At 73.4% G+C, this 112,619-nt stretch carries 107 protein-coding genes (1 of these 107 running past the window's edge); 49 read left to right on the top strand and 58 right to left on the bottom strand.

The window, feature by feature from the left end:
- Positions 1-986, bottom strand: the 5' portion of a protein-coding gene (locus ACL03H_RS06200) for a COG1470 family protein (RefSeq protein WP_412810119.1). It extends 331 nt beyond the left edge of the window; 986 of the gene's 1,317 nt are visible here — the first part of the coding sequence; the start codon lies at positions 984-986; the stop codon falls past the left edge of the window.
- Between the two features lie 136 nt (positions 987-1,122).
- Here ACL03H_RS06200 and ACL03H_RS06195 point away from each other — a divergent pair, with 136 nt between their 5' ends.
- From ACL03H_RS06195 to ACL03H_RS06175, 5 genes are all read left to right on the top strand, one after another.
- Positions 1,123-1,746 (top strand): helix-turn-helix transcriptional regulator, encoded by a 624-nt coding sequence (locus tag ACL03H_RS06195; RefSeq protein WP_412810118.1) that lies wholly within the window; start codon positions 1,123-1,125, stop codon positions 1,744-1,746.
- Positions 1,747-1,861: 115 nt separating this feature from the next.
- The gene (locus tag ACL03H_RS06190) at positions 1,862-4,873 is read left to right on the top strand and encodes a hypothetical protein (RefSeq protein ID WP_412810117.1); all 3,012 of its coding nucleotides are present in this window, start codon (positions 1,862-1,864) and stop codon (positions 4,871-4,873) included.
- A gap of 10 nt (positions 4,874-4,883) precedes the next feature.
- Positions 4,884-5,582: a Pvc16 family protein gene (locus ACL03H_RS06185; protein WP_412810116.1), complete on the top strand. Its 699-nt coding sequence runs from the start codon at positions 4,884-4,886 to the stop codon at positions 5,580-5,582.
- Complete coding sequence (locus ACL03H_RS06180; RefSeq protein ID WP_412810115.1) at positions 5,579-7,558, top strand: ATP-binding protein; 1,980 nt, start codon at positions 5,579-5,581, stop codon at positions 7,556-7,558. Before ACL03H_RS06185 ends, ACL03H_RS06180 begins: the two co-directional genes overlap by 4 nt.
- 155 nt (positions 7,559-7,713) lie before the next feature.
- The gene (locus ACL03H_RS06175) at positions 7,714-8,148 is read left to right on the top strand and encodes a VOC family protein (RefSeq protein ID WP_412810114.1); all 435 of its coding nucleotides are present in this window, start codon (positions 7,714-7,716) and stop codon (positions 8,146-8,148) included.
- On the opposite strand, the gene ACL03H_RS06170 is transcribed toward ACL03H_RS06175, so the two are convergent.
- Together ACL03H_RS06170 and ACL03H_RS06165 are read right to left on the bottom strand one after the other, a co-directional pair.
- Positions 8,149-8,745: an eCIS core domain-containing protein gene (locus ACL03H_RS06170; protein ID WP_412810113.1), complete on the bottom strand. Its 597-nt coding sequence runs from the start codon at positions 8,743-8,745 to the stop codon at positions 8,149-8,151.
- Between the two features lie 118 nt (positions 8,746-8,863).
- Positions 8,864-10,141 (bottom strand): hypothetical protein, encoded by a 1,278-nt coding sequence (locus ACL03H_RS06165; protein WP_412810112.1) that lies wholly within the window; start codon positions 10,139-10,141, stop codon positions 8,864-8,866.
- A 428-nt stretch (positions 10,142-10,569) separates the two neighbouring features.
- Between ACL03H_RS06165 and ACL03H_RS06160 the strand changes: the two genes are divergently transcribed.
- From ACL03H_RS06160 to ACL03H_RS06100, 13 genes are read left to right on the top strand one after another with little or no spacing between them, the layout of a single operon-like run.
- On the top strand, positions 10,570-12,090 hold the full coding sequence (locus tag ACL03H_RS06160) for a phage tail sheath family protein (RefSeq protein ID WP_412810111.1): 1,521 nt from the start codon (positions 10,570-10,572) through the stop codon (positions 12,088-12,090).
- Between the two features lie 26 nt (positions 12,091-12,116).
- Complete coding sequence (locus tag ACL03H_RS06155; protein WP_412810110.1) at positions 12,117-12,557, top strand: phage tail protein; 441 nt, start codon at positions 12,117-12,119, stop codon at positions 12,555-12,557.
- A complete protein-coding gene (locus ACL03H_RS06150; protein ID WP_412810109.1) occupies positions 12,554-13,018 on the top strand; it encodes a hypothetical protein in 465 nt (154 codons plus the stop codon). The genes ACL03H_RS06155 and ACL03H_RS06150 overlap by 4 nt, the downstream gene beginning before the upstream one ends.
- The gene (locus ACL03H_RS06145) at positions 13,015-13,173 is read left to right on the top strand and encodes a DUF6760 family protein (RefSeq protein ID WP_412810108.1); all 159 of its coding nucleotides are present in this window, start codon (positions 13,015-13,017) and stop codon (positions 13,171-13,173) included. Before ACL03H_RS06150 ends, ACL03H_RS06145 begins: the two co-directional genes overlap by 4 nt.
- Positions 13,174-13,177: 4 nt before the next feature.
- A complete protein-coding gene (locus ACL03H_RS06140) occupies positions 13,178-15,919 on the top strand; it encodes a hypothetical protein (protein ID WP_412810107.1) in 2,742 nt (913 codons plus the stop codon).
- 16 nt (positions 15,920-15,935) lie between these two features.
- Entirely contained in the window at positions 15,936-16,361 is a 426-nt protein-coding gene (locus ACL03H_RS06135) for a phage tail protein (RefSeq protein WP_412810106.1), read from the top strand.
- A 13-nt stretch (positions 16,362-16,374) separates the two neighbouring features.
- Positions 16,375-17,091 (top strand): CIS tube protein, encoded by a 717-nt coding sequence (locus ACL03H_RS06130; RefSeq protein WP_412810105.1) that lies wholly within the window; start codon positions 16,375-16,377, stop codon positions 17,089-17,091.
- Positions 17,091-18,911: a VgrG-related protein gene (locus ACL03H_RS06125; protein WP_412810104.1), complete on the top strand. Its 1,821-nt coding sequence runs from the start codon at positions 17,091-17,093 to the stop codon at positions 18,909-18,911. The genes ACL03H_RS06130 and ACL03H_RS06125 overlap by 1 nt, the downstream gene beginning before the upstream one ends.
- Positions 18,912-18,943: 32 nt before the next feature.
- Positions 18,944-19,258 (top strand): PAAR domain-containing protein, encoded by a 315-nt coding sequence (locus tag ACL03H_RS06120; protein WP_412810103.1) that lies wholly within the window; start codon positions 18,944-18,946, stop codon positions 19,256-19,258.
- Positions 19,255-19,677: a GPW/gp25 family protein gene (locus ACL03H_RS06115; RefSeq protein WP_412810102.1), complete on the top strand. Its 423-nt coding sequence runs from the start codon at positions 19,255-19,257 to the stop codon at positions 19,675-19,677. The genes ACL03H_RS06120 and ACL03H_RS06115 overlap by 4 nt, the downstream gene beginning before the upstream one ends.
- Positions 19,677-21,638 carry a putative baseplate assembly protein gene (locus tag ACL03H_RS06110; RefSeq protein WP_412810101.1) on the top strand — a complete coding sequence of 654 codons (1,962 nt, stop codon included), beginning with the start codon at positions 19,677-19,679 and terminating at the stop codon, positions 21,636-21,638. Before ACL03H_RS06115 ends, ACL03H_RS06110 begins: the two co-directional genes overlap by 1 nt.
- The gene (locus ACL03H_RS06105) at positions 21,635-22,201 is read left to right on the top strand and encodes a phage tail protein (protein WP_412810100.1); all 567 of its coding nucleotides are present in this window, start codon (positions 21,635-21,637) and stop codon (positions 22,199-22,201) included. Before ACL03H_RS06110 ends, ACL03H_RS06105 begins: the two co-directional genes overlap by 4 nt.
- The gene (locus tag ACL03H_RS06100) at positions 22,201-23,142 is read left to right on the top strand and encodes a hypothetical protein (RefSeq protein ID WP_412810099.1); all 942 of its coding nucleotides are present in this window, start codon (positions 22,201-22,203) and stop codon (positions 23,140-23,142) included. Before ACL03H_RS06105 ends, ACL03H_RS06100 begins: the two co-directional genes overlap by 1 nt.
- Before the next feature lie 70 nt (positions 23,143-23,212).
- On the opposite strand, the gene tatC is transcribed toward ACL03H_RS06100, so the two are convergent.
- From tatC to ACL03H_RS06075, 5 genes are all read right to left on the bottom strand, one after another.
- Positions 23,213-24,088: a twin-arginine translocase subunit TatC gene (tatC, locus tag ACL03H_RS06095; RefSeq protein WP_412810098.1), complete on the bottom strand. Its 876-nt coding sequence runs from the start codon at positions 24,086-24,088 to the stop codon at positions 23,213-23,215.
- Between the two features lie 102 nt (positions 24,089-24,190).
- The gene (gene tatA, locus ACL03H_RS06090; RefSeq protein WP_412810097.1) at positions 24,191-24,460 is read right to left on the bottom strand and encodes a Sec-independent protein translocase subunit TatA; all 270 of its coding nucleotides are present in this window, start codon (positions 24,458-24,460) and stop codon (positions 24,191-24,193) included.
- 70 nt (positions 24,461-24,530) lie between these two features.
- Positions 24,531-24,737 (bottom strand): bacteriophage holin, encoded by a 207-nt coding sequence (locus ACL03H_RS06085; RefSeq protein ID WP_412810096.1) that lies wholly within the window; start codon positions 24,735-24,737, stop codon positions 24,531-24,533.
- 19 nt (positions 24,738-24,756) lie between these two features.
- The gene (locus tag ACL03H_RS06080; RefSeq protein ID WP_412810095.1) at positions 24,757-25,731 is read right to left on the bottom strand and encodes a helix-turn-helix transcriptional regulator; all 975 of its coding nucleotides are present in this window, start codon (positions 25,729-25,731) and stop codon (positions 24,757-24,759) included.
- Positions 25,728-26,735, bottom strand: a complete 1,008-nt coding sequence (locus ACL03H_RS06075) for a helix-turn-helix transcriptional regulator (protein ID WP_412810094.1) — start codon at positions 26,733-26,735, stop codon at positions 25,728-25,730. The genes ACL03H_RS06080 and ACL03H_RS06075 overlap by 4 nt, the downstream gene beginning before the upstream one ends.
- Before the next feature lie 200 nt (positions 26,736-26,935).
- Here ACL03H_RS06075 and ACL03H_RS06070 point away from each other — a divergent pair, with 200 nt between their 5' ends.
- Positions 26,936-27,640 (top strand): SDR family oxidoreductase, encoded by a 705-nt coding sequence (locus tag ACL03H_RS06070; RefSeq protein ID WP_412810093.1) that lies wholly within the window; start codon positions 26,936-26,938, stop codon positions 27,638-27,640.
- Between the two features lie 134 nt (positions 27,641-27,774).
- Here ACL03H_RS06070 and ACL03H_RS06065 read toward each other — a convergent pair whose 3' ends face one another.
- The gene (locus ACL03H_RS06065; RefSeq protein ID WP_412810092.1) at positions 27,775-28,200 is read right to left on the bottom strand and encodes a VOC family protein; all 426 of its coding nucleotides are present in this window, start codon (positions 28,198-28,200) and stop codon (positions 27,775-27,777) included.
- Between the two features lie 86 nt (positions 28,201-28,286).
- On the bottom strand, positions 28,287-29,645 hold the full coding sequence (pafA, locus tag ACL03H_RS06060; protein WP_412810091.1) for a Pup--protein ligase: 1,359 nt from the start codon (positions 29,643-29,645) through the stop codon (positions 28,287-28,289).
- Positions 29,646-29,712: 67 nt separating this feature from the next.
- Between pafA and ACL03H_RS06055 the strand changes: the two genes are divergently transcribed.
- On the top strand, positions 29,713-31,197 hold the full coding sequence (locus ACL03H_RS06055) for a bifunctional phosphatase PAP2/diacylglycerol kinase family protein (protein WP_412810090.1): 1,485 nt from the start codon (positions 29,713-29,715) through the stop codon (positions 31,195-31,197).
- 4 nt (positions 31,198-31,201) lie between these two features.
- On the opposite strand, the gene prcA is transcribed toward ACL03H_RS06055, so the two are convergent.
- The 4 genes from prcA to dop all read right to left on the bottom strand — a co-directional run bounded on the left by prcA (position 31,202) and on the right by dop (position 34,935).
- Positions 31,202-31,948 carry a proteasome subunit alpha gene (prcA, locus tag ACL03H_RS06050; protein ID WP_412810089.1) on the bottom strand — a complete coding sequence of 249 codons (747 nt, stop codon included), beginning with the start codon at positions 31,946-31,948 and terminating at the stop codon, positions 31,202-31,204.
- An 82-nt stretch (positions 31,949-32,030) separates the two neighbouring features.
- Positions 32,031-32,879 carry a proteasome subunit beta gene (prcB, locus tag ACL03H_RS06045; RefSeq protein WP_412810237.1) on the bottom strand — a complete coding sequence of 283 codons (849 nt, stop codon included), beginning with the start codon at positions 32,877-32,879 and terminating at the stop codon, positions 32,031-32,033.
- A gap of 188 nt (positions 32,880-33,067) precedes the next feature.
- Positions 33,068-33,259, bottom strand: coding sequence for a ubiquitin-like protein Pup (locus tag ACL03H_RS06040; protein ID WP_412810088.1), 192 nt, complete (start codon positions 33,257-33,259; stop codon positions 33,068-33,070).
- Positions 33,260-33,435: 176 nt separating this feature from the next.
- Complete coding sequence (gene dop / locus ACL03H_RS06035; RefSeq protein ID WP_412810087.1) at positions 33,436-34,935, bottom strand: depupylase/deamidase Dop; 1,500 nt, start codon at positions 34,933-34,935, stop codon at positions 33,436-33,438.
- A 137-nt stretch (positions 34,936-35,072) separates the two neighbouring features.
- On the opposite strand from dop, the gene ACL03H_RS06030 reads away from it, so the two are divergent.
- Positions 35,073-35,597 (top strand): NUDIX hydrolase, encoded by a 525-nt coding sequence (locus ACL03H_RS06030; protein WP_412810086.1) that lies wholly within the window; start codon positions 35,073-35,075, stop codon positions 35,595-35,597.
- A gap of 6 nt (positions 35,598-35,603) precedes the next feature.
- Here ACL03H_RS06030 and ACL03H_RS06025 read toward each other — a convergent pair whose 3' ends face one another.
- Together ACL03H_RS06025 and arc are read right to left on the bottom strand one after the other, a co-directional pair.
- Entirely contained in the window at positions 35,604-36,551 is a 948-nt protein-coding gene (locus ACL03H_RS06025) for an aldo/keto reductase (protein WP_412810085.1), read from the bottom strand.
- Positions 36,552-36,663: 112 nt separating this feature from the next.
- Positions 36,664-38,466, bottom strand: a complete 1,803-nt coding sequence (gene arc / locus ACL03H_RS06020) for a proteasome ATPase (protein ID WP_412810084.1) — start codon at positions 38,464-38,466, stop codon at positions 36,664-36,666.
- 577 nt (positions 38,467-39,043) lie between these two features.
- Here arc and ACL03H_RS06015 point away from each other — a divergent pair.
- The gene (locus ACL03H_RS06015; protein WP_412810083.1) at positions 39,044-39,760 is read left to right on the top strand and encodes an Rv0361 family membrane protein; all 717 of its coding nucleotides are present in this window, start codon (positions 39,044-39,046) and stop codon (positions 39,758-39,760) included.
- A gap of 79 nt (positions 39,761-39,839) precedes the next feature.
- Here the strand turns inward: ACL03H_RS06015 and ACL03H_RS06010 are convergent, their stop codons facing one another.
- Positions 39,840-40,670 (bottom strand): tRNA (adenine-N1)-methyltransferase, encoded by an 831-nt coding sequence (locus ACL03H_RS06010; RefSeq protein ID WP_412810082.1) that lies wholly within the window; start codon positions 40,668-40,670, stop codon positions 39,840-39,842.
- A gap of 89 nt (positions 40,671-40,759) precedes the next feature.
- Positions 40,760-41,902 (bottom strand): site-2 protease family protein, encoded by a 1,143-nt coding sequence (locus ACL03H_RS06005; RefSeq protein ID WP_412810081.1) that lies wholly within the window; start codon positions 41,900-41,902, stop codon positions 40,760-40,762.
- Between the two features lie 88 nt (positions 41,903-41,990).
- On the opposite strand from ACL03H_RS06005, the gene ACL03H_RS06000 reads away from it, so the two are divergent.
- Positions 41,991-42,902, top strand: coding sequence for a RecB family exonuclease (locus ACL03H_RS06000; protein WP_412810080.1), 912 nt, complete (start codon positions 41,991-41,993; stop codon positions 42,900-42,902).
- Positions 42,903-42,916: 14 nt separating this feature from the next.
- Positions 42,917-43,693: a thioesterase family protein gene (locus ACL03H_RS05995; RefSeq protein ID WP_412810079.1), complete on the top strand. Its 777-nt coding sequence runs from the start codon at positions 42,917-42,919 to the stop codon at positions 43,691-43,693.
- Positions 43,694-43,793: 100 nt separating this feature from the next.
- On the opposite strand, the gene ACL03H_RS05990 is transcribed toward ACL03H_RS05995, so the two are convergent.
- The 3 genes from ACL03H_RS05990 to ACL03H_RS05980 form a co-directional block, all read right to left on the bottom strand.
- Entirely contained in the window at positions 43,794-44,642 is an 849-nt protein-coding gene (locus ACL03H_RS05990; RefSeq protein WP_412810078.1) for a VOC family protein, read from the bottom strand.
- A 121-nt stretch (positions 44,643-44,763) separates the two neighbouring features.
- Positions 44,764-45,027: a phosphoribosyl-ATP diphosphatase gene (locus tag ACL03H_RS05985; protein ID WP_412810077.1), complete on the bottom strand. Its 264-nt coding sequence runs from the start codon at positions 45,025-45,027 to the stop codon at positions 44,764-44,766.
- 49 nt (positions 45,028-45,076) lie between these two features.
- On the bottom strand, positions 45,077-45,754 hold the full coding sequence (locus tag ACL03H_RS05980; RefSeq protein ID WP_412810076.1) for an HAD family hydrolase: 678 nt from the start codon (positions 45,752-45,754) through the stop codon (positions 45,077-45,079).
- 159 nt (positions 45,755-45,913) lie between these two features.
- On the opposite strand from ACL03H_RS05980, the gene ACL03H_RS05975 reads away from it, so the two are divergent.
- A complete protein-coding gene (locus tag ACL03H_RS05975) occupies positions 45,914-46,858 on the top strand; it encodes a PAC2 family protein (RefSeq protein ID WP_412810075.1) in 945 nt (314 codons plus the stop codon).
- Positions 46,859-46,922: 64 nt separating this feature from the next.
- Here ACL03H_RS05975 and mshC read toward each other — a convergent pair whose 3' ends face one another.
- Complete coding sequence (gene mshC / locus ACL03H_RS05970; protein WP_412810074.1) at positions 46,923-48,161, bottom strand: cysteine--1-D-myo-inosityl 2-amino-2-deoxy-alpha-D-glucopyranoside ligase; 1,239 nt, start codon at positions 48,159-48,161, stop codon at positions 46,923-46,925.
- 200 nt (positions 48,162-48,361) lie between these two features.
- Between mshC and ACL03H_RS05965 the strand changes: the two genes are divergently transcribed.
- The 4 genes from ACL03H_RS05965 (at position 48,362) to ACL03H_RS05950 (ending at position 52,918) form a co-directional block, all read left to right on the top strand.
- Positions 48,362-49,516 carry a quaternary amine ABC transporter ATP-binding protein gene (locus ACL03H_RS05965; protein WP_412810236.1) on the top strand — a complete coding sequence of 385 codons (1,155 nt, stop codon included), beginning with the start codon at positions 48,362-48,364 and terminating at the stop codon, positions 49,514-49,516.
- Positions 49,509-50,363 (top strand): ABC transporter permease, encoded by an 855-nt coding sequence (locus ACL03H_RS05960; RefSeq protein ID WP_412810073.1) that lies wholly within the window; start codon positions 49,509-49,511, stop codon positions 50,361-50,363. Before ACL03H_RS05965 ends, ACL03H_RS05960 begins: the two co-directional genes overlap by 8 nt.
- A gap of 27 nt (positions 50,364-50,390) precedes the next feature.
- Positions 50,391-51,275, top strand: a complete 885-nt coding sequence (locus ACL03H_RS05955; RefSeq protein WP_412810072.1) for a glycine betaine ABC transporter substrate-binding protein — start codon at positions 50,391-50,393, stop codon at positions 51,273-51,275.
- Between the two features lie 167 nt (positions 51,276-51,442).
- The gene (locus tag ACL03H_RS05950) at positions 51,443-52,918 is read left to right on the top strand and encodes a DUF2637 domain-containing protein (protein WP_412810071.1); all 1,476 of its coding nucleotides are present in this window, start codon (positions 51,443-51,445) and stop codon (positions 52,916-52,918) included.
- Positions 52,919-53,321: 403 nt separating this feature from the next.
- Here the strand turns inward: ACL03H_RS05950 and ACL03H_RS05945 are convergent, their stop codons facing one another.
- Positions 53,322-55,280: a hypothetical protein gene (locus ACL03H_RS05945; RefSeq protein WP_412810070.1), complete on the bottom strand. Its 1,959-nt coding sequence runs from the start codon at positions 55,278-55,280 to the stop codon at positions 53,322-53,324.
- The gene (locus ACL03H_RS05940; RefSeq protein ID WP_412810069.1) at positions 55,280-56,683 is read right to left on the bottom strand and encodes an ATP-binding protein; all 1,404 of its coding nucleotides are present in this window, start codon (positions 56,681-56,683) and stop codon (positions 55,280-55,282) included. The genes ACL03H_RS05945 and ACL03H_RS05940 overlap by 1 nt, the downstream gene beginning before the upstream one ends.
- Before the next feature lie 323 nt (positions 56,684-57,006).
- On the opposite strand from ACL03H_RS05940, the gene ACL03H_RS05935 reads away from it, so the two are divergent.
- On the top strand, positions 57,007-58,227 hold the full coding sequence (locus ACL03H_RS05935; protein WP_412810068.1) for a serine hydrolase domain-containing protein: 1,221 nt from the start codon (positions 57,007-57,009) through the stop codon (positions 58,225-58,227).
- A gap of 4 nt (positions 58,228-58,231) precedes the next feature.
- On the opposite strand, the gene ACL03H_RS05930 is transcribed toward ACL03H_RS05935, so the two are convergent.
- Complete coding sequence (locus ACL03H_RS05930; protein WP_412810235.1) at positions 58,232-58,660, bottom strand: SDR family oxidoreductase; 429 nt, start codon at positions 58,658-58,660, stop codon at positions 58,232-58,234.
- A gap of 47 nt (positions 58,661-58,707) precedes the next feature.
- Between ACL03H_RS05930 and ACL03H_RS05925 the strand changes: the two genes are divergently transcribed.
- Complete coding sequence (locus ACL03H_RS05925) at positions 58,708-59,097, top strand: hypothetical protein (RefSeq protein WP_412810243.1); 390 nt, start codon at positions 58,708-58,710, stop codon at positions 59,095-59,097.
- On the opposite strand, the gene ACL03H_RS05920 is transcribed toward ACL03H_RS05925, so the two are convergent.
- The gene (locus ACL03H_RS05920) at positions 59,094-59,888 is read right to left on the bottom strand and encodes an SCO1664 family protein (protein ID WP_412810067.1); all 795 of its coding nucleotides are present in this window, start codon (positions 59,886-59,888) and stop codon (positions 59,094-59,096) included. The genes ACL03H_RS05925 and ACL03H_RS05920 overlap by 4 nt on opposite strands.
- Positions 59,889-59,894: 6 nt before the next feature.
- On the bottom strand, positions 59,895-60,461 hold the full coding sequence (locus ACL03H_RS05915) for a DUF3090 domain-containing protein (protein WP_412810066.1): 567 nt from the start codon (positions 60,459-60,461) through the stop codon (positions 59,895-59,897).
- Positions 60,462-60,725: 264 nt separating this feature from the next.
- On the opposite strand from ACL03H_RS05915, the gene ACL03H_RS05910 reads away from it, so the two are divergent.
- Both ACL03H_RS05910 and ACL03H_RS05905 read left to right on the top strand, forming a co-directional pair.
- On the top strand, positions 60,726-61,658 hold the full coding sequence (locus ACL03H_RS05910) for a S66 peptidase family protein (protein WP_412810065.1): 933 nt from the start codon (positions 60,726-60,728) through the stop codon (positions 61,656-61,658).
- Between the two features lie 48 nt (positions 61,659-61,706).
- Positions 61,707-62,336 carry a nucleoside/nucleotide kinase family protein gene (locus tag ACL03H_RS05905; RefSeq protein ID WP_412810064.1) on the top strand — a complete coding sequence of 210 codons (630 nt, stop codon included), beginning with the start codon at positions 61,707-61,709 and terminating at the stop codon, positions 62,334-62,336.
- A gap of 44 nt (positions 62,337-62,380) precedes the next feature.
- Here ACL03H_RS05905 and nikE read toward each other — a convergent pair whose 3' ends face one another.
- The 6 genes from nikE to ACL03H_RS05875 all read right to left on the bottom strand — a co-directional run bounded on the left by nikE (position 62,381) and on the right by ACL03H_RS05875 (position 69,411).
- On the bottom strand, positions 62,381-63,973 hold the full coding sequence (gene nikE, locus ACL03H_RS05900; protein WP_412810063.1) for a nickel ABC transporter ATP-binding protein NikE: 1,593 nt from the start codon (positions 63,971-63,973) through the stop codon (positions 62,381-62,383).
- Positions 63,970-64,887: an ABC transporter permease gene (locus ACL03H_RS05895; protein ID WP_412810062.1), complete on the bottom strand. Its 918-nt coding sequence runs from the start codon at positions 64,885-64,887 to the stop codon at positions 63,970-63,972. Before ACL03H_RS05895 ends, nikE begins: the two co-directional genes overlap by 4 nt.
- On the bottom strand, positions 64,884-65,912 hold the full coding sequence (locus tag ACL03H_RS05890; protein WP_412810061.1) for an ABC transporter permease: 1,029 nt from the start codon (positions 65,910-65,912) through the stop codon (positions 64,884-64,886). Before ACL03H_RS05890 ends, ACL03H_RS05895 begins: the two co-directional genes overlap by 4 nt.
- 3 nt (positions 65,913-65,915) lie before the next feature.
- Entirely contained in the window at positions 65,916-67,703 is a 1,788-nt protein-coding gene (locus ACL03H_RS05885) for an ABC transporter substrate-binding protein (RefSeq protein ID WP_412810060.1), read from the bottom strand.
- 146 nt (positions 67,704-67,849) lie between these two features.
- Positions 67,850-68,563: an Imm1 family immunity protein gene (locus ACL03H_RS05880; protein WP_412810059.1), complete on the bottom strand. Its 714-nt coding sequence runs from the start codon at positions 68,561-68,563 to the stop codon at positions 67,850-67,852.
- A gap of 224 nt (positions 68,564-68,787) precedes the next feature.
- Positions 68,788-69,411 carry a TetR/AcrR family transcriptional regulator gene (locus ACL03H_RS05875; protein ID WP_412810058.1) on the bottom strand — a complete coding sequence of 208 codons (624 nt, stop codon included), beginning with the start codon at positions 69,409-69,411 and terminating at the stop codon, positions 68,788-68,790.
- A gap of 217 nt (positions 69,412-69,628) precedes the next feature.
- Here ACL03H_RS05875 and ACL03H_RS05870 point away from each other — a divergent pair, with 217 nt between their 5' ends.
- Positions 69,629-70,423 carry a sugar isomerase domain-containing protein gene (locus tag ACL03H_RS05870; protein WP_412810057.1) on the top strand — a complete coding sequence of 265 codons (795 nt, stop codon included), beginning with the start codon at positions 69,629-69,631 and terminating at the stop codon, positions 70,421-70,423.
- A 66-nt stretch (positions 70,424-70,489) separates the two neighbouring features.
- Here the strand turns inward: ACL03H_RS05870 and ACL03H_RS05865 are convergent, their stop codons facing one another.
- The 5 genes from ACL03H_RS05865 to ACL03H_RS05845 all read right to left on the bottom strand — a co-directional run bounded on the left by ACL03H_RS05865 (position 70,490) and on the right by ACL03H_RS05845 (position 76,108).
- Positions 70,490-71,254 (bottom strand): enoyl-CoA hydratase/isomerase family protein, encoded by a 765-nt coding sequence (locus ACL03H_RS05865; RefSeq protein WP_412810056.1) that lies wholly within the window; start codon positions 71,252-71,254, stop codon positions 70,490-70,492.
- 144 nt (positions 71,255-71,398) lie between these two features.
- The gene (locus ACL03H_RS05860; protein WP_009942935.1) at positions 71,399-71,608 is read right to left on the bottom strand and encodes a helix-turn-helix domain-containing protein; all 210 of its coding nucleotides are present in this window, start codon (positions 71,606-71,608) and stop codon (positions 71,399-71,401) included.
- A 329-nt stretch (positions 71,609-71,937) separates the two neighbouring features.
- Complete coding sequence (locus ACL03H_RS05855) at positions 71,938-73,566, bottom strand: ABC-F family ATP-binding cassette domain-containing protein (RefSeq protein ID WP_412810055.1); 1,629 nt, start codon at positions 73,564-73,566, stop codon at positions 71,938-71,940.
- 232 nt (positions 73,567-73,798) lie between these two features.
- On the bottom strand, positions 73,799-74,467 hold the full coding sequence (locus ACL03H_RS05850; protein ID WP_412810054.1) for an acVLRF1 family peptidyl-tRNA hydrolase: 669 nt from the start codon (positions 74,465-74,467) through the stop codon (positions 73,799-73,801).
- 63 nt (positions 74,468-74,530) lie between these two features.
- Complete coding sequence (locus tag ACL03H_RS05845) at positions 74,531-76,108, bottom strand: deoxyguanosinetriphosphate triphosphohydrolase family protein (RefSeq protein ID WP_412810053.1); 1,578 nt, start codon at positions 76,106-76,108, stop codon at positions 74,531-74,533.
- Between the two features lie 65 nt (positions 76,109-76,173).
- Between ACL03H_RS05845 and ACL03H_RS05840 the strand changes: the two genes are divergently transcribed.
- Both ACL03H_RS05840 and ACL03H_RS05835 read left to right on the top strand, forming a co-directional pair.
- A complete protein-coding gene (locus ACL03H_RS05840) occupies positions 76,174-77,388 on the top strand; it encodes a lycopene cyclase family protein (protein WP_412810052.1) in 1,215 nt (404 codons plus the stop codon).
- Positions 77,389-77,632: 244 nt separating this feature from the next.
- Positions 77,633-79,456, top strand: a complete 1,824-nt coding sequence (locus ACL03H_RS05835; RefSeq protein ID WP_412810051.1) for a GGDEF domain-containing protein — start codon at positions 77,633-77,635, stop codon at positions 79,454-79,456.
- A 55-nt stretch (positions 79,457-79,511) separates the two neighbouring features.
- On the opposite strand, the gene ACL03H_RS05830 is transcribed toward ACL03H_RS05835, so the two are convergent.
- The 7 genes from ACL03H_RS05830 to ACL03H_RS05800 are packed head-to-tail and all read right to left on the bottom strand — an operon-like array spanning position 79,512 to position 86,040.
- Positions 79,512-79,937: a metal-sulfur cluster assembly factor gene (locus ACL03H_RS05830; RefSeq protein WP_412810050.1), complete on the bottom strand. Its 426-nt coding sequence runs from the start codon at positions 79,935-79,937 to the stop codon at positions 79,512-79,514.
- Entirely contained in the window at positions 79,934-80,395 is a 462-nt protein-coding gene (gene sufU, locus ACL03H_RS05825) for a Fe-S cluster assembly sulfur transfer protein SufU (RefSeq protein ID WP_412810049.1), read from the bottom strand. The genes ACL03H_RS05830 and sufU overlap by 4 nt, the downstream gene beginning before the upstream one ends.
- Positions 80,396-80,412: 17 nt before the next feature.
- Positions 80,413-81,714, bottom strand: a complete 1,302-nt coding sequence (locus ACL03H_RS05820; RefSeq protein ID WP_412810048.1) for a cysteine desulfurase — start codon at positions 81,712-81,714, stop codon at positions 80,413-80,415.
- Positions 81,711-82,484: a Fe-S cluster assembly ATPase SufC gene (sufC, locus tag ACL03H_RS05815; RefSeq protein ID WP_412810047.1), complete on the bottom strand. Its 774-nt coding sequence runs from the start codon at positions 82,482-82,484 to the stop codon at positions 81,711-81,713. The genes ACL03H_RS05820 and sufC overlap by 4 nt, the downstream gene beginning before the upstream one ends.
- Positions 82,485-82,536: 52 nt before the next feature.
- Positions 82,537-83,727 (bottom strand): Fe-S cluster assembly protein SufD, encoded by a 1,191-nt coding sequence (gene sufD / locus ACL03H_RS05810; RefSeq protein ID WP_412810046.1) that lies wholly within the window; start codon positions 83,725-83,727, stop codon positions 82,537-82,539.
- A gap of 1 nt (position 83,728) precedes the next feature.
- Complete coding sequence (gene sufB, locus ACL03H_RS05805) at positions 83,729-85,192, bottom strand: Fe-S cluster assembly protein SufB (RefSeq protein ID WP_412810045.1); 1,464 nt, start codon at positions 85,190-85,192, stop codon at positions 83,729-83,731.
- Positions 85,189-86,040, bottom strand: coding sequence for a helix-turn-helix transcriptional regulator (locus tag ACL03H_RS05800; protein ID WP_412810044.1), 852 nt, complete (start codon positions 86,038-86,040; stop codon positions 85,189-85,191). Before ACL03H_RS05800 ends, sufB begins: the two co-directional genes overlap by 4 nt.
- Positions 86,041-86,170: 130 nt before the next feature.
- On the opposite strand from ACL03H_RS05800, the gene mptB reads away from it, so the two are divergent.
- From mptB to ACL03H_RS05775, 5 genes are all read left to right on the top strand, one after another.
- Positions 86,171-87,856 carry a polyprenol phosphomannose-dependent alpha 1,6 mannosyltransferase MptB gene (mptB, locus tag ACL03H_RS05795; protein WP_412810043.1) on the top strand — a complete coding sequence of 562 codons (1,686 nt, stop codon included), beginning with the start codon at positions 86,171-86,173 and terminating at the stop codon, positions 87,854-87,856.
- Between the two features lie 86 nt (positions 87,857-87,942).
- Positions 87,943-88,848: an ABC transporter ATP-binding protein gene (locus ACL03H_RS05790; protein ID WP_412810234.1), complete on the top strand. Its 906-nt coding sequence runs from the start codon at positions 87,943-87,945 to the stop codon at positions 88,846-88,848.
- A gap of 98 nt (positions 88,849-88,946) precedes the next feature.
- Positions 88,947-89,663: an ABC transporter permease gene (locus ACL03H_RS05785; RefSeq protein ID WP_412810233.1), complete on the top strand. Its 717-nt coding sequence runs from the start codon at positions 88,947-88,949 to the stop codon at positions 89,661-89,663.
- 65 nt (positions 89,664-89,728) lie between these two features.
- Complete coding sequence (locus tag ACL03H_RS05780; protein WP_412810042.1) at positions 89,729-90,625, top strand: SCO6745 family protein; 897 nt, start codon at positions 89,729-89,731, stop codon at positions 90,623-90,625.
- Positions 90,626-90,683: 58 nt separating this feature from the next.
- Positions 90,684-91,646, top strand: coding sequence for a COX15/CtaA family protein (locus ACL03H_RS05775; protein WP_412810041.1), 963 nt, complete (start codon positions 90,684-90,686; stop codon positions 91,644-91,646).
- Between the two features lie 27 nt (positions 91,647-91,673).
- Here ACL03H_RS05775 and ACL03H_RS05770 read toward each other — a convergent pair whose 3' ends face one another.
- The 3 genes from ACL03H_RS05770 to ACL03H_RS05760 form a co-directional block, all read right to left on the bottom strand.
- Positions 91,674-92,168: a GbsR/MarR family transcriptional regulator gene (locus ACL03H_RS05770; RefSeq protein WP_412810040.1), complete on the bottom strand. Its 495-nt coding sequence runs from the start codon at positions 92,166-92,168 to the stop codon at positions 91,674-91,676.
- Positions 92,169-92,264: 96 nt separating this feature from the next.
- Complete coding sequence (locus tag ACL03H_RS05765) at positions 92,265-93,131, bottom strand: ATP-grasp domain-containing protein (protein WP_412810039.1); 867 nt, start codon at positions 93,129-93,131, stop codon at positions 92,265-92,267.
- Positions 93,128-93,448, bottom strand: coding sequence for a hypothetical protein (locus ACL03H_RS05760; protein ID WP_412810038.1), 321 nt, complete (start codon positions 93,446-93,448; stop codon positions 93,128-93,130). The genes ACL03H_RS05765 and ACL03H_RS05760 overlap by 4 nt, the downstream gene beginning before the upstream one ends.
- A 144-nt stretch (positions 93,449-93,592) precedes the next feature.
- On the opposite strand from ACL03H_RS05760, the gene ACL03H_RS05755 reads away from it, so the two are divergent.
- The gene (locus ACL03H_RS05755) at positions 93,593-94,561 is read left to right on the top strand and encodes a quinone oxidoreductase family protein (protein ID WP_412810037.1); all 969 of its coding nucleotides are present in this window, start codon (positions 93,593-93,595) and stop codon (positions 94,559-94,561) included.
- A gap of 140 nt (positions 94,562-94,701) precedes the next feature.
- Here ACL03H_RS05755 and ACL03H_RS05750 read toward each other — a convergent pair whose 3' ends face one another.
- Together ACL03H_RS05750 and ACL03H_RS05745 are read right to left on the bottom strand one after the other, a co-directional pair.
- Positions 94,702-95,706, bottom strand: a complete 1,005-nt coding sequence (locus ACL03H_RS05750) for a DUF2157 domain-containing protein (protein WP_412810036.1) — start codon at positions 95,704-95,706, stop codon at positions 94,702-94,704.
- Positions 95,707-95,807: 101 nt separating this feature from the next.
- Entirely contained in the window at positions 95,808-96,749 is a 942-nt protein-coding gene (locus ACL03H_RS05745; protein ID WP_412810035.1) for a heme o synthase, read from the bottom strand.
- A gap of 629 nt (positions 96,750-97,378) precedes the next feature.
- On the opposite strand from ACL03H_RS05745, the gene tkt reads away from it, so the two are divergent.
- From tkt to ACL03H_RS05710, 7 genes are all read left to right on the top strand, one after another.
- Positions 97,379-99,478 (top strand): transketolase, encoded by a 2,100-nt coding sequence (gene tkt / locus ACL03H_RS05740; protein WP_412810034.1) that lies wholly within the window; start codon positions 97,379-97,381, stop codon positions 99,476-99,478.
- 14 nt (positions 99,479-99,492) lie between these two features.
- The gene (gene tal / locus ACL03H_RS05735; RefSeq protein ID WP_412810033.1) at positions 99,493-100,593 is read left to right on the top strand and encodes a transaldolase; all 1,101 of its coding nucleotides are present in this window, start codon (positions 99,493-99,495) and stop codon (positions 100,591-100,593) included.
- 151 nt (positions 100,594-100,744) lie between these two features.
- Positions 100,745-102,379: a glucose-6-phosphate isomerase gene (locus tag ACL03H_RS05730; RefSeq protein ID WP_412810032.1), complete on the top strand. Its 1,635-nt coding sequence runs from the start codon at positions 100,745-100,747 to the stop codon at positions 102,377-102,379.
- Positions 102,376-103,911: a glucose-6-phosphate dehydrogenase gene (zwf, locus tag ACL03H_RS05725; protein WP_412810031.1), complete on the top strand. Its 1,536-nt coding sequence runs from the start codon at positions 102,376-102,378 to the stop codon at positions 103,909-103,911. Before ACL03H_RS05730 ends, zwf begins: the two co-directional genes overlap by 4 nt.
- Complete coding sequence (gene opcA, locus ACL03H_RS05720; protein WP_412810030.1) at positions 103,908-104,891, top strand: glucose-6-phosphate dehydrogenase assembly protein OpcA; 984 nt, start codon at positions 103,908-103,910, stop codon at positions 104,889-104,891. Before zwf ends, opcA begins: the two co-directional genes overlap by 4 nt.
- Positions 104,888-105,649, top strand: coding sequence for a 6-phosphogluconolactonase (pgl, locus tag ACL03H_RS05715; RefSeq protein ID WP_412810029.1), 762 nt, complete (start codon positions 104,888-104,890; stop codon positions 105,647-105,649). Before opcA ends, pgl begins: the two co-directional genes overlap by 4 nt.
- A 125-nt stretch (positions 105,650-105,774) precedes the next feature.
- Positions 105,775-106,440, top strand: coding sequence for a pyridoxamine 5'-phosphate oxidase family protein (locus tag ACL03H_RS05710; RefSeq protein ID WP_412810028.1), 666 nt, complete (start codon positions 105,775-105,777; stop codon positions 106,438-106,440).
- 102 nt (positions 106,441-106,542) lie between these two features.
- Here the strand turns inward: ACL03H_RS05710 and ACL03H_RS05705 are convergent, their stop codons facing one another.
- The 8 genes from ACL03H_RS05705 to ACL03H_RS05670 form a co-directional block, all read right to left on the bottom strand.
- Positions 106,543-107,487 (bottom strand): phosphotransferase family protein, encoded by a 945-nt coding sequence (locus tag ACL03H_RS05705; RefSeq protein WP_412810027.1) that lies wholly within the window; start codon positions 107,485-107,487, stop codon positions 106,543-106,545.
- 147 nt (positions 107,488-107,634) lie between these two features.
- A complete protein-coding gene (gene rraA / locus ACL03H_RS05700) occupies positions 107,635-108,108 on the bottom strand; it encodes a ribonuclease E activity regulator RraA (protein WP_412810026.1) in 474 nt (157 codons plus the stop codon).
- Between the two features lie 142 nt (positions 108,109-108,250).
- Positions 108,251-109,012, bottom strand: a complete 762-nt coding sequence (gene hypB / locus ACL03H_RS05695) for a hydrogenase nickel incorporation protein HypB (RefSeq protein WP_412810025.1) — start codon at positions 109,010-109,012, stop codon at positions 108,251-108,253.
- Positions 109,013-109,129: 117 nt separating this feature from the next.
- A complete protein-coding gene (locus ACL03H_RS05690) occupies positions 109,130-109,471 on the bottom strand; it encodes a Rieske (2Fe-2S) protein (RefSeq protein ID WP_412810024.1) in 342 nt (113 codons plus the stop codon).
- 162 nt (positions 109,472-109,633) lie between these two features.
- A complete protein-coding gene (locus tag ACL03H_RS05685) occupies positions 109,634-109,975 on the bottom strand; it encodes an RNA polymerase-binding protein RbpA (RefSeq protein ID WP_412810023.1) in 342 nt (113 codons plus the stop codon).
- An 83-nt stretch (positions 109,976-110,058) separates the two neighbouring features.
- Positions 110,059-110,292 carry a preprotein translocase subunit SecG gene (gene secG, locus ACL03H_RS05680; protein ID WP_412810022.1) on the bottom strand — a complete coding sequence of 78 codons (234 nt, stop codon included), beginning with the start codon at positions 110,290-110,292 and terminating at the stop codon, positions 110,059-110,061.
- Positions 110,293-110,437: 145 nt separating this feature from the next.
- Positions 110,438-111,223 (bottom strand): triose-phosphate isomerase, encoded by a 786-nt coding sequence (gene tpiA, locus ACL03H_RS05675; RefSeq protein ID WP_412810021.1) that lies wholly within the window; start codon positions 111,221-111,223, stop codon positions 110,438-110,440.
- A 65-nt stretch (positions 111,224-111,288) separates the two neighbouring features.
- Positions 111,289-112,491 carry a phosphoglycerate kinase gene (locus tag ACL03H_RS05670; RefSeq protein ID WP_412810020.1) on the bottom strand — a complete coding sequence of 401 codons (1,203 nt, stop codon included), beginning with the start codon at positions 112,489-112,491 and terminating at the stop codon, positions 111,289-111,291.
- Positions 112,492-112,619 lie beyond the last annotated feature (128 nt).

Here is a 112,619-nt window from a genome sequence, read left to right as displayed (position 1 = left end):
ACTCGAATGGTTCGGGAGAACTGTCCTCCGTTCGGCGTCGTGTTCAATCCCGGTCCGTCTCCGGATCCGGGTGGTTCCGGCGGTCCGGGCGGTTCCTCGGGCTCCGGTTCGGGTTGCGGCTGGGGAGCGGGCGGGGCGAGCTCACCCCGCTCGGCCATCTCCTGCGCCCGCTCCTGAGCGGCCTCCCGGGCGGCGCTGCGCACCTCCGGGCGCACCAGGAAGAACCAGAGCAGCAGCAGCGCGAGGATCAGCGCCAGCAGGGCGAGCAGCCAGCGCGGCAGGATCGGCAGCTGGTGCAGCTCGCCGTCGAGGTCCTCGGGCCGCGCCGCCGGTTCGGCCGCTGCCCCCGGCGATCCCGCCGCGACCGGTTCCGCGCCACCGACCGGAACGGGCGCGGCGGTGACCAGGAACGGCTTCGACGCGGGGGAACCGAACCAGATCAGCCCGCCCGCCCGCGCGCGCAGCCGGATCTCCACCTGCTCGCCGGGTTCGACGTCCGGCCGCTCCCGCTCCAGCCGGAAGCCCAGCTCCTCCGCCGGGTCGCTCGGGGTGAGCGGCACCTCGATCGGCGCGTTGCCCTGGTTGTGCAGCACGACGCGGTAGCGACCGGTGCGCCAGGCGCGGCGGCGCTGCGGAGCGAGCCAGGCGCGGAGCTGCTGGAACGGCTCGACGCGCACGGTGCCCTCGGGAACCGAGACGAGATCGGGGCGCTCCACCGGCCGGACCCGCACGCCCAGCGGGACCTCCCCGGCCCGCACCTCGGCCGAGCGCGGCGGGCGCAGCACCACGGTCGCGGTGCCCTGCGTCCCCGGGTAGAGCGAGAGGCGCTCGGGCTCGACGGTCGCCCACGCCGCGCTGTCGCCGACCACCTCGAACTCGTAGGCCTCGACGATGTCCGTGCCGTTGCGCACCACCAGGTTCGTGGTGGCCTCCCCGCCCGGGGCGACCACGATCGTCGTGTTCTCCAGTTCCGCTGAGGTGCTCACCCGACGAAAGCTAGGTGCCCGGCGACGGCGGCGGCAGGGACGCGCGGGCAGCGGGCGGGCAAGCCGGCTGCCCCCGCCGACGCCGATCCGCTGCCCGGCACCGGACCACACCCGTCCCGAGATGAGGAGAGCGGAGATGACGAGCAGAGTGCCCGTGGCAGTGCACGCGGGCGACCCGCTGTTGCGGGCCGGTGTCACCGCGCTGTTGCGACCGCGTCCCGAGGTGGAGGTGCTCGGCCCGGACGAGCAGCAGCGCGCCCAGGTGTCGCTGGTGGTGGTGGACCGGGTGGACGACGAGGCGGTGCTGCTGCTGCGGCGCCTGCAACGCACGCCGACGACGCGGACCGGGCTGGTCGTCGGCGAGTTCGGCCAGAACGCGCTGCGGATCACCATCGAGTGCGGGGTCGCCGCGGTGCTGCGGCGGGCGGAGGCCGACCAGGACCGGGTCGTCGGGCTGATCACCGCGCTGGTGCGCGGGGAGGGCGTGCTCCCGGGTGACGTGCTCAGCAGCCTGCTGGATCACGTGGGCCGGTTGCAGCGCGGCTCCGCCGACGCGGGGTTCAACCTGTCCACCCTCACCGCGCGGGAGGTGGAGGTGCTGCGGCTGATCTCGGAGGGCTTCGACACCGGGGAGATCGCGGTGAAGATGTCCTACTCGGAGCGAACGGTGAAGAACATCCTGCACGAGGTCACCACTCGCCTCCAGCTGCGCAACCGCGCGCACGCGGTGGGGCACGTGATGCGCCAGGGCCTGATCTAGCCCGGCCGTTGCCCGAAAGTCCCCGCACCGCTTCCCGCGGCGGTGCCTGCCGGGCCCTCGGCGGAACCGCGCTCGCTGACCAGGATCAGCCGGGAGCGAGCGGGGGAGGTCGGGGATGGGCGTGGTCCGGTCGGCACGGTCCGGGGTCGCGGTGGCCGGGGTGCTCGTGGTGCTGTGCGGGTTGATCTGGTTCCCCGCCGCGACCGCGCAGGAACCCGGGCCACCGGCGGACGAGGCGCGGATCGCGTTCTCCGGGACCGGGCACCGGAGCCTGGGCGTCTCCCCGGGCGATGGCGGAGGCCCGTCCGAGCCGTTCCTCGACGGCGGGCACTTCGCGCGGGACCCGGACGCGCGCGGTGGCCTGGTGGTGTTCACCAGCCTCCGCGACGAGGCGACCCCGCAGGTGTACCTGCGGGACCGCGCGGGAGCGGTGCACCAGCTCACCAGCGGCCGCGACGCCGCGCACCCGAAGCTGTCCCCGGACCTGCGGTGGGTGGTGTTCGACTCCGCCGAGGCCGGCGCGACGGGCCGGCAGCGCGAGCTGTGGCTGGCGCGGGTGGACGGGCAGCGGGTGGTGCGGCTCACCACCTCCCCGGTCGACGAGACCTGGCCGACGTTCTCGCCGGACGGCGAGCGGCTCGCGTTCTCCGGCAACGCCACCGGGCGCTGGCAGATCTACACCCGGGAGGTGTCCGGCGGGCTCTCGCTGCCGCGCACCCGGGAGCCGACCGGAGGGGCGGTGCAGCCCGCGTGGAACCCGGTCGACCAGGACCGCATCGCCTACGCCTGGGACGCGGACGGGGACCTCGACGGCACCGACGACCGGCAGGTGCGGGTGCTCTCCGGGCAGCAGGCGACGATCGGCGTCCCGCTGCTGGGCGGGGCGCAGGAGCGGTGGTCGAGCAGCTGGCCCGTGTGGCGTCCGGACGGGAACTCGCTGCTGTTCCTGAGCCGGGACCGGATCGGGGCCGGCGGGCGCGGGGCCACCGGCGCCCACCTGGCCGACGCCCGCTCGGCGCCGACGACGAGCCCGCCGGTGCTGGTGGTCGACGGGCCCCGGGACGTCTCCTCGCCCGCCCCGCTGCCGGACGGCCGGGTGCTGGTGGAGCGCCCCACCGCCGCCGCCAACGTCGCGGTGCTGCAGGACATCCGGCCCGACGGCAGCGATCCGCGCAGCCTCGGGGTGGAAGTGCTGCACGAGGACCCGCTGGCCGTCGACGACTCCAACCGCCTCTTCGAACCCGACCCGGACTACGACCCGTGGACGCAGCGGCAGTCCTACTCGCCGGACGGCTCGACCATCGCGGTGAGCGTGTTCCGCGGGCCCGCGGGCGATCGGGAGCAGCGGATCGAGCTGGTGGGCTCCGACGGGACGAACCGGCGGGAACTGCGCATCGCGGACCGGGAGCCGGGGGACTGGGAGACCGACGCCGCCTGGTCCCCGGACGGCAGGCGGATCGCCGTGGCCCGGCGATCCCCCGGGGGCCAGCCCGGCGACCAGGACCGGGGGAAGAGCCGGATCGTGATCGTGGACGTGGCGACCGGCGAGATCGTCGACCGGGTGCCGCCGCGGAACCCGGCCGAGGACGACACCCAGCCCGTCTTCTCCCCCGACGGCGAGCGGCTCGCGTTCAGCCGCGGGCAGCTGATCGTGCCGGACGAGCAGCGCTACAACCACGTCTGGTTCGCCCAGGCCGGGAACCTGGGCCAGCAGCGCAACGTCACCGAGGAGATCTGCGACTGCCCGCAGCTGGTGGTCGACGACAGCGCCGCCTTCTCCCCGGACGGGCGGAGCATGGTGTTCAACCGGGAACCGCACGGCCTGTACCGCTACGAGCTCGACGACGGGTCCTGCTCGGTGCTCCTGCCCGACGCGGAGGACGCCTGCCGCGACAAGCCCGGGGACGGCGCGGACCCGCCGGAGCACTTCCAGCCGCGCGACTTCAGCTGGTCGCCGGACGGCACCAGCGCGGTGTTCTCGGAGCGGGAGAGCGTCAACGCCCCCGAGCACCAGTCGATCGTGGACCTGCGGACGGGCCGGATCACCCCGCTGACGCGGGGATTCCCCGGCCGGCAGAAGGAAGCCACCTGGCAGGCGACGGTCGACCTGGAGGTGACCGCGCCCGGACGCACCGACGAGATCGATCTGGACGACGAGGTCCGGGTGACCGCCCAGGTCACCAACCACGGCCCGGCCGCCTCGCCCGGCTCGCGCGTCGAGCTGACCGTCCCCGACGGCGCGCGGCTGACCGGGATCGACTCCTCGACCGGGGAGTGCGCGGCCCGGAGCTGCGATCTCGGCCTGCTGCGGCCGGACCGGACGGTGCGGGTGACCGCGACCGTCGTCGGCGTCGAGGGCGGCGACCAGCCGGTGCGGTGGGAGGTCGACGGCCGGATGCGCGACAACCGCCCCGCCGACAACACCGCCACCACCGTCATCCCGGTGCGCGCGCCGGGACCGCCGCCGCCACCGCCGCCGCCGGCCGGCCCCGGGGTGAGCGTGCGGGCTGAGCCGAACCCGTCCTACGCGGGCGGCCGCACCGACGTCACCTTCACCGTCCGCAACACGGGCCGCTCCCCCGCGACCGGCCTGGAGCTGGACATCGCGCTGCCGCCGGGGATCCCGGTGACCGCGCTGCCGCCGGGCTGCACCGCGAGCCGGTGCCTGCTGCCGGACCTGCCGCCCGGGGCGGAGCGGCCGGTGGTGCTGGTGCTGGCGCCGCGGGACGCGCTGGAGGCCGAGATCGTCGCCACCGTGCGCACCACCGGTACCGACACCACTACGGCCGACAACGTGGCGCGCACCCCCTACCGCGTCCTGCGACCGCGGATCATCGCCGTGCCGGAGGTCGGCGAGCCCGGCTTCGTGACCTCGGTCCGCGGCTTCGACTTCCCGCCGGGGGTGCCGGTGCGGTTGCACTGGACGCCGGGCATCACCGCGGCCGCCGCGCCCGCGTTCCCCCGGGGTGACGGCACGTTCGCCGCGCAACTGCTGATCCTGCCCAAGGACCAGCTGGGCCCGCGCGACATCACCGCCACCGGCAACGGGTTCAGCCCGGTGCACATCCCGACCCCGTTCCTGGTGGTCGCCCCGACGGTGCCACCCCCGCTGCTGGGGCGCCGGTGAGGAGCGCGCGGTGATCCACGAGGTCGACGAGGGACTGCGGCTGCTGCTGGCCGAGGAGGGCGTGCCCGGCTCCGGGGTGGAACTGGCCTTCGACCCGCCCACGACGGACTGGGCCGCACGGCGCAACGCCCCCACCGTGAACGTGTTCCTCTACGACATCCGCGAGGACGCGGGCAGGCACCGGAGCGGGCGGGTGGAGCGGCGCGACGAGGCGGGCACCGTCCTCGGCTGGTACGGCCCGCCGCACTGGTTCCAGCTGTCCTACCTGGTCACTGCCTGGACGAACCGGCCGCAGGACGAGCACCGGCTGCTGGCGCAGGTGCTGCGCGGCCTGGTGCGGCACGAGGTGCTCGCCGAGCGCTGGCTCACCGGCACCCTGGCCGAGCTCGCGCTCACCGTCCCGCTCGCCACCGGCGGCGAGCCCGCCGAGGGCCGGTCGTCCTCGGAGGTGTGGTCGGCGCTGGGCGGCGAGCTCAAGCCGTCGATCCCGCTGCGGGTGACCGCGCCGCTGGCCGGGGATCTGGAACCCGCCGGGCCGCCGGTCACCGAGGGCGTGCTGCTGCGGGCGGAGTCCACCGCCCACGAGCGCGGGGAGCTCGGCGAGCAGGACCGCCACCTGCGCTACGAGAGGAGCGCGGCCGAGGGCGCGCCCTTCTCCGCCGCGCGGGCCCGCCCGGCCCCCCGGCGCCGGAAGCGGGGACCCCGATGACGGTCGGCGACCCGCCGCTGTGGGAACGGCTGGCCGCGCTCGAACGGCGGGTGCGCGCGGCGGTCGACGCCCGCACCGGCCCGGACCGCGACGACCCGTACCGGGGCCTGTACCTGACCGAGGAACTGGTGCGCGAGGTTCTCGCCACGCCGTCCCCGGCGTGGACGGCCGGGACCGCCGAGCCGGTCGCGGAGGTCGAGGGGGGTTCGCGGGCGGCCCGCCTGGCTGCGGATTTCTCGTTGGACGCCGGGGCGGCCGAGTTCCTGCTCATCGCCCTGGCCCCGGAGCTGGACCCGCGCTTCGAGCGCCTGTACGGCTACCTCAACGACGACGTCACCCGCAGGCACGCGACGGTCGGGCTCGCCCTGGAGCTGTGCGGGATGCCGACGGCCGGGGCGGACCGCTTCCGCTTCTCCCCCGGTTCGCCGCTGGTGGCGGGAGGTCTGCTGGAGGTTCGCGAGCCGGAGCGCCCGCTGCTGTCGCGCCCGCTGCGGGTCCCGGACCGCGTGGTGGGCCACCTGCTCGGGGAGGACGCCCTCGATCCGTCGCTGACGGGCCCGGTGCGGGTGGTCGCGGGGGTGACCGAGGCGTCCGGGGAGCTGGTGAAGCGGCTGGCGGCGGGTCTGGACTCGGGAGCCGGGGCGGTGCACCTGCGCGGCTCGGAGGAGGCCGAGCGGTGGGCGCTGGACGCGCTCGGCGCGAGCGGGCGAGCGGCGCTGGTCCTGGACCCCGCCGCCCTGGACGCGGACTTCCCGATCGCCGAGCTGGTGCGGGAGGTCCGGCTGCGCCGGGCGGGACTGGTCCTCGGCCCGGTGGACTCCGTGGCCGCTCCCGCCCAGCTGCGGCGGTTGACGGATTCCGGAATTCCCCTGCTGCTGCACGGTTCCCGCTCGTGGGATCCGTCCTGGTCGCGGGAATCCCCGGTCGAGGTGGCGCTGCCGGAACCGGACGCCGCGCTGCGCTCCCGCCAGTGGGAGCAGGCCTTCGCCCGCGCCGGAGGCGCCCCGCCGGAGGGGGCGGAGCACCTCCCGGCCTACCGCCTCAGCACCGAGCAGGTGCGCCGGGCGGCCTCGGTCGCGATCCGCCGGGCGCGCTTCGAGGCCCGCCCGGTGACCGCCGAGGACGTGCGCGCGGGCGTGCGCGCGCAGAACGGCGCGGGGTTGGAACGCCTGGCCCGCCGGATCGTCCCCGCCGTGCGCCGGGACGATCTCGTGCTTCCCGCGCCGACCCTCCGCTCCCTGGCGGAGCTGTCGATCCGGGCCCGGCACCGGGACCGCGTCCTCGGCGAGTGGCGGATGCGCCCCGGCGGCGGACGAGGACGCGGCGTGATGGCCCTGTTCGCGGGCGAGTCCGGCACCGGCAAGACCATGTCCGCCGAGGTCGTCGCGGACGAGCTGGGCGTGGACCTCTACGTCGTCGACCTGTCCGCGGTGGTCGACAAGTACGTGGGCGAGACGGAGAAGAACCTGGAGCGCATCTTCACCGAGGCGGTGGGGGTGAACGGCGTCCTGCTGTTCGACGAGGCCGACGCGATCTTCGGCAAGCGCTCCCAGGTCAAGGACGCCCACGACCGCTACGCCAACGTCGAATCGGCGTACCTGCTGCAGCGCATGGAATCCTTCGACGGCATCGCGATCCTCACCACGAACCTGCGGGCGAACCTGGACGAGGCCTTCACCCGCCGCCTGGACGTGATCGCCGACTTCCCCGTGCCCGGACCGGCGCAGCGGCGGGCGCTGTGGGACCGCTGCCTCGGCGACGCCCTTCCCCGGGCCGACGACCTGGACCTGGACCGCTGCGCCGACCGCTTCGAACTCGCCGGTGGCTCCATCCGGGCCTGCGCCGTCACCGCCGCCTACCTGGCCGCCGAAGCGGGCAGAGCGGTGTCGATGGAAGACCTCCTCGCGGCGATCCGCCAGGAGTACGCGAAGCTCGGCAGATTGGTCCTGGACGCCGACTTCGGCGGGGGCGGGTAGGCGATCGGCCGTCCGGGCCCGGCGGCGAACTCCCCGGCGCGTCCGCTGCCGCGCCGGCACCGGCCGCGCGCCGCCGGTCCGGCGATCGGCCGGCGGGCCCCGGCGCCCTCGCTCCGCGAGTACCGCTGTTCCGCCGCACCGCCTACCGTCATCGCATGGGCGTCCTGCGGATGGATCACGTCGGGGTCGTCGTCGAGGACCTCGACGCGGCGATCGGGTTCTTCACCGAGCTCGGGATGGAGGTGGAGGGTCGCGCCCCGGTCGAGGGGGCGTGGGTGGACCGGATCAACGGGATCGACGGTGTGCGGGTCGAGATCGTGATGATGCGGACTCCCGACGGGCACGGCCGGCTGGAGCTGACGAGGTTCCGCGAACCGGCCGCGGTCGGCGGCGAGCCCGCCCCGCCCAACGCGATGGGGCTGCGCAGCGTCATGTTCGCCGTCGACGACGTGGACGACACCGCGCATCGGCTGCGCGAGCACGGCGGTGCGCTGCTCGGGACGATCGAGCAGTACGAGGACGCCTACCGCCTCTGCTACGTGCGCGGCCCCGCGGGCATCATCGTCTCGCTGGCCCAGCCGCTCGGCTGATCAGGACTCCCGCTCGCCCTCCGGGCCGCGCATCACCCGGCGGGCGTTGTCCTCCGCCGCGCGCTCGAAGCGGTCCGACGGATCGGAGATCTTGAGGCCGTCGCCGCTGTCGGTGCCCGCGACCGGCCCGGAGCGCTGCTGGATGACGTGGGTGAGCTCGTGGGCGAGGGTGTGCTTGTCCGAGGCGCCGGAGCCGAGCACGACGTCGTTGCCGGAGGTGTAGGCGCGCGCCCCGATCTCGGCGGCGGAGCGCTGCGCGGTGGCACCCGTGTGCACCCGGACGTCGGAGAAGTCCGCGCCGAGCCTCGACTCCATCTCCTGCCGCACCGGCTCCTCCATCGGCTTCCCGGACGAGCTGAGCACGCTGCGCACGGAGGACCGCTGCACGGGTTCGTCCGCGAACCGCTGCACCGCTGCCTCGTCCCGGGCCTGCTCGACCATCCGGGCCACCGCGGCGTTGCCCAGGGTCCGCTGCAGGCGGAGCACGCTCGCCGCGACGCCGGACACCGGGCTCCCCGCGGTGCGGACCGGATCGACGCGCTTGCGCTCGGCCCCGGACGCGGTCTTCGCGGCCTCGTGGTCATGACGCTCTCGCATCGCTCCTCCTCGCTCAGGCGGGTGCACCCGTCGTACCGGTCGCGCGGGCCCACCGGGAATGCCCGGAGGGGCACACCACCGGGCAATCCCGGGGCCGGTGCCGTCCCTCCACCGGGCATCACCCCCGGCGCTCGCGCCGCTGGCGCTCCGCCGCGCGGAGGGTGAACCCGTACAGCTCGGAGCGCTGATCGATCCCCCACAGGTGGAACCACACCAGCAGCTGGTTGAGCACGGTGTCGAACTCGACGAGAACGCCGCTGCGGGGAGCGGCGAGGTTCTCGTAGCGGAGCAGCGCGTCGTATGTCGGCTGGTCGATCTTCCCCGCCCGGAGGTAGTTCTGGGCGTACGTCTCGACCTTGCCGCCGGAGCCGCCGTAGGAGAGCTTCCACTTGATCGTCTCGACCCGCTGCGGATCCAGCCCCGGATGGGCGTCCACGAGCGCGTTCAGGCGATCGAGCACCTCCGAGCGCTGCCTGACCACGTCCCTGATCTCGTCATCTCCCAGGTTCCTGCGGAGCAGCAGCAGGACCGGGGTGTTCTCGTAGGCCTCTCCCGCGCTCACGTGGGTGAGCTCGTGGGCCAGGGAACCCAACCGCTCCGGAGTCCCCAACGGCTGGCCGGCCAGGTTCTTCAGGGTGTACTTGCGGCCTTCCGGATCGCTCGACAACGTCGTGCCCGGCGTACCGCTCCGGTAGTCGATGATCCCCCGGTTCGCGAGCAGCTCCCGCAGGATGTTCCGGGTGACGTCCGGCACCGCGTCGTCGGCGGCCATCTCGGCGAGCTTGTCCACGTCGCCCTCGCCGAGGCGGTGCTGCTGCGCCGCGTTCCCGGTGGTGATCATCTTCCCGGCGATCTGGGTGATCCAATCGAGCACGCCGACGCCGATGAGGCCGAGATCGTCGTCCTGCTCCGCCGAGGTGAGCGCCAGCACTTCGTCGTGCGCCCGCTGCAGGAGCCGAACCTGTTCCACCGCGTCGGGTCGCGCTTTCACCTCCAGGAGCCGTCGGTACACCGCTTCGTGGCGCCGCGCCATCCGGAGGAGCTTGCCCAGCTTGAGGGCGGGTTCCCGCCCCGCCTCGGAGCTGAGCTGTTCGACGGCCTCCCGGTGCTCCTTCGTCTTGGACCGCTCCAGGTAGGTCGTGATCGTTCGCTGGAGCAGCTCCAGCTTGGCGCTCCTGCCCTCGTAGTCCTCGACGCTCAGCGCGTGGTACTCGGCGAGCGCCTGCTGCACCGGGAGGATCTTCTTGCCCCTCCGGTGCTGCTGGATCTGGTCGTTGAACGCCGCGACGCTCATCATCCGGGCGACCGCGATCCCCGCACCGCTCCCGCGCTCCGCGCGGTGCTCCGGGCGGTCGAAGATCCGCGCCACGGCGTCGTTGCCCACGAGCCGCTGCAAGCGCAGCACCTCGGCGCCGGGGGCGGTGCCCGGCGAAGGCGCGCAGCGGGGCGCGGTGGCCCCTCGACCGGACCGCTCAGCGCCGCGTGGCCGGTCGTGGGAGTGATCGCGCATCGGCATGGCCGGGCTCCTCGCAGGATCGCTGACCTCATCCAACCGGGCCCCGTTCCCAGGACAAGGGTCGATCGGGCAACTCGGCGGGCACCGAGGTTTCCCCACCAGGTCGAGGACGGTGCGGGCCGGGACGGTCGCGGCCGAGGGGCGCGCCCGGTGCCGGTGCAGTCGGGCGCCCGGTGCCTGCCCGGGCAGTGCGGGGCTGCCCCGGAAGGCACCGGTGCTGCCCTCGGTGGAGGTCGGGTGGACCTGGTCGCGCGGTCGTGCGGTCGCGAGGCTCCTGAGTGCACGGACGCCGCAGCGAAGGAGCGAACATGCCGTCGTACCTCTCCCCTGGCGTGTACGTGGAGGAGGTCCAGAACGGGGCCAGGCCGATCGAAGGGGTGGGGACCGCGGTGGCCGCCTTCGTCGGCTTCGCGCCGCAGGGGCCCTTCCACCAGCCGACGCTGGTGACGAACTGGAACCAGTACGTGCGCCACTTCGGCGGGTTCGACGACGGCTACCTCGCGCACGCCGTCTACGGCTACTTCGCCAACGGCGGCGGATCCGCCTACGTGGTGCGGATCGGCGGGCCCTCCGAGGCCGCCGCGCCCGCCGTTCCCGCGCCGGCTCCGGTGGAACTCGGCGGGCTGCGGGTAGCAGCGCTGGGCGTCACGACCTCCGAGATCACCGTGGAGGTCGCCGACGCGGACGGGGAGAACCCGCCGGACGACCGGTTCAAGCTGGTGGTGCGGCAGGGCGGCAAAATCGCCGAGACCCACGACGTCTCCGCCCGCAAGAACGTCAAGAGCTACGTGGTCAACCAGGTCCGCGAGAACTCCAAGCTCATCGAGGTCACCGAGCAGTCCAGCGGCGCGCTCGCCCGCCCGGACAACCAGAGCGTCGCGGTCCCGGCCACGCCGCCGAGCGCGACGACCCCGGCGAAGGTGGACGCGCAGGAGTACGTCGGCGACCTGGCCGCCCGCACCGGGTTCGGCGGCCTGGAAGCCATCGACGAGATCACGATCGTCGCCGTGCCGGACCTGATGAGCGCGCACCAGCGCGGTCTGATCGACGCCGAGGGCGTGAAGACCGTGCAGCTGGCCGCGATCTCGCACTGCGAGCAGCTCGGCGACCGGGTGGCGCTGCTGGACGCGCCGCCGGGGCTGAACGCGCAGCAGGTGCGGACCTGGCGGATGGACGAGGCGGGGTACGACTCGCGCTACGCGACGCTGTACTACCCGTGGATCAAGGTGTTCGACCCGTCGTCGGGGCGCAACAAGCTGGTGCCCCCGAGCGGCCACGTCGCCGGGGTCTGGGCGCGCAACGACGCCGAGCGCGGCGTGCACAAGGCGCCCGCGAACGAGGTGATCCGCGGCGCGGTCGACCTGGAGACGACGCTGAGCAAGGGCGAGCAGGACCTGCTCAACCCGATCGGCGTGAACTGCGTGCGGGCGTTCGCCGGGCGCGGCATCCGGATCTGGGGCGCGCGCACGCTCTCCTCCGATCCGGCGTGGCGCTACCTGAACGTGCGCCGGCTGTTCAACTACCTGGAGGAGTCGATCCTGCTCGGCACCCAGTGGGTCGTGTTCGAGCCGAACGACGACCGGCTGTGGTCGAGCATCCGGCGCAACATCGGCGCCTTCCTCACCCAGACCTGGCGGGACGGCGCGCTGTTCGGCCGCACCCCGGCCGAGGCGTTCTACGTGAAGTGCGATCGGGAGAACAACCCGCAGGACTCGATCGACCTGGGGCAGGTCGTCTGCGAGATCGGGGTGGCACCGGTGAAACCGGCCGAGTTCGTCATCTTCCGGCTCTCCCAGTTCTCCGACAGCTCCAGCCTGCTCAGCGAGTGATCCCCTGACCGGAAGGCGTTGAAGTCATGGCAGAAGGCGACAGCCTCTCCGTCCACCGGTTCGGCGTGCAGCTGGGCGGTGTGACGGTCGAGTCCATCAAGGAGATCAGCGGTCTCGTGGTGGAGCAGGACGTGGTCGAGACCCAGCAGGTCACCGAGACCGGCAAGATGATGAACAAGAAGCAGCCCGGCGGGCACAAGGGCGGCGAGGTCACCATCACCCGCGGCATGGACAAGAGCTCCGAGTTCACCGAGTGGATCAAGAAGACGATCAACGATGGCGAGGTCGAGGACGCCCGGGAGAACCTCACCATCGAGGTGATGGAGCCCAACGGCTCCACGGTGCGGCGCATCCAGCTCTACGACGCCTGGATCAGCAAGTGGGAGGGCCCGGACCTCAACGCGGGCGAGTCCAACGCCGCCACCGAGAAGGCCACCGTCACCTTCGAGCGGATCGAGGTCGAATGAGGCGGCGGATCAACTCGCTCGGCGACCTCGACCAGCTCGGCAGGGGCCCGGGCGCGGCCGCGGACACCGCCGAGCGCCCGCCGCCGCAGGCGCAGCACGACGAGTTCGAGTTCGAGCTGCCGCGCGGCTACCGGCACACCGACGGCACGCTGCACCGGCACGGGCGGATGCGGCTGGCGACGGCCCGCGACGAGCTGCGCCCGCAGATCGACCTGCGCGTCAAGGAGAACCCGGCCTACCTGAGCGTGGTGCTGCTGAGCCAGGTGATCACCCAGCTCGGCGATCTCACCGACGTGCACTCGGGCCTCGTCGAGAACATGTACGCCACCGACATCGCGTTCCTGCAGGACTTCTACCGCCGCATCAACAGCGAGGGCCACACCCGCGCCGGGGTGACCTGCCCGTCCTGCCGGACGTCGTTCGAGATCGACCTGGCCGGTGATGGCCTGGGGGAATCGTGACGTACGCGGTCGACCGGCTGCACGAGGAGGTCGCGTACATCGCCTACCACTTCCACTGGACGCGCGCGGAGATCCTGGACCTGGACCACCTGGAGCGGCGGCGCTGGGTGCGGGAGATCGCGCGCATCAACACGCGGCTGAACGAGAGCAGGTGAGCAGGTGAGCCGCTGGAACCCGTTGCGCCGCCTGTTCGGGCGAGAAGCGCGGACGCGGGACGATCGGACCCCGGCCGCCCCGGAGGCCGCTGGGCAGTGGCGGCGCGGCGCTCCGCTGGAGCGCGTGCTTCGGGGCGAGCCCGCCGGAGTGATCCGGCCCGCGCGGTTCCGGTCGTCGGTGGCCTCGTTCCGGCAGCACGGGGTGCTGGCCGGAGGACTCGGGCACCGGCTCGCGGCGGAGGCGCCCGGCGGGGTGATGCACGGGCTCGTGCGCGGTCCGGGAGACCCGGTGCGGCGTGCGTCCCGCGCGAGTTCTCCCGTGGTGCGCCCGGATTCCTCCCCCGCCGCCGAGTTCGACCCGGTCTTCCTCGCTCCCCCGGCCGCGTCCGATTCCCCTCCTGCGGTCCCGGACGGCGCCGGGGCGCCGGTGCAGCGGGTCGCGGTGCGCCGGGTGGCGCCGCCGCTGACGCGCGCCCGGCCGGTCACGCGGTTCACCCCGCGCCGGCTGCCCTCGGTGCGGGCGGCCGACGGCCCGGTTTCCGCTGCCAGGTCACCGGTTCCCGGCTCCGGGGCGGCGAGCCCGGTCGCCCCGGCTCCGGGTTCCGCCGCACCCGCCGCGACGGGCGCTGAACCGGCCTCGGCCTCCGCTGCTCCGGGATCAGCTCCCGCCGCGCCAGATCAGGTCGCCGTGCAACGGCTTCCGGTCGCGGGTGCGGCACCACCCGGAGCGGGGGACGACGCGGAGCTGGTGGTGCGGCGGATGGGCACCGGTGACGACCGCACCCGGACGTCCCGGGAAGCGGACGCGGTGCCGCCCGCACCGGGTGCGCGGACCTCGGGCACCACCCGTCCCGCGCTCGGCGACGCGGACCGAGCGGGATCGCCGCAGCTCGGCCCGGGCCTGGGCGAGCCGGTGCAGCGGATGCCCACGGGCGCGGTGCCCCTGCACCAGGACGCCACCCCGGCTCCTGCGGGATCCCAGCGCCCGCTCGCGCGCTCGTCCGCTCCGCAACCCCCGCCGCAGCCGACCGAACCGGCGCGGGCGGCGGATCCGGGCCCGAGGCCGGTGCCCGGCCCGCCCCAGCAGAACACCACCGCACGGCGTCCTCGGCGAGACGGGTCCCCCGCCGAGGACGCCGAGGTCCAGCGCAGCGCGCCGAGCGCCGCGCGCGGCGGGCTCGGCGAGCCGATCGCCCGGTTGCCGGAATCGGCGACCCCGCTGAGCCCGGCCCCCCGGTCCGAGGATCCCGCGCCCCTGGCGCTCCCCGACACCCCGGAGCACCCGGCGCGGTCCGATCCGGCCCCGCTGCTCGGCGGAGCGCCGCGGGTGCAGCGGCTGCCGGGCGGGCCCGGGAGGACCTCGGCCGACGAGCCGGAACGGCGGTCCGCGCGGCCAGGGGCCGTGCCGATCGTCCGGCCCGCCGCGTCGTCGGAGGTGCCGACGGTGCACCGCCTCCCGCCGCCGGGCGCGCCCGCCCCCCGCCCGGGGCAGGGCCACGCGCCCCAGGGCACCCGGCACCCGGACGTTCCGGCGCCGAACACACCGGCACCGGACTCCCCGAACCCGGCACCGAGCGCTCCGGCCCCGGCACCCGAACGCGCGCGCGGCGGTGAAGCCGCAGCCGGGACCGCCGAGGCACCGGTGCTCGGCGCCGCGCCGATCCAGCGCACGACCGGCCGGGCCGAGCCCCGTTCAGCCCCGCCACCGGCCGCGCGCGACACCGAGGACTCCCCCGTCGTGCGCCGGTTTCCCGGCGAGGCCACCCCCGCCGCGGGCCCCGGGCACCCGGCCGCCGCACCGCGCGAACCCGCCCCGGTTCGGCGGGACGCCGCGCAGCGGCCGCCCGCCGGGAACCCGCCCGCGACCGCCGCGGCGGCCGATCCCGTCCGCCCGAACCCGCCGGCCCCCGAGCCCGCTGCCACCCCTCGGCTGACGGCATCACCGACGGCCGGGCCACCGCTGCCCACCGCCGGACCGGGCGCGGCGAACCCGGCACCGGAGCAGGTGCTCCAGCGCTCCGCGACGACTCCTCCCGCCGCCGAAGACCTGGGACCGAGCACCGCACCCGCCGGGCGGCGGCCCGCGCCACCGCCGGTGCAGCGCGCCCTGCCGCTGCTCGGGGCGCGACCGCTGACCACCCGGACCCGCCTCGCCGGGCAGTCCCCGCACCATGCCTCCCCACCACCCGCGCGGGTGGCGCCGCTGCGCTGGTCGCGCCGCGAACCCGCCACGGCCGACCCCCCGGGTCCGCACCCGGTGCGGCGCGCGATCTCGCCCGCACGAGCGGAACTCCCGCCCGCGACCGGACCCGGTGCCGCCGCGGCCGCGCCGACTCCGGCGGCCCCGGCAGCTCCAGCGACTCCGGCTACAGCGGCTCCGGCGACTTCAGCGACTCCGGCCCCGGCGACTCCAGCGGCTCCGGCGGACCGCCCGCCGCTCGCCTCGCGCGCGCCCGCGTCCCGGATCCAGCGCAGCAGCACCGCGCCACCCGCACCTCCCACCCCGCCCCAGGACGAGCAACCCGAGGCGCAGGTCCCCGGCGTCCCCGCCGGAATCCCGGTCACCGTCGTCCCGAAGCAGCACCGGGAACCCGAACCCGGGCAGGAACCCGGCGCCTCCGGCGGCGGAGACACCGACGTCGACGAGCTCGCCCGGCGGCTCGTCGAACCCGTCGGGCGCCTGCTGCGCACCGAGCTGCGCCACGGCCGCGAGCGCTTCGGCCGCACCTACGACCGCAGGCGCTGACGAGGAGGACGGAACGGTGAGCAGTGAGATCTTCGCCAGCAGCGTGTTCTTCCGGCTGGCCATCGGCGGCAACGACCTCGGCCGCTTCCACACCTGCTCCGGGCTCGGCGCGCAGGTCGAGGTCGAGCAGTTCGCCGAGGGCGGCAACAACTCCTTCTCCTGGCAGCTGCCCACCCGCATCACCTGGACCAACATCACGCTCACCCGGCCCGTCACCTCGGACACCACCAAGATCTCCAAGTGGTTGTCGGAGACGATGCGCCGCGCCGAGCGCAAGAACGGCGAGATCGTCGCGCTCAGACCGAACCTGACGCCCATCGCCCGCTGGCAGGTCATCGGCATCGTGCCGGTCAGCTGGCAGGGCCCCTCCTTCGACCCGTCCAGCTCTCAGGCCGCCGTCGAAACCCTGGAAATCGCCCACGAAGGCCTGCAACCGTCCTGAGAGGAGGCACCGGATGGCCGCCAGCGCCAAGAACCTCGCTCGCGCCGAGATCCTCATCATGGAGCCGCCCGCCAAGGTCGGCGCGAAACCCGGCGAGACGATCAAGCGCGTCAAGCTCCAGTTCAACCCCAACAAGCTCGCGCTGACCAAGAGCACCGAGTGGCGCCGCAAACCCGCCCGGATGGCCAGCGAGTCCGCGCTGCCCGAGTTCGTCGGCAGCGGGCCGCGCTCGCTGCGGCTGGAGGTGTTCCTCGACGCCACCGCCGAGCACGACGACTCGGTGGAGAAGAAGGTCGAAGACCTCATGGTGGCCTGCGTGCCCACCCCCAAGAGCCTCGCCGCGAAGACCCCGGCGAGCCCGTGGGTCCGGTTCGAGTGGGGGACCGCCCGCACCACCTCCTTCGACGGGGTGCTCAACAGCTTCTCGGTGGACTACTCGCTGTTCGACGTCGACGGCAAACCGCTGCGCGCCACCTGTTCGCTGGGCATCGAGGAAGCCAGCATCGACACGCCCGGTCAGAACCCCAGCTCCGGCTCCGACACCGCGCGCCGCACCCACCGCGTCGTGGCCGGGGACAGCCTCGCCCAGATCGCCTGGCGGGAGTACGGGGACGCGACCGCGTGGCGGATCGTGGCCGCGGCCAACGGGATCGACGATCCGATGGTCCTGGTTCCGGGGCGGGAGCTGCTCGTCCCGTCCCTCGACGAGTCCGAAGGGGACGATGCGTGATGGGGTCGGCAGCGGAGCAGGACGGGAGGTCCTTCGCGGCCGATCCGATCGTCAGGTGCCCCGGCGCGCTGCCGCCGGCGTGGCAGGAGCAGCTCGTGTCCTGCGTCGTCGACGAGAACGTCGGGCTGCCCGACGCGGCCACGGTGACCTTCCGCGACCCGAACCACGAACTGCTCACCGCCACCAGCATCAACATCGGGGTGTCGCTGACGGTCTCGATCGCCACGGCGGGCGGCGGGGCCCCGGTGAAGCTGTTCGCCGGGGAGGTCACCGCCCTGGAGCTCGACTCCGACAGCACCGGCTCGTTCACCGTGGTGCGCGCCATGAGCAAGGCGCACCGGCTGCTGCGCGGGCGGAAGGTCGTGGCGTTCAAGAACATGACCGCCAAGGCCATCGTGCACAAGGTCGCCACCGGTGCCGGGCTCCGGCCCGGGACGGTGCGGGCCAAGCCGATCACCTACACCCAGCTGTCCCAGGCCAACATCTCCGACTGGGACTTCCTGCAGAACCTCGCCCAGGAGCACGGCGCGACCGTGCGCGTCGACGAGCGCGGCAGGCTCGACTTCCTGCCGCTCGCCCCCGCCTCCTCGGCCCCCGCGCCCAGCACCTCGGCGGCCAAGAGCCCGTTCGTCCTGGAGTACGGCCGCAACCTGATGGCGCTGCGCGCGGTGCTCACCTCCACCGACCAGGTCAGCGAGATCGAGGTGCGCGGCTGGAACGTGGACGCCAAGAAGGCGCTGGTCGCCACGAGATCGGTCACCACCAGCACGACCACCGTCCCCGGGATCACGCCCGCGGAGGCGACCGCCCGGTTCGGCGCGAAGAGCAGCACCGTCGTCACCGACACGCCTTACCGCACCCAGGCGGAGGCCAAGGCGGTCGCGGACTCGCTGGCCGACGCCACCAGCGCCGGGCTCGGCGAGATCGAGGCCGTCGCCGAGGGCGACCCGAAGCTGCGGGCGGGAGTGCCGGTCGCGCTCGGCAACGCGGGCGAGAAGTTCTCCGGCCGCTACACCGCCACCGCCGTGCACCACGTGATCGAACCCGGCCAGGGCTACCGCACGACGGTGCTGGTCAGCACCAGCCCGGACCGGTCGCTCGCCGGGCTGGCCACCGGCGCCAACGCTCCCGACCGGGGACCGCGCATCCCCGGCGTGGCCAACGCGATCGTCTCCGACGTCAAGGAACCCGCCCAGGGCGAGCGCGGCTGGGTGAAGCTGACCTTCCCGTGGCTGGACGCCAAGTACGTCTCCGACTGGGCGCGCAGCGTGCAGCTCGGCGGGCAGGGCGGGGGCGTGATCAGCCCGGACGTGGGTGACGAGGTGCTCGTCGGGTTCGAGCAGGGCTGCCTGGACCGGCCCTACGTGCTCGGCGGGCTCTACAACGGCAAGGACAAGCCCTCCGAGCACGGGACGCCCCTGCTGGAGGGCGGCAAGGTCGCCCGCCGGTCCCTGGTCTCGCGCCAGGGGCACCGGCTCGAACTGCTCGACGGGCGGGCGGGGCCGCCGGGAGTGCGCATCGCCAGCGGTGACGACCGCCTGGAGATCCGGCTCGACGAGAAGGGCAGCACGATCGAGATCGCGGTCCGGCGCCCCGGCGGCAGCGGCTCGCTCAGCTCCCTCACCTTGGACGAGAAGGGCATCACCCTCGACGCGGGCACGGGCGGGATCACGCTCAAGGGCCGCCACGTCGACGTCGACGCCACCGCCGACGTCCGGATCAGCGCCACGAACAGCGTCGTGGTGAAGGGCGGGCTGTCCGCCGACATCAGCGGCGGCACCACCGCCGCCCTGCACGCGCCGACAGTGTTGATCAACTGACCGGGCACCCACCCAGCACGAGGAGTTCCGCGATGCCCCCAGCAGCCAGGGTCGGCGATCCGACCAACCACGGCGGCACGGTCGGCCCCCCGCCGGGGCCCGCGGCGGCCAAGGTCGCCACCGTCCTCATCGGCGGCAAACCCGCCGCCGTCACCGGCGGCGTGGTCGTCTGCCCCAAATTCCCCGACACGCTGCTGGGCCCCGGGAACGTCCTCGTGCCCAGCCCGCCGCGAGGCGGCGTCGTGCTGATCGGCGGACTGCCCGCCGCGAAGATGAACGACAAGAGCAGCTGCGGCTCGCAGGTCCAGATCGGCGCCTTCAACGTCCTGATCGGAGGACCGGTGTGAGCGAGCGCTTCATCGGCCGCGGCTGGGGTTTCCCGCTGCGGGTCACCGCCACCGGCGGCATCGGGCTAGTCGAACGCGAGCAGGAGGTCGAGGAAGCCATCCGGCTCGTGCTCGGCACCGCGCCCGGGGAACGGCCGATGCGACCCGAATTCGGCTGCGGCGTGCACGACCACGTCTTCGCCCCCACCGACGGCGCCACCGCCGGGCGGATCGCCTTCGAGGTGCGCAGCGCCCTGCAGCGCTGGGAACCGCGCATCGAGGTCACCGACGTCGTGATCGCGCTCGACCCCGAGGAGGAGGGCGTGCTCTACATCGACGTGCGGTACGCGCTGCGCTCCACCAACGACCGGCGCAACCTCGTGTTCCCCTTCTACACCATCCCCGGCGGCGGCGAGCCCGAGGCGGGAGGGGCGGCCTGATGGCGATCCCCAGCCCCAACCTCGACGACCGGCGCTTCCAGCAGCTCGTCGACGAGGCCAAGCGCCACGTCCAGCAGCGCGCCCCGGAATGGACCGACCACAACGTCTCCGACCCGGGCGTCACCCTGATCGAGACCTTCGCGCACATGGTCGACCAGCTGATCTACCGGCTCAACCGCGTTCCGGAGAAGAACCACCTGGCCTTCCTCGACCTGATGGGCGTGCGGCTGTTCCCGCCCACCGCGGCCCGCGCCGACGTCACCTTCTGGCTCTCCGCGCCCCAGCCCGACACCGTCCCGCTGCCGCGCGGCACCGAGGTGGCCACCGCGCACACCGAGGACGACCAGGAGGTCGTGTTCGCCACCGAGGACGCGCTGCCCATCGTGCCGTGCGCGCTGCGCACCCTCGTCACGATCTCCGCCGCGGGCGGCATCGAGGACCGCACCGGCGACCTCGACACCGGCAAGGACGTGCCCTGCTTCCAGGCGGAACCCGCCGTCGGGGACGCCATGCTGTTCGGGCTCGACCGCCCCGTGCCGCGCTGCGTCGTCTCCGTGCGGCTGGACAGCCAGGTCGAGGGCATCGGCGTCGACCCCCGTCAGCCGCCGCTGGTCTGGGAGGCCTGGGACGGAACCGGCTGGGCCGAGTGCCCCGCGTTCGAGGACACCACCGGCGGGCTCAACCGCCCCGGCGAGGTGCTGCTGCAGATCGGCCCCGGCCACCAGCTCTCCGCCGTCGCCGGGGTGCGCGCCGGGTGGCTGCGCTGCCGCGTCGTCGCCCCGGCCGAAGGACAGCCGTTCTACTCCGAATCGCCCACCGTGCGCGTCGCCGAGGTCGCCACCGTCGGCGGCACCACCGCGGTGGAGCACGCCGAGACCCACACCGAGGTGCCGCTCGGCGAATCCGCCGGAATCCCGGGACAGCGCTTCACCGCCGAGCCGGCCCCGGTGCTGCTCGACGGCGAACCGGTCGTCGTGCAGGTCGCCGCCCCGGATGGCTGGCAGGACTGGACAGTCGTGGAGCACTTCGGCCGCTCCGGGCCCGCCGACCGGCACGTCACCCTCGACGCCACCACCGGGGAGTTCTCCTTCCCGCCCGCGGTGCGCCTGCCCGACGGCTCGCTGCGCTCCTACGGCGCCGTCCCGCCCAAGGGCGCGCGGCTGCGGATCCCCCGCTACCGCACCGGCGGCGGACGGGCCGGCAACGTGGCGCGCGGCGCGATCTCCGTGCTCCGCAGCTCCGTGCCCTACGTCTCCGAGGTCGAGAACCGGGAGGCCGCCATCGGCGGCGTCGACGGCGAGACCGTCGCCGAGGCCAAGGTGCGCGCCCCCCACCAGCTCCAGCTCCAGGAACGCGCCGTGACCGCCGCCGACCACGAGCGGATCGCCCGGCTGGCCGCACCCGCCGCCGTCCGCATCCGCTGCCTGCCGCTCGGCGAGCAGGAACCCGGCGGCGCCCGGGTGCTCGTGGTGCCCGACGCCGTCGCCGACTCCGGTGACCGCATCCGCTTCGAGCAGCTCATCCCCTCCGAGCAGCTGCTCGCCACCATCGCCGCCCGCCTCGACGAACGCCGCCTGCTGGGCACCCGGCTGGTCGTGGAGCCGCCCTTCTACCAGGGGATCACGGTGGTGGCGCGGCTGCGCTCCACCGGGCCCGAGGTCGGGCGCCTCGACCAGGACGCGCTCGACGCGCTCTACCGCTACCTCAACCCGCTGCGCGGCGGAGCCGACGGGACCGGCTGGCCCTTCGGGCATCCCGTGCAGTCCGGGGAGATCTTCGCGGTGCTGCAACGCGTCGCGGGCATCGGGCTCGTCGAGCAGGTGCGGCTGTTCCCGGCCGATCCGATCACCGGCCGCCGCGGCGGGCCGGCCGACCGCGTCGACCTGGCGCGCCACGCGCTCGTCTTCTCCCACCAGCACCAGGTCGTCGTCGTGCCGCCCGACGCTGCGGAGCAGCGATGACCAGGCGCGGCGTGCCCGGACTGCCCAGCAGGTACCCCCTCGGGGAGCAGCTTCCGGCGATGTACGCGGGCGACGACCTCGCGCAGCGGTTCACCGCCGGGCTCGACTCGGTGCTCGCGCCGATCGTGTCCACATTGGACAACATCGCCTGCTACTTCGACGCGCGGCTCGCGCCCGAGGACTTCCTGACCTGGCTGGCCACCTGGGTCGCCGTGGAACTGGATCCGGACTGGCCACCGGAGCTGCGCCGGGCCGTGGTCTCCCGCGCGGTGGAGCTGCACCGCTGGAAGGGCACCTCCCGCGGCCTCGTCGACCGGCTCTGGCTCTGCCTGGGCGTGCACGCCCGCGTCCTCGACGGGCCCGGCACCACCTGGTCCACCCGGCCCGGCAACCCGCTGCCCGGATCACCGGTCACCACCGCCGTCGTGCAGGTCTGGCCCGGCCGCTCTCCCGTCGATCGCGCCCGGGTCACCGCGCTCGTCGACTCGGTCCGGCCGGTGCACCTGGACTGCACCGTCGAAGCACTGCCCGGACCACCACCGCGCGAACGGGGGCCACGCTGATGCGACCGTGTCCGATCTGCGGCGCGAACACCGCCGAGACGGACGACTTCTGCGGCAACTGCGGCAGCTACCTCGGCTGGGAACGCCCCGCCGCCGAGGAGCACCCGCCCGGTCCCGCCGCGGAGCCGTCCGCGCCCTCCGAAGCCACCGCGCGGATCGAGCGGGCCGAACAACCCGCCGCCGTGCAACCGGCGAAACCCGTGGCGCCCCGGCCCGAGACGCACACCGTGCAGCCAACGCCCACCAGCGAGGGACCGCCCTGCCCGTCGTGCGGAACCCCGAACCCGCCGGAGCGGAACTTCTGCGTGCGCTGCGCGACCCCGCTCCGCACCTCCCCGGAGCGGGCGGAACTCCCGTGGTGGCGGCGAGCCCGCAAGCCCCGCGACGACCACCGGCTCCGCTGGCTCTGGCGGCGGTTGGCGATCCTCTGCCTGCTGCTCGCCCTCGTCGCCGGGGCCTTCCTGCTCTACCCGTTCGGGCAGTGGGCCGTGCAGGACGTCCTGGACAAGATCTCCAACGCGGACCAGGTCACGCCGGTGAAGACCAGCTCCAGCACGGAGCTGCCCGGTCATCCCGACGACGCCGCGACCGACCTCATCACGAACTCCTACTGGGGGACGCCCGGCCCCGGCGAGTGGATCGAGTTCGAGTTCGAGGAGCCGATCCGGCTGGTGGAGGCGATCTTCCGCGTCGGCCCCTCCGAAGACCCCGTGAAGTTCCGCGACGAGGCGCACCCCTCGCTCGTCGAGATCACCACGACCGACGCCGAGGGCCGCACCCACCAGCAGCGGCACCAGCTCGGCGGCACCCCCGAACCGCAGCACGTCGTGATCGCCCGCAGCGCGGTGACCAAGGTCCGCGTCCTGGTGCTCGAGGCCGGCGGGCTCACCGCCGGAAAGCACGTCGCGCTCGGCGACGTCGAGTTCTTCCGGCGCGCCTGACCCGGCGACGACATCGGCACGCCGTCCGGGGACGGCGTGCCGACTGGGAGGAGGAGGTCCGGTGCCGGGACTAGGTCGCGTCGTCGTGGCCGCCGACCGGCGCCCGCGACGGCGTCGTGTCCAGATCGGAAGGCTGGTGGTCGATCTTCGAGGCCTCGTCGAGACCGACGTCGTCGAGTCCCTGCGCGGCCCGCTTGCGGGCCTTCGAGCGGTCCTGCGCCCGGCAGATCACCATCGCGATCACGAACAGCACCACCAGGCACGCCGCCAGCGCCAGCATCGAGAACGGGTCCTGCCCGGGAGTGGCGACCGCCGCCAGCACGAACAGGCCGAACACGATGCCGCGCCACCAGCTCTTCAGCTTCGCGTAGCTGACCACCCCGGCGCGGTTCAACATCACCAGGATCAGCGGCATCTCGAAGCTGATGCCGAACATCAGCAGCATCAGCAGCACGAAGTTGATGTACTCGCCACCGGTCAGCGCGGTGAAGAACGCGCCACCGCCGAAGCTGGTCATGAAGGCCAGGCCCTCGGGGACCACGAAGTAGGCGAGGACCGCACCGGCGACGAACAGCAGGCTCGCCACGCTGACGAAGGTGCGGGCGAACTTGCGCTCGTTGGCGTGCAGGCCGGGCGTGATGAACGCCCACAACTGGTACAGCCACAGCGGGCTGAACAACACCGAGCCCACGGCGATGCCGACCTTCAGCTGCAGCATGAAGACCTCGAACGCCTTCGTCTGCAACAGCTGGCACTCGCCGTTCGGGCTGAACCGCACGTTCGCGGGGAGCTGGCAGTACGGGTGGATCAGGATGTCGCTCAGCTTCGGCAACCCGAAAACGTGGTTCGAGAACCAGACGAAACCGAAGATCGCACCGATCAGGATGCCGAACGACGCCCAGCCCAGCCGATATCTCAATTCGTAGAGATGATCGACCAAGGTCATGGTGCCATCGGGGTTGTGCCGACGACCCCAGCGGCGACGATCAGAGCGCCACGGGTTCAGACGGTGCAACGGGTTGGAACTCACCGTGCGTTCCGTCCCCGATCAGTTCTTGGATTCTTTGCGCTGAACCTCGTCCGCGGAGGTCGAGGTCACCGGGGCGCTGGGCTCACCAGTGGTCAGCTGCTGCTGCTCCGCGCTCTCCTTCTCCCGCTTGGCAGCCGCGTCGTCCTCCTTCATCCCACGAGCCTCGGCCTTGAAGACCCGCGCGGACTGACCGAGAGAACGCGCCATCTGCGGGAGCTTGCTGGCACCGAACAGCAACACCAGCACGCCGACGATGAGAACGAGCTCCCACCCACCTGGCAGACCCATCAGTGCACACCTTTCTCGGGGATTCCTGCGACCGCAATCGTACGCGGGCAGGTCGTGGTCTCATAGGCCGTCACGTGGCGTCATTACGACGCTCCGCGAGCGCCACCCGAAGTCCCGCGACTCGTGCTCTCAGCAAACCGGACCGGTTCGCCACCTGCGAGGTGACCTCGCGCTGGAGCGCGCGCGTCCTGCGCAACGCCAGGAAGAACCGGATCACGAGGACGAGCAGGAGCAGGACTCCCGCCCCGAACAGCACAAGGCTCCACACGTACGGCACGCCCAGCACCGTAGCGCGCTCAGCCCGCGGGCAGGCGACCCGCCCGCGCCACGGCCTCCTCGGCACGCCGCCGCACGTCCTCGGCGAGCTCCCGCGGCCGCACGATCCACCCCTGCCCGCCCAGGCCCAGCACCAGGCGCACGATCCACGAGCGGTCCGAGTACCGGATCCGCACCCGGACCCGCCCCTGCCCGAGCTCGGTGAGCTCGTCGACCGGGTAGTACTCGCTGACCCAGCGAGCATCCGGATCGAGCTCCAGCACCGCGCTCGGCTGGTCCGGCATCGGACGGAACAGGCCCGCCGAGAAGTCCGTCGGCTCCGCCTCCCTCGGTGGCGCCGCCGGCTCGTCGAGCACCTCGGCCAGGTCGATGCGGTCCAGCCGGAACCGGCGCACCGCGCCCGCCGAACGGCACCAGGCCTCCAGGTAGCTGCGGCCGTCCACCATCACCAGCCGCATCGGGTCCACGGTCCGCTCGCTGACCTCGTCGCGCGAGGCCGTGTAGTAGCGCATCCACAACGCCCGGTGCTCGGTGGCCGCCCGCTGCACCGCCGCTCGCACACCGGGCGCGATGGGCCCCTCCCGCCCGGCCAGGCCGACCACGACACCGGTCGGCTCCGCCTGCCCCACGGCCTCCTCGACCTTCGACAACGCCCGCTGCACCGCCTCGGTGTCGGCGATGCCCGGTGCGTCGGCGAGCGCCCGCAGCGCCACCAGCAGCGACGTCGCCTCCGACGCGGTCATCCGCAGCGGGCGGCGCATCCCCGCGTCGTAGGTCACCGTGATCGCCTCGCCCTCGAAGGACAGGTCGATCAGGTCTCCCGGCCCGTAGCCCGGGAGCCCGCACATCCACAGCAGCTCCAGGTCCCGCCGCAGCTGCTGCTCGCCGACGCCGAAGTCGGCCGCCGCGTCCGCGACCGGGATCCCCGGCCTGCTCAGCAGGTACGGCACCAAGGCCAGCAGCCGCGGCAACCGCTGGGTCGCTCCCACCGTCATCCGAGCACCTCCCCGGGCTCCGCCCTCGGCCCCAGCGCGGCGGCCGCTGCCCCCAGGTGCGCCTCGTACACCGACTTGCGCAGCACGTCAGGTTCCAGCACCACCACGTCCGGGCCGTAACCCGCGATCCAGGACGCCGCCGAGTCCGGGTACATCAGGTCGAGTTCCAGCACCTCGCCGTCCACGCCGTCCAGCCGCATCCGGTCGACCACCTCCGCGCGCCGCCGCAGTCCCTGCGCCCGCCCGCGCGCGACCCACAGCCGCGCCGGCGTGCGCGGCGGGGAGTCCCGCTGCTCACCGGCCACCAGCGTCAGCAGGTCCACCTCCGGCGGCCTGCGCACCACCCCGGCACTGCCCTGGGCCTTCGGCTCCCCGACCACCCGGGAGAGCCGGAAGCAGCGCGGAGCCCCGCGGTCCCGGTCGTGCCCCACCAGGTACCAGCGGCCGCGCCACGCGACCACGCCCCACGGCTCCACGGTGCGCCGCTGCGACTGCGCCGCGCTCGGCCGCCGGTAGTCGAACGTCACGACCCGGCCGGCCTGCACCGCCCCGAGCAGCGCCGGGAACGCGGGCTCGCTGGTGCGCACCTTCGGTTCGATCGCCCCGGCCGCCCGGTCGTCCACGTCCACCCCGGCCGCTCGCAGCTTCAGCAGCGCGCCCCGGGCCGCACCGGTGAGCTCCGGGGAGTCCCACAGCCGCAGGGCCAGCGCCACGGCCGCCGCCTCGTCCGGTTCGAGCCCGATGTCACCGAGCTCGTAGTCCCGCCGGGCGATCCGGTACCCGTCGACGGAGTCGAAGGCGGAGTTCCGCCCGGTCTCCAGGGGCACCCCCAGGTCCCGCAGCTCGGACTTGTCCCGCTCGAAGGTCCGGAAGAACGCCTCGTCATTGGGCGCGTCGGTGTACCCCGGGACGATTCCCCTGATTCGCTCCGCCGTCAGGTACTGGCGCGTCGAGAGCAGGCACAGCACCAGGTTCACCAAGCGTTCAGCACGCGCAGTGGCCACTTTTGAACTCTAGCTCCATCACAGTTGATCAGGTCTTTCGGGCACGGGACGTCTCGGTGGTCCGCGCCCGCGCGCGGTGCGGCCGCGTGGCCGCACCGCCCGGCCCCGCTCCGCCGCGGTGACGTTGATTTCACTCGTCACTGACACCCTCGCCATCACGAAGTAGTTCCACGCTCCCCGCTCGCTCGTAGACTGCGGGCATGGCAGCTCCGGTACTGCTCATCACCGGCGCGTCCCGCGGGATCGGCGCGGCGACCGCGCGGGCTGCCGCCCGCGCCGGCTACCGGCTCGCCCTGGTCGCCCGGTCCGCCGAGTCGTTGCTCCCGCTCGAACAGGAGCTCGGCATCGGCACCGCGCTCGCCCTTCCCTGCGACATCACCGAGTGGTCGCAGATCAGCTCGGCCGTGGACAGCGTCGAAGCCCACTTCGGCCGGCTCGACGCCGTCCTCGCCAACGCCGGGCTGAGCACCGCCACCTCGTTCCTCGGCTCCGGTGGCGCCGCCCCCGAGGAGTGGCGCGACATGGTGCTGACCAACGTGCACGGGACGGCGCTCACCGCCCGGGCGGCGCTGCCCGCGCTCGTGCGGCACCGGGGACACCTGCTGTTGACCGGATCAGCGGCGGGCCGCGGCATCCGGCCGGGCAACCTCTACTCCGCGACCAAGTGGGCAGTGACCGGCATGGCGCAGAACATCCGCGCCGAGTGCGTCGGCACCGGAGTCCGCGTCACGCTGCTGCAACCCGGCCTGGTGGAGACCGGGATGAACACCCCGGAGCAGGCCGAGCGCCCCAAGCTGCGCGCCGAGGACGTCGCGGAGGCCGCGCTCTACGCGCTGACCCAACCCGAGTCGGTCGACGTCAACGAGCTGATCATCCGCCCCACCGGCCAGCACCCGCTGCGCTGACCGCGCCGCCCGCCGACCGGCCCGCCGACCCGACTCCACGTCGCACCAGCGGCGCTTTCGCCGACCGGTACCGCCTCGAATTCTCGGCCTGCCGGGCGCGAGGACGGCGACGTCGCCGGTGCGCGGACAGTCGTTCAGCCGCCTCCCGAGCTGAGGCCGTAGACGGTGCCCTCCGGGTCGGTGAACTGCGCCCACCGGGTCGTCCCGCCGGGATCCCAGGGCGCGGCCCGGGGCTCCACCGAGAACGACACGCCCTTGGCGCTCAGCTCGACGAAGGTCGCGTCCAGGTCCTCGCAGTCGAACCAGACGGTGCTCATCGGCCCGCGTTGCGCCCGGATCCGCTCCGCGAGCCCAGGCTCGCCGGACGCGAGAACCAGGTAGGTGCTCGCGCCCGGTGGACGCACCTCCAGCCAGCGGGCGTCGTCCCCGTACCGGACGTCGGTGAGCACCTCGAACCCGAGCGTGCCGGAGAAGAACTCCAGCGCGCGCTCCTGGTCGGCGACGTAGAGCACGGCGAACTTCGGCTGGGTGATCATGACGTGGTCCTCTCGGCTCGACACCACCACCCACCCTATCCGAACGTTCGTTCGATTCGGGGTTCTCGGGGCGTGCTTCACCGGAACGTGTGGCCACCCGGCCGCGCCAGCTACAACGAACCGATGAGCCGCTCCACGCGCTCGTCCACCGCCCGGAACGGGTCCTTGCACAGGACGGTGCGCTGGGCCTGGTCGTTGAGCTTGAGGTGCACCCAGTCCACCGTGAAGTCCCGTCCGGCCGCCTGCGCCGCGGCGATGAAGTCCCCGCGCAACTTGGCCCGGGTGCTCTGCGGGGGCGTGTCCTTGGCCGCCTCGATCTCGCCGTCCTCGGTGGCCCGGTCGACCAGGTCCTTGCGCTGCAGCATGTCGAACAGGCCCCGGCCGCGCCGGATGTCGTGGTAGGCGAGGTCGAGCTGCGCGATCCGCGGGCTGGACAGCTCCAGGCCGTGCTTGGTGCGGTACCGCTCCAGCAGCCGCAGCTTGATCGCCCAGTCCACCTCGCGGTCGATCGAGGAGTAGTCCTGCGCCTCCACCGCGTCGAGCGCGCGGCCCCACAGGTCCAGGATCCGCTCCGACATCGGATCGGAACCGCGGCGGGCCACGTGGTCCACCGCCCGGCTGTGGTACTCGCGCTGGATGTCCAGGGCCGAGGCCTCCCGGCCGCCCGCCAGGCGCACCGTCCGCCTGCCGGTGAGGTCGTGGCTGATCTCGCGGATCGCCCGGATCGGGTTGTCCAGGCTGAAGTCGCGGAACTGCACCCCGCTCTCGATCATCTCCAGCACCAGGTGCGCGGTGCCGACCTTGAGCAGCGTGGTCACCTCGGACATGTTCGAGTCGCCCACGATCACGTGCAGCCTGCGGTAGCGCTCCGCGTCCGCGTGCGGCTCGTCCCGGGTGTTGATGATGGGCCGGGAGCGGGTGGTGGCGCTGGAGACGCCCTCCCAGATGTGCTCGGCGCGCTGGGACAGGCAGTACACCGCCCCGCGCGGGGTCTGCAGCACCTTGCCCGCCCCGCAGATCAGCTGGCGGGTCACCAGGAACGGCAGCAGCACGTCCGCGATCCGGGAGAACTCCCCGGAACGTCCGACCAGGTAGTTCTCGTGGCAGCCGTAGGAGTTGCCCGCCGAGTCGGTGTTGTTCTTGAACAGGAAGATGTCGCCGCCGATGCCCTCGTCCGCCAGGCGGCGCTCGGCGTCGACGAGCAGGTCCTCCAGGATCCGCTCCCCCGCCTTGTCGTGGGTGACCAGCTGGGTCAGGTCGTCGCACTCCGCCGTGGCGTACTCCGGGTGCGACCCGACGTCGAGGTAGAGACGAGCCCCGTTGCGCAGGAACACGTTCGAGGAACGCCCCCAGGACACGACCCGCCGGAACAGGTACCTGGCCACCTCGTCCGGGGAGAGCCGACGCTGCCCGTGGAAGGTGCAGGTGACCCCGAACTCGGTTTCGATGCCGAAGATCCGCCGCTGCATGTCTCCACAGTAGGCGCTGCGGCGGCCGTCGGCGGTCCGCCGTTCGGGCATCGGTAACGTGCGGGGCGTGCACCGACGGCGAGTCGAGATCACCCGCAAGGCCGATGTCGTGGACCGCGAACTGGCGCGACGCAGCGCGGATCTACCGCGGTCGCTCGCGGATCCCGGGTTGAAGGCGCTGAGCACGGCCGCGAACCACAGCGCGCTGTGGCTGGCGCTCGCGGCGGCGCTGAGCACCCGCAAGGGCGCACCGCGCCGCGCGGCGCTGCGCGGGCTCGCGGCCATCGGTGCCGCCAGCGCCACGACGAACCTGCTGGGCAAGCCGTTGTTCCCGCGCAGGCGTCCCGCCGCGCACCTGCTCCCCCGGCACCGCAGGTTCAGCGATCCGCCGCGCTCGTCGTCCTTCCCGTCCGGCCACGCCGCCTCGGCCGCCGCCTTCGCGACGGCCGTGGCGATGGAATCACCGGCGCTGGGCCTGGCGGTCGCGCCGATCGCCGCGGCCGTCGGCTACTCCCGGGTGCACACCGGGGTGCACTGGCCCACCGACGTGCTCTGCGGTGGAGCGCTCGGCGCGGGCCTGGCGTGGGCGACCCGCCGCTGGTGGCCGCTGCGCCCGTACCAGCCCGCGTCGGTGCGCAGCCCCACCGCCGCTCCCGCGCTGAGCGAGGGCGACGGCGTCCTGGTGCTGGTCAACCCGAAGTCCGGCGACGGCACCTTCGATCCCGAGCACTGGGTGAGCACCCGCTGGCCCGCCGCGAAGGTCGTGCGCACGCGGCCGGACGGGGACGCGGTGGACGAGCTGGAGGAGGTGCTGGACGGCGAGGGCGATGCGGTGCGCGCGCTGGGCGTCGCGGGTGGCGACGGCACCGTGGCCTCGGTCGCCGCGCTGGCCACCCGGCGGGGACTCCCGCTCGCGGTGCTCTCGGCGGGCACCCTCAACCACTTCGCCAGGGACGCGGGCCTGGACGATTCCGACGCGGTGGCCGAGGCCGTGGACCGCGGCAGCGCGGTGCGCGTGGACCTGGGCGGGGTGAACGCGGATGACCACCCGCCCCGCTGGTTCCTCAACACCGCCAGCATCGGCGGTTACCCGGACATGGTGCGGTTCCGGGAGGAGTGGACCGGGCGCTGGGGCAAGTGGCCCGCCGGAGCGGCGGCGCTGGTGCGGGTGCTGCACGAGTCGCGGCCGCTGGAGGTGGACCTCAACGGCGTGCGGCGGCAGGTGTGGGTGCTGTTCGTCGGCAACGGTTCCTACGCGCCGCGCGGCTTCGCGCCGTCCTGGCGGCCCCGGCTGGACGGCGGGCTGCTGGACGTCCGCTACGTGCGCGCGGACCTGCCCTGGTCCCGGCTGCGCTTCGTGGTCGCCGCGCTGAGCGGCACCCTGCACCGCAGCCGCACCTACGTGCAGCGGGACCACCGGTTCCTCGACGTGGTGGTGCGCGGGCCCGCCGTGGCGGTGGCCACCGACGGCGAGATCGGGCCGCTGGGCCACCGCTTCCGGTTCGCCGCGCACGAGGACGCGCTCAGCGTGTACCGCCCCGAGCGCGCCTGAGCGGCTACTCCTTCGCGCCGTCGTCCCCGCCGTCGGACTCCGCCTCGGACTCGGCGGCCTCCGGCTTCGGCAGCAGCGCTTCCAGGGCCGCCCCGGAGATCCGGCGGAAGGTGCGGTGCGGTCGCCCGCGGTCCAGGACCGCGACCTCCAGCTGCTTGTTGCCCAGTTCCCTGGAGCTCTCGCCGCCCGCGGCCAGCGCGCGCACCGAGAGCTCCACGGCGGGACCGAGCTCCACGCCCTCGGCGAAGGAGTCCTTCAGCGCCGAGCTGATCGCGTCGGCCTGGCCGCCCATCACCACGTACTGCGGTTCGTCCACGATCGAACCGTCGTAGGTGAGCCGGTACAGCTGGTCGCTCTCGGCGCTCGTCCCGACCTCGGCCACGCAGATCTCCACCTCGAACGGCTTGATCTGCTCGGTGAAGATCGAGCCGAGGTGCTGGGCGTAGGTGTTGGCCAGGGACCGGCCGGTGACGTCGCGGCGGTCGTAGGAGTAGCCGCGGAAGTCCGCGATGCGGACCCCCGCGACCCGCAGGCTCTCGAACTCGCTGTAGCGACCGACGGCGGCGAACCCGATCCGGTCGTAGATCTCGGAGACCTTGTGCAGCGTGGTGGAGGGGTTCTCCGCCACGAACAGCACGCCTCCCGCGTACTTGAGCACCACGACGCTGCGCCCGCGGGCGATCCCCTTGCGGGCCAGCTCGGAGCGCTCCCGCATGAGCTGCTCGGGCGAGGTGTAGAACGGCATCGTCACGGCTGTGCACTCCTGGGTCGAATCGTCCGGCCGCGGCGGGGGCGGCCGTGCTCGGCGGGGAACGGCGGTGGGGAACGCGGCGTCAGCCGCCCGGGTTCTCCATCCGGCCCTGCACGACCTGCTCGGTGATCTCGGCGGCGCGCTGCTCGTCGAGCCGGACCGCGCCCTCCTCCGCCGTGATGGTCACGACGGTCGGGAAGATCCGCCGGGAGATGTCCGGCCCGCCGGTGGCGGTGTCGTCGTCGGCGGCGTCGTAGAGCGACTCGATCGCGTTGCGCACCGCGGAATCCGCGTCGGCGTCGGGGTCGTGCCGCTTCTTCAGCGCCGACTTGGCGAAGGTGGAACCCGAACCCACCGCGTGATAGCCGCCCGATTCGCCGTAGCGCCCGCCGGTGATGTCGTAGGAGATGATCCGGCCGGCCCGCTCCGGGTCGGCGGCCGCGGTGTCGAAGCCGATGAACAGCGGCAGCACCGCCAGGCCCGCCATCGCGCCCTGCAGGTTGCCGCGCAGCATGGTGGCCAGCTTGTTCGCCTTGCCGTCCAGCGAGAGCGGAACGCCTTCGAGCTTCTCGTAGTGCTCCAGCTCGATCGCGTAGAGCCGAACCATCTCCAGCGCGATGCCTGCGGTGCCCGCGATGCCGACGGCCGAGTAGGAGTCGGTGACGTAGAGCTTGTCCATGTCGCGCTGGGCGATGAGGTTGCCCATCGTCGCGCGCCGGTCGCCCGCCAGCAGGACGCCGCCCCGGAAGGTCAGCGCGACGATCGTGGTGCCGTGCGGCGCCTCGACGACGCCCTGGGGCACGGTCCGGTTGCCCGGCAGCAGCTCGGGCGCGGTGGCCTGGAGGAAGTCGGTGAACGACGAGGACCCGGAGGTGAGGTAGGCGGCGGGCAGGGCCTGACCCGGAAAGTTCCGAGCCGCGCTGGAATCCATCGGCGACATCGTCTCCTGCTTCGAAGGACTGCCTCGCCGCCTCGGCGGCGGGGCCGGTATCGGGGCAGGCCCCGAGAACGGGGCCGTGCCGCAACTCTAATCAAGATCGCCCGCCGGAGCGATGATCGTCCGCGTCCGCGTGGCGGAGGCCGCCGGGCCGAGCGCGAGCCCGGCGGCCGCGCCGGCTCCTACTGGCCGCCCTTCTGGACGTAGGCGCGGACGAAGTCCTCGGCGTTCTCCTCCAGGACGTCGTCGATCTCGTCCAGGATGGCGTCGACGTCCTCGCCGAGCTTCTCGCGACGTTCCTGACCGGCGGCTTCGGGTCCGGATTCCTCGTCTCCCTCGCCGCCGTCGGGTCGCTGGACCTTTTCCTGGGACATCTCAACCTCCCGGTGGTTGTCCGACCGGATGCCGGAGCGTTCGAGCGGTCGCCGAACAACGGCACCCTGCCAGGAACAGTACCTAGCAGAACCCCTGTTCGCCCACAGCCGAGCGGGCATTGTTGCGATCTCCCAGCCCGGCCCGGCGACGGGGCGCGCACCGACTCCGGTGCAGGTCAGCCCCGGGTCAGCGAGTCGACCAGCTCTTCCGCGCTGGCTGCGGCGTCGAGCAGCTCGCCCACGTGCGCCCGGGTGCCGCGCAACGGCTCCAGCGTCGGGATGCGCACCAGCGACTCCCGGCCCAGGTCGAAGATGACGGAGTCCCAGGAGGCCGCCGCCACGGCCGCCGGGTAGCGCTCCAGGCAGCGGCCCCGGAAGTAGGCCCTGGTGTCCTCGGGCGGGTCGGTCACCGCGGCGCGCACCTCGTCCTCGGTGACGAGCCGCCGCATCGAGCCGCGCGTGACCAGCCTGTTGTAGAGGCCCTTGTCCATCCGCACGTCCGAGTACTGCAGGTCGATCATGTGCAGCTTGGGGGCGGCCCAGCCGAGGTTGCCCCGGCTCCGGTAGTTCTCCAGCAGCCGCAGCTTCGCGGGCCAGTCGAGCCGGTCCGCGCAGTCCATCGGATCGCCGCCGAGCAGGTCGAGCACCTCGCCCCAGGTGTCCAGGACCTCCCTGGCGGCCTGGTCCCCGCCGTGCTCGGCCACGTGCCGCGCGGCCCGCTCGTGGTACTCCCGCTGCAGGTCCAGGCCGGTGAAGCGGCGTCCGTCGACGAGCTCCACGGTCTGCCGCAGCGTCGGGTCGTGGCTGATCAGGTGCACGGCCCGCACCGGGTCCACCGGCTTGAGGTCGTCGAAGCGCGTCCCGGCCTCGATCATGTCCAGCACCAGCGCGGTGGTGCCCACCTTCAGGTAGGTGGAGGTCTCGGCCAGGTTGGCGTCACCGATGATGACGTGCAGCCTGCGATACTTGTCCGCGTCGGCGTGGGGCTCGTCGCGGGTGTTGATGATGCCGCGCTTGAGCGTGGTCTCCAACCCGACCTCGACCTCGACGTAGTCGGATCGCTGCGAGAGCTGGAAGCCGGGCTTCTCCCCGGCCTGCCCGATGCCGACCCTCCCGGAGCCGCAGATGACCTGGCGGGACGCGAAGAACGGCGTGAGACCGGCGATGACCGCGGTGAACGGGGTGTCCCGGGACATCAGGTAGTTCTCGTGGGTGCCGTAGCTGGCGCCCTTGCCGTCGACGTTGTTCTTGTAGAGCTGCATCTGCGTGGTGCCGGGCACGCTGGCGGCCTTGATGGCGGCCTCCTCCATGACCCGCTCGCCCGCCTTGTCCCAGATGACGGCGTCCCGCGGGTTGGTCACCTCGGGCGCGGAGTACTCCGGGTGGGCGTGGTCGACGTAGAGCCGGGCACCGTTGGTGAGGATGACGTTGGCCGCGCCGAGATCGTCGCTGTCGTTGCCGTTGCTCTGCGGGGCGGCCGCGCCCAGGTCGAAGCCGCGGGCGTCGCGCAGCGGCGACTCCACCTCGTAGTCCCAGCGCGCGCGGCGGGCGCGCGGGATGTCGGCCGCGGCCGCGTAGGCCAGCACGATGTGGGTGGAGGTCAGCACCGGGTTCGCCGTCGAGTCGCCGGGCACGACGATGCCGTACTCCACTTCGGTTCCCATGATCCGCCGCATACCTGGAAGCCTACGGGTTCTGCGGCGCGGTGCGGAGTTTCCCGACTGGCGGGTTCCACCCCTCGCCCGGCGGCACCCCCGTTCCGGCGAACGGGGGGACCGGATTCCCCGGGACTCCGGGCGGGAGCTCTGCGAGGATGGCCGGCGTGAGCGCTCGGGACGAACTGGTGGCGGTGTACGACGAGGCTGGCGAACCGGTGGGCTCCGCGCCGCGCTGGCGGATGCGGCAGGAGGGGCTGTGGCACGCGGCCACCTCGATCCTGGTGCGCTCCGGCGACGGCACCGCCGCCTACGTGCACCGGCGCACCGAGCACAAGGACGTCAACCCCGGGGCGCACGACTGCTTCGCGGGCGGGGTGGTGGCGGCGGGCGAGCTGCCCGGGAGCTGCGCGGAGCGGGAGCTCGCGGAGGAGCTGGGGGTCCGGGGCGTTCCGCTGGAGTTCCGGTTCCGCTCGGTGTTCGAGCGGGGTTCGATCCGCCACCACGGCTTCGTCTACGAGGTGCGCTGGGACGGCCCGCTCGTCCACCAGCCGGAGGAGGTCGCCGACGGCTGGTGGATGCCGCTGGCCGAGCTGCGCGAGCGGGTCGCCGACCCGGAGTGGCCGTTCGCTGCCGACAGCCGGCAGTTCATCCAGGAGTGGTTCACCCGCCAGGAGGCCTGAGCGGGCTCAGCGCCACGGCAGCGCGGCGCGCTCGCCCCAGTAGGTCGCGGGATCCCTGGCGAGGGCGGCCAGCGCCTCGAGGTCGGCCAGGTCGAGCTCGACCTCGGCGGCCGCCAGGTTCGAGTCCAGCTGCGCGACGTCGGCGGGCCCGATCAGCACCACGTCCGCCCACGGCTGGGCCAGCACGTGCGCCAGCGCGACCGCGTCGGGCGTGGCACCGCGCCGCCGGGCGACCCGGGTCAGCAGCTCCGGCGGGTCGACGGCGAGCCTGCCGTTGGCCAGCGACTCCTTCACCAGCACCTGCCAGCCGCCGTGGTGGACCTCGGCGAGCACCCGGCCGGCCGAGGGTTCCAGCGAGTTCCAGGTCGACTGCACGGCGCTGAACAGCTGCCTGCCGCCGATCTCCAGCTCCCAGGCCCGCTCCACCGCCACGGCCTGCGCCGCGCCGCTGGTGGAGAAGCCCAGCCGGACTCCGGAGTCGCGGAGCCGGGCCAGCTCGTGCTGCAGCGCCAGGTCGTCGAACAGCGGGCTCTCCGGGGTCAGGGAGTGCACCTGGTAGAGGTCCACCCGGTCGCCGAGCAGCTCGCGGGTCTGCGCCCACTGCTCGCGCAACCGCTCCACCGAGTGCTCCTTGACCTCGTGCACCTCGGTCTCGATGCGCCACTCCGCGACGTAGGCGTAACCCCACTTACTGGAGACGGTGACGTCGCCGTGGCCGCGCTCGGCGAGCCAGCCGGCCAGGAACTCCTCCGCGCTGCCGTAGGACCGGGCGGCATCGACCCACCGGATGCCGCGGGCGAAGGCCGCGTCGAGGACCAGGGCGGTGTGCTCCCGCATCGCCTCGGCGGTGCGGTGCGCGGGCAGCGCGCCGGTGCTGCCGACGTTGATGTAGGCGGGGCGGCCGAGCGCGGCGAGGCCCAGCCCGAACCGGCCCGGGGGCGGCGTGGAGATCATGCTGCGAACCTAATCGCTGCCCGCGGGGATCGACACTCGGCGGGGCGCCCGGCCCCGAACGAGTTCCGCGGCGGGCCCGGGAGACCGGTGCCCGCCGCGGAACCACCTCGTTCTACAGGTACTGGCCGGTGTTGGTGGCCGTGTCGATCGCCCGGCCCGACTCCTGGTTCTTGCCGCTGACCAGGGTCCGGATGTAGACGATCCGCTCGCCCTTCTTGCCCGAGATCCGCGCCCAGTCGTCCGGGTTGGTGGTGTTGGGGAGGTCCTCGTTCTCGGCGAACTCGTCGATGATCGCGTCCTGCAGGTGCTGCACCCGCAGGCCGGGCTGCCCGGTGTCGAGGACCGACTTGATCGCGGCCTTCTTCGAGCGGTCCACGATGTTCTGGATCATCGCGCCGGAGTTGAAGTCCTTGAAGTACAGGACCTCCTTGTCCCCGTTGGCGTAGGTGACCTCCAGGAACCGGTTCTCGTCGGTCTCGGCGTACATCCGCTCCACGGTGGTCTGGATCATCGCGTCGATGCAGGCCGCCTTGTCACCGCCGAACTCGAGCAGGTCCTCCTCGTGGACCGGCAGCGCGTCGGTGAGGTACTTGGAGAAGATGTCCTTGGCCGATTCGGCGTCCGGGCGCTCGATCTTGATCTTCACGTCGAGCCTGCCGGGCCGCAGGATCGCGGGGTCGATCATGTCCTCGCGGTTCGAGGCGCCGATGACGATGACGTTCTCCAAGCCCTCGACGCCGTCGATCTCCGACAGCAGCTGGGGCACGATCGTCGTCTCGACGTCCGAGGACACCCCGCTGCCGCGGGTGCGGAAGATCGAGTCCATCTCGTCGAAGAACACGATGACCGGAGTGCCCTCCGAGGCCTTCTCCCTGGCGCGCTGGAAGATCAGCCGGATGTGCCGCTCCGTCTCGCCCACGAACTTGTTCAGCAGTTCGGGACCCTTGATGTTCAGGAAGTAGGACTTCGCCTGACCGTCGTCGTCCCCGCGCGCGGCGGCGACCTTCTTGGCCAGCGAGTTGGCCACCGCCTTGGCGATGAGCGTCTTGCCGCACCCGGGCGGCCCGTACAGCAGCACGCCCTTGGGCGGTTGCAGCTGGTACTGCACGTAGAGCTCGGAGTGCAGGAACGGCAGCTCCACCGCGTCCCGGATCTGCTCGATCTGACCGCTCAGACCGCCGATGTCCAGGTAGCCGACGTCCGGGACCTCCTCGAGCACGAGGTCCTCGACCTCGGCCTTGGGCACCGTGTCGTAGGCGTAGCCCGCCTTGCTGTCGACCAGCACGGAGTCACCGGACTTCAGCCCGGCGTCCACCAGCGGACCGGTCAGCCAGACGACGCGCTCCTCGTCCGTGTGGCCCAGCACCAGCGCGCGGCTGAGGCCGTCGGGACCTTCGGTCAGGCCGGGGGGCAGGATTTCCCGGAAGGTGCAGACCTCGCCGATCTGCTCGAAGGAACCGGCCTCCACCACCGTGAGCGCCTCGTTGAGCCGGACCGACTGGCCCAGCTTGAGCTCGTCGAGCTCCACGTTCGGCGAGACGGCGACCCGCATCTTGCGGCCGGAGGTGAACACGTCGACCGTGCCGTCCTCGAACTGGCGCAGGAAGGTCCCGTAGCCGCTCGGAGGTTGGGCGAGGCGGTCGACCTCCTCGCGCAGGGCCGTGAGCTGGCCGCGCGCTTCCTTCAGGGTCTCGGTGAGTTTGGCGTTCCGTTCGGTGAGCTGGCTCACCCGTTCGGATGCCTCGGCCAGCCGCTTCTCCAGCAACCGGGCCTGTTGGGGGGACTCGTTGAGCTTTCGGCGCAGCAACGCCACTTCGTCCTGGAGCAGACGAATCTGGCTGTTGAGCTCGGCTTGCCCGCCGGGCTGCTGCTCGCCGCCCTCCTCAGGCCGGCTGCCGGGACGGTCGTGCTGCATATCGGCACCCTCCTCCCGTGCTCGTACCACCACGGTACCGGCGATCACCGACGACGGCGGCGTCGTGATTGGCCCGCCGGATCCGTCAGCGTGCCACAAAATTCGGCGAATACCCATGACTCGGGCGGCCTGCGGCGCGCGGCCCGGGCGTGGTGGGAGTGGACGGTGAACACGGTGCGTTCACGATCATGGTCCATTCGGTGCCCCGGGGCCGGTGCGGCGGTCGCCGAACCCGGCCGCACGACCACGGGTTCTCGCGGCGCCACCGCGTTCGGTGCCGATCCTCGGCATCCGGGTGTCGCTGACCTGACAACCGGGTGTCGTCGCGGCGCGATGCGGCCCTGGCGTGTCCGACTTCTCCCATCATTTGGAACAACACCGCGGCGGTGCGGCCGAAACGTCCTCCGGCGAGATCCTCATGTCGGCTATCTCACCCGCCGACCTCGCGAGGGTGATCCGGGCGATAGGTCCACTCCTGACCAAGGCCCGCGCGCGTTCTGGTCTACTTGCTCCGCCGAGACAGAGGGCGACCGCACCCGGTGCGGCAGGCAAGCAGAACTTGGGGGAGGAACATCCCATGACCTATCCGCCGCAGCAGCCCGGACCGGGCGGGTGGGGGCAGCGACCCGCCGGGGATCCGGCGGACGGGGCATCGGCCCCGCCACCGCAGCAGCAGCCCGCGTTCTACGGGAACCAGCACGCGGGCTGGCCGCAGGGCCCCATCACCGGCGTGCCCGCGCAGCCGGGGCAGCACCCGTTCCCCGCGCACCCCGGCCAGGACCCGTTCGGCCAGCAGCAGTTCGGACAGCAGTTCGGCCACCCGCCCGCCCCGGACTGGGGCGGGGAGTTCGCCGCGGGCGCGTGGACCCAGGACAGCACCGAGCAGCAGGAACCCCGTCGCCGCTCGCCGCTGCCGTGGATCCTCGGCGGCGTGGGCGTGCTCGTCGTGGCCGGTGGTGTCGTGGGCGGGATCTTCCTGTTCGGCGGCGGAGCCGACCCCGGTGAACCGCGCCCGGTGGCCCAGGACCTCGTGGACAAGGTCAACGCGGGCGACTTCGGCTCGCTGTCCGGGCAGCTGTGCGAGGCCAACCGCGGCGAGCTCGAACAGCAGTTCCAGCAGCTCTCCAGCGGCCAGTACCAGGTGCGGCTGGGCCGGGTCACCGCCGAGGGCGAGCAGGCCCGCGCCGAGCTGGACGGCAGCTACACCCTGGGCGGCGCCACCATGCCGGTGGACCAGAACATCGTCCTCACCGTCGAGGACGGCGAGTGGAAGATCTGCAAGCTCGGCCAGTGAGCCCGGGAGGGGTGGCGGCCGCGCCACCCCTCCACCTGCCGGGAACCTCCCGCGGCGCCTGGCCCGGGCGGAGGCGCGCTCAGCCCTTGCTGGGGCGGCGCTGGGGCCGCGGCGGGGTCACTCCATCGGCGAGGCGCCGGGTGACCAGCAGGAACGCCGTGTGCGCGACCATGCGGTGCTCGGGGCGGACGGCCAGGCCGACCACGTGCCAGGGACGGATCAGCGTCTCCCAGGCCTGCGGCTCGGTCCAGCACTGCTGCTCGCGCAGCGCCTCGGTGACCCGCGACAGCTGCGTCGTGGTCGCCACGTAGACGACGAGCACCCCGCCGGGGATGAGGTTCGCGAACACCGTGTCCAGCACGTCCCACGGCGAGAGCATGTCCAGCACGACGCGGTCCACCTGGCCCTCGTCGTACTCGGCGAGATCGCGGACCCGGAGCGTCCAGTTCTCCGGCAGCTCGCCGTGGAACTTGCGCACGTTGCGCTCGGCGTGCTCGGCGTGGTCCTCGCGGATCTCGTAGGAGACGACGCTGCCCCGCTCCCCCACCGCGCGCAGCAGCGAGCAGGTGAGGGCACCGGAACCGGCACCGGCCTCCAGCACGCGGGCGCCGGGGCGGATGTCGCCCCACATGAGGATCTGCGCGGCGTCCTTCGGGTAGATGACCTGCGCCCCGCGCGGCATGGACAGCACGTAGTCGGACAGCAGCGGCCGCACCGCCAGGAACGACGTGCCGCCCGCCGAGGTGACCACCGAGCCCTCGGGGCGGCCGATGAGCTCGTCGTGCGCCAGCGCGCCGCGGTGGGTGTGGTACTCGCCGCCGGTCTCCAGCACGACGGTGTAGTGCCTGCCCTTCGGATCGGTCAGCTGGACCCGGTCGCCGGGCTGGAACTCACCGCTGACGGTGCTCACGTGTGCAGGCCTCCATGTGCGCGTTCGGCAAGACGATCCCGCCGGTGCTCCGAGGCGCTCGGCGGGGGGCGGCGGCGCCCCGCCCGTGCTCACCGTTCGCGGTTGCGGGCGCGGAGCGCGCTGCGCAGGTCCTCCCGCCGCAGCACTCCGCAGGGCCTGCCGTCGGTGTCGATGACGAGGAACTGCCAGGCGAGTACGGTACGCACCCGTTCCAGGACGGCTTCGCCCGGCTCTCCCCGCACCAGGATGGTGTCCGGCTCGACCGGCTCGGCGGCGCGCTCGGCCGGATCGCGCGGGGAGCGGGTGGCGAGCCGTTCGGCGGCGGACTGGTCGAGCAGGCCGACCGCGACTCCGTCGGCGCGCACCAGCACCACCCCGCGCCCGGCCGCGGCCACCAGCGCATCGCTCACCGGGCTCTCCGCGGGCAGTTGCAGCACCGGGCGCATCACCTCCGCGAGGGAGACCCCGACCGGCCTGCCGCGGCGCTGCTCGGCGGCGTGCTCGGCGGTGGCGCCCGCGATGACGAACCACACCATGAACACGCAGGCCAGCAACCGCAGCCACTGGTCGTCGACGTCCTGCAGCAGTCCGGCCAGCGCCCACACGAGCAACCCGGCGGCGACCAGCCCGGCCCCGACGACGCCCGCCGTCGTGCCCGTCCGCCTGCGCCCGGTCAGGGCCCACAGCGCCGAGCGCAGCATCCGGCCCCCGTCCAGCGGCAGCCCCGGCAGCAGGTTGAACACGGCCACCGCGAGGTTGACCACGCAGGTCTGCGCGACGAGGAGCCAGAGCACCCCGTCCGGATCCATCGCGAGCCAGCCGGCACCGGTGACGGCGGCCAGCAGCACCGAGACCGCGGGCCCCGCGGCGGCGACCAGACCCTCCTGGGACGGCGTCGCCGGGTCCCGGCTGATCTCGGAGACCCCGCCGAGCAGGAACAGCCGCACCCGCCGCACCGGCAACCCCAGCCGCAGCGCCACCAGGCAGTGCCCGAGCTCGTGCAGCAGCACCGAGACCGCCAGCAGCACCGTGCACACCGCGGCGAGGAACGCGCTGGTCCACACCCCGGCCTCGGGCAGGATCCGGGTGACCAGCGGGGTGTAGAGCAGCACGATGAACGCGGCGCCTACCCACCACGACGGCGACAGCAGCACCGGCACGCCCGCCACCCGGCCCAGCAGCAGGCCGTGGTCCGGGTGAGCGGGGCGGCCGCGGGCTGAGGTGGCGGACATGGCCCACAGCGTAGAGCGGGCGGCGTGAGCACCCGGTGATCCGCCACGCCCGCCGATTCCGTCGGAGGGCTGATCTAAGGTGCGGGGCATGGTGGAACCGGCCCGGACCAGCGACGGATCCCGCACGGCGCTCGCCGGGGCGGGCGACCCGGCAGCGGGCAGGCGGCGCCCGGCGCTGTCGCCCTCCCGCGCGGGGGACTTCAAGCAGTGCCCCCTGCTGTACCGCTTCCGCGCGGTGGACCGGCTGCCGGAGACGCCGACGCGCGCCCAGGTGCGCGGCACCGTGGTGCACTCCGTGCTGGAGCGGCTGTTCGCGCTGCCCGCCGCGCAGCGGGACGCCGAGCACGCGCGGGAGCTGCTGGAACCGGCCTGGGAGGAGCTGCGCGCCGGGCAACCGGAGCTGGAGGCGCTGTTCGACGGCCCGGAGGACCCGGAGCTGGGCACCTGGCTGAAGTCGGCGACGCGGCTGCTGGACTCGTACTTCGCGCTGGAGGACCCGAGCCGCCTGGAACCGGAGGCCTGCGAGCTGCGGGTGGAGACCGAGCTGGACTCCGGTCTGCTGCTGCGCGGGTTCATCGACCGGGTGGACGTGGCCCCGACCGGGGAGATCCGGCTGGTCGACTACAAGACGGGCGCGGCTCCCCGCGAGATCGGCGAGGCCAAGGCGCTGTTCCAGATGAAGTTCTACGCGCTGGTGCTGTGGCGCACCCGCGGCGAGATCCCGCGCCGCCTCCAGCTGATGTACCTCTCGGACGAGCAGTCGCTGGCCTACGCGCCGGACGAGGCCGAGCTGCGCCGCTTCGAGCGGACGCTGGAGGCGATCTGGCAAGCGATCCTGCGCGCCGGGCGCACCGGTGACTTCCGGCCGAACCGCAGCAAGCTGTGCGACTACTGCGACCACCGGTCCCGGTGCCCGGAGTTCGGCGGCACTCCCCCGCCCTACCCGGGCTGGCCGGAGCCGGACCCGGGGCCGGAATCACTGCTGGACCGCACCGACTGACGAGGAGGCACGCCGTGGCGGAGGAAGCCGCGTTCTACGAGGCGCTGGGCGGGGGCGGGTTCCGGGCGACCGAGGCGACGGCCGGGCCGTGGTCGGACCGGGCGCAGCACCTGGGGCCGGTCTCGGCGCTGCTGGTGCGGGCCCTGGAGGCCTGCGAGCCGACCCCGGGCGCGGCGATCCGCCGGGTGTCGGTGGACGTGCTCGGCCCGGTACCGGTGGGCGAGCTCCAGGTGCGCGGGGAGGTGCTGCGGCCGGGACGCTCGGTGCAACTGGTGGCGGCCGAGCTCGCGGCGGGCGGTCGCACCTGCGCGACGGCACGCGCCTGGCGGATGGTGCGCGGGGACAGCGCGGCGGTCGCCGGGGGCGAGCGGGCGCCGCTGGGCGATCCGGAGTCCTGGCCGGAGGTGCCCGGCATCGACGGCTGGAACCGCGGCTACTCGGCGGCGATGGAGTGGCGCGCGGGCCCGGGCGCCGAGCCGGGCCGGGCCCGGATGTGGGCGCGCCAGCGGATCCCGCTCGTCGCCGGGGAGGAGCCGAGCCCGCTGCAACGGCTGTTCGCGGTCGTGGACTCGACGAGCGGGGCCTCCGGCCGCGCGAGCATGGCCGACTGGTCCTACGCGAACACCGACCTCACCGTGCACCTGCACCGCGAGCCCGCGGGCGAGTGGGTGGGCCTCGACGCCGAGACCACGATCGGCCCGGACGGAGGCGGCGTCGCCGCCTCCGAGGTCCACGACCTGACGGGCTCGGTGGCCCGCTCCGCCCAAGCCCTGCTCATCACGAAGCGCTGATCGGCCGGGCGAGGTACCCGCCAGCGGCGAGCCCGCTGGCCCGGGACCGGCTCGACCGCGCCCGGCCGCCCGCACCGCGGCACGGGCGGGAGCCGGGGGCTCAGTCGTCGTAGGGGTCGAAGTTGGCCGCGCTGTCGAACCAGTCGCTCGCCTGGGTCGGGTCGACCACGGCGAACCGGGCCCCGGTGGGATCCCGCAGCACCGCGACGCGCCCGATGCTGGAGCCGTAGGGGTCGACCCGGACGCGGGCCCCGGCCGCGATGGCCCGGTGCACCAGCTCGTCGATGCCCTCCCGGGCGTCGGCGCCCAGGTAGAGCAGCCAGTGCGGCCGGGTGTCGGGGGTGATGTAGTCGCGGATCATGCTGACCCTGGCCAGCACGGACTCGTCGCCGAGGTACCAGACCGAGTAGTTGGAGCGGTTCTCGGCGCCGAACTGCTCGGCGGTGTAGCCGAACAGGCGCTGGAAGAAGTTGTCGGCGGTCTGGGCCTTGATGGTGACGAGCTCCGCCCACATCAGGGTGCCCGGCAGGCCGACGTCGAACTGCCAGGACTCGGCGGGCGAGAGCAGCCCGAACTCGGCGTCGGAGGGGCCGACGAGGACGCCCTTGCGGCCGAGGCCGGGCACGTCCGAGGCGGGCACCACCAGCTCGGCGCCCTCCGACTCGGCCTGCTCGATGGTCTCGTCGACGTCCTGGGTGGCGAGGAACAGCCGCCACACCGAGTTCCCCGACGCGGAGCGGCGGATGCTGGCGACGGGGAACCCGTCCCGGGAGGCGACGACGTGCTCGCCGGGCTCCCCCGCGTGGTGCGTCTCGTACTCCCAGCCGAACAGGTCCGCGTAGAAAGCGCAGGCCTCCTCCACGTCCGTGGTGGCCAGCTCGATCCAGCACGGCATTCCCGCCAGCAGTTCCCAACGGGGAGCGGCCTCTCCCGGCTGCACGACGGCCATGTCCCTCACCCCCACCTCATCGCTCCAAGATCACCCCGATTATGGCGGAGCGATCAGCGCGGTGGAGCGCCCGAGTGCGGATTCATCCGACCGATGATCGGACGAAGCGGACGAACCGGGCTCAGAGGTACCGGTAGACGTCCTCCGGGCTGAGGCCGCGGGCGAGCATCACGACCTGCAGGCGGTACAGCAGCTGCGAGATCTCCTCGGCCAGCGCCTCGTCCGACTCGTGCTCGGCCGCGAGCCACACCTCGCCCGCCTCTTCGATGACCTTCTTGCCCTGCGCGTGCACCCCGGCGTCCAGGGCGGCGACGGTCGCCGACCCCTCCGGGCGGGTGCGGGCGCGTTCCTGGAGCTCGCTGAACAGCTCGTCGAAGGTCTTCACGGGGTGCGATCCTCGCATCCCGCGGGCGGCCCGCCGACGCCGGACCCGGTCAGGCGACGGCGTCGGGAAGCAGCCCGCCGAGCCCCGCCACGTCCATCGACTCCAGGGAGTCCAGCAGCACCCGGCGCTCCCCCGGTTCCAGCGGGACCTCGCAGGGCACGGCGATCACGGTGCAGCCGGCAGCGACTGCCGCGGCGACCCCGGTGGGCGAGTCTTCCACCGCCACGCAGCGGACCGGGTCGACGTCGAGCAGCCGGGCCGCCCGCAGGTACGGCTCGGGGTCGGGCTTGTTGCGCCCGCCGACCTCGTCGCCGCACACCGTGACCTCGAAGGACCCGCGCCCGAGGGTGTCGAGCGCGATCTCCGCCAGGGAGCGGATGGTGGAGGTCACCAGGGCGGCCGGGATGCTCAGCTCCCGCACCTGGGCCAGCGCCTCGCGCGCCCCGGGCCGCCACGGCAGGCCGCGCCGGAACAGCTCGGCGCTGCGCGCCTCCACCCAGCCGGCGGCCTCGGCCACGGCGGCCGGGTCCTCGGGCAGCCCGAGGTCGGCCAGCAGCATCCTCATGCTGGTGGTCATGTTCGACCCGACCATCGACTCGCGGGTCGCGACGCTGAGCTCGCCGCCGCGGTAGGCCGCGTAGTCGGTCAGGGAAATCGACCACAACTTCTCGGAATCGACCAGGGTGCCGTCCATGTCGAACAGGACGGCGTCGGGGCGGTCAGTCATCGCGCCCCGGTCTCGGCGTGCTCATCTCTGCCACGCCCCCCAGTACAGCAAAGCCCCGCCGACCGCTGACAGGGGACGTGGCAGATGACTCCCCGCCGCGTCCGAATCGCTACCGGGATGTCGGGAGCTCGTGTCAGCGATAGGTCGTAGGCTGACGCGGTGAACGATCGCGAACCACGCTCCGCAGACCAGGTGGACCGGAACGAGAGGAATCCGACCGAGGGGACGTCGAGCGAAGGGAAACCCGCCGGGCCGACCGACCCGATCGCTGTCATCGGCTTCGAGGGCTGGAACGACGCGGGAGATGCCGCCAGCTCCGCGATCGAACACCTCGAACTCACCTGGGACGCTTCACCGCTGGCCGAGATCGACCCGGACCCGTACTACGACTTCCAGGTCTCCCGGCCCACGGTGAAGCTGGTGGACGGGGTGACCCGCAAGGTGAGCTGGCCGACGACGCGGCTGTCGGTGTGCCGCCCTCCCGGCGCGCAGCACGACGTGGTGCTGGTGCACGGGATCGAGCCGAACATGCGCTGGAACGCCTTCTGCGCGGAACTGCTGTCGCACCTCGACCAGGCGGGCGTGCGCACGGTGGTGTCGCTGGGCGCGCTGCTCGCGGACTCCCCGCACACGCGGCCGGTGCCGGTGACGGGCACCGCCTACGACGCGGACTCCGCGACCCGCTACGGGCTGGAGCGCTCGACCTACGAGGGGCCGACGGGCATCGTCGGGATCTTCCAGGACTCGTGCGTGCAGTCGGGCATCCCGGCGATCTCCTTCTGGGCCGCCGTCCCGCACTACGTCTCGCAGCCGCCCTCGCCGAAGGCGACGCTCGCGCTGCTGCACCGGGTGGAGGACGCCCTGGACCTGGAGGTCCCGCTGGGCAACCTGCCCGACCAGGCCGAGGAGTGGGAGACCACCGTCAGCGAGATGGCCGAGGAGGACGAGGACGTCCGCAACTACGTCCGGGCGCTGGAGGAGCGCGGCGACGCCGAGGTGAAGCTCACCGAGACCAGCGGTGACGCCATCGCGGCCGAGTTCGAGCGCTACCTGCGCCGCCGCGGCCCGGGGGGCAAGGGCCCGCTGGGCCCGGGCCCCGGCTGACCGGCCCCGAACAGCACGACGCCCTCCGGATCGCGGTGATCCGGAGGGCGTTCTCGCGCGCCGGTCAGAGCCGCACGCCGAGCAGGGCGTCCACCGCGGTGCGGATCTCCCCGGGGGCGGTGGCGTCCTCGCCGGTCCCGGTCAGCGCCGCGTCGACCCAGGCGTCGACGGCCCGCAAGGCCCGCTCGGTGTCGAGGTCGTCGGCGAGCCGTTCGCGCAGCTCGTCGATCGCCGGTCCCGCCGCCGGGCCGGTGGCCAGCGCCACCGCCTGCCGCCAGCGGGCGAGCCGGGCGGTGCCCGCGGTGAGCGCGTCGGCGGTCCAGGAGCGATCGCTGCGGTAGTGCGCGTCGAGCAGCGCCAGCCGCACCGCCATCGGGTCCACCCGGTCACCGCGCAGCCGCGAGACGAACACCAGGTTCCCCTTGGACTTGGACATCTTCTCGCCGTCGAGCCCGACCATGCCCGCGTGGCAGTAGTGCCGCGCGAAGGGGTGCTCGCCGGTGAGCGCCTCGGCGTGCGCGGCGCTGAACTCGTGGTGCGGGAACGCCAGGTCGGAGCCGCCGCCCTGCACGTCGAAGTTCATCCGCAGCCGGTTGAGCGCGATCACCGAGCACTCCAGGTGCCAGCCGGGGCGGCCCGGCCCGAGCTCGGAGTCCCAGGACGGCTCGCCCGGCCGGGCCGCCCGCCACAGCAGCGCGTCCAGCGGGTGCTCCTTGCCCGGTCGCTCCGGGTCGCCGCCGCGCTCGGCGAAGAACCGGTCCATCTCCTCGGGGGTGCAGTGCGACTCCGAGCCGAACCGGCCGGTCGCGTCGTGCCGGTAGTAGACGTCCGGGTACTCGTCGTCGTCGAGCCGGTAGGCGGCGCCCGAGGACAGCAGCTTGCCGACGGCCTCGATGATCTCCGGCATCGCCTCGACCGCGCCGATGAAGTCCTGCGGCGGCAGCACCCGCAGCGCGTTCATGTCCTCCCGGAACAGCGCGGTCTCCCGCATGGCCAGCACGACCCAGTCCTCGCCGTCGCGGTCGGCGCGCTCCAGCAGCGGGTCGTCGATGTCGGTCACGTTCTGCACGTAGTGCACCTCGTGGCCGTTGTCCAGCCACAGCCGGTGCACCAGGTCGAACGCCAGGTAGGTGGCGGCGTGGCCGAGGTGCGTGGCGTCGTAGGGGGTGATGCCGCAGACGTACATCCGCGCCACCGGGCCGGGGGTGGTGACCCGGATCTCACCGGCGGCGGTGTCGTAGAGCCGGAGGGGGTGAGGCGTGCCCGGAACCTGGGGCACGGGGACCGACGACCAGGGTTGCATGCACCCGACCTTAATCGTCCCCGCTCCGGCGGTGCTTCCGCGGCACACATCGTGAGAGCGGTGGGGATCGGGACTTTCGGCGATGTCGGCGGCCCGCCGGACCGCCCTACCGTCCCAGCGGGGAGGCGCGGGTCTCCCGGCACGCGCGGTTCTCCACCGCGATCCTCGCGGCGGGCGGAGGGGGCGAGGCGTTGACATCGGTGCGGGCGAGCGGGCTCAGCAAGGTCTTCGGCGCGCGGCCGACGTCGGCCCTGCGGCGCGCCAGGGCGGGCGAGCCCGGGACCGGGGACGCGACGGTGGCGGTGCTGGACGCCTCCTTCGAGGTGCTCTCCGGGGAGCTGTTCGTGGTGATGGGCCTGTCCGGTTCCGGCAAGTCCACGCTGATCCGGATGCTCAACGGACTGCTCACGCCGACCGAGGGGCGAGTGCTGGTGGGGTCCGAGGACGTCACCGCGCTGCGCGGACGGGCGCTGCGCGAGCTGCGGCAGCGCCGGATGAGCATGGTGTTCCAGCACTTCGCGCTGCTGCCGCACCGCAGCGTGCTGGACAACGTCGAGTACGGACCGCGGATCCAGCGCCTCCCGCCGCGGCAGGTGGCGCAGCGCGCGGCCGAGGCGCTGGAGCTGGTCGGGCTGACCGGCTGGGAGCGGCGGTACCCCCGGCAGCTCTCCGGCGGGATGCGGCAGCGGGTCGGGCTGGCCAGGGCGCTGGCGGCGGGCACCGAAGTGCTGCTGATGGACGAGGCGTTCAGCGCGCTGGACCCGCTGATCAAGCGCGAGGTCCAGGACCAGCTGGTGCGGCTGCAAGCCGAGCTGGGCAAGACGATCGTGTTCATCACCCACGATCTCGACGAGGCGGTGCGCCTCGGCGACCGGATCGCGGTGATGCGGGAGGGCCGCATCGTGCAGCTGGGCACCCCTTCGGAGATCGTGCGGCGACCGGCCGACGACTACGTGGCCCGGTTCGTGCGGAACGTCGACCGCAGCCGGGTGCTCACCGCGGCCGCGGTGGCCGAGCCGGTGCTCAGCGCGGAGGCCGACTGCGCGCCGGAGCGGGCGCTGCGGCTGCTGCGCGAGGGGGGCGCGGATCGGCTGGTGGTGGTCGACCGGGAGCGCAGGCCGCTGGGCGTGCTGGGCCTGGCCGCCGCCGAGCGCGCCGGGAGTGCCGCCGGGATCGCGGAGCTCGCGGCCGCGCTGCCCGCGCCGGTGGCCGGGCACCGCACCCTGCGGGAGCTGTTGACCGAGGTGCGGCCCGCCACCCCGGTGCTCGATGACGCGGGCGGGCTGATCGGTGTCCTGGAACCGGAGGCGGTGCTGCGCGCGCTGGCCGGGCGGGCGGAGGCCGGTGATGGCTGAGCTGCCCAGGATCCCGCTCGGCGACTGGTTCCAGGCCCTGGTCAACCTGCTCAACGACACCATCGGGCCGCTGTTCGACTTCATCGACCTGGTGATCCGCTCGGCGGTGGACGGGCTCGCGGCGCTGCTGCTGTGGCCGCCGCCCTGGGTGCTGGTGCTGCTGCTGGCCGCGCTCGGCTGGTGGCTGCGCGGCTGGCGGTTCGCGCTGTTCGCGCTGCTCGGCTTCGGCCTGGTGCTGAGCATGCGGGAGTTCGACCCCGCGATGCTCACCCTGTCGCTGGTGCTGGTGGCGAGCGCGATCGCCATCGCCCTGGCGGTCCCGCTCGGGGTAGCGGCCGCGCGCAGCCGGGCGGTGAGCCGGGGGGTGCGCCCGGTGCTGGACCTGATGCAGACGATGCCGGCGTTCGTGTACCTGATCCCGGTCATCTTCTTCTTCAACATCGGCGCGGTCCCCGGGGTGGTCGCCACGGTGATCTTCGCGCTGCCGCCCGGGGTGCGGCTGACCGAGCTGGGGATCCGCCAGGTCGACACCGAGGTGGTGGAGGCGGGGGCCGCGTTCGGCGCACCGCCGCACCGCATCCTGACCGGCATCCAGCTCCCGCTGGCGCTGCCCTCGATCATGGCCGGCATCAACCAAGTGATCATGCTCGCGCTGTCCATGGTGGTCATCGCGGGAATGGTCGGTGCCGAGGGCCTGGGGGCCGAGGTCTACACCGCGGTCACCCGGGTGCAGCTCGGCGCCGGGTTCGAGGCGGGCGTCGCGGTCGTGGTGCTCGCCGTCTACCTGGACCGGAGCACGGCCGCGCTGGGCGGCCGCTCCCCCACCTCCCGCGGCGCCACCGGGTGACGCGGCTCGTGCGCAGAAGGGACTGCCATGCGGAGATCGCGCTGGACCGCGCTGTTCGCGCTGCTGGCGGCAGTGGTGCTGCTCGCCGCCGGGTGCGGCGGGCGGACGCCGGAGACCGGGCAGCAGGAGAAGCGGATCGTCATCGGCTACATCGCCTGGGACGAGGCGATCGCGGTGAGCAACCTCTACAAGGTCGTGCTCGAGCGGCAGGGCTACCAGGTGCGGCTGACCGAGCTGGAGGCCGGACCCACCTACGCCGGGCTCGCGCAGGGCAACGTCGACCTGTTCCTGGACTCCTGGCTGCCGCAGACCCACGCCGACTACTGGGCCCAGTACCACGACCGGCTGGAGGACCTCGGCGTCTGGTACGACCGGGCGACGCTGAACATCGCCGTGCCGAACTACCTGACCGACGTGAACTCGATCGAGGACCTGCGCGGTCGCGCGGGTGAGTTCGGCGGCACCATCACCGGCATCGACCCCGGGGCCGGGCTCACCCGGGTGACGCGGGACCAGGTGATGCCGGCGTACGGGCTGACCGGTCAGTACGTGCTGCAGACCTCCTCGACCACGGCGATGCTCTCCTCGTTGCAGCGCTCGGTCGACGCGCACCAGCCGATCGTGGTGACGCTGTGGCACCCGCACTGGGCCTACGCGAAGTTCCCGATCAAGGACCTGGCGGACCCCAGGGGCGCCATGGGCCCGCCCGAGCAGATCCACGCCGTCGGCCGCGCGGGCTTCCGCGCGGACTTCCCGCAGGTGACCGGCATGGTGCAGCGGTTCCACCTGGACGACCAGCAGTTGGCCTCGCTGGAGAACGAGGTCAACAGCGCCCCGAAGGGCCAGGAGCAGGCGGCCGCGGCGCGCTGGGCGGACGCGCACCCGGAAGTGATCTCCAGCTTCGCCGGATGAGATCGTTACACCCGAAAAGCGGGTTGCACACACGAAAAAACCGCGCATTGCATCCATATCGGGCCGCTCTGCAACGAAAAACGACGGGCGCTCCCTCGTACGGGTGTGGCTCCAGTTACTATCCGGCACTGCCGAGCGTGCCGTCACGCGAATCTGGAGGAAACCCCGTGCAGGACGCCGCCACGAGCAGCGAAACCCTGGTCAGCGACCCGGAGCAGGATCCGGTGGCCGCGCGGCCCGGACCTGGCGACCGGGGCAGCCGTTCGTTGTCGATCGCCGCGCTGATCTTCGTGGCGATGGCCGCGGTGATGGGCTGGGGCGCCAGCTTCGTAGGCCTGCACGAGTACGGGATGCAGTCGATGGCCGGGTTCACCTACTGGTCGGCCTGGCTGGTGCCCGCCACCTTCGACGGCGCCGCGTTCGCGTGCACCCTGATGACCTACCGCTCCTCCATCAACGGCCGTTCGGCCGTGCGCGGCCGGATACTGATGTGGGCGTTCACCGGGGTCAGCTCCTGGATCAACTGGATCCACCAGCCGAGCCAGGAAGCGCAGATCGTCGCCGCCGGGCTGCCGATCGCGGCGGTCGCGGTGTTCGACGTGGTGCTGCTGGAGCTGCGTGCGGACTACGAGGCCAAGCACGGGATGCGCGGCTTCCGGCTGCGGCCGGGCCTGCTGGTGCTGCGCTGGCTGGTCGACCGCCGGAGCACGAGCGACGCCTTCCGCAAGCAGGTCATCGACATCCCGGTCGAGGAGATCGCCGGTCTCGGCACCCTCGCCCCGCCCGGGACCCGGCGCGCCAACGCGCTCCAGGCCGCCGCCCGCGCCGAGCGGGAGCAGCGGGCGAACGCCCGCGCGAACGCCGAGGTGCCCGCCCCCCAGGAGGAATCGGCCTCCGCCCCTGCGGAGCGGCCCGAGCCGGCCACGGCTTCGGCGGAGACCGGCGCGGAGCGGCCGACCCCGGAGCCGTCCGGCCCGGAGCAGCTGACTCCGGAACCGTCGGCCGCCGAGCTCGCGGCGATCGAGCCCCCGCCCGCCGAGCCCCGGCCGGAGGCGACCGAGCAGCCGACCGCCGAGCAGGCCCCCGAGCGGGAACCTGCCGCGGATCCGGAGCGGACCAAGACCGCCCCCGAGGACGCCGCGCCGGTGACGTCCGCGAAGACCGGCGGCGGTGAGCCCGAGGAGTCGACCGTCCGGCTGGACCTGGCCCAGGTCGAGACCGCCACCGCGGCACCGGCCGAAGCTCGGGAGGAGGCCGCCGAGCGGCCCGCGAGCGGGGCGGCCACCGACGCCGAGGAAGCCGACGGCGAGCCGGCCCACCCGGCGGAGGCGGAGGTCTCCGACGCCACCGGCACCGCCGCGGACCCGGAGCCCGCGGGCTCCGACGAGTCCGACTCCGAGCGCACCCTCACCCTGCCTCCGGTCCCGGACCACCCGATGAGCGACCGCGACAAGCGTTCCGCCGCCCGCCACGACTACCGCCTCTCGATCGAGGCCGAGCAGCCGGTCAAGCCCGCCGAGCTGGCCCGGCGCTACGGCCTGTCCGAGAGCTGGGGCCGCCGCCAGATCAACGCGGTGCGCAAGTCCCTGGCCCAGGAAGAGGCGCAGTCCGCGAGCACCCTCGTCGGCGCGGGCAAGAACTAGCACCGATCACCTGCCCCGCGGTGTCCGCACCGCCGGGCAGGTGATCACCTCGCGGTCCGCGCACCGAGCGACGGTCGCGACCAGACCGGATCGCCCCCCACTCGGCGGCTGCCGACGCGATTCCCGACCGCGCTAGCGCGGTCGTTCTCGGCGGGCCATCGATTCCGCCTCAGGACCGTTCCTCGGACGACCACCCCGCACCGCGTCATCCGGCGCGAGCACGACGAGGCAGCCCCGGAACGCGCCTCGCGCACGTCCCCCGGGCCGGGCGGCAGCGGAGGCGACGGCGGAGGTGACGTGGCCGGACCGACGGCGCTGAACCCGCGCGGGCACTTCGACGGCCTCGGCGCGCTCCTGGTCGGAGCCTCCCCGAGGCCGTCGCCACCGCCGCGGCGATCCTCGGCTAGCGGCGCCGCTTCGCGCGCAGGTAGTCGCCGACGACGGCGGCTCCCAGGCCGTCCGCCGAGGGCGCGACCACGCGGCCGCCGCCGCGGCGCGCCACGACGTCCACGAAGGCCGCCAGCCTCGGGTCCTCGCCGAGCATGAACACGCTCAGCGTCGCGCCCAGGCGGTGCAACGAGTCCACTTCGGACAGCGTGACGGACAGGGTGCGCGGGGCGGGCGGGTACTGGAACACCGCCTCGCCGTCGGGCTCCAGGTGGGCGGTCGGCTCGCCGTCGGTGACCACCAGCACCACCGGCTGCGCGTCGGGGTGCCTGCGCACGTGCCTGCCCGCGAGCAGCAGCGCGTGATGCAGGTTGGTGCCCTGCTCCCAGGTGCCCTCCAGCGCCGTCAGCTCGCCCGCGTCCACCGCGGACGCGTGCCGGCCGAAGGTGATCAGTTGCAGCGCGTCCGAGCGGTAGCGGGTCGCGACCAGGTGGTTGAGCGCCAGCGCGGTGCGCTTCATCGGCACCCAGCGGCCGTCCTGCACCATCGACCAGGAGGTGTCCACGCACAGCGCGACCGCCGCCCGGGAGCGCTGCTCGGTCTCGGCGATCTCCAGGTCCTCGATGTCCAGCCGGGGCGCCGCCGGACCCGCCGCCGCGCGCCGCAGCACCGCGTTGCGCGCGGTGCGGCCCACGTCCCAGGGCTCGGTGTCGCCGTACGCCCACGGGCGGGTGGTGCCGGTGAGCTCACCGGCGGCCCCGGCCCGGTCGGCGTCCCGCTCTCCCGTGCGGGAGCGCAGCTGCGAGATCACCGAGCGCAGCGCGGTCTCGCCGAGCCTGCGCATCGCGCGCGGGCTCAGCCGCAGGCTCCCGTCCGGGGCGCGTTGCAGCAGGCCCTGACCGCGCAGCTGCTCCTCGATCTCGGCGAGCCGCCGCGCGTCCACCACGGCGCGCTCGCCGAGCTGGCGCTCCAGCGCCTCCAGGTCGATGTCCTGCAGGCTCGCGCCCGGGTAGGACTGGCCCAGCTGCTCGGCGAGCTGCTCCAGCTCCCCCAGCTCGGCCATCGCCTCGGTCGCCTCCGCCAATCCCAGCGGCTGATCGCCGCGGAACCGGCCGCGGCCCGACCAGTCCTCACCGGGCCGCAGCGAGCGCAGCTGGCCGTCCAACCGCTGCAACGCCTCGCTGATCCGGGAATCGCCGAAGGCCTGGCCGGACAGCTCGGCGAGCTCCGCGCGCTGCTGCTCGCTCATCGAGTTCAGCATCCGCTGCGCCGCCGCCGACCGGGCCGCCAGCGCGTCGACCAGCTCGTCCACGTCGCGGGGGTGCTCCGGGAAGAACTCGCCGTGCTCGGCCATGAACCGGTCGAAGCGCTCGGGCACGTCGGTGTCCCCGCGGGCGTGCGCGGCGAGCAGGTCCGAGAGGTCGGAGAGCATCGCCCGGACCCGTTCAACGTCCTCGGGCGTCGTCTCGCGCAGGGCCTCCTTCATGCCCTGGAAGCGCTGCTCCAGGAGTTCTTCGCCCAGCATCCGCTGGATCTCCTCGAACTCCTCCCGCGCCTCGGCCGAGCGCCAGTCGTACTCGGCGAGCTCGCGGACCGAGCCGGCCGCGTCCGGGGGCAGCGCCCCCAGCCGCAGCTCGCGGAACCGCGCGTCCTCCCCCTCCTCGGCGGCCAGGGCGCGCCGCTCGTGGTCGAGCGCGCGGTCCAGCAGCTCGCGCACCTGCTGCGCCGTGCCGTCCAGGTTGTGCCTGCGCTGGAGCTCGGCGCGCCGCTGCCAGAGCCTGCGGGTGAGCTCGTCGAGCCCGCTGGTCCCGGAGGTCCCGGTGCGCAGCAGCTCCTCCAGCGCGGAACGGGGGGAGGCGCCCTCCATCACGTCCCGGCCGATCTGGTCCAGCGCGCTGCGCAGGTCCACCGGCGGGCGCAGCGGATCGGAGCCGCCGTGCCAGGCGCCGTAGCGGTAGCGGCGGGCGCCGGTCATCAGCCGTACACCGATCGCTGCTCGTCGGTGTCCTTGCTCAGCTTCTTCGCCAGGAACAGCGCCTCCAGGGCCAGCTCCACCGCGCTCGCGATGCGGCCCGGCGGGTCGCCGGCGCGAACGCCGACCCGCTCGGCGACCTGGTGCAGCACCGGCAGCTCCGGCAGCGCGCGCAGCACGTCGCTGCCCTCGACGCGCTCACCGGTCGCGACCGGGTGCCCACCGGTGACGGCCTCGATGAGGGTGCGCAGGTCCAGCCCGGCGAACAGGCCGCGCGCGGTGTCGGCGACCGAGCGGCGCAGCAGGTAGGCGAGGATCTCGTCCTCGCGCCCCTCCTCGCCCGCCTCGAACTCCAGCTTCCCGCGCAGCACCGCGGGCACCGCGTCCAGGTCCACCGGCCGCGCCACGGCCGGGGACTCGCCGGTCAGCGCGGCGCGGTGCAGCGCGGCCGCCGACACGGTCTCGGCGGCCGCGATCGCGAACCGGGCCGAGACCCCGGAGCGCTGGTCCACCGCGGAGGACTCGCGCAGGTGCCGGACGAACCGCACCAGCACCTCCAGCAGGTGATCGCCGACCTCCGCCTCCAGCAGCGCCTCCTGCCGGATCAGCGAGAGCTCGTCGTCGAGCTCCACCGGGTAGTGCGTGCGGATCTCCGCGCCGAAGCGGTCCTTGAGCGGGGTGATGATCCGGCCGCGGTTGGTGTAGTCCTCGGGATTCGCGGTGGCCACCAGCAGCACGTCCAGCGGCAGCCGCAGGCTGTAGCCGCGGACCTGGACGTCCCGCTCCTCCATCACGTTCAGCAGCGCCACCTGGATCCGCTCGGCCAGGTCGGGCAGCTCGTTGATGGTCACGATGCCGCGGTGGGCGCGCGGAACGAGTCCGAAGTGGATGGTCTCCGGATCGCCGAGGGAGCGCCCCTCCGCCACCTTCACCGGGTCGACGTCGCCGATGAGGTCCCCGACCGCGGTGTCCGGGGTGGCCAGCTTCTCCACGTAGCGGTCGTCGCGGTGGCGCCACTCGACCGGCAGCGCGTCGCCCTCCTCGGCGGCGCGGCGGATCGAGGCCGGGGTGATCGGTTCCAGCGGGTGCTCGTCCAGTTCGGAGCCGGGGATCACCGGCGTCCACTCGTCGAGCAGCGCCGTCAGGCCGCGCAGCAGGCGGGTCTTGCCCTGGCCGCGCTCGCCGAGCAGCACCACGTCGTGCCCCGCGATCAGAGCGCGCTCCAGCTGCGGCAGCACCGTCCGCTCGAAACCGACGATGCCCGGCCACAGGGGACTCCCCGAGCGCAGCGCGGTGAGCAGGTTGCGGCGCACCTCGTCCTTGACGCCGCACGGCAGGTGCCCGCTGCCGCGCAGCTCGCCCGCCGTGCTGGGCAGTCCGGGAGGTGGGGTCCGAGAATTCGTCACCCGTCCGACGCTACTCGCCCGCCAGCACCGCGGCGAGCACGTCCCGGAGGACGAACCGCCCGCGTGCCAACGTGATCCGCGCGAGCGCACCGGAGCACCTCCTCGAACGCGCCGCGGTCGCCGGGCACCGGGCCGGTCGGCGCCACCGCGGCTCCTCGCGGAGGCGGAGCACCGGGGATCGATCCCGGGCCGGTGCGCTGCCCCGCGGCGGGGACCCCGGCACCGGCTCACCAGCGGGTCCCCGCCGGCGGGCGGTGCGCTTGGCACCGGGCGGGCGGCGGCGAGTAGAAAGGTGCTGGCCCCGGCAGAGGAGAAGGACCCCAGTGCGCGCGTTGCAGACCGACCCCGTCCAGGCAGGCTTCGACCCCGAGCGCCTGCGGCGCCTCGACGACCACTTCGCCGAGTACGTGGCGGACGGCAGGCTGCCCGGCTGGCAGCTGCTCATCGCCCGGCGCGGCACCGTCGCCCACCTGAGCAGCCACGGCGTCCGCGACCTGGCCACCGGTGCGCCCGTCGAGCAGGACACGATCTTCCGGATCTACTCGATGACGAAGCCGATCACCTCGGTGGCGGCGATGATGCTCTACGAGCAGGGCGCGTTCGAGCTGACCGACCCGGTCTCCCGGTTCATCCCCTCCTTCGCCGAGCAGCGCGTCTACACCGGCGGGCCGGCCCGCGCCCCGCAGACCCGGCCCGCGGTCGAGCCGGTGCGGATCTGGCACCTGCTCACCCACACCGCCGGGCTGACCTACGGCTTCACCCGGACCCACCCGGTCGACGAGATGTACCGGCTCGGCGGCTACGAGTTCGGCACCCCGGACCAGGACCTCGCCGGGGTCTGCGACGACTACGCGGCCATGCCGCTCCTGTTCGAGCCGGGCACGGCGTGGAACTACGGGGTGTCCACCGACGTGCTCGGCCGCGTCGTGGAGGTCGCCGCCGGGGTGGGGCTCGACGAGTTCTTCCGCACCCGGATCTTCGAGCCGCTGGGCATGACCGACACCGGCTTCGCGGTCCCGCCGCAGGACAAGGACCGGCTCGCCGCGCTCTACGTCGCGGACGCCGCGGGCAAGGCGATCGCGCCGAAGAACCCGCCCACCGCCGACGGCGCCCCGCGCGCCCTGTCCGGCGGAGGCGGGCTGGTGTCCACCGCGCACGACTACCACCGCTTCACCGGGATGCTGCTCGGCGGTGGGCAGCTCGACGGGGTCCGGCTGCTCGGCGACCGCACGCTGCGCTACATGAGCCGCAACCACCTGCCCGGCGGCGCCCACCTGGACCAGATCGCGAACGGCTCGTTCTCCGAGGTCTCCAACGCGGGCAAGGGCTTCGGGCTCGGCTTCGCCGTGGTGGAGGACCCCGTCGCCTCCCGCGTGATCTCCAGCCCCGGCGAGCTGTCCTGGGGCGGCCTGGCGAGCACGGCGTTCTGGGTGGACCCGGTGGAGGAGCTGACGGTGCAGTTCTTCACCCAGCTCATCCCCTCCAGCACCCACCCCATCCGCCCCCAGCTGCACCAGCTGGTCTACCAGGCGCTGGTGGACTGATCGCTCAGCGCTGCCGGTGGCGGGCGAAGCCGCCCTCCGAGCCGATCACCTGGCCGGTGATCCAGCGCGCCTCGTCGGTGCGCGGCCGGGCGATCAGCCGGGCCGGGTCGTCCGGTTCGCCCCAGCGGCCGAACGGGAACGTGTGCCCGAGCTCGGACCAGCGCTCCGGGGTCAGGTAGCCGGTCCGCACCGGCCCGGGGTTCACCGCGTTCACGGTGAGGCCCGCGTCGGCGAGCTGGTCGGCGATGGTCCAGGTGGTCTCGGCCAGCGCTCCCTCGGCCGCCGCGCAGGCGATCTCGCGGGGCCTCGGTCCCGTGCGCTGGCCGGAGGTCAGGAACACCGCGCGACCGCCGGACGCGCCGTCGTGGCGGACGGCGAACTCCCGCGCCAGCAGGATCGCCGAGCGGGCGTCGACGGCCCGGTGCCCGTCCAGCAGCGCCGCGTCCAGCTCGCCGAGCGCGCCGTCGGCTCCGCTGCGGCGTGGTTGCGGACCAGCACGTCGAGGCGGCCGAACTCCGGGACGACCCGGCGCACCAGCCGGGCCGGTTCGTCCGGGTCGGCCAGGTCCCCGGCCGCGTCGGCGACGCGCGCCGTCCCGGTCAGGTGGGCGGCGATGGCGGCGCGGACGGCGCCGAGGTCGTCGGCTCCCCACGGCCGCGCGGCGTCGTGCAAGGCGTGGTGGTGCAGGAAACGTTCGCGCCCGGGGCCGCCGTCCGGGCGGCGATGGCGAAGCCGGTGCCGTCGCGCCTGCTCGCCCCGGTCAGCAGCGCGGTCCGGCCGCGTCGCGGCAGCGGATCGCGCGACAAGTCCGAGCGGGTCACCGGAGCAGGATCGGCCATCCGGGGACCGCGGCACCACTGGTTCTCCTAGAACGCGGGCCAGGGGATCGCGGGCCACTCACCGGAGGGAGCGGGGAACTCCCCGGAGCCGAGCAGGGCGTCGACCCGCTCCACCAGCGCCTGGACCTCCTTCGGCGTGATGTGCTCGGCCAACCGGGCGGGGAACTCGCCCTCCAGCAGCGCGCGGAACCGGCTCAGCTCCGCCACCTCGTCCTCCGGCAGCCGCTCGCCGATCCACCCCCACAGCACCGTGCGCAGCTTGTTCTCCGCGTTGAGGCTCACGCCGTGGTCCACGCCGAACACCTCGCCGCGCGGCGAGTGCAGCACGTGCCCGCCCTTGCGGTCGGCGTTGTTGATCACGATGTCGAGCACCGCGAGCCGCCGCAGCCGTTCGTGGTCGGAGTGCGCCAGCAGCACCGGGTCGCCGCGGTGGTCCTGCGCGCGCAGCACCGCGCGCCACCCCTCCGGGACCCGCGAGGGCGGCACCAGGTCCACCAGGTCGGAGCCTTCCTCGGTCTCCACCCACAACTGGACCATGCCCGGCCCGAACGGCCCGTCCCGCAACAGCGTCGGCGGGATCAGGTCCCAGCCCAGCGCCTCGGCGACCAGGTACGACCCGACCTCGCGCCCCGCCAGGGTGCCGTCCGGGAAGTCCCACAGCGGCCGCTCACCGCGCACCGGCTTGTAGACGCACTCGGCGGAGCTCCCGTCCAGCTCGACGGTGCAGAACAGGGTGGCGTTCGAGGCCTCGACCAGGCGCCCCTCGACCTCGATGCGGCCGTGTGCCAGGACCTCGCGAACGGCCGGATCGTCGGGGTGCACGGTCGGCTAGTCCTCCTCCGAGCGGCGGTAGCCGTTCTGCCGGGGGCAGATGTGCCCCTCCGGGTCCAGCGGCTCCCCGCACAGCGGGCAGGGCTTGCGGCCGGCGTTGAGCACCCGCTCGGCGCGCTCGGCGAAGGCGCGGGCGTCGGCGGGGCTGAGGAAGACGCGGACCGCGTCCGGCCCCTCCTCGGTGTCGTCGAGGACGACCGACTCGTCGATCTCCTCCTCGGTGACCGCGAGCAGCTCGACGACGACGGCCTCGGTCTCGGCGTCCCAGCCGAGGCCCATGGTGCCGACGCGGAACTCCTCCTCCACCGGGACGGTGAGCGGATCGGTGTCGAGCTGGTCGTCCGGCGGCGCTTCGGGCAGCTCCGCGTCGAAGCGGCGCTGCACCTCCTCCAGCAGCGCCCCGATCCGCTCCGCGAGGACCGAGACCTGCTGCTTCTCCAGCTGCACGCTGACCGTCCGGACGTCCTCGGACGCCTGGAGGTAGAAGGTGCGCTCGCCGGGTTCCCCGACGGTCCCTGCGACGAACCGGTCGGGCTGGCGGAAGACGTGGATGACACGAGCCATGGCACCTTCGACAGTAGGCCACCGGGGGCGCCGCTCGCGCAGCCGTCCCCCGTTGGATCGCGCACACCCCCTCAGCAGCGCCGTCGCCGTCGAACAGGTGAGCCGCGAGGGCGGTGCGCGGGCCCGACGGACGCGCAGCGGGCTGTTCGCCGAACGCGAACACGCCAGCGCGAGCTGCGGTCCCGATCACCACCGGCCCGCTACGCTCTGCACCTGCCGCCGCAGCGCGGCTCCCGACGAGCCGGCCTCCCGGACGGAGTTGCCATGACCCCCCGTGAACGACGTCGCCCGCGACGACTGCGAGCCGGTGACGCGGTCGCCGTCGTCGCCCCCGCCGGCCCCGTGCCCGCCGAGGAGCTCGACGCCGGCCTGGAACTGCTGCGCGACTGGGACCTGCGGGTCGTTCCCGGCAAGCACGTGCGCGAGCACCACCCCCGGCTGCGCTACCTCGCCGGCTCCGATGCCGACCGCGCGGCCGACCTGCAGCGGGCCTGGTGCGATCCGGAGATCGACGGCGTGCTGTGCGCCCGGGGCGGCTACGGCACCATGCGGATCCTCGACCACCTCGACTGGGCCGCGATGGGCGCGGCGCCGGACAAGGTGTTCGCCGGGTCCAGCGACGCCACGGCGCTGCACGACGCCTTCGGCTCGCGACTCGGCGTGGCCACCGTGTTCGGACCGATGATCTCCACCGGCGCGTTCACCCAGGACGCCCCCGCCCGCGAGCACCTGCGGCGCACCCTGTTCGCCCCGGAATCGGTGACGATCCTGACCCGGCGGGACGCCGAGGTCCTGGTACCCGGCCGCGCCCGGGGCATCACCTGCGGCGGCAACCTGAGCCTGCTCGCGGCCATGCTCGGCGCCCCGGACGCCGCGACCCCGCCCGATCGCGGGATCGCGCTGCTGGAGGACGTGGACGAGGACCCGTACCGGTTGGACCGGGCGCTGACCCAGCTGCTGCGCGCGGGCTGGTTCGACCGGGTCAGCGGGATCGCGCTCGGCTCCTGGCACCGCTGCGGGCCGCCAGCGGAGGTGCGGGCGGTGCTGCGCGACCTGCTCGGCGGCCTGGGCGTCCCGGTGCTGTGGGAACTCGGCTTCGGCCACTGCCCCGCCCAGCGCACGGTTCCCCTCGGCGTCACCGCCGAACTGGACACCGCGGCCCGCACGCTCAGCATCCTCCAACCCGCCCTGCGCTGAGCACCGCCGCGTCCGGGGGCCGGGTTCCGGATCGGGTAGAACAGCGGGGTGCGGGTTCGGGCGATCACTCCGGAAAAGCTGGTGGACGAGCTGGCCGAGGCCGTCGACGGTGAGCGGCGGCGGTGGGTCCGGGTCGCCGTGGACGGCGCTCCCGCCGCCGGCACCGCCCGGGTCGCCGACGAGCTGGTGGAACCGCTGCGGGTGCGGGGCCGGGAGGTCGTCCGGATCGGGATGGACGGTTACGTGCGCCCGGCCTCGCTGCGGTTCGAGCGCGGTCGCGCGGATCCGGACTCCTACTACGAGAGCTGGTTCGACCTCGACGGCCTGCGCCGCGAGGCGCTCGACCCGCTCGCCGAGGACGGCACCGGCGCGGTGCTGCCCGCGCTGTGGGACGCCGCGACCGACCGCTCCCCCAGGCTGGCGCGGGTGCGCCTGCCGGAGCGGGGCGTGCTGCTGGTGGACGGGCCGCTGCTGCTCGGCGCCGGTCTGCCCTTCGACCGGACCGCGCACCTGTGGCTGCCGGGCGGTTCGCTGGCCCGCCGCACCGCCGAGGAGGACCGCTGGACGCTGCCCGCCTTCGACCGCTACAGCGCCGAGGTGGGCCCCGAGCGGCTCGCCGATCACGTGATCCGCGTCGACCGACCGGGCCACCCGGCGGTGGTGGACGAGCTCGGCTGAGCTCACCCCGCCCCGAGCCACCGGCTCGGCCTGGAGAGCGGCGGTCAGCCCGGCCGGCGCTCCAGGGACGGCACGGCGGCCAGCAGCGTCTTCGTGTACTCGTGCCGCGGATCGAGCAGCACCTGCTCGACGGGGCCGAGCTCGACGATCTCGCCCCGGTACATCACCGCCACCCGGTCGGCGATGTTCCACGCCAGCCCCAGGTCGTGCGTGATGACCAGGGTCGAGAGGCCGCGCTCCACCCGCAGCCGCAGCAGCAGGGCCAGGATCTCCCCCCGCACCGTCGCGTCCAGCGAGGCGACCGGCTCGTCGGCGACGAGCACCTGCGGGGCGAGCACCAGCGCCCCGGCGATGACGACGCGCTGGCGCTGCCCGCCGGAGAGCTCGTGCGGGAACCGGGACAGGAACGTCGAGGCGGGCCGCAGCTCGGCGGCCTCCAGCGCCGCGGTCACCTTCGCGGCCTCGTCGGCCACGTCGCCGTGGACGCGCAGGCCCTCGGCGACCGCCTCGTAGACGGTGTGGCGGGGGTTGAGCGCGCCGGTCGGGTCCTGGAGCACCAGCTGCACCCGGCGCCGGTAGTCGCGCAGTCCCGCGCCGCTGGCGGGCAGCGGCGCGCCGTCGAAGCGCACCGCTCCCGAGCTGGGCCGCTGCAGGCCCAGCAGGGTGCGGGCCAGGGTGGTCTTGCCGGAACCGGACTGCCCGACCAGCGCCACGACCTCGTCCTGCCCGACCGCGAGGTCCACGCCGCGAACCGCGCGCACCGGCGGCCCGGAACGGGCCGGGAAGGTGACCTCGACGGCCTCGGCGGCCAGCAGCACCCGTCCCGGGGCAGCCGGGGACGGCTCGACCAGCCGGAACCTCGGGTCGCCCACGGTCGGGAACGCCTCGGCCAGCACCCGGCTGTGCGGGTGCCGCGGCGAACCCATGACCTGACCGGACGGCCCATGCTCGACGATCCGGCCCTCGTGCATCACCGCGATCCGGGCGCAGCTGGCGGCCAGCACCGAGAGATCGTGGCTGATCATCAGCAGCGCGATGCCGCGCTCGGCGACCAGCCTGCCCAGCAGCGCCAGCACCTGCGCCTGCACCACCACGTCCAGCGCCGTGGTCGGCTCGTCAGCGATGATCAGCCGCGGCTCGCAGGCCAGCGCCATCGCGATCATCACCCGCTGCTTCTGCCCGCCGGAGAGCTCGTGCGGGTAGGCACCGGCGCGGCTCGCGGGCAGCTCCACCGACTCCAGCAGCTCCGCCACTCCGGCGTCGAGGTCCCCGCCGGTGCCGTGCAGCCGCATCGGCTCGGCGATCTGGGCGCCGACGGTGCGCACCGGGTTCAGCGCGTGCATCGCGCCCTGGAACACCACCGACGCGGTCGCCCAGCGGGCCGCGCGCAGCTGCCCGAAGTTGAGCGAGCGGACGTCCTTCCCGTCCAGCAGCACGTCCCCGTCGAGCACCGCCGAGCGCGGCAGCAGCCGCAGCACCGACATCGCCAGCGTCGTCTTCCCGCAACCGGACTCCCCCGCGAGGCCGAGGGTGTCCCCCGGCTCCAGTTCCAGGTCCACCTCGTGCACCGCGGGCACCGGGCCGTCCGGGCCCCGGTACGAGATCGAGGTCCCGCGCAAGGTCAGGATCGGGCTCATCGACTCCCCCGCAGCCTCGGGTTGAACACCGCTTCCCACGCCCGGCCGCACAGCGTGAAGCTCAGCACCACCAGCACGATCCCGACGCCGGGCGGCAGCAGGTACCACCAGGCGCCGCCGGTCACCGCCCCGGTGTCCATCGCCGACTTCAGCATCGAGCCCCAGGACACCCGGCTGGGATCGCCGAGCCCCAGGAACGACAGCGTGGACTCCATGATGATCGCGCTGGCCACCGACAGGGTCGTGTTCGCGAAGACCAGCGGCAGCACCGCGGGCAGCACGTGCCTGGCGATGACGTGCCGGTGCCCGCCGCCGAGCACCTTCGCGCGTTCGATGTAGGGCCGGGCCTCGACGGTCAGCGTCTGCGCCCGCACCAGCCGGGCGGTCGTCGGCCAGGAGGTCACCCCGATCGCCAGCACGATCGTCGACAGCCCCCTGGCCAGCACCGTGGACAACGCGATGGCCAGCACGAGCGCGGGCAGCACCAGGAAGAAGTCCGTGATGCGCATCAGCACCGCCGAGGTCCAGCCGCCGAAGTGCGCCGCGAGCACGCCCACCACGGTGCCGATCACCACCGACAGCACCGCCGCCGCCAGCCCCACCAGCAGCGAGACCCGAGCGCCCCACCAGGTCAGCAGCAGCACCGAGCGGCCCGACTCGTCGGTGCCCAGCCAGTGCTCGGCGCTCGGCGGTTGCAGGCCCTCCTCGGTCACCTTCGTGACGTCGAGCCCGGTCTGGTCGGTCAGCAGCGGGGCGAGCAGGGCCAACGCGGCGATGAGCACCAGCAGCACCAGCCCGGCGAGCCCGCCCCGGTCGGCGCGGAACACCCGCCAGGACTCCGCGGCCGCGGCCCGCCGCCGCGCCCGCACCAGCTGCTTCGCAGTGGGAGCGGCCCGCTCTCCGGTCGCCGTCATGCCGCACGCACCCTCGGGTCCAGGAAGCGGTACAGCAGGTCCGCCACGACGTTCATCACGATCACGCTCCCCGCCAGCACGATGAAGGTGCCCTGCAGCAGCGGCAGGTCCGGCACCCGCAGCGCCTCGAAGGTCAGCAGCCCGAGGCCGGGCCACGAGAACACCGTTTCCACGGTGATCGCCCCGCCGACCACCAACCCGAGGTGCAGGAAGATCAGCGTGACGGTCGGCAGCAGCGCGTTGGGCACCGCGTGCCTGCGCCGCACCAGGTCCTCCCGCAGTCCCTTGGCCCGCGCGGTGGTGAGGTAGTCGGCGCCCATCTCCTCCAGCAGCGAGGAGCGCATCACCATCAGGTACTGCGCGTAGATCACCGCGACCATGGTCAGCGCGGGCAGCACCAGGTGCCGCGCCACGTCCAGCACCTGCGGGACCAGCTCGGGCGGGGTGCTCGGCGACGACATCCCGCCGACCGGGAACAGCCCCGGGATCGGGCCCACTCCGACGCCGAAGACCATGAGCACGATCAGCCCGAGCCAGAACGTCGGCACCGACCACAGGGTCAGCGCGATCGAGGTGGAGGTCTTGTCGAAGGTGCTGCCGCGCCGCCAGGCGGCCCGCGTCCCGATCCAGAGGCCCAGCACCACCGCGAGCACCGTCGCCGTCCCCGCCAGCAGCACCGTCGGCCAGAACCGCTCCGCGATGAGCTCGGCCACCGGCCTGCTGTAGGTGTAGGAGGTGCCGAGGTCGCCGCGCAGCAGGTCGCCGAGGAAGTCGGCGAACTGCTTCCACAGCGGCTGGTCCAGCCCGAACCGCGCCCGGAGCTGGTCGAGCTGCTCCGCCGAGACCGGCGCGCCGCGGGTCATGGTGCGCACCGGGTCGCCGGGCAGGACCCGGAACAGGAAGAACCCGAGCACCGCCACGAGGAACACGCTCACCAGTCCGCCACCGAGCTTGCGCGCGAGGTACCCGGCCCAGCCCCCGCCGCCGCGGTGCTCGGTGCCGGTCTCGGGCATCAGGTCGGCCATGCCTCACTCCCGTTCGTCGGCGGTGGCCCGCCGGTGCCGCACCACGAGGAAGATCACCGCGCCCCCGATGACCGCGACGCAGGCCAGCACGAGCGCCGCCCGGCCGTAGTCGGGCTCCTCCGAGGCCAGCGCCAGCGCGGTCGGTCGCGCTCCGTAGTAGCCCCAGAAGCCCTGCTGCCCGGTGATGACGCCCTCGGCCGCGGGCTGGGTGGCGAACCCGCTGTAGCGGTCACCTCGGTACGCCTCCAGCGAGTTCTGGTAGTACAGCACCGAGGACGTCGCCTGGTCGTGGAAGCGCTGCTGCGCCCGGTGGACCAGCTCCGCGCGCTTCGCTGGATCGAACTCGCCGAGCTGGCGTGCGTAGAGCTCGTCGTAGACCGGGTCGCACAGGAACGAGTCCGGCGTGCCGCCGCCGTCCGGGTCGGGCCGCGCCCCGCAGGTCTGCAACCGCAGCACGTAGTCCGGGTCCGGGTTCGCCGACCAGCCGGAGATGGCCAGGTCGAAGTCCCCGGCGGTGGTGCGGTCGTTGACCTGGTTGTCGGAGACCGGTTCGAGCTCCACCGCGATGCCGAGATCGCCCAGCCAGCCCTTCACGAACTGGCCGACCTGCGCGTCCGCCGAGGTGCTCCCGTGCAGCATGAAGCGCAGTTCCAGCGGCTCGCCGCGCGGGGTGCGGCGGATCCCGCCCGGGCCGCGCGGGTACCCGGCCTCGTCCAGCTGCCGGTTCGCCGCGGCGAGGTCGAAGCGGCGCGGGTGCGGCGGCGTCCAGTGGTAGTCCTCGAAGATCGGTGGCAGGTAGCCCCCGCCGACCTGCCCGTAACCGTTGAGCACCCGGTCGACCAGCGCCTCGCGGTCCAGGGCCTGATCGATGGCGCGACGCACCCGCACGTCCCGCAGCGCCGGGTGCCCGGTGCCGATCGGCGCGCCCTCGCTGTTCGTCGCGCCCGGGTTGATCAGCATCTCGAAGAAGCGCCTGCCCTGGCCCCGGACCTGGGTGATGCCGGGTTCGTCCGCGAGCGCGTCGAACTGGGCGGGGGTCAGCTTCTGGGCGACGTCCACCTCACCCTTGCGCAGCGCCTGCACCGAGGCGTCGGTGTTCTTGTACTGCACGAACTGCAGGGCGGAGATCCGCGCCGGCCCCCGCCAGTACCGCGGGTTCGCGCGCAGCGTCACGTACTGCTCCGGTTCGTGCTCGACGAGCTCGAACGGCCCCGAACCGACCACCGGCATCCGGTCGTTGGTGAACGCGGCGACGTCCGGGACCCTCGACCAGACGTGCTCGGGCACGATCGGCGCGTCGATCGCGAGCATCGTGGCCTGCGGCGTCCTCGTGCGGATCACCAGCGTGCCCTCGTCCGGAGCGGAGACGGACTCGAAGTTCTCCACGAAGTTGCCGTTCGCGGTGGCCGCCGCCGGATCGCGCATCATCCGCTCGTAGGTGTAGGCGGCGTCGCGGGCGGTGACCGGCGCCCCGTCGGTCCACCGCACGCCCGGCCGGATCCGGAAGGTCCAGGTCAGCCGGTCGGGCGAGGCCTGCCAGCTCTCCGCCAGCTCGGGGGTCACGGAGAAGTCCTCGGCCGAGTAGGTGGTCAGCGTCGGGTAGATCAACCGGAACAGGTCGGTGGCGGCCAGCGAGTACCCGAGGAACGGGTTGAGCGAGTCGATCTGCTGCGGCATCGCGACCCGCAGCGTCGCGGAACCCCGCCCCGGCTCGGCGGGCTGCGCCAGCGCGGCGTTCGGCAGCAGCAATCCGGCCAGCACCACCAGAGCGACGAGGAATCTCCGGCCCACGAGGCCCCCCTTCTCCTGAGGTGAGGAGAAAGAACCATCCCCGGACGCGGTTCGTCAATGCTTCACGGCCCGCGCCGCAGGAGCCCCGCCGGACTGGGTACCGAACCGTTACGCACCACCGGATCGGACCGCGCCCGCCCGCACGATCAGTGCTCGCCCCAGCGGGCCTGCTGCCACTGCACCGCTCCCGGCCGCGCGCCCTCGACGACGTGCTCCAGCAACCCGGCGCGCAGCTCGCGGAACGGCAGCACCGAGTCCCTCGGGAACAGCAGGGCGCTGCCGAGGTCGAAGCGCAGCTTCGGCGGCGCGGGCAGCGGTCGCGGGTTGCAGGTGTGCCAGGAGGTGAGCTCGCCGTCCTCGGACTCCTCGGTGTAGTTGAGCACCCCGACCTCGGCCTCCGGGTCGGTCACGACCCGCAGCTGCTGGTACGGCCCGGCGATCTCGTCGCTCTCGTACGGCCGGTCCCAGACGTAGAGGTGCGCGGCCCCGCCCGCGTTCGGCGGGCGCAGCACCTTCTCCACCAGCGCGGCCTTGTCGTCGGAGCTCGTCGCGTAGTGCCGCTGCCCGTCGACCACGGCGGTGGCCACGGTGACGCCGAGTTCGGTGTTGCGGGCGCCGACGGCCTCCGAGCGCAGCGCGTCCAGGCAGTCCCGCGCCTCCCGCAGCGCCTTCGCGGCCGCGCCCTGGTGCAGCACCAGCTCGCCCCAGTACGGGTGGCCGTGGATCTTGTTCAGCTCGCCGTAGGCGGAGTTCGTGACCTCGATCAGCTTGTCGAGCTGGTCCAGCGGAACGTCGGCGAGGCGGGCGAACACGACCGCCAGCGGTTCGACCGGGCCGTCTTGCAGCGACGGATTCGACATGCCTTCGTTGCACCCCACGGGAGTCGATCAGCTGTTCTCGCATGGACACGCCGCGGCCATGATGCCAACCCGCTCGGCTCGGACGGACGGCGGTACCGGAGAACGAAGACTACCTGTCGTGATCTTGTGCTCTCGCAGCGCTGCCGCCGAGCGGGCGGTGGCGGGAGAACCGCAGATCAGCGGCGCGGACCGCTCCGGGGGCGGAGCGGTCCGCGCGGAAGCGATCAGCTGGCCTGACCGCGCAGCAGCCCGTCGGCGGGCTCGGCGTCGGCGGCCATCGCCAGCAGCGACCGGCCCAGCGGCTCGGCGTCGCCGAACCCGATCCGGCCCACCACGTCGTCGGGCAGGCTCAGCATCGACATCGCCACGCCCATCATCCCGGCCTCCAGCAGGCCACCGCCCCGGGCGGAGATCGGCTCGCCCACCGCGGCGTGCATCGTCACGGCGGAGTCCACGCCGGCCAGGGTCATCTCACCCAGCGCCGCGCGGACCTGCGGGTTGCGCACGCCCTCGAGCTGCAGCTCGAACAGGGCGAGGAACTGCGAGCGGGCCGTGGTCGCCATCCGGCGCAGCATCGTCAGGTACAGCGCCCGCAGGTCGGCACCGGAGATCCCCTCCGGCATCCCCTCCCGCAACCGGCGCATCGCGGCGGTGTGCTGGTCGGCCATCCGCCGGGCGACCGCGACGTACAGGGAGTCGCGGCTGGCGTGGTAGTTCTTGGTGGTCCCCTCCGGGAACCCGGCCTCGCGGTCGACGGCCCGGTGGGTCAGGCCGCGGCCGCCCTCCCGCGCCAGCACCTCGATCGCGGCGTCGGCGAGCTGGACCCGACGGTTTGTGCGCTGCGGCATGCAACCCCTGTTGATCGTGCCTCGAACGTGTTCCGGTGCCCTCCGGCGCCGACGGAGACCACGCCGGACCGACACCGCAGAGTAACCACTCTAGCGCGCGAGCGATCACCGCAGCGCGATCAACACGGCCTCACCCCGCGCGGAAGCGGTGGTTGCCGCCACACCCGGAACTGGTATAGACCGGCAGGGTTCCGCAGTTCAACCCAGGAGTCCGCCCATGCCCGACAATCTCGACGCCGGCCGAACCGAGGCCACCGCCACCGCACCGGAGCCGACACCGGCCGTGACCGGCCCGCACCACGCCGAACCGACCCTCGCCCACCTCCGCCGCACCGGTGAGCACAACGCGGCGGCGCTGCGGACGGCCGCGGCGGCGCTGCTCGATCGCGTGCGCGACGACGGCCTCGTGTTCACCGCCGGGGCCGGGCACTCGCTCGCCGGCGTGATGGAGTCCTACTACCGGGCGGGCGGGCTCGCGGCGGTGCGCCCGCTCTACCACCCGGACCTGCTGCCGTTGCACGGAGCGGTGGCCTCCACCCGGACCGAACGGACCAGCGGGCTGGCCCGGACGGTCCTGGAGGAGGCCGGGTTCCGCGGCGGCACCGACGCGCTGGTGGTGTTCTCCAACTCCGGGATCAACCCCTACCCGGTGGAGCTCGCGGGTCTCGCGGTGGAGGCGGGCTCGCCGGTCGTCGCCGTGACCTCGCCGCGGGCGAGCGCGGACGCGCCGCTGCGCGCGGGCACCACGCTGGCGGCGAGCGCGAGCATCGTGCTGGACACGCTGGTCCCCGGTGGCGACGCCAGCTATCCGGTCGCGGACCCGGTCACCGCGCCGCTGTCCTCGCTGGCCAACGCCTTCCTGTGGAACATGCTGCTGGTGGAGCTGCACGACGCCGCCGAGCGGGAGGGCGTGCGGCTGCCGGTGTGGCGCAGCGCGAACACGGTCGGCGGGGACGAGGCGAACAAGGCCAACCTGGCCCACTACGGCGCCCGCGTCCCCGGCCTGACCTGACCCCGGACGCGGCGAAGCCGGTTCCGCGGAGCGCGGAACCGGCTTCGAGTTCGGGTGCCGAGCCGGTCAGCCCTGGCCGAGCAGCTCGGCGAGCTCGGCGATGCGCCGCAGCTGGGCGGCGCGCTCCGCCGCGAGCTGCTGCTCCGGGTCGACGGCCTCGTCGGCCTGCGCCAGCAGCGCCAACGTCTCGCGCACGGCGCCTTCCGGCGGAGCGCTGACCGCCTCCGCCAGCTGGTCCGCGGCGGAATCGAGGTCGTCGGCCGCGACGACCTGGTTCGCCAGGCCGATGCGCAGCGCCTCCTCGGCCGGGACGTCCCGGCCGGTCGTGCAGATCTCCACGGCGCGGGCGTAGCCCACCGCGCGCACCAGGGGCAGAGTTCCCCCGAGGTCGGGCACCAGGCCCAACCCCGTCTCCGCCATGCGCAGCTTCGCGTCCTCGGTGAGCACCCGCAGGTCGCAGGCCAGGGCGAGCTGGAAGCCCGCGCCGATGGCGTGCCCCTGGACCGCGGCGATGGTGACCCGGTCCGGTTCCCGCAGCCAGCTGAAGCCCTGCTGGAACGAGGCGATCTCCGCGTCGGCCTCCTCGGTGGGGCGCTGCCCCAGGGCGACCAGTCCGGGCGCCCCGTCCACGTCCTCGACGCCGAACAACCTGCGGTCCAGCCCGGCGGAGAACGCGCGCCCCGTTCCGCGCACCACCACGACCCGGACCCGCGGGTCGAGGAAGTGGCCGATCTCGCGCAGGGCGGCCCAGGTCGCGGGCGTCTGCGCGTTGAGCTTGTCCGGGCGATCGAGCGTGATGGTGGCGCGCCGCCCCTGGACCGTGAGCCCCACACCGCCACGGTCCAGAAGGTCGGCGTCCATCCTCGACTGCTCCAAGCGGGCCTCCATCAGTTCTGCGTTGACCGGACAGGAACCGCGCGAGACGTTACCCGCCGGTCGGAAACGGACCGCATCGAACCGATCATGCCCGCCAGGTCACTTCTTCTTGGTCCGCGTGGCACCCCCACGTCCGCGCAGCTGAACGCCGGACTCGCTGAGGACGCGGTGCACGAACCCGTAGGATCGCCCGGTCGCCTCCGCGAGGGCGCGGATGCTCGCTCCCTTCTCGTACTTCTTCTTCAGGTCACTGGCAAGCTTGTCCCGGGCGCTCCCTGTGATTCGCGCACCCTTCTTCAGGTCAGCCACCGTGTCCCCGCCTTCCCTCCGAACAGGTCGGGCCGCTCGCGACCCCTGTCGCCGCAATGATCGAACAGGACGGCCGTAAACGCCAGGCGATCATGCAAAAAGATCGCCCAACGGTTGAGAACCCGGGGCTGCGATCACCGGAATGCGCTCGACCGTTCGGTCTACCGAACTCGCGACATCCGGCGGTGAAGAACGCCATCCCACGGCATTTTCGCTGGTCAGAGACTGATCACGGAGAGAGACCGAACACCGCTCGCCGCCAGGGGCGACCGGTCGTCGCAGCAGGCAGTGACGTGTTACCGCTCAGCCCAGGTGGGAAAAACCACTCGTCAGGCGAGTTGCACTAGCTCCAAGTAATCAGCCGACCAGTGGTCCTCGGTGCCGTCGGGCAAGAGGATCACCCGTTCCGGCTCCAGGGCCTCCACGGCACCGGGATCGTGCGTCACCAGCACCACCGCTCCGGTGAAGCTGCGCAGCGCGTCGAGCACCTGCTCGCGGCTCGCGGGGTCCAGGTTGTTCGTCGGTTCGTCGAGCAGCAGCACGTTGGCGGCGCTGGAGACCAGGCCGGCCAGCGCCAGCCGCGTCTTCTCGCCGCCGGAGAGCGTGCCCGCGGGCTGCTCCAGCTGCTCGCCCCGGAACAGGAAGGCGCCCAGCAGGGTGCGCAGCTGCTGCTCGGGGGTGTCGGGGGCCGCGCTGCGGATGTTCGACCAGACGCTCGCCTCGTGGTCCAGGGTCTCGTGCTCCTGGGCGAAGTAGCCCACCCGGAGCCCGTGTCCCGGGACCACCCCGCCCGCGTCGGCCTCCTCGATGCCGCCGAGCAGGCGCAGCAGCGTCGTCTTGCCCGCGCCGTTGAGCCCGAGCACCACGACCTTGGAGCCGCGGTCCACCGCCAGGTCCACGCCGCTGAAGATCTCCAGCGAGCCGTAGGACTTCGACAGCCCGCTCGCGGCCATCGGCGTGCGCCCGCACGGTGCCGGGTCGGGGAAGCGGATCTTGGCGACCTTGTCGTCGACCTGCTCGTCCTCCAGGTCGTTGACCAGCTTCTCCGCGCGGCGGGCCATGTTCTGCGCGGCGACGGCCTTGGTGGCCTTGGCGCGCATCTTGTCGGCCTGGGCCATCAGCGCGGAGGCCTTCTTCTCCGCGTTCGCGCGCTCGCGGCGGCGCCGCTTCTCGTCGGCGGCCCGCGCCTCCTGGTAGCGCTTCCAGTCCATGTTGTAGACGTCGGCCTCGCCGCGGACCGCGTCCAGGAACCAGACCTTGTTCACGACGTCGGCCAGCAGGTCGACGTCGTGGCTGATGACCACCAGCCCACCGTCGTGGGAGCGCAGGAACTCGCGGAGCCAGTTGATGGAGTCCGCGTCCAGGTGGTTCGTCGGCTCGTCGAGCAGCAGCGTCGTGGCCGACCGCCCGCCCGGACCGGCCTCGGAGGCCGCGAACAGGATGCGCGCGAGCTCGACGCGGCGGCGCTGACCGCCGGAGAGCGTCTGCAGCGGCTGGTTGAGCACCCGGTCGGCCAGGCCGAGGTTGGAGCAGATGCGCCCGGCCTCGCTCTCAGCCGCGTACCCGCCGCGCGCGGCGAACCGCTCCTCCAGCTTGCCGTAGCGGTTGATGGCCTTGTCCCGCTGGCGCTCGTCGGCCAGCTCCGCCATCGCCGTCTGCGCCTTCTCCATGTCGCGCAGCAGCTGGTCGAGGCCGCGCGCGGAGAGCACGCGGTCCTTGGCGGCGACGGACAGGTCGCCCTCGCGGGGGTCCTGCGGCAGGTAGCCGAGCTCGCCGCGGCGCATCAGATCACCGCCGTAGGGCTCGCCCTCCCCCGCCAGGACTCGCAGGGTGGTGGTCTTGCCCGCGCCGTTGCGGCCGACGAGGCCGATGCGGTCGCCGGGCTGGACGCGCAGCGTGGCGCCGGAGAGCAGGACGCGGGAGCCCGCGCGCAGTTCGAGGCCCGAGGCAGAGATCAAGGAAGACTCCGAAGACGTAGTGGTCGAGCGAGGTCACGGCCCCGTCCGCACCGCGGCGGCGGCGACGAGGCCGGGCGGGAAGGACGTCCGCTAATCGGCGGAGACGGTCGTGCGCGGTCCCCGCAGGCGGGATGGCACCGCCCACCTGTCCGCTTCGCGCTTGCTCACCACGCGCCCAGTGTAGCGGTCGGCCGCCACCGCCCGGCGCGCACTCCGGCCCCGGGCGCGAAGCTCAGGGTTCGCGGATCAGGACCTCCACGGCGAGCGCGCGCACGGCGGCCTCGTCGAGGACGGCCCGGCGCGGTTCGGGGACGTCGAGGACCCGGGGCTCGGCGGCGGCGAGCAGCGCGCGCAGCCGGGGATCGGCGCGCAGCGCCTCCAGCGCGCGGCGGTCACCGCCGAGGACCACGGCGTCGAGCCGGTCGCGCTCGGGCAGCAGCACCCGGGCCACCTCGTCGGCGGCGGAGTCCAGCGAACGGCGGGCCTGGCCCGCCCGGCGGCGGGCGAAGCGCTGCTGGGACTGGCCGCCCGCCTTGTTCCGCCCCTGCACCAGGTGCCGGTCGGTGGCGGAGCGCTCGACCGCGCCGCCCCGGGCGATGCCGACGCTGTGCGCGCCCAGCCGCACCAGCACCAGCCCGATCCGCCGCGGGGTCAGCGCGTGCCGCACCAGCGGATCGGCGGCGAGTCCGGGGAACTCCCCGTGCGGGCCGGGCAGCGGCTCGAACGGGACCTCGACCGTCGCGGTGGCGCCGTCAACGGCGGTGACCTCGACCAGGCGGCCCGAGAGCCCGGTGCGCAGCGCGCCGCCGTGCCGGGCGGCGAACCGCTCGAACCAGCCCGCCAGCCGCTCCGGTGGCACCGGAACGGCTCTGCCTCCACCAGCCAGCTGCCTGCCTCGCACACCTCCATCACAGCACGGTCGCGGTCGCTCCCCCACGTCCCGTGCCGGGCGTCCCGCGAGCGGTCAGAGGGAGATCTCGGAGAACAGCCGCGTGGTGCGGCCGGAGAGGGCTTCCAGCAGCGAGGCGGCCTGGTCGTCGGTGAGCGAGGCGACGAAGTCGATCACCGCGCGGCCCCGGGCCCAGCGCTCCAGGTCCGCGGCCCCGGGCGACTCCCCGCCGGTGGACAGCAGCGCCGCCGGATCCGCCGCGCGCAGCTCGTCGAACTCGCGGCGCGCCCGATCGAACAGGTCCCGCAACCGGTGCGGCAACCGCGCCGCCTCGCTGCGGTCGATCAGCCAGGAGTCCAGCGCCGTGACCAGCTTGGTGAGCAGCCGGTCCTGCCCGCGCTGGTGCAGCGCCAGGTCGGGGCGCTGCAGCACGAAGCGGCGGTGCACGAACTTGAGCACCTGCACCTCGTGCCACTGCTCGGGCCCCAGCGAGACGTGCCCGGAGCGCACCGTCGGCGTCCGCTCCACCCGCACGCCCTCGACGAGCCTGCGGGTCCACTCCCCGGAGAACGCCGCCACCGCCTGCTCGGCCTGCTTCGACCGGTCGAACGGCATCTGCAGCAGCTTCGTCACCAGCTCCGCCTGCACCTTCCGCACGGCGGCGGTGAACGCCCCGTCCGAGGCGATCCAGGAGTCCTTCGCGTGCAGCCTGCGGCGCAACCGCTCCAGCGAGCGGCCGGGCAGGTGCTCGGTGTCGGTGAGCTCGCCGTCGCCCAGCTTCGCCAGCGCCACCTGGTGCGCGAGCCACTCGGTGAGCTCGTTGGAGACGGTCGGGTGCTGGAGGATCCCGACCCGGTGGAAGTCCTCGAGGTCGTGGATCGCGTACGCGATGTCGTCGGCGGTGTCCATCACCGAGGCCTCGACGGTCTGCTGCCAGCTCTCCACCCGGCCGCGGAACGCCGAGCGGCAGTCCCGCATGTCGGCCAGCTCGGTGACGTAGCAGGAGAACTTCGCCGACCCGGTGCCGGGCGCGTCGTCGGGCTCGGAGGCGCCGCGCGGCGGGACCCGCAGGTCGCGCGGGTGCGGGGACGGGCGGTGCCGCCGGGTCCACGGGTACTTCAGCAGCGCGGCGCGCACCGCCGCCGTCAGGTCCAGGCCGTCCCCGGACCCGCCCGGATCACCCCGCACGTCGATGGAGCTGACGATGCGGAACGTCTGGGCGTTTCCCTCGAAGCCGTCGATCAACCCGAAGTCCTGGCGCGCGATCCGGTCCAGCACCGTCTCCCCGAGGTGCCCGAACGGCGGGTGCCCGAGGTCGTGGCCCAGCCCGGCCGCCTCCACCACGTCCAGGTCGCAGCCGCCGAGCTCGTCCAGCACCGCCGCCGCGTCCGGATCGGCCAGCAGCCGCTCACCGATCGCGCGCGCCACCTGCGCCACCTTGAGGCTGTGGGTGAGCCGGTTGTGCAGCAGCATCCCGGAGCCGCCCGGGCTCACGACCTGGGTGACGCCCCCGAGGCGGCCGAAGAACGCCGAGCTCGACACCCGGTCCCGGTCCGCGCGGAACGGGCTCGCCGCCAGATCCGACGGCGGCGTCCCAGCGCGGAGCGCGTCGCTGCGGCGGGAGTTTCGCTCGACCGGCGGATCGCTGTGCATGCCCAGCACGTTAACGGCGCCCGGCCAGGCAGCGGCACCCGCATCCGGCGTGATCTGATTCCGGTGTGGTGGACGTGCTCATCGCAGGAGCGGGCCCGGCGGGTCGGGCGGTGGCCGCGGCGTGCGCCGACACCGGTCTGACCGCCGCGGTGGTGGACCCGGCGCCGCGCCGCGGCTGGGCGCACACCTACGGCTCCTGGCTGGACGAGCTGCCCGCCTCGGTGCCGCGCTCGGCGCTGGCCGCGGTGAGCTCCTCGATGCGGGCCTGGGGCACCACCTGCCACGAGCTCGCGCGGCCCTACGCGGTGCTGGACAACACGGCGCTGTGGAAGCACCTGTGGCGGCCCGACGTGCACGACATCACCGGCCGGGTGGTCGGAGCCGAGCACGGGCCCACCGGATCGACGGTGCACCTCAAGGACGGCAGGCGGCTGGCGGCGGCCGCGGTCGTGGACGCCAGCGGGCCGGCCCGGGTGCTGTCCGGGGGGCGCCCGCAGCGCACCCCGGCGCAGCAGTCCGCGGTGGGCGTGGTGCTCGACGCGGAGGCCGCGGAACCGCTCTGCCCCCGGCGCTCGGGGGTGTTCATGGACTGGCGCCCGGCGCCCGACACCCGGGGCGGCTGGCCGACCTTCCTGTACTGCGTCCACCTCGGTGGCGGGCAGGTGCTGCTGGAGGAGACCTCGCTGGCCCGGCGCCCCGCGCTGCCGCTGACGCTGCTGCGCCGCAGGTTGCGCGGGCGGCTCGCCGCCGCGGGGATCACCGCGCCCGAGGACGCGGTCGAGGAGCGGGTGCGCTTCCCCGTGGACGATCCCGTCCCGCCGCCGGGCCGGGTGGTGGCCTTCGGCGCCTCCGGCGGGCTCGTGCACCCGGCCAGCGGGTTCAGCGTCGCCGCGGCGCTGCGGCAGGCGCCGTGGGTGGCCGGGGCGCTGAGCGCGGGGCTCGGCTCCGGACCCGGCGCGGATCCGGCGAAGGCGTCGAAGGCGGCCCGGTCGATCCTCTGGCCACCCCGCGCGGTGACCACGCACGGGCTGCGCCGCCGCGCGCTGCGCGCCCTGCTGTCCTTCCCGCCCGCCCTGGTGCCGGAGTTCTTCGAGGTGTTCTTCGAGATGCCGGAGCGGGACCAGGCCGCCTTCCTCGCGGCCGATCACGACCCGGTCCGGACGGCGGCGGTGATGACGGCGCTGTTCCGCCGCGCCCCCTGGTCCGTCCGGCGAGGTCTGGTGGCGGGCGGCTTCGGCCCCGGTTCCGGCGAGGCGCAGCACGGCTTCGGCGGCCGCTGACCGCCCGCTCGTTCGCGGGCTCGCGGCGACGGGCCCCGTCCCCGCGCCCGGGAAATCGATACCCCGGCGGATCCGGGCGAACCGCACGTCAGAGGCCCTGTGGCGGTGCCCACAGCGCGCGGTCGAGACGGGTGCTGGGAGTCGGTCGGGCGCGCTAGGTTGGCATCCGGGAAGGCCGCCGTCCGGAGGCGAGGAGCAGCTGAGATGCCGGTGAACAGGTCGTGAACCCGCTCGGTGGGGAGCCGTGAGCGCGGGCAGCATCGACCCCGTGCTCGCCCTGGTCGACGACGTGCGCTTCGCGTTCCAGCCCCTGATCAACGTCAAGACCGGTGCCGTCGTGGCGGTCGAGGCCCTCTGCCGGCCCACCGGCCGCACCGTGCGCGACCTGTTCCGGGAGGCCGCCGCGCACCGCAGGCTCACCGAGCTCGACGTGGGCCTCGCCCGCGCCGCCGTCAGCGCCGCCGCCGACCACGAGACGCTGCTGCCGCTGCACCTGAACGTCTTCGGCGGCACCGTCGCCCACGACCTGCCCCGGCTGGAACTGCTGCGCGAACGGCTGCGCGAGGTCGGCCGCCGCGAACGCGACGTAACCCTGGAGATCGGCCCGCCGTTCGCCCGGTTGGACCCCGCCGAGCTGGTCGCGGGGGTCCGGGCGCTCAAGGAGCAGGGCTTCCAGATCGCCGTCGACGGGGTCGGCGAGGGCGACGTCCCGCTGGTGCTCATCGCCGACGTCGAGCCCGGCATGGTGAAGCTGGACCGCGGCGTCGTCGAGGGCCTGCCGGACTCGGCGCCGCGCCGGGCCGTCCTCGAATCGGTCCGCCACCTCTGCGAGGCCGCCGGGGCGGACCTGGTGGCCGAGGGGGTGGAGGACGACCGGCAGCTGTCCGCGCTGCGGCGCGCCGGAGTCCGGCTGGTGCAGGGCAACCTGCTGGCGCCCCCCGCGCGCCGCCCGCCGACGACGATCACCGTGCCCGGGGTGGCCGCCGAGATCACCGACCCCGCCGGGCAGCCGGTGAGCACCCTCGCCGCCGGGCCCAGGGTCACCGAGTTCCTCTCCCCCGCCACCGTGCTGCCGGTCGAGGTCACCGCCGACGAGGTGCGCGGCGTGCTGGCCGACCACCCGGAGATCAGCGGAGTGGTGCTGGTCGACGAGCAGAACCGGCCCCAGTTCACCATCGACCGGAACCGCTTCCTGCTCGCCGTCACCGGCCCCTACGGGCACGCGCTGCACGCGCAACGGGCGGCGTCCCGGCTGGCCGACGAACCGCGGGTGGTCACCACCGCCACCACCGCCATCGAGGCGCTGGGCCTGGTCACCCGCTCCGACCAGCACCGGATGTACGACGACGCGATCGTGGTGGACGAGGCGGGGCGCTGCCTGGGCGCGGTGCGGGCCGGGCACCTCATCCGCGGCATGGCCGATCTCAAGGTGGAGGAGGCCGCCGCGCTGAACCCGCTGACCCGGCTGCCCGGCAGCGATGCCATCGCCCGGGACGTGGGCAGGCGCATCGCCGCCGGTGACGTGTTCGCGGTGAGCTGGCTGGACATCGACGGGTTCAAGAGCGTCAACGACGAGGTCGGCTTCTCCGCGGGGGACGACCTGATCCGCTCGGTCGGGCGCGGGCTGACCGACGCGGCGACCGCGCTGCCCTCGGTGCGGGTCGGGCACGTCGGCGGGGACGACTTCCTGCTGGTGGCGGACCTGGACGACCTGGTGCCGCTCTCGGAACTGCTGCTGGACCCCGAGCGCGAAGCGGGCGGGGTGCCGGTGACGCTGTCGTTGGCCACGCTGGTGTGCACCCGCAGCACCGTGGCCGGCTACGACGAGGCCTCGCGGCTGCTGGCGCCGCTCAAGCACCGGGCCAAGGACCTCACGGGCTCCAGCTGGGTGATGTCGCGGCCCGGGTCCGAGCACGTGGACGTGCTGCGCGGCGAGCCCCGGCCGACGCCGACCGAACTCCACCCGGAGGACCCGGGGCGCCGCGCGGCGCCGGACCAGGGACCGCCCCGCGCCGGCCCCGGCGGCGGGGCACCGCTGGCACCCGGGCGCGGGACGGCGCGGACGTGAACCGGCCCCCGGCTCCCGCGCGGGGAACCGGGGGCCAGCTGCCAGGAGACCGCCGTCAGACGGTGAAGCCGAGGGCGCGCAGCTGCTCCCGGCCCTCCTCGGTGATCTTCTCCGGGCCCCACGGCGGCATCCACACCCAGTTGATGCGGAAGTCGTCGACCAGGCCGCCGCCGGGACCGCCGGTGAGCGCGGAGCGGGCCTGCTCCTCGATCACGTCGGTCAGCGGGCACGCGGCCGAGGTCAACGTCATGTCCACCGTGGCGCTGTTGTCCGGCTCGACGCGGACGTCGTAGACGAGGCCGAGATCGACGACGTTGATCCCCAGCTCGGGGTCCACGACGTCGCGCAGCGCCTCCTCCACGTCTTCGAGCGCGGCGAGCTCCGCGGCCGGAGCGGGCGGCTCCGGCAGGTTCTCGGCGCCGCGCGCCACGTCGGTGGCCTCGCCCGCGGCCTGGTCCTGAACCTGGGTCTGGTCTGTCATGACGCTCCCACTTCGTCGACGACGCGCGACACGGCGTCCTTGAAAGCCATCCACCCCAGCAGCGCGCACTTCACGCGCGCCGGGTACTTCGCCACCCCGGCGAACGCGATGCCGTCCTCCAGGACGTCCTCGTCGGGCTCCACCTGGCCGCGCCCCTGCATGAGCTCGCTGAACGCGGCCTGCTTGCCCATCGCCTCCTTCACCGACCGGCCGATGACCAGGTCGGTGAGCACGGAGACGGAGGCCTGGCTGATCGAACAGCCCTGCCCCTCGTAGGAGACGTCCTCGACGGTCGCGTCGGGTCCGCTGCCGGTCACGTGGACCCGCAGCGTCACCTCGTCCCCGCACACCGGGTTGACCTGGAAGGACTCCGCGTCGAACGGATCCCGCAGGCCCCGGCCGTGCGGGTTGCGGTAGTGGTCCAGGATGATCTCCTGGTACATCTGCTCCAGCTGCATCACACGTCCTTCAGCCTTCACCCGACACCGAAGAAACGCTGGGCCTCCCGCACAGCATCCCCGAGCGCCCGGACCTCGTCCAGATCGTTGTAGAGGTAGAAACTCGCCCGCACGGTGGCGGGCACCCCGAAGCTCCGGTGCAGCGGCCACGCGCAGTGGTGGCCGACGCGGACCTCGACGCCCATGTCGTCGAGGACCTGGCCAGCGTCGTGCGGGTGCACCCCGTCGACGACGAAGGCCACCGTGGCACCTCGGGATTCGGTGTCGCGGGGCCCGATGATGCGCACCCCGTCGATCGACTCCAGCTCCGCCAACGCCGCCGCGGCGAGCTTCTCCTCGTGCGCGGCGATGCGCTCCATGCCGACCACCGAGAGGTAGTCCACGGCCGCGCCGAGCCCGACGACCTGCGAACTCATCGGCACGCCCGCCTCGAACCGCTGCGGCGGCTCCGCGAACGTGGCGCGGTCGATGTGCACCATCTCGATCATCGAACCACCGGTGAGGAACGGCGGCATGGCGCGCAGCAGCTCGTGGCGCCCGTAGAGCACGCCGACCCCGGAGGGGCCGAGCATCTTGTGCCCGGAGAACACCGCGAAGTCGACGTCCAGCGCGCCGAGGTCCACCGGCGCGTGCGGCACCGACTGGCAGGCGTCGAGCAGCACCAGCGCGCCGACCTGGTGCGCCCGCGCGACGATCTCCGCCAGCGGGTTCACCGTGCCGAGCACGTTGGACTGGTGCGCCACGGCGACCACCTTGGCGTTCTCGGTGATCACCCCGGCCACGTCGGAGAGGTCGAGCCTGCCGTCCTCGGTGACGCCGAACCAGCGCAGGGTCGCCCCGGTGCGCCGGCACAGCTCCTGCCACGGAACGAGGTTGGCGTGGTGCTCCATCTCGGTGACCACGACCTCGTCGCCCGGCCCGAGGCGGAAGCGCTCCGCCTCGGGACCGCCCGTGGCGGCGTTGCTCATCGCGTAGGCGACGAGGTTGACGCCCTCGGTCGCGTTCTTGGTGAACACGACCTCGTCCACTCCCGCCCCGATGAAGCGGGCGATCGTGGCGCGGGCGCCCTCGTAGGCGTCGGTGGCCTCCTCGGAGAGCTGGTGCGCGCCCCGGTGCACCGCCGCGTTGGAGGTCTCCAGGAAGGAGCGCTCCGCGTCGAGCACCTGGCGCGGGCGCTGCGAGGTCGCCCCCGAGTCCAGGTAGACCAGGCGCCGATCGTCGCGGATGGTGCGGCCGAGGATCGGGAAGTCGGAGCGGATCGCCGCGACGTCCAGGGGCCCGGCGGCCGCACCGGCGGTGGTGAGGGGCTGAGCGGTCATGACTGCGCGACGGCCTCCTTCTTGCTGGTGAACCGCACGTAGCCGTTCTTCTCCAGCTCGTCGGCCAGCTCCGGCCCGCCGGACTCGACGACCTTGCCGCCGGCGAACACGTGGACGTGGTCCGGCGTGATGTGGTTCAGGATCCGGGTGTAGTGCGTGATCAGCAGCACGCCCCGGTCGCCCTTGCCGGTGTAGCGGTTCACGCCCTCGGACACCACGCGCAGGGCGTCGACGTCGAGGCCGGAGTCGGTCTCGTCGAGGATCGCGAACTTCGGGTTCAGCAGGTCCAGCTGCAGGATCTCGTGCCGCTTCTTCTCACCGCCGGAGAAGCCCTCGTTGACGCTGCGCTCGGCGAAGGAGGGGTCGATGTCGAGGTCGGTCATCGCCTGCTTGACCTCCTTGACCCAGTGCCGGATCTGCGGGGCCTCGCCGCGGACCGCGGTCGCGGCGCTGCGCAGGAAGTTCGACATCGACACGCCCGGCACCTCGACCGGGTACTGCATGGCGAGGAACAGGCCCGCGCGGGCGCGCTCGTCCACGCTCATCTCCAGCACGTCCTCGCCGTCGAGCAGGACCGAACCGGAGTCGATGCGGTACTTGGGGTGCCCGGCGATGGCGTAGGCGAGGGTCGACTTGCCGGAGCCGTTCGGCCCCATGATCGCGTGGATCTCACCGGAGTCGACCTTGAGGTTCACGCCGTTGAGGATCGGCTTGGCGCCCTCGTCGGTGAGGACGGAGCCGTGCAGGTCCTTGATCTCCAGGGTGGCCATTGTGCTTGTGTTCTCCTGGTACTCGGAAGGGAAGTCTGGGTGGGCGGGGCGCTCAGGCGCCGACGACGGCCAGTTCGGCCTCGATGGCGGCTTCGAGCCGCTCGCGGACCTCCGGCACGGTGATCTTCTGCAGGATCTCGCCGAAGAAACCGCGCACCACCAGCCTGCGGGCCTGCTCCTTCGGGATGCCCCGGGCCTGGAGGTAGAACAGCTGCTCGTCGTCGAACCGGCCGGTGGCGCTGGCGTGACCGGCGCCCTCGATCTCACCGGTCTCGATCTCCAGGTTCGGCACCGAGTCGGCGCGGGCGCCCTCGGTGAGCACCAGGTTCCGGTTGAGCTCGAAGGTCTCGGTGCCCTCGGCGGCCGCGCGGATGAGCACGTCGCCGATCCACACCGAGTGCGCCCCGTCGCCCTGCAGCGCGCCCTTGTAGAGCACGTTGCTGCGGCAGTTCGGCTGCGCGTGGTCCACGAGCATCCGGTGCTCCAGGTGCTGCCCCGCGTCGGCGAAGTACAGGCCCAGCAGCTCGGCGTCGCCGCCCTTGTCGCCGTAGGTGACCGTGGTGTTGACCCGGACCAGGTCGCCGCCGAGGGTCACCGCCAGGTGCCGGAACACCGAGTCCCGGCCCAGGTAGGCGTGCTCGGAGCTGACCTGGGTCGCGTCGTCGTCCCAGTCGTGCACGGACACGACGGACAGCCGCGCCGAGTCGTCGGTGACGAACTCGACGTTCTCGCCCAGCACGCCGGAGCCGCGGTAGTCGAGCACGACGACGGCCTCGGCGAACCGCTCGGCGCGGATCTGCACGTGGCCGTACGCCGTCTCACCGGCGCCGGGGCCGTGCACGACGACGCTGATCGGCTCGGCGGGCCGCACGTCCTTCGGGATCGTGACGACGGTGGCCTGCTCGAAGGAGCTCCAGGCCTGCGCCGCGACGCGGTCGGCGGGCACGCCGCCCTTGCCGAGCCGCTCGTCGTCGCGGCCGACCGTCTCGACGGTCACCTCGGCGCCCGCCTCGACCTCGACGCGCGCGGAGCCGGTGGCCGGCGCGGTGCCGTCGTGCAGGCCCTTGAGCCGCTTGGTCGGGGTGAACCGCCAGTCCTCCTCGCGGCCGCCGGGGACCTCGAACGCCTCGACGTCGTAGGAGGTGAAGCGCTCGCCGCGGGAGGACTGCGGAACCACAGCCCCTCCGTGGGAGTGCCCGGTCAGGCCGTGCTGGGCGTCGGCGGTGTCAGTGGTGCTCGTCATCTCAGCCGACGGCCCCTTCCATCTGCAGCTCGATCAGGCGGTTCAGTTCCAGCGCGTACTCCATGGGCAGCTCGCGCGCGATCGGCTCCACGAAGCCGCGCACGATCATCGCCATGGCCTCGTCCTCGGTCAGCCCGCGCTGCATCAGGTAGAACAGCTGGTCGTCGCTGACCTTCGAGACGGTGGCCTCGTGGCCCATGGACACGTCGTCGACGCGCACGTCGACGTAGGGGTAGGTGTCGGAACGGCTGATCGTGTCGACCAGCAGCGCGTCGCACTTGACCGTGGAGGCCGAGTGGTTGGCGCGCTTGGCGACCTTCACCAGACCCCGGTAGGAGGTGCGGCCACCACCGCGGGCGATCGACTTGGACACGATCGTCGAGGAGGTGTGCGGAGCCATGTGCTCCATCTTCGCGCCCGCGTCCTGGTGCTGGCCCTCACCGGCGAACGCCACCGAGAGCACCTCGCCCTTGGCGTGCTCGCCCATCAGGAAGACCGACGGGTACTTCATCGTGACCTTGGAGCCGAGGTTGCCGTCGACCCACTCCATGGTCGCGCCCTCTTCGGCCTTGGCCCGCTTGGTGACCAGGTTGTAGACGTTGTTCGACCAGTTCTGGATGGTCGTGTAGCGGCAGCGCGCGCCCTTCTTGACCACGATCTCCACGACCGCCGAGTGCAGCGAGTCGCTGGAGTAGATCGGGGCGGTGCAGCCCTCGACGTAGTGGACGTAGGCGTCCTCGTCGACGACGATCAGCGTCCGCTCGAACTGGCCCATGTTCTCGGTGTTGATCCGGAAGTAGGCCTGCAGCGGGATGTCGACGTGCACGCCCTTCGGCACGTAGATGAACGAGCCGCCGGACCACACCGCGGTGTTCAGCGCGGAGAACTTGTTGTCCCCGGCCGGGATGACCGAGCCGAAGTACTCCTTGAAGATCTCCGGGTGCTCGCGCAGCGCGGTGTCGGTGTCCAGGAACTGGACGCCCTTCTCCTCGAGGTCCTCGCGGATCTTGTGGTAGACCACCTCGGACTCGTACTGGGCGGCGACACCGGCGACGAGCCGCTGCTTCTCCGCTTCCGGGATGCCCAGCCGGTCGTAGGTGTTCTTGATGTCCTCGGGCAGGTCCTCCCAGCTCTGGGCCTGCTTCTCGGTCGAGCGCACGAAGTACTTGATGTTGTCGAAGTCGATGCCCGAGAGGTCGGCGCCCCAGTTCGGCATCGGCTTGCGCTCGAACAGCCGCAGCGCCTTGAGCCGCGCTTCGAGCATCCACTCCGGCTCGTCCTTCTTGGCCGAGATCTCCCGGACGACGTCCTCGTTGAGCCCGCGCCGCGCGCCTTCGCCCGCGACGTCCTTGTCGGCCCAGCCGTACTCGTAGTTGCCCAGGGTGGCCAGCGTCTCCTCTTGGCTGAGCTGGCCAGAGGTGTTCGACGCCGTGGTGGGTGTGCGCTGCTCGGCAGCGGCAGTCATACGGACTCCCCTCCGTCAGGAATCGGGGCGGTCTGCTGCCCGCCGGTCCAGGACCGGTCGGAGGCAGCCGGATCGGTTGCTACCGGCGCGGACTCCGGGAGGACCTGGGTCTCCGGGCCGTGCTCGGCGGTTCGCTCGGACCGCGTGAGCGGTACGTGCGTCGTGCAGGCCGCATCGCCGTTGGCGATGGTGGCCAACCGCTGCACGTGGGTGCCGAGGACCTCGGCGAACGCCTCGGTCTCGGCCTCGCACAGCTGCGGGAAGTCCGCAGCGACGTGCGCCACCGGGCAGTGGTGCTGGCAGAGCTGCTCTCCGGAGGCCACGCTGCGCGTCGAAGCAGCGTAGCCCTCCCGGGTGAGGGCCCCGGCGAGGACCTCGGCCCGTTCGGCCCTGGTCCGCGCGGCGGCCAGCGCCTCCCGGTGGTGAGCGACCAGCGCGGCGATGCGCTTGCGCGCGAACGACCGCACGGCCTGCTCGCCGTCCGTCTCGGCGATGAACCGCAGCGCGGCCGCCGCCAGGTCGTCGTAGGCGTGCCCGAACCTGGTCCTGCCGACCTCGGTCAGCAGGAACAGCTTCGCGGGCCTGCCGCGACCCCGGCGCTGACGCGCCGAGGACTCCCTGGTGTAGGCCTCGCCCTCGGTGACCAGCGCGTCGAGGTGCCTGCGCACCGCGACGGAGCTGAGCCCGAGCTCCTCGGCCACCGCCGCGGCGGTGATCGGTCCGCGCTCCAGCAGGAGGCGGGCGACCGAGTGCCGGGTACGCCCGTCTCCGGACTGCCCGCCCGCACCCGGAGCCGCGGCACCCGGGTCGGCGGCCGCAGCCGGTGGAGTCGTTCCGGCGTATTTCACAACACCGATGTTACCTATTTAGGTCCGCCACACCAGACGGCAGGCCCGGCAACGTGACCCGGCTCACCCTGATCGGCGGTTGTGCGGCGGCGGACGGCGGCCGACGCGCGCTGCCCTAAGCTTCGGCGGCGTGGGTGCAGGGGAGACGAACGAACGGGCGGCCGGCGCAGCGGACGAGCGGGACGCGGAGCGCCCACCGGGCGCGGACGGGACCTCGGCGGTCACCGCTGCCCCCGAGCGCGGCCGCAGCGGCGAGACCCCCAGCGGCGACACCGCCTACGCGGGCGGCCCGCCCGGCGCGCACCAGCCCGCGCCGCTGGCCGGAGCCGAGCGCCGCCAGCTCGACCTGGTCCGCCGCTTCGGCACCACCGGGTCGCTGGTGCTCGCCTTCGGCGCGATCGGAGCCGGGGCCGCGCCGGTCGACAACCCGCTGATCGGGGTCCGGCTGCTCGGGCTGCCCGCCCGCATCCCCACGGTCGCGATGGCCTGCGCCTGGCTCGGGATGCTCATGGTGGTCACCGCCTGGCTGTGGCTGGGCAAGCTCTCCTGGCCCGGGCGCGACCGCATCGTCAGCCGCACCCAGATGGACCGCACCGTCGTGATGTGGGGGCTGCCGCTGGCCGTGGCACCGCCGCTGTTCAGCACCGACATGTACACCTACCTGGCGCAGAACGCGGTGGCCGCGCTCGGGATCAACCCGTACGCGCTGGGCCCCGGGACGGCGCTCGGCGTGGATCACCCGCTGGTGGCCAACGTGCCGAACATCTGGCGCGACACGCCCTCCCCCTACGGTCCGCTGTTCCTGCTGTTCGGCCAGCACATCGCCCGCGTCATCGGCGACGACGTGGTGTTCGGCGTGCTGTTGTGGCGGGTCGTGATGATCATCGGGCTGATGCTGGCGATCTGGGCCATCCCGCGGCTCGCGGCGCGCTGCGGAGTGCACCCGGTGGCCGCGCTGTGGCTCTCGGCCGCCAACCCGATCACGCTGTTCCACGTCGTCAGCGGCGCGCACAACGAGGCGCTGCTGGTCGGCATCATGCTCGCCGCCATCGAGCTCGGGCTGCGCTGGCGCACCCCGCTCGGCGTGATCGCCGCCGGGGTGCTGCTGAGCATCGGCGGCGCGATCAAACCGCCCGGGTTCGTCGCGCTCGGCTTCTTCGGCATCTACGTGGCGCGCCGGCGCGGAGGGCGGATGCGCGACCTCGTCGGCGTCGCCGCGCTGCTCGGCGTGGTGCTGCTCGCCACGATGACGATCATCACGGTGGTCAGCGGCTGGGGTCTCGGCTGGATCGAGACCTACGACGTGCCGAACCGGATCAAGACCTGGCTGGCGCCGATGACCGCGTTCGGGATGACCGGCGGCGGGCTCGGGATGCTGCTCGGTCTGGGCAACCACACCAACTCGATGCTGGTCATCACCAAGATCTTCGGCTACGCCATCACCGGCGGGGTGTGCCTGCGGCTGCTGTGGCTGTCGTTCAAGGGGCGCATCGAGCCGCTGGCCGCGCTCGGCATCACCCTCGGCACGCTCGCCGTGTTCGGGCCGGTCCTGCACCCCTGGTACCTGCTGTGGATGGTCGTCCCGCTGTCGCTGTCCACCCACGACCACCGGTTCCGGCTCGGCGCGGCCGCGATCTGCTCCGTCGTCGCGCTCGTGGTCCCGCCCACCGGCGCGGCGTACGTCCTGCGCGCCTACCAGATCCCGTTCGCCGTGATCGCCTCGCTGATCGCCTTCGCCGTCCTGCTCTGGCTCGTGCGCGGCAAGGTGCCGCCGCTGCTGCCGACCCGGGCGGATGCGCGCCCCGTCACGTCATAGGCTTGGACGTCGTGAAGGAAGCCGCGAGCACTCCCCCGGCCGGTGCGGCGCTCGACGCCCCGGCCGCGGACGGCAGCGCGCTCGACGTGCGCGGGCTGACCAAGAGCTTCGGCGACACCGCGGCCGTCGCGGGGCTCGACCTGCGGATGCCGCGCGGCAGCGTGCTGGCCCTGCTCGGCCCCAACGGCGCGGGCAAGACCACCACCGTCGAGATCTGCGAGGGCTTCCAGCGCCCCGACGGCGGAACGGTCCGGGTCCTCGGCCTCGACCCCGCCACCGACGGCGAGCGGCTCCGGCCCCGCATCGGCGTGATGCCGCAGGGCGGCGGCGCCTACCCGGGCGTGCGCGCCGCCGAGATGCTCGACCTCATCGCGGCCTGCTCGGCCGATCCGCTCGACCCGCGCTGGCTGCTGGACGTGCTGGGGCTGAGCTCCGCCGGGCGCACCCCGTACAAGCGGCTCTCCGGCGGTCAGCAGCAGCGGCTCTCGCTCGCCTGCGCCCTGGTCGGGCGCCCCGAGCTGGTGTTCCTCGACGAACCGACCGCCGGGCTCGACCCGCAGGCCCGCCACCTGGTGTGGGAGCTGGTCGCCGCGCTGCGCCGGGACGGCGTCGGGGTGCTGCTGACCACGCACCTGATGGACGAGGCCGAGGCGCTCGCCGACCGGGTCGTCATCGTCGACCACGGCCGGGCCGTCGCCGACGGGACCGCGGCCGAGCTCACCGCCGACCCGCGCGGCGGACAGGAGCTGCGGTTCCGCTCCGAGACCGCGCTCGACCTCGACCTGCTGCTGACCGCGCTGCCGGAGGGGTACGAGGCCACCGAGCAGCGCACCGGGGAGTACGTGGTGCGCGGCACCATCGACCCGCAGGTCGTGTCCACCGTGACCGCCTGGTGCGCGCGCCACGGCGTGCTCGCCCACGAGCTGCGGGTGAGCAGGCGAAGCCTGGAGGACGTGTTCCTCGACCTCACCGGACGGGAGCTGCGCTCGTGACCGCCGCAGGAGCAGGCCGCCGCGAGGCGCCGCAACCCGGGGACCGCTTCCCCGCCGGAACCTTCCGGCCCGCGCCGGGCCGGGGCCGGGCGCTCCGGATGCTGGCCGCGCACACCCGGATCGAGGCGCTGCTCACCATCCGCCACGGCGAGCAGGCGCTGCTCACGCTGATCATCCCGCTGGCGCTGCTGATCGGGCTCAGCACGCTGCACATCGGCAGCGTGCCCGAACCCCGGGTCGACTCGGTGGCACCGCGGATCCTGGCGCTCGCGGTGATGTCCACCGCCTTCACCGGGCAGGCCATCGCGCTGGGCTTCGACCGCCGCTACGGGGTGCTCAAGCGACTGGCCGCGACCGCGCTGCCGCGCTGGACCCTGATCAGCGGCCGGGTGCTGGCGACGCTGCTGGTGGTGGCGTTGCAGGCGGTGCTGCTCGGGGCGACGGCCGCGCTGCTGGGCTGGAGCCCGAGCCCGCTGGGCCTGCTCGGGGCGCTCCCGCTGCTGGTGCTGGGCACCCTCGCGTTCGGCGCGGCCGGGGTGCTGGTGGGCGGTGCGTTCCGCGCGGAGATCGTGCTGGCGGTGGCGAACGCGATCTGGTTCGTGCTGCTGCTGGCCGGCGGGCTCGCGCTGCCCCTGGGCGACCTGCCCGAGCCGGTGGCGTCGATCGCCGGACTGCTGCCCTCCGGGGCGCTGGCCACCGCGCTGGAGACCACCCTCGCGCACGCCGCGCCGCCCGGCTGGCAGCCGGTCCTGGTGCTGCTGGCCTGGACCGCCGCCGCCGGCGCACTCGCCCTGCGCACCACCCGCCTCACCTGAGAGGCCCCGGTCCGGCGCTCGCCGGGAGAAGCGGACCTTCTTGTTACCGGAAGTAGGGTGGGCGCATGACTGCGCAGCCGACCCCACCGACCGGTACCGAGCTGGCCCGGCCCGGCCACCGCAGCGTCGAAGCGCTGCACTCGATGATCTACTTCAGCCCGGACGCCGACGAGGCGTTCACCGCGCTCGGGCTGGACACCCGTCCGATGCGCTACTTCGCGGGACGCGCCGCCCCGATGGGCGCCGTCGGCGCCGGGATCGTGGCCGCCACCTTCTACAACTTCAACCCCCGGATCATCGCCGAGGTGATCCCGCGCGCCTGGTCGATCGCCGCCCCGGCCACCGTCGTGGAGACCCGCTTCCGCGCCGCCGACGCCTCGCTGCGCAGGCTGCTCGGCCCGGAGGCCCTCGGGTCCGACGAGCTGGCCGAGGCCGCCGCGCTCGCCCGCCGCGCCACCGACGCCTGCCGCCCCGAGGCCCGGCCGCTGTTCGCCGGGCACGCCGACCTGGACTGGCCGGAGGCGCCGCACCTGGTGCTCTGGCACGCCGCCTCGCTGCTGCGCGAGCACCGCGGCGACGGGCACCTGATGGTGCTGCAGGAGGCAGGTCTCACCGGCGCGCAGGCGCTGGTCCTCCAGATCACCAGCGGCGAGGGGCTGTCCCGGAAGTTCGCGCAGCTCAGCCGCGGCTGGTCGGACCAGGAGTGGCAGCAGGCCCAGGACGAGCTGCGGCAGCGCGGTCTGCTCGACGACGCCGGGGAGATCACCGCCGCGGGCCGGGAGTTCCGCGAGGACGTCGAGCACCGCACCGACGCGCTCGCCGCCGCGCCGTGGGCGCATCTGGGCGCGGAGAACGCTCAGCGCCTCGCCGGTCACGGCAAGCAGCTCAGCCGCCTGATCGCCAAGGCCGGGGCCTTCCCCGGGCAGGCGTTCGCGGGAGGCGGGCGCGCGAACGAGGGGTGAGCCGAACGCGGTTCCACCTGGCGGCGGGCCCGGCCAGGACGGCGCCTACCATCGAGTCGTGCCGACGTCGTCGATGCTGTCCCGGATCCCCGCCGCCAGCCACCGCCTCGTGCGCGGGCTCGCGCTCGCCGTCCTCATCACCCAGGCGCTGATCTCGGTGACCGGCTCGGTGGTGCGGGTGACCGGTTCCGGTCTCGGCTGCCCCACCTGGCCGCAGTGCTTCCCGGGGAGCATGGTCCCCGTCGAGCACCCCGAGGTGGCGACCCTGCACCAGGTGATCGAGTTCGGCAACCGGACGCTGACCGGCCTGGTCGGCTTCGTGGCGCTGGCCTGCCTGCTCGCCGCCTGGCAGGTGCGCCCCCGGCGGCCCCGGCTGGTGAAGCTGGCGCTGGTGATGCCGCTGGGCGTGGTCGCGCAGGCGATCATCGGCGGGATCACGGTGCTGGTGGACCTGAGCTGGTGGAGCGTGTCCATCCACTTCATGGCCTCGGCGGTGCTGATCTGGCTGTCCGCGTACCTGTTCAAGGCCGCGGGCGAGGGCGACGAGGAGCCGGTGCACGTGCTCCCGGCGCGGATGCGGCGGCTGCTGGTCGCGCTGACCGCCGTGACGGCGGCGATGCTCGTCGCGGGCACCCTGGTGACCGCTGCCGGGCCGCACGCCGGCGACGCGGAGACCCCGCGGCTGGTGGTGGCGGTTCCGACGCTGGTCCAGGTGCACGGGCTGCTGGTGATGGCCTACGTCTGCCTGCTGGCGGTCTTCGGGGTGTGGCTGCGCGGGGCGCGGCCGACGAAGGCGCTGCTGCGGGCCTACGTCGCCGCTTGCGTGCTGGTGCTGGCGCAGGGCGCGCTGGGCTCGGTGCAGTACCTGTTGGGCGTGCCCGCCGCGATGGTGGTGCTGCACGTGCTCGGTGCCACGCTCGTGATCACCGCGACCGCGCTGCTGTGGTGCGAGTCCCGGTTCCGCGGTGCCGTTCCCGCGGCGCCCCCGCGCGCCGCCGAGCCGGTCCCCGCCAGCCGGTGAGCCCGCGCCGCGGCGCGTCCCGCGCGCTCAGTAGCGCAGCGTGCCGCGGCTCTCGCGCTCCCAGCGGCGCCACAGCTCCGGCATCTCCCCGGCCAGCCAGGTGTAGAACTCGTGCACCGCGCGCAGCCGCCGGGAACGCTCACCCTGCCCGCTGAACATGCGCAGCCCCTGCGCGGTGAGCTGCTCCAGACCGGTGACCTGCTGCATCCGGTGCCGGACGAGCTCGGGCCAGCGGTGCTCCTCGACCCGGTACAGCGCCGCTTCCCGCCCCTGGCGGGTGGTCTTGGATATCACCCCGAGCCGCAGCAGCAGCCGGACGTTGGTGCTGACCGAACCGCTGCTGGCGTTGAGGCCGTGCGAGAGCTCGGCCGCGGTGCGCTCCGGTGGATCGCAGATCAGCAGGAACGCCAGGATCCGGCCCGCGATCAGCGGCATCCCCTCGCTGGCCTCGAAGTGCGCGGCCATCTGCTCGATCCACTCGGACATCGCGGGACGATCGGTGCGCTGGGCGTACTCGGTCACCTCGGGGCCTCCGTCTGATCAACTTCAACCGACGCTGAAAACATAGACTCCGGAGAACCGGAATGCCAAGCCAACACGCGGGGCCGACGGCCCGGCTCAGCCCACCGCCGCCCGGATGGCGGAGGCGAACCGCGGGAGAGCCCCCGGATCGGCCTGCGCGAAGCCGAGCGAGGGCTCGGTGAGCTCCAGCTCCAGCAGCACCGGGGCGCCGTCCTCGCCGCGCACCAGATCGACCCGGGCGTAGAGCAGGTCAGCCCGGCGCAGCCCGCGCAGCGCGGCCGCGGCGTCCACCGCGTCCTCGGCCGCCCGGCGCAGCGCGGCGTCCGGCAGCACCCCGAACCGCTCCCCCGGGCCCGGCCCGGACACCGCCGGATCCGGCAGCATCGCGCCCTTCACGAAGGCGTGCGAGAAGACGCCGCCGAGGAACACCAGCGCCGTCTCCCCCTCGCCGTCGACCGCGCGCTGGTAGGGCTGGACGAGCACCACCTGGTCCTCGGCGTGCAGCGCCGCGAGGTGGGAGCGGGCCGCGCCGAGCTCCCCCGCGGCGAACCGGGCGGCCCCGCGCGAGCTCGCCCCGACCGCGGGCTTGAGCACGAACCCCTCCTCCGGTGCGCGCAACGGCTCCCCCGGCGCGATCAGCTCCGTCGGCACCACCGGGACCCCGTGCGCGGCGAGATCGGCCAGGTAGGCCTTGTCGGTGTTCCAGCGCGCGACCGCTGCGGGGTTCGCCAGCGCGGGCACCGCATCGCACCAGGCCAGGAACTCCTTGCGCCGCACCGGGTAGTCCCAGGTGCTGCGCAGCACCACGAGGTCCGCCGAGCCGAACGGCGCGGCCGGGTCGTCCCAGGGCGCCCAGTCCGCCTCGACGCCCACCTCCGCCAGCACCTCGGGCAACGCTGTGTCGTCGGCGTTCGAACGCGGCAGCGCGGCGCAGCTCGCCAGCAGGACCCGCGGCCGGGTCACCTGGCGCGGGGGCCGGCCATCTTGCGCCGGTGCGCCGGACCGATCCGCAGCGCGGCCGTCGTCTCGCCGTCCCACTCGGCGGCGGTGAGCTGCTCGACGGCCTCCACCACCGCCTCCCCCGACGCGACGTCGGCCACCAGCACGTCGCCGAGCGCGCCGTCCTCACCGATGAGCACCAGCCGCGCGCCCGCCTGGCCGATGTTCTCCACCACGGCCTTCGCGGAGCCGCCGTGCGCCAGCGCGAACGCCTTGGCCCTGGCGACCGCCTTCGGCGACGGACCGGGGGTGGTCTGCTCGGTGTCGTTCTCGGCTGCCATGCGGGTGATCCTAGACAACGGGCCCGACACCGGGGCCGAACCGTTACCCAGGCCACCACCCGCCGGGCGCGGTGCTGCCAGAGTGGAACCCGGGCCCGGCGGCGCACCGGCGCCGGGGAGGACGACGACCGCAGGGAGGCACGGATGCGTGCGATTCGGATTTCGGCGCACGGCGGACCGGAAGCGCTGGAACCGGCCGAGCTGGACCGGCCCGCGCCGCAGGCCGGCCAGCTGCTGGTGGAGGTCGCCGCGGCGGGCGTGAACTTCATCGACACCTACCAGCGCAGCGGCCTGTACGAGGTCCCGCTGCCGTTCGTCCCCGGCGTCGAGGGCGCGGGCACCGTGCGCGAGGTCGGCCCGGACGTCGCCGGGTTCTCCCCCGGCGACCGGATCGCCTGGGCCATGTCGCCCGGCGGCTACGCCGAGCACGCCGTGGTGCCGGCGCGCAACGCGGTGCGGATCCCGGACGCCGTCGAGGACCGGACGGCGGCCGCCGCGATGCTGCAGGGCCTCACCGCGCACTTCCTGGTCAACTCCACGCACCCGGTGCGGGCCGGCGAGACCGCGCTGGTGCACGCGGCCGCGGGCGGCGTCGGACTGCTGCTCACCCAGCTGATCAAGGCTCGCGGCGGCAACGTGATCGGCACCGTGTCGACCGGGGAGAAGGAGCGGCTGGCCCGGCGGGCCGGGGCGGACGAGATCATCCGCTACGCGGAGGCGGACGTGGCCGAGGAGGTCCGCGACCTCACCGACGGACGCGGCGTGGACGTGGCCTACGACGGGGTCGGCAAGGACACCTTCGACGGCAGCCTGGCGGTGCTGCGCCCGCGCGGGACGCTCGCGCTGTTCGGCGCCTCCAGCGGGCCGGTGCCGCCGGTGGACCCGCAGCGGCTGAACTCGGCGGGTTCGGTGTTCCTGACCCGGCCATCGCTGGCGCACCACATCCTCAGCCGGGAGGAGCTGGACTGGCGCGCGGGCGAGCTGTTCCAGGCGGTCGCCGCCGGGACGCTCGACATCCGCATCGGCGCCACCTACCCGCTGGCGGAGGCCCGGACGGCCCACGAGGACCTCGAAGGCCGCCGCAGCACCGGCAAGCTCCTCCTGCTCCCCTGACGACCCGGGCGGGGCCTCAGCGGTCCGCACGAGGACCGCTGAGCGCCCTCGGGGAACCGGCCACCACCGGCAGGACGGGCGCCGATCGGGCGCGGCTCCGCCACCGGCACCTCCGCGGGCCGGCGGCGGGGTCGAACCGGTCAGCCGAGGCGATTGCGCAGGCGCAGGCCGAGACCGCCCACCCCGAGCAGCACGGCGCCGACCAGCAGCACGATCAGCGGCCCGCTCAGGGCTCCACCGGTCCAGTCGTAGACCGCCTCGGGCACCGCGACGGTCACGCCCAGCACGCCGAACACCAGCAGCACGGTGGCGCGCACCCGCAGGAACGCCGCGAAGCAGGCCACGGCCAGCACGAAGGTCACGGCGTAGCTCCACGCCTGGTGCCCGGCGATGGTCCACTGCGCGCCGGACAGCGCGGTGGCCGCGGCGATGCCGAAGCCCACGTCGCGCCGCACCCGGCCCGCGCGGTCCCGGCCCGGACGCTCCAGCACCCCGCCCGCGCTCAGCGCCGCCCACACCAGGCCGAGCGCGATGAGCAGCACCATCTCGACCAGCTGCCCGTCGCCGAACACTCCCTCGACCGGCTCGACGCCGGCCAGCAGCAGCGCGCCCCACCAGCCGAACGCGCCGCTCGCGAGCAGGCCGGGAACCGAGGGCAGCACGGCGCAACCGGCCACCGCCACCAGCAGGCCCGCCGCCGAGGCCACCAGGTCCTCGTCCACCGCCGCGACGTCCTCCAGCGCCGAGCCCACGGCCATCGCGGTCGTGCCGGAGGCGAGCGCGAACAGCACCGCCACGATGCGGCTGCGCGGCGAGGGCTCGGCGAGGGCGAGCCCGCGCACCCCTGTCGGGGAGCCCGCGACGCCGAGTCCGACCGCGATCAGCAGCGCGGAGGCCGCGGCCAGCAGGCCCACCCGCGCGGTCCGGGACAGGTCCTCCCAGGACATGCCCAGCAGCAGCGCGGCGCCGCCCAGCACCAGCGCGCCGCCCGCGTAGCCGAGGACCTCCCAGAGCCCGCCGCGCCGGGGGGCCGGTTCGGCGGCGAACTCCGCGCGCACCGCGTCCGCCTGCTCCTGGTCGAGCGTGCCGCGCTCCACGAGCCGTTCCAGCGCACGCCGCTGCCGCGAGGGCAGTTCCGCACCCATCGGTCCCTCCCAGGTCGGTGATCAGCGCCCACCGTCGCACGCGACGGCCGACGGCGTCCGTGCAGGGGACGGCGCGAACGGGGCCCGGGGTTGCCGCGCGGCTACCAGGGCAGCGGCCAGCCCAGCACCGGCAGACCCAGCGCGGAGTCCGCGGCCAGCGCGACGCACACGATCATCAGGTAGGTGTTGGACATGTGGAACAGCCGCAGCGGCTTCGTCGGCTCGCCCCGCTTGGTCGCCGAGTGCAACCGGTGCGCCAGCCAGAGGAACCAGGCCCCGGAGAGCACCGCGAAGGCGGTGTAGAGCCAGCCCGTCGCCGGGGCCAGCAGCAGCGTCCACAGCACCATCAGCCAGCTGTAGGCCACGATCTGCCGGGACACGTAGGCGGGCTCGGCGACCACCGGGAGCATCGGCACGCCGGCGCGCTCGTAGTCGTCCTTGTACTTCACCGCCAGCGCCCAGGTGTGCGGCGGGGTCCAGAAGAAGATGATTGCGAACATCACCAGCGCGGGCCAGTCCACCCGGCCGGTCACGGCGGCCCAGCCGATCACCACCGGCATGCAGCCGGCGGCGCCGCCCCAGACGATGTTCTGCGCGGTCCGCCGCTTGAGCACCAGCGTGTAGACCAGGACGTAGAACAGGATCGTCACCACGGCCAGCACCGCGGCGAGCAGGTTGGTCGTCGCCCAGAGGAACGCGGCGGAACCGACCCCGAGCGCGATCCCGAAGATCAGCGCGTGCCGGTTCGACACGCTGTGGCGCACCAGCGGGCGAGCCCGGGTTCGCCGCATGACCTGGTCGATGTCCGCGTCGGCGACGCAGTTGAGCGCGTTGGCGCTGCCCGCGGCCATCGTCCCGCCGACGAGGGTGCACAGCACCAGCCACGGCGAGGGGATGCCCCGCTCGGCCAGCAGCATCGCCGGGATCGTGGTCACCAGCAGCAGCTCGATGACGCGCGGCTTGAGCAGCCCGAGGTAGGCCTTGAGCAGGTCGCCGGGGCGCGTCGCGCGCCGTCCGGAGTCGGCGGGCGCGGTCGTGGTCACGAGGCCGCTCCCGGCCGGGGAGCACCGAGCACCGCACCGCCGGGCAACCCGGCGACCCGGGTGGAGCCGGGATGTCCGCCCGAAGCGGAACGCACCGAAGGCATGGAACTCCTAGTCAGCTCGGGGCGGCCGCGGAGAACGGCGGCCGACCGCCCTGAATAGTAGGCGCGCTACACCCCTGCCCCACCGCAGGGTCCCGGCCCCGGCGACCGGACCGGTACCGTGGGGTGAGCCATCGGACACGCTCCGCCGGGATGATCGGTCGTTCGCGCCGCGTTCACTCGGAGGGATGACCGCAGCGCGGGGCGGGCCGGTGGCGAGGCCTCCGACACGCAGCGTCGCACCAGCCGGAGGCCACCGCCGATGAGCAGCGCGAATTCCGCACGCCCGACGCCGGGCCGCGGACGGCGCGCACCGGGTGGGGCGATCGCACCCCGTTGGCGGTTGACCCGCGATCCTCTCACCCAGGTGGAGGGCCGCATCAATTCAGGCGGGCCGCCGCGAGGCCAGGAGGTCACGACTAGGCTGCCCGCTGGACGAGGGATAACTGCGGTCCGAATCGGTCCGGGTCAGCGGGCGACGCGCCGGAGCCGCGAAGGACCGCTTCGAGGGAAACTGGAGCTGCGTCCGTGTCCGTCACCGACGATCTTGCCCGCTTGACCACCAAGCGACTGCCCGCAGACTGGACCGAGTTGGACCAGCGCGCCGTGGACACGGTCCGGGTGCTGGCCGCCGACGCGGTCGAGAAATGCGGCAGCGGGCACCCAGGCACCGCCATGAGCCTGGCCCCCGCCGCGTACGCGCTGTTCCAGCGCGTCATGCGGCACGACCCCACCGACGCCGACTGGGTCGGCCGCGACCGCTTCGTGCTGTCCGCCGGCCACTCCAGCCTGACGCTGTACCTCCAGCTCTTCCTGTCCGGTTACGGGCTGGAGCTGGACGACATCAAGGCCCTGCGCACCTGGGACTCCAAGACCCCCGGTCACCCGGAGTACTGGCACACCCCCGGTGTGGAGACCACCACCGGTCCGCTCGGGCAGGGCCTGGCCACCGCCGTCGGCATGGCGGTCGCCGCCCGCCGCGAGCGGGGTCTGCTGGACCCGGAGTCGGCCCCGGGCGAGAGCCCGTTCGACCACCAGATCTACGTGATCGCCTCCGACGGCGACATCGAGGAGGGCGTGACCTCCGAGGCGTCCTCGTTCGCGGGCACCCAGCAGCTGGGCAACCTCACGGTGATCTACGACGCGAACGAGATCTCCATCGAGGACGACACCCGGATCGCGCTGTCCGAGGACACCGCGAAGCGCTACGAGGCCTACGGCTGGCACGTGGTCACCGTCGACGGCGGTGAGGACGTCGCCAGCCTGCTGGACGCGCTGGACGCGGCCAAGGGCAAGCCGGAGCAGCCGACGCTGGTCGTACTGCGCACGGTGATCGGCTTCCCGGCTCCGACGAAGATGAACACCGGCAAGGCGCACGGTGCCGCGCTGGGCGGCGAGGAGATCGCCGAGATCAAGAAGACCCTGGGCTTCGACCCGGAGCAGACCTTCGAGGTCTCCGACGAGGTCCTCTCGCACGCCCGCCAGGTCGTCGAGCGGGGCAAGGCCGCCCACGCCGAGTGGCAGAAGTCCTACGACGCCTGGGCCGCCGAGCACCCCGACCGCAAGGCGCTGCTGGAGCGGATCCGGGTCCGCGAGCTGCCCGCCGGCTGGTCCGAGAAGCTGCCGACCTGGGAGGCCGACGGCAAGGGCGTCGCCACCCGCAAGGCCTCCGGTGAGGTGCTCTCGGCGCTGGCCGACGTGCTGCCGGAGCTGTGGGGCGGCTCCGCCGACCTGGCGGAGAGCAACAACACCACGATGAAGGGCGTCGACTCGTTCGGCCCGAAGCACATCTCCACCGGGATGTGGAACGCCCAGCCCTTCGGGCGGACGCTGCACTTCGGGGTCCGCGAGCACGCGATGGGCTCGATCCTCAACGGCATCGCGCTGCACGGCGGGACCCGCCCCTACGGCGGCACCTTCCTCATCTTCAGCGACTACATGCGTCCCGCGGTGCGGCTCGCGGCGCTGATGAACGCCCCGACGATCTACGTGTGGACGCACGACTCGATCGGCCTCGGCGAGGACGGCCCGACGCACCAGCCGATCGAGCAGCTCGCCTCGCTGCGCGCCATCCCGGGCCTGTCGGTGGTCCGCCCGGCCGACGCCAACGAGACGGCCTTCGCGTGGAAGGCCGTGCTGGAGGACACCAGCGGCCCGGCCGGCCTGGCGCTGACCCGCCAGGGCGTGCCGACGCTGGAGGGCACCGACGCCGAGGGCGTTGCCAAGGGCGGTTACGTGCTGGCGGAGGCCTCCTCCGGCAGCCCGGAGCTGGTGCTCATGGCCACCGGATCCGAGGTCCAGCTCGCCGTGGAGGCCCGCGAGGTCCTCGAGGCCGAGGGCGTCGCCACCCGCGTCGTCTCGATGCCCTGCGTGGAGTGGTTCGACCGGCAGGACAAGTCCTACCGGGACCAGGTGCTGCCCCGTTCGGTGCGCGCCCGCGTGTCGGTCGAGGCCGGGATCTCCCAGTGCTGGCACCGGTTCACCGGTGACAGCGGCGAGAACGTCTCCATCGAGCACTTCGGCGCCTCGGCCGACTACAAGACCCTGTTCGAGAAGTTCGGGTTCACCACCGAAGCGGTCGTCGAGGCCGCCCGGCGGAGCCTCGAGAACGCTCGCTCGAACGCCTGAGTGGAGGTATCCCAGTGACGAACAACCAGAACCTCACCGAGCTCAGCCAGGCGGGCGTGGCGATCTGGCTGGACGACCTGTCCCGCCAGCGGATCACGTCCGGCAACCTGACCGAGCTGATCAACGACTACGCGGTCGTGGGGGTCACCAGCAACCCCACGATCTTCGCGAAGGCCCTGTCGAACGCCGCGGACTACAACGACCAGGTGCGCGAGCTCGCCGCCCGGGGTGCCAGCGTGGACGACACCGTCCGCGAGCTGACCACCAAGGACGTGCGCGACGCCGCGGACGTCTTCCGGGGCGTGTACGAGGCGGGTGACGACGGCCGGGTCTCCCTGGAGGTCGACCCGCGCCTGGCCCACGACACCGAGCGCACCGTGGCCGAGGCCCTGGAGCTGTGGAAGGCCGTGGACCGGCCGAACCTCATGGTCAAGATCCCGGCGACGGTCGAGGGCCTGCCCGCGATCACCCGGGTGCTGGCCGAGGGCGTCAGCGTGAACGTGACGCTGATCTTCTCCGTGGACCGCTACCGGGACGTGATGGACGCGTACCTGGCGGGCCTGGAGCAGGCCAAGGCCAACGGGCACTCCCTGGCCTCGATCGCCTCCGTCGCCTCGTTCTTCGTGTCCCGGGTGGACACCGAGATCGACAAGCGGCTGGAGGGCATCGAGGGCGGCCAGGACCTGCTGGGCAAGGCGGCCATCGCCAACGCCCGGCTCGCCTACGCCGCCTACGAGGAGGTCTTCTCCTCGGAGCGCTTCCAGGCGCTGGCCGCCGACGGGGCGAAGCCGCAGCGACCGCTGTGGGCCTCCACCGGGGTCAAGGACCCGTCCTACTCCGACACCCGCTACGTCGACCAGCTGGTCGCGCCGAACACGGTGAACACCATGCCGGAGGCGACCCTGTTCGCCACCGCCGACCACGCACAGGTCGCCGGGGACCAGGTCAGCGGCACCAAGGACGCCTCGCAGCAGGTGTTCGACCAGCTGGCCGCGGTGGGCATCGACATCGACGACGTGTTCGCGGTGCTGGAGAGCGAGGGCGTCGAGAAGTTCGAGAAGTCCTGGGAGGAACTGCTCGACACCGTGCGCGAGCAGCTCGACCAGGCGAAGTAGCGAACAGCGGTTCCACCGCGGGTGTGCCCCGCGCCCGCTCCGGGGCACGCGCATTCCACGGGAATCCGCGTGCCCCGGCTGCTGCGGTCACCCGCGGTGGCCCCGCCCCGGTGGACCCAGACCCGTCGCCCACCCCAACACAAGGAAGCAGATGGCAACCGAAACTTCAGTCGAGATCGCAGACGAGGGGCTGGCGGGGGCGGCGCAACCGCTGGCCGAGCGGCTGGCCTCGGAGGCGGTGGCGAGCGGCCTCGCCGCCGGCGACGCGACCCTCTGGGGCGCCGAGGCCGAGAGCGAGGCCTCGATCCGGCTCTCCTGGACGACCCTGCACGAGAGCTCCCGCCCGCTGCTGGCCGAGATCGAGTCGCTGCGCGCGGAGCTGCACGCCGACGGCGTCGACCGAGTCGTGCTGGCCGGCATGGGCGGCTCCTCGCTGGCCCCCGAGGTGATCACCGCGGCCGCCGGAGTCCCGCTGACCGTGCTGGACACCACCGACCCGGACCAGGTCGGCGACGCGCTCTCCGGCGACCTGGACCGGACCGTGCTGGTCGTGTCCTCCAAGTCGGGCACCACCGTCGAGACCGACAGCCACCGCCGCATCTTCGAGGCGGCCTTCTCCGCGAACGGAATCGATCCGGCGACGCGCATCGTCGTGGTCACCGACCCCGGGTCGCCGATGGAGTCCGCGGCGCGCGAGGCCGGTTACCGGCGGGTGTTCACCGCCGACCCGAACGTCGGCGGCCGCTACTCCGCGCTGACCGCCTTCGGCCTGGTTCCGGCCGGACTGGCCGGGGCCGACATCGGCGCGCTGCTCGACTCCGCCGCGAGCGCCTTCGCGCAGGTCAGCACCGACTCCCCCGACAACCCCGCGGTTCAGCTGGCGGCGGCCTGGGCCGCGGCGCACGAGCGCGGCGCGGAGAAGCTGGTGCTCGCCGACGGCGGCTCCGGGCTCCCGGGTTTCGGCGACTGGGCCGAGCAGCTCATCGCCGAGTCCACCGGCAAGCAGGGCACCGGGCTGCTGCCCGTGGTCGTGGAGAACCCGCAGGCCCCCGGCTTCGCCGACGCGGGTCCCGACGCCACCACCATCGCGATCGGCGGCGCCGTCGAGGGCGCGCGGCTGGTCACCACCGGCTCGCTGGGCGGCCAGTTCCTGCTGTGGGAGTTCGCCACGGCGCTGGCCGGGCGGCTGCTCGGGATCAACCCGTTCGACCAGCCCGACGTGGAGGCCGCGAAGAAGGCCGCCCGCGCGCTGCTCGACGGCCCGTCGGGCGGCCCCGTGGTGACCCCGGCCCTGGTCGCGGGCTCCATCGAGGTCTACGCCTCCGGTGACTGGTTCAGCGCGGGCGTGGGCACCATCGCCGAGGCGCTGCGCGCGTTCGTCAAGGCCGCGCCCGAGCGGGGTTACCTGGCGGTGCAGGCCTACCTGGACCGGCTGGACGACGCCTCCGCCGCGCTGCTGCGCCCGGAACTGGCCCGCCGCACCGGGTTGCAGACCACCTTCGGCTGGGGACCGCGCTTCCTGCACTCCACCGGCCAGTACCACAAGGGCGGCCACCAGAACGGCGCCTTCCTCCAGATCACCGGTGGTTCCACCGACGACCTGGAGGTCCCGGACCGGCCGTACACCCTGGCCGGCCTGCAGCGCGCCCAGGCGCTCGGCGACGGCCAGGTCCTCGCCCAGCACGAGCGCCCGGTGCTGCGGCTGCACCTCACCGACCGGGCGGCCGGGCTGGTCGAACTGGTCAAGGCCGTTCAGGAACTGCACGACGAGAGGGGTGGGGCGTGAGCTCCCGAGACCTGCCGCGCAACCCGCTGCGGGATCCGCGCGACAAGCGACTGCCGCGAATCGCGGGGCCGTGCGGTCTGACGATCTTCGGCGTGACCGGGGACCTGTCCCGCAAGAAGCTGATGCCCGCGATCTACGACCTGGCCAACCGGGGGCTGCTGCCGCCCGGGTTCGCCCTGACCGGCTTCGCCCGCCGGGACTGGGAGGACCAGGACTTCATGCAGGTCGTCTACGAGGCGGTCAAGGAGCACGCCCGGACCCCGTTCCACCAGACGGTCTGGGACCGGCTGGCGGAGGGCATCCGCTTCGTGCCGGGCTCCTTCGACGACCCGGAGGCCTTCGACCGGCTCGCCGAGACCGTCAAGCAGCTCGACGAGGAGCGCGGCACGGGCGGCAACCACGCCTTCTACCTGTCGGTGCCGCCCTCGGCGTTCCCGACGGTGCTGACCCAGCTGTCCCGCTCCGGGCTGACCGACCAGGCTCCGGACCAGTGGCGGCGAGTGGTCATCGAGAAGCCCTTCGGGCACGACCTGGAGAGCGCCCAGCACCTGAACCAGATCGTCAATGAGGTCTTCCCCGAGGACTCGGTGTTCCGCATCGACCACTACCTCGGCAAGGAGACGGTGCAGAACATCCTGGCGCTGCGCTTCGCGAACCAGCTGTTCGAGCCGCTGTGGAACGCCCACTACGTCGACCACGTGCAGATCACGATGGCCGAGGACATCGGGCTGGGCGGCCGCGCCGGGTACTACGACGGCATCGGCGCGGCCCGCGACGTCATCCAGAACCACCTGCTGCAGCTGATGGCGCTGACCGCGATGGAGGAGCCCGTGAGCTTCTCCCCCGAGGACCTGCGCGCCGAGAAGCTCAAGGTGCTCTCGGCGACCAAGCCGGTCGGCCCGTTCGGCGAGACCACCGCCCGCGGGCAGTACACCGGTGGCTGGCAGGGCGGTTCGCTGGTGCCGGGCCTGCACGAGGAGGGCGGCTTCGCCAGCGATTCGATCACCGAGACCTACGCGGCGATCACCCTCGAGGTGGAGAGCCGCCGCTGGGCCGGGGTGCCGTTCTACCTGCGCACCGGCAAGCGGCTGGGCCGCCGCGTCACGGAGATCGCCGTGGTGTTCAAGCGCGCCCCGCACCTGCCCTTCGACGACACGATGACCGAAGAGCTGGGCCAGAACGCGCTGGTCGTCCGGGTGCAGCCGGACGAGGGCGTGACGATGCGCTTCGGCTCCAAGGTCCCGGGCACCTCGATGGAGGTGCGGGACGTGACGATGGACTTCGGCTACGGCCACGCCTTCACCGAATCGTCCCCGGAGGCCTACGAGCGCCTGATCCTGGACGTGCTGCTGGGCGAGCCCTCGCTCTTCCCGGTCAACGCCGAGGTCGAGCAGTCCTGGAAGATCCTCGACCCGGTGCTGGAGCACTGGGCGGCGCACGGAGCGCCGGAGAACTACAAGGCCGGGACGTGGGGGCCGCCGTCGGCGGACTCCATGATGGCCCGCACCGGACGCGTCTGGAGGCGCCCGTGATCATCGACCTGCCGTCGACGACCACCTCGCAGGTCAACAAGAAGATGGTCGAGCTGCGCGAGACCGGCGGTGCCGTCGCGCTCGGCCGGGTGCTGACGCTGGTGATCGTGACCGGGGACGGGACCGAGACCGAGAAGGCCATCCAGGCCGCGAACGAGGCCAGCCGAGAGCACCCCGCGCGGGTGATCGTGGTGGCCCGGGGCTCGAAGGAGGCCGCGCCGAGGCTGGACGCGCAGATCCGCATCGGCGGGGACGCGGGCGCCTCGGAGGTCGTGGTGCTGCGGCTCTACGGCGCGCTGGCCGACGAGGGCGCGGGCTCGGTGGTGCCGCTGCTGCTGCCGGACGCGCCGGTGGTGGCCTGGTGGCCGACCGAGGCCCCGGACGTCCCGGCCAAGGACCCGATCGGGATGCTCTCGCACCGCCGGATCACCGACGCCGCTGCCGAGCCCGACCCGATCGAGTTCCTGAAGACCCGCGTCGGCACCTACGTCGAGGGCGACACGGACCTGTCCTGGACCCGGCTCACCTCGTGGCGGGCGATGCTCACCGCGGCGCTGGACCTGCCGCCCTACGAGGCGGTGACCGGCGCGGTCGTCACCGGGGCCGCGGACTCGCCGTCCACGGACCTGCTGGCGGCGTGGCTGGGCGCCTACCTGGAGGTGCCGGTCCACCGGGTCGAGCACCCGCGCGGGCCGGGCATCATCTCGGCGGAGCTCAAGCGGCCCTCCGGCTCGATCAAGATCGTCCGGCCGGACGGGAAGGTGGGCACGCTGACCCAGCCGGGCCAGCCGGACCGCCGGATCTCGCTGCAACGCCGCGAGGTGCGCGACTGCCTGGCCGAGGAGCTGCGGCGGCTCGACCCGGACGAGATCTACGAGATCACCCTGAACGGGTTGGCCGGCGTCCGGCGCGGCGAGGAGCCGGTGGAGGCACCGGAGCAGGCGCAGGAGCAGGACTCCGAGGCGGAGGGCGGAGCATGACCGCGCACCAGGTCGTCGTGCACCGCGACGGCGACGTCCTGGCCGCGGCCGCCGCGGCCAGGCTGATCACCGCGATCGTCGACGCCCAGGCCACCCGCGGCACCGCCTCGGTGGTGCTCACCGGTGGCCGCACCGGCGTCGGCGTGCTCGACCAGGTCCGCCGCTCGCCCGCTCGGGACGCCGTGGACTGGGCGAACGTGGACTTCTTCTGGGGGGACGAGCGGTTCCTGCCCGCCGGGGACCCGGAGCGCAACGAGACCCAGGCGCGGGAGGCGTTGCTCGACCACGTCGGCGTCGATCCGGCGCGGGTGCACGCCATGGCTCCCTCGGACGGCCGGCTCGGCGACGACGCCGACGCGGCGGCCGCGCACTACGCGGAACTGCTCGCCACGATGAGCGGGCCGACCGCGGAGTTCCCGGTGCCGTGCTTCGACGTGCTGCTGCTCGGCGTCGGCGAGGAGGGGCACACGGCGTCGTTGTTCCCCGACACGCCCGGCGTGCGGGAGACGCGGCGCCCGGTGGTGGGCGTGCACGACTGCCCGAAGCCGCCGCCGACGCGGATCTCGCTGACGCTGCCCGCGATCCGCTCGGCCGCCGAGGTGTGGCTGATGACGACGGGCTCGGCGAAGGCCGGGCCGGTGGCCGCCGCGCTCGGCGGGTCGGCGCCGACCGACATCCCGGCGGCCGGGGCGGTGGGCCTGGAGCGCACGCTCTGGTTGTTGGACCCGTCGGCGGCCGCCGACCTCCCTCGGGGCTGATCCCGGACGACGACGGGCCGTTCGCTCCCCGGAGCGGACGGCCCGTTCGCCGTTCCAAGTGGCCTTCCGGTTCCACCGAGAATTGGACCTTGGGAAAGGCCATTCCTCCCCCGAGGATGGTCGGCATGACCGAACCACCCACCGCCCCACCGCTGTCGTCCACCCCGCGCACCTCGCTCGGCCGCAAGAAGGACCGGGCCCGCGTCGATCGCGCCGCCCTGCACGAGGTGCTCGACGAGGCGCTGATCTGCCACCTCGGACTGGTCGTGGACGGCTGCCCGCGGGTGCTGCCGACGGGGTTCGGCCGCGACGGCGAGGTGCTCTACCTGCACGGCTCCAGCGGAGCGCGCAGCGTGCTGGCCGCCGGGGAGGGCCCGCAGGTGTGCGTGACGGTGACGCTGCTCGACGCGGTGGTGTACTCGCGCACCCTCAACGACCACTCGATGAACTACCGCAGCGCCGTGATCTACGGGAGGCCGCGGCTGGTGACCGACCCCGGCGAGCGGGAGCACGGGCTGCGGGTGCTCACCGAGCACCTGGCCCCCGGCTCCTGGGAGCACGCGCGGCAGCCGAACGCGAAGGAGCTCGCCTCGGTGACCGTGCTGGCCCTGCCGCTGGACGAGGCCTCGGTGAAGGTCCGCACCGGCCCGCCCGGGGACGACCCGGCCGAACACGCCCCCGGCGTCTGGGCGGGCGTCCTCCCGCTCCGCTCCGCATGGGGCACCGCCGTCCCCTCCCCCGACCTCGCCCCGAACACCCCCACCCCACCTCACGTCGCGCACCGCCGCTGACCGAGGTGAACGGGCCGTTCGCCCAACAGGTCCGGACGAACGGGCCGGTCACCTGAACAGCTCACGATCTTCGTCGGGGCAGCGGCGCGGCCGGGGCCGGGTTCACACCCGGCGGAGCCAGGTGTCGAGGTGGCGGTGCCGCAACGAGTAGCGGCAGCGCAGCAGGCGCCACTGGCCGTAGCCGGTGAAGCCGGCCGGGCCGGTGCCGCGCGCGCCGATCAGCAGCGCCCACGCGCCGACCGCCAGGTCGTCGGCGATCGCGTTCAGCCGGTAGCGGGCCAGCCGCTGCTCGTCCGGCCTGCCGTCGACGACCTCCGCCGCGCGCCGCCACTCGTCGTCGAGCTGGCAGGTCTCCACCAGCAGCGCGGCGATGTCGTGATGCGGATCGGCGTTGCCCGCGACGTCGAAGTCCACCAGCCGCACGTCGTTCGCCGGGCCGAGCAGCACGTTGGACGGACTGCCGTCGCGGTGGCAGGGCCGCAGGTCGCGGCCCGCGGCCCGCAGCGCCGCGCCGATCCGCCGCACCCGGTCGCGCATCCAGGTGAAGTCCACCGGCAGGTCCGCCCCGGCGGCCGCGGCGAGCTCCGACCACAGCTCCACCTCGTCGAACACGTCCCGGTCCACCGGCATCGACGGGCCCCGGTGCAGCGCCCGCTTCACCGCCACCACCGCGCGCAGCACCTCGGGTTCGCGCAGGTGGTGCGGTTGCAGCGGGTGGTAGGAGGCGGGCAGCCGCTCGTAGGCGATCGCGCCCGAGTCGGCGGCCACCGCGCGCACGGCGGGTGCCAGGCCGGCCGCGTGCGCGACCGCCGCCGACTTCGCGACCAGGGCGGTGTCGACGAGGTCACCGAAGACGTCGAGCAGGACGGTGACGAACAGCCCGTCCAGCTCACCGGTCAGGAACAGGCAGTCGTGCTCGGCACCCCACCTGGTCCGCTCCGCCAGCGACGGGACGGCCCGCTCGAACCCGGCGTCCGCGCGCCCGGTGACGGCGCGCACCGCCCGGCGGGTCCGCAGCTCCCGGGGTGTCTCGTGAACGGCGCTCATCCGGCAACGTTTCCCACTCCTCGGAAGGTAGTGACCGGGAGCGGCCGTTTCCGCTACGCGCGTGTTTCCGACGGGTTAGCAGCCGGGACCCACGTGTCGCACGGGTAACGGGCGCGGCGCCGGGATGTCCGGCGGAGGACCGCCGGATCACGGCTCGGCGAGCACCACCACGCCGTCGTGATCGCTGACCAGGTACTCCCCCGGCACGAACCGGACCCCACCGATCTCCACCGGCTCGTCCAGCGCGCCGTCGCCGTTCTTGGTGCTCTTGCGGGGGTTGGAGCCCAGCGCCTTCACCCCGAAGTCCATGTCCGCGAGCACCGCGGTGTCGCGGACCGCGCCGTGCACCACGACCCCGGCCCACCCGTTCGAGCGGCCGAGCTCGGCGATGAGGTCGCCCACCAAGGCGGTGTGCACCGAACCGGCGCCCTCGACGACCAGCACCTGCCCGTCGCCCGGCCCGGAGAGCACCTCCTTGAGCAGCGCGTTGTCCTGGAAGCAGGTGACCGTGCGGATCCGGCCGACGAAGACCTCTCGACCGCCGTACTGCCGGAACTGCACGTCGCAGCTGCGGATGGCCGGGCCTTCGCGGTCCGCGAGGTCGGCGGTAGACAGGTCCATCGGATCTCCTCGCCTGAGCCGTCGGCGTCCCGGGAGCGGCACCGCCGCGCCTCCCTGGCGTGCGCCCGGGGCGTGGTCCGGCGAGCGTAGCGGCCGCCCCGCGGCCGGGACGGCGGCACGCGAGCAACGCCACAGGCGGAGATCAGGCCGGGATCCGGGGCTCCTCGGCGTGCTCGCGCAACCACCCGCACCACTCGTCGAGCCCGTCGCCGCTCTTCGCGGAGAGCGGCAGCACCCGGATCCGCGGATTGATCAACCGCGCGTGCGCGAGAAATCGATCGACGTCGAAATCGAGGTGCGGCAGCAGATCCGTCTTGTTCAGCAGCACGAGATCGATGGTGCGGAATGCGTGCGGATATTTCAGCGGTTTGTCCTCGCCCTCGGTGACCGAGGAGATCAGCACTCGCCGGTGCTCTCCCAGATCGAACAACGCGGGCGCGGCGAGATTCCCGATGTTCTCGATGAACACCAGCGAACGCCCGGCCGGTTGCAGCGAGCGCAGCCCCTCGTCGACCATGTCGGCGTCCAGGTGCCCGCCGGAGCCGGTGTTGATCTGCACCACCCGGCAGCCCGCGTTCCGCAGCCGGTCCGCGTCCAGGCGGGTCTCCTGATCACCCTCGATCACCGAGATGGTCCGCGCCGAGCCGAGCTCGCGCACCGTGCGCTCCAGCAGCGTGGTCTTGCCGGATCCCGGCGAGCTCATCAGGTTGAGCGCGACGATCCTGCGGCGCGCCAAGGAATTCCTGGTCCGCTCGGCCAGCGCGTCGGCGACCCGCTGCCGCGGCACCGAACCGTCCGAACAGGACGGTGCCGACGGGTCGCACGGTTCCGGGAAGTCCGGGCCCGACACCCGAACACCCGCGCGGCCCGCCGCCGCGTGCCCACCGCGCATGGTCTCTCCCAACTCCCGATGCGATGCCCGGGCGAATCACGACGCGCCGGATCCGGCGCGATGAAGATCATCTCATCGTCGCAGAGAACCGCGCGGTTCTCCACCGCGGAAAGGCCCGCGAAACGTCCATCACGCGGACAGAGCAATGCGAACGACACTCCCGGAAACGGTCAGTGACATCGCGGTGAGCCGCAGTCGCGCACGTTTCCTGCCGATCCCTCCCGAGCCCACGTCGAAAGGCTCGACGCATCCCGGGCACCACAGCAGATCACCCTCCAGCCGACCGCCACCGATCGGTGAGCGGCACTGCGGGCATTCGTCCCGGAAGGCGCGCATCGCGCCACCCGCGTTGCACACCGCGACGAATTCGCCGCCCGCCTTCACCGTCAGGACCGCGCCCGGTTCCAGCCCCCAGACCCCCGGCAGATCGGCCCACCTCGCGGCGGGCGGGTGCAGCTCGGACGACTCCATGCGGCCTGACCTCCTGCGACGACACCGTGACGCGGTGCGCCCAAGCTAGGCCGCACCACCACGGGGCACAACTCGACGTTCACCGCGCTGATCAGCCAGAACGCCGGAGAAAGCACGAGGCGGACCGGAGAGATCTCCGGTCCGCCTCGCCGAACGACGCCGTCAGCGGCCCTGGCGCTTCTTCAACTTGGTCAGGGCCTCTTCCAGGATGGCCATGCCGTCGGAGTCGCTGCGGCGCTCCTTGACGTAGGCCAGGTGGCTCTTGTAAGGCTCGTTGCGCCGCGCCTCGGGAGGGTGCTGCTCGTCCTGCCCGGCGGGCAGTCCGCACCGCGTGCAGTCCCACTCCTCGGGCACCTCGGCGTCCATCGAGAAGAACGGGCGGGTGTGGTGGCCGTTGGCGCACCAGTAGTCCACCCGCCTGCGCGGCGCCGACTCGCCCCGCTCCGTCTCGCCCATCGGGCCCGCACCGACGCGCGTGCCCCGGATCGCGTTACCGCCAGTCATGCACTCTCACCCACCAAGCCGCACCGAGGACCGGCCGCCATCGACCGGCCGCTGTTGGTCAACCGCTGCCAGCTCGCGGACCGTCAACCGATCTTGATCAGCAGACCGGTGCCGATGATGCAGATGATCCAGACCGCGATGACCACGATCGTGATCCGGTCCAGGTTCTTCTCCGCCACGCTGGAACCGGACAGGCTCGACTGCATGCCGCCGCCGAAGAGCGAGGAGAGCCCACCGCCCTTGGCCCGGTGCAGCAGGACCAGCAGCACCAGCAGCACGCTCGTCAGGATCAGGCCGATCTGCAGGATTAGATTCATCACGTCCTCGTTCACACAGCGGTTCGCCACCGAGAGTACCGGGTGGCGTTCGTCCGGTGGACCGCCGTCCGCCTTAGGCGGGCCGCGCGGCGGGCGCCGCGGGCGGCCGCTCCGGCGAACGGCCGCCGGCGGCGCGGGCCGCCGATCAGGGCAGCGGGCCGCCCGCGGCCATGGCGCTGAGCTTCGTGAACTCGTCGCCGTTGAGACTGGCCCCGCCGACGAGCGCGCCGTCGACGTCGCTCTGCGCGACGAGCTCGCCGATGTTGCTGGACTTCACCGAGCCGCCGTAGAGCACCCGCACCTCGTCGGCGATCTCCTTGCCGTACTTCTCCGCCAGCGCCGCCCGCACCGCCGCGCACACCTCCTGCGCGTCGGCGGCGGTGGCGACCTTGCCGGTGCCGATGGCCCACACCGGCTCGTAGGCGACCACGACCTCGCGGACCTGCTCGGCCTTGAGGCCCTTGAGCCCCGCGAGCAGCTGCGCGGTGCAGTGGTCCACGTGCCCGCCGGACTCGCGGACCTCCAGCTGCTCACCCACGCAGAGGATCGGCGCCATGCCGTTCTTGAGCACGGCCTTCACCTTGCGGTTGACCAGCTCGTCGGTCTCCGCGTGGTGCTCGCGGCGCTCGGAGTGCCCGACCACCACGTAGCTGCACCCCAGCTTCGCCAGCATCGCCGCGGACACGTCGCCGGTGTAGGCGCCGGACTCGTGCTCGGAGACGTCCTGCGCGCCGTGCTTGAGCAGCAGCTTGTCCCCGTCGATCAGGGTCTGCACGCTGCGGATGTCGGTGAACGGCGGAATCACCGCCACCTCGACCTTCGCGAAGTACTTCTCCGGCAGCGCGAAGGCGACCTTCTGCACCAGGGCGATCGCTTCGAGGTGGTTGAGGTTCATCTTCCAGTTGCCCGCGATGAGCGGAGTCCTGGCCATGCGGAGTCCTTTCCTGCGGCGACGATGCCGCGTTCGCTAGTCACCGGGCCCGGCGGTCGTGGCGCTCAGGCGTCGCCTTCGAGCACCGCGACGCCCGGGAGGTCCTTGCCCTCCAGGAACTCCAGCGAGGCGCCACCTCCGGTGGAGATGTGCGAGAAGCCGTCCTCGGGCAGGCCCAGGCCGCGCACCGCGGCCGCGGAGTCCCCGCCCCCGACGACGCTGAACGCGTCCGAGTCGACGATCGCCTGCGCGACGCCCCGGGTACCCGCGGCGAAGGCCTCGAACTCGAAGACCCCGGCCGGACCGTTCCAGAACACGGTGCGGGCCCCGCCGAGCACCTCGGCGAACAGCTCCACGCTGCGCGGGCCGATGTCCAGTCCCATCCAGCCCTCGGGGATGGCGTCGGCGTCGACGACCTGCGTCGCCGCGTCGGCGGCGAAGGAGTCGGCGGCCACCACGTCGACCGGCAGCACCAGCTTGTCGCCGTGGTTCGCCAGCAGCTCGCGGGTCGCGTCGAGCTGGTCGTTCTGCAGCAGCGAGGAACCGACCTGGTGGCCCTGCGCGGCCAGGAAGGTGTAGGCCATGCCGCCGCCGATGAGCAGCCGGTCGACCTTGGGCAGCAGCGCCTCGATCACGCCGAACTTGTCGGAGACCTTGGAACCGCCGAGCACCACCACGTAGGGGCGTTCCGGCTCTCCGGTGAGCGTGCGCAGCACGTCGACCTCGGAGAGCACCAGGCCGCCCGCGTAACCGGGCAGCAGCTTCGCCACGTCGTAGACGGAGGCCTGCTTGCGGTGCACCACGCCGAAGCCGTCGGAGACGAAGGCCGCGCCCTCGCCGACGAGGTCCGCCAGCTCGCGGGCGAACGCGGCGCGCTCGGCCTCGTCCTTGCTGGTCTCGCGGGGGTCGAAGCGCACGTTCTCCAGCAGCACCACGGATCCGTCGGCCTGCCCGGCCACGGTGGCGCGGGCCGACTCGCCGGTGACGTCCCCGGCCGCGGCGACCTCGGTGCCGAGCAGCTCGCCGAGCCTGCGGGCCACCGGGGCCAGCGAGAACCGCGGGTCCGGCTCGCCCTGGGGGCGGCCGAGGTGGGCGGTCACGACCACGCGCGCGCCCGCACCGGTCAGCTTCTCGATCGTCGGCAGCGAGGCCCGGACCCGGCCGTCGTCGGTGATCGTGGCACCGTCCAGCGGGACGTTGAGGTCGGCGCGCAGCAGCACGCGGCGCCCGCGAACGCCTTCGGACAGCAGGTCGTCGAGGTTCTTCACGTCTGGTTCCTCCCAGGAAAGAAGGCCCGCACGAGCGCGGCTCGTGCGGGACCTTCGACACGCTTCCTACCGGCGGCGCCGCGAGCGGCGCCGGGGCGGGGGGGGGGGGGGGAGGGGGGGGGGGGGGG

Origin of the sequence: Saccharopolyspora antibiotica (assembly GCF_047200635.1) — a bacterium.
Taxonomy (GTDB): domain Bacteria; phylum Actinomycetota; class Actinomycetes; order Mycobacteriales; family Pseudonocardiaceae; genus Saccharopolyspora_C.
This window is presented reverse-complemented; position numbering and strand designations above follow the sequence as displayed.

What these genes read in the sequence shown, in the direction of transcription:
- ACL03H_RS06195 (WP_412810118.1), top strand. Translation starts at nt 1,123, where the DNA reads ATGACGAGCAGAGTGCCCGTGGCAGTGCACGCGGGCGACCCGCTGTTG.
- ACL03H_RS06190 (WP_412810117.1), top strand. Translation starts at nt 1,862, where the DNA reads ATGGGCGTGGTCCGGTCGGCACGGTCCGGGGTCGCGGTGGCCGGGGTG.
- ACL03H_RS06180 (WP_412810115.1), top strand. Translation starts at nt 5,579, where the DNA reads ATGACGGTCGGCGACCCGCCGCTGTGGGAACGGCTGGCCGCGCTCGAA.
- ACL03H_RS06175 (WP_412810114.1), top strand. Translation starts at nt 7,714, where the DNA reads ATGGGCGTCCTGCGGATGGATCACGTCGGGGTCGTCGTCGAGGACCTC.
- ACL03H_RS06170 (WP_412810113.1), bottom strand. Translation starts at nt 8,745, where the DNA reads ATGCGAGAGCGTCATGACCACGAGGCCGCGAAGACCGCGTCCGGGGCC.
- ACL03H_RS06160 (WP_412810111.1), top strand. Translation starts at nt 10,570, where the DNA reads ATGCCGTCGTACCTCTCCCCTGGCGTGTACGTGGAGGAGGTCCAGAAC.
- ACL03H_RS06155 (WP_412810110.1), top strand. Translation starts at nt 12,117, where the DNA reads ATGGCAGAAGGCGACAGCCTCTCCGTCCACCGGTTCGGCGTGCAGCTG.
- ACL03H_RS06150 (WP_412810109.1), top strand. Translation starts at nt 12,554, where the DNA reads ATGAGGCGGCGGATCAACTCGCTCGGCGACCTCGACCAGCTCGGCAGG.
- ACL03H_RS06130 (WP_412810105.1), top strand. Translation starts at nt 16,375, where the DNA reads ATGGCCGCCAGCGCCAAGAACCTCGCTCGCGCCGAGATCCTCATCATG.
- ACL03H_RS06125 (WP_412810104.1), top strand. Translation starts at nt 17,091, where the DNA reads ATGGGGTCGGCAGCGGAGCAGGACGGGAGGTCCTTCGCGGCCGATCCG.
- ACL03H_RS06120 (WP_412810103.1), top strand. Translation starts at nt 18,944, where the DNA reads ATGCCCCCAGCAGCCAGGGTCGGCGATCCGACCAACCACGGCGGCACG.
- ACL03H_RS06110 (WP_412810101.1), top strand. Translation starts at nt 19,677, where the DNA reads ATGGCGATCCCCAGCCCCAACCTCGACGACCGGCGCTTCCAGCAGCTC.
- ACL03H_RS06105 (WP_412810100.1), top strand. Translation starts at nt 21,635, where the DNA reads ATGACCAGGCGCGGCGTGCCCGGACTGCCCAGCAGGTACCCCCTCGGG.
- ACL03H_RS06100 (WP_412810099.1), top strand. Translation starts at nt 22,201, where the DNA reads ATGCGACCGTGTCCGATCTGCGGCGCGAACACCGCCGAGACGGACGAC.
- tatC (WP_412810098.1), bottom strand. Translation starts at nt 24,088, where the DNA reads ATGACCTTGGTCGATCATCTCTACGAATTGAGATATCGGCTGGGCTGG.
- tatA (WP_412810097.1), bottom strand. Translation starts at nt 24,460, where the DNA reads ATGGGTCTGCCAGGTGGGTGGGAGCTCGTTCTCATCGTCGGCGTGCTG.
- ACL03H_RS06080 (WP_412810095.1), bottom strand. Translation starts at nt 25,731, where the DNA reads ATGACGGTGGGAGCGACCCAGCGGTTGCCGCGGCTGCTGGCCTTGGTG.
- ACL03H_RS06070 (WP_412810093.1), top strand. Translation starts at nt 26,936, where the DNA reads ATGGCAGCTCCGGTACTGCTCATCACCGGCGCGTCCCGCGGGATCGGC.
- pafA (WP_412810091.1), bottom strand. Translation starts at nt 29,645, where the DNA reads ATGCAGCGGCGGATCTTCGGCATCGAAACCGAGTTCGGGGTCACCTGC.
- prcB (WP_412810237.1), bottom strand. Translation starts at nt 32,879, where the DNA reads ATGGATTCCAGCGCGGCTCGGAACTTTCCGGGTCAGGCCCTGCCCGCC.
- ACL03H_RS06040 (WP_412810088.1), bottom strand. Translation starts at nt 33,259, where the DNA reads ATGTCCCAGGAAAAGGTCCAGCGACCCGACGGCGGCGAGGGAGACGAG.
- dop (WP_412810087.1), bottom strand. Translation starts at nt 34,935, where the DNA reads ATGCGGCGGATCATGGGAACCGAAGTGGAGTACGGCATCGTCGTGCCC.
- ACL03H_RS06030 (WP_412810086.1), top strand. Translation starts at nt 35,073, where the DNA reads ATGGCCGGCGTGAGCGCTCGGGACGAACTGGTGGCGGTGTACGACGAG.
- ACL03H_RS06025 (WP_412810085.1), bottom strand. Translation starts at nt 36,551, where the DNA reads ATGATCTCCACGCCGCCCCCGGGCCGGTTCGGGCTGGGCCTCGCCGCG.
- arc (WP_412810084.1), bottom strand. Translation starts at nt 38,466, where the DNA reads ATGCAGCACGACCGTCCCGGCAGCCGGCCTGAGGAGGGCGGCGAGCAG.
- ACL03H_RS06015 (WP_412810083.1), top strand. Translation starts at nt 39,044, where the DNA reads ATGACCTATCCGCCGCAGCAGCCCGGACCGGGCGGGTGGGGGCAGCGA.
- ACL03H_RS06005 (WP_412810081.1), bottom strand. Translation starts at nt 41,902, where the DNA reads ATGTCCGCCACCTCAGCCCGCGGCCGCCCCGCTCACCCGGACCACGGC.
- ACL03H_RS06000 (WP_412810080.1), top strand. Translation starts at nt 41,991, where the DNA reads ATGGTGGAACCGGCCCGGACCAGCGACGGATCCCGCACGGCGCTCGCC.
- ACL03H_RS05990 (WP_412810078.1), bottom strand. Translation starts at nt 44,642, where the DNA reads ATGGCCGTCGTGCAGCCGGGAGAGGCCGCTCCCCGTTGGGAACTGCTG.
- ACL03H_RS05980 (WP_412810076.1), bottom strand. Translation starts at nt 45,754, where the DNA reads ATGACTGACCGCCCCGACGCCGTCCTGTTCGACATGGACGGCACCCTG.
- mshC (WP_412810074.1), bottom strand. Translation starts at nt 48,161, where the DNA reads ATGCAACCCTGGTCGTCGGTCCCCGTGCCCCAGGTTCCGGGCACGCCT.
- ACL03H_RS05960 (WP_412810073.1), top strand. Translation starts at nt 49,509, where the DNA reads ATGGCTGAGCTGCCCAGGATCCCGCTCGGCGACTGGTTCCAGGCCCTG.
- ACL03H_RS05955 (WP_412810072.1), top strand. Translation starts at nt 50,391, where the DNA reads ATGCGGAGATCGCGCTGGACCGCGCTGTTCGCGCTGCTGGCGGCAGTG.
- ACL03H_RS05945 (WP_412810070.1), bottom strand. Translation starts at nt 55,280, where the DNA reads ATGACCGGCGCCCGCCGCTACCGCTACGGCGCCTGGCACGGCGGCTCC.
- ACL03H_RS05915 (WP_412810066.1), bottom strand. Translation starts at nt 60,461, where the DNA reads ATGGCTCGTGTCATCCACGTCTTCCGCCAGCCCGACCGGTTCGTCGCA.
- ACL03H_RS05910 (WP_412810065.1), top strand. Translation starts at nt 60,726, where the DNA reads ATGACCCCCCGTGAACGACGTCGCCCGCGACGACTGCGAGCCGGTGAC.
- nikE (WP_412810063.1), bottom strand. Translation starts at nt 63,973, where the DNA reads ATGAGCCCGATCCTGACCTTGCGCGGGACCTCGATCTCGTACCGGGGC.
- ACL03H_RS05895 (WP_412810062.1), bottom strand. Translation starts at nt 64,887, where the DNA reads ATGACGGCGACCGGAGAGCGGGCCGCTCCCACTGCGAAGCAGCTGGTG.
- ACL03H_RS05890 (WP_412810061.1), bottom strand. Translation starts at nt 65,912, where the DNA reads ATGGCCGACCTGATGCCCGAGACCGGCACCGAGCACCGCGGCGGCGGG.
- ACL03H_RS05880 (WP_412810059.1), bottom strand. Translation starts at nt 68,563, where the DNA reads ATGTCGAATCCGTCGCTGCAAGACGGCCCGGTCGAACCGCTGGCGGTC.
- ACL03H_RS05875 (WP_412810058.1), bottom strand. Translation starts at nt 69,411, where the DNA reads ATGCCGCAGCGCACAAACCGTCGGGTCCAGCTCGCCGACGCCGCGATC.
- ACL03H_RS05870 (WP_412810057.1), top strand. Translation starts at nt 69,629, where the DNA reads ATGCCCGACAATCTCGACGCCGGCCGAACCGAGGCCACCGCCACCGCA.
- ACL03H_RS05845 (WP_412810053.1), bottom strand. Translation starts at nt 76,108, where the DNA reads ATGCACAGCGATCCGCCGGTCGAGCGAAACTCCCGCCGCAGCGACGCG.
- ACL03H_RS05830 (WP_412810050.1), bottom strand. Translation starts at nt 79,937, where the DNA reads ATGACAGACCAGACCCAGGTTCAGGACCAGGCCGCGGGCGAGGCCACC.
- sufU (WP_412810049.1), bottom strand. Translation starts at nt 80,395, where the DNA reads ATGCAGCTGGAGCAGATGTACCAGGAGATCATCCTGGACCACTACCGC.
- ACL03H_RS05820 (WP_412810048.1), bottom strand. Translation starts at nt 81,714, where the DNA reads ATGACCGCTCAGCCCCTCACCACCGCCGGTGCGGCCGCCGGGCCCCTG.
- sufC (WP_412810047.1), bottom strand. Translation starts at nt 82,484, where the DNA reads ATGGCCACCCTGGAGATCAAGGACCTGCACGGCTCCGTCCTCACCGAC.
- sufD (WP_412810046.1), bottom strand. Translation starts at nt 83,727, where the DNA reads ATGACGAGCACCACTGACACCGCCGACGCCCAGCACGGCCTGACCGGG.
- sufB (WP_412810045.1), bottom strand. Translation starts at nt 85,192, where the DNA reads ATGACTGCCGCTGCCGAGCAGCGCACACCCACCACGGCGTCGAACACC.
- ACL03H_RS05785 (WP_412810233.1), top strand. Translation starts at nt 88,947, where the DNA reads ATGCTGGCCGCGCACACCCGGATCGAGGCGCTGCTCACCATCCGCCAC.
- ACL03H_RS05780 (WP_412810042.1), top strand. Translation starts at nt 89,729, where the DNA reads ATGACTGCGCAGCCGACCCCACCGACCGGTACCGAGCTGGCCCGGCCC.
- ACL03H_RS05760 (WP_412810038.1), bottom strand. Translation starts at nt 93,448, where the DNA reads ATGGCAGCCGAGAACGACACCGAGCAGACCACCCCCGGTCCGTCGCCG.
- ACL03H_RS05755 (WP_412810037.1), top strand. Translation starts at nt 93,593, where the DNA reads ATGCGTGCGATTCGGATTTCGGCGCACGGCGGACCGGAAGCGCTGGAA.
- ACL03H_RS05750 (WP_412810036.1), bottom strand. Translation starts at nt 95,706, where the DNA reads ATGGGTGCGGAACTGCCCTCGCGGCAGCGGCGTGCGCTGGAACGGCTC.
- ACL03H_RS05730 (WP_412810032.1), top strand. Translation starts at nt 100,745, where the DNA reads ATGGCAACCGAAACTTCAGTCGAGATCGCAGACGAGGGGCTGGCGGGG.
- pgl (WP_412810029.1), top strand. Translation starts at nt 104,888, where the DNA reads ATGACCGCGCACCAGGTCGTCGTGCACCGCGACGGCGACGTCCTGGCC.
- ACL03H_RS05710 (WP_412810028.1), top strand. Translation starts at nt 105,775, where the DNA reads ATGACCGAACCACCCACCGCCCCACCGCTGTCGTCCACCCCGCGCACC.
- ACL03H_RS05705 (WP_412810027.1), bottom strand. Translation starts at nt 107,487, where the DNA reads ATGAGCGCCGTTCACGAGACACCCCGGGAGCTGCGGACCCGCCGGGCG.
- rraA (WP_412810026.1), bottom strand. Translation starts at nt 108,108, where the DNA reads ATGGACCTGTCTACCGCCGACCTCGCGGACCGCGAAGGCCCGGCCATC.
- ACL03H_RS05690 (WP_412810024.1), bottom strand. Translation starts at nt 109,471, where the DNA reads ATGGAGTCGTCCGAGCTGCACCCGCCCGCCGCGAGGTGGGCCGATCTG.
- ACL03H_RS05685 (WP_412810023.1), bottom strand. Translation starts at nt 109,975, where the DNA reads ATGACTGGCGGTAACGCGATCCGGGGCACGCGCGTCGGTGCGGGCCCG.
- secG (WP_412810022.1), bottom strand. Translation starts at nt 110,292, where the DNA reads ATGAATCTAATCCTGCAGATCGGCCTGATCCTGACGAGCGTGCTGCTG.
- tpiA (WP_412810021.1), bottom strand. Translation starts at nt 111,223, where the DNA reads ATGGCCAGGACTCCGCTCATCGCGGGCAACTGGAAGATGAACCTCAAC.